Here is a 94,975-nt window from a genome sequence, read left to right on the forward strand (position 1 = left end):
CGATGAAATTTACGGTGTATGGGCAGCACTTGCAGGTCTTCTTATTGGACTAGAGTTACTACCAGGGGATATCTTCTTATATGTATTATTCTGCGTCATTACAATATTACGAGTTTTTTCTTATATGAAGAAATGGCGTTTGCCTTTGAGAAGGTTGAATCGGGATTTAAATAACAATTAATTTCTTATAAAGAATAGCAGCGGTACGGCACTAACATAACCTTTTTTATACCAGCTAGCATTAAATGAGATGTGACCTAAAGATCCTTCCTATCAAACTAAGGATACTAGTTCACATCTCTTAATAAACACCAACGGTCTTATTCAGAAGGTAGTAGTGCACTCAAATAAAGTATCTGAACAACGCTTCCTCATTTTACAAGCTAAATGAGGTTAAGGACATTTTAAACACTTCATGACAAAATGAGATATTCAGATAAACTACTCCTAACATATCGTTACAATTGTTCGGCTAATAGCTTCTGAAAAGATGTTGATTTTTTTAATTTCATCATATAAATAATTGCTACTAATGCAAAAAACAATAATGAAAAGCCTGTAACTGTCAAGATATTTACTAATGATGTTTGCATTGGTAAAAAGAAATTAGCCGACTTCGATAATTCTCCAAAAAGCAATTTACTTAAAAGAATAAAATACGGAATTGAAATTACAATGCCTATTAATAAAGGATTGACATAACCAATTATTGAAACTTTATTAATTTCTGAATTTGTATACCCCATGGATTTAAGTAACAGGATATTTTTTTCTCCCGTCTTGATTGCTATATAGATTGAAATACTTAAAAGTATACCACCAAGTATTATACCTAGAAACAGCATGGCACCAGATATAATTTTATAGTTTTCAAAATTTAATTTAATCGCTTCATATTGTTCTTTCTGTACGATTGTTTGACTAATTTCCCCTTTGTCCTTTACAGGCTTATCTTTACTATAAAAACCACTATAAAAATTTACCTTTTCTAAAAAAATATCTTCGTAATATGTTTTAGACGTGTACAACTCGTTCCCTTGTAAATCTAAGTTAATTCCCGTAATAGTTACATTACTATTTTTTTGGTTATCATAAATCTTTAACTTATCGCCCACTTTAAGATTATGTTTATTAGCAAACCATTTGTTGATAATTACACCATTTGACAGTTGATTAGTAATATTTTTATTTGTTTCATAATCATAAAAATGTATATATTGATCCTTTTTATTACTATCAAGTGCAATCAAACTGATATCCTCACTATTATTGTTTTTTGAGTCAATCTTCATGTTTCTAACAACATACCCTTGTGCATCTTTTACATTGGTAATATCAACTTTATTATTTAATATCGAGTTATACTCATACTTATACTGCTTTTCAAACGAACTAGCCATTTGATTTGGAAAGCTTGACATTCCCATACTCATTAAAAGTTGTACACCTAAAGCAAAACCTGAAAAAATGACTAAACAAAAAACAAATAAGTTTCTAAAAATAAATTTGTTACGCAAATTACTTAAAAATTTCTTTCTCGCAAATAGTATTAATAATACTCTCTTTATTCGATTATTTTTAGCTTGACTAGTTTCCCTTATCAGGTTTATTGAGCTTTTTCTAAGGAAAAGGAAAATAATCAAAAAGGAGAATGCTAAAACTCCTATAGTAAATAAACTAACTACAGAAACACTGAAAACCATATCAATACTTTTATTAGGATAAGGTGCTAATAAATCATTATTCATTACCCCAAATATTTTATTGTTCATAAGTGATGATAATAAAATTCCCAAAGAAACAGGTAATACTAATAATAATGCGGTTGGAGAGAAACTAAAAATTAATTCATAATTTTTATACCCCATTCCCTTTAATACACCATAAATTTTAAGGTTATCTTGAATCATTTTTATTAGAACCATCGCCAACATGATACCGACAATAGATAATAACAAAGTTACTGTAACACCTATAATCATTTTATTCATAGATATTTTTAAATCTAGTATATTAATTTCTGTATTATCATTCTTTTCCAATAAATATTCTACTTCTGTACTAGAAATTTCTTGTGGTTTTTCACTTGTCCATACCCCAGAATAATAGATTTTTTCATTCGCATTTAATGCATTGTATTGTTTGTCATTTAAAGACATTATGACGGATGTTGCCGGTTTATATATTTTTAAGCCTGTATCACTCATATTTGGATTAATTAAACCTGGAAAGCTTGCAATACCAGATACAATATACTCTTTGTCATTAATTTTAAAAGAGTTTCCAATATTTATATCTTGTTTTTTAGCTGTATTGATGTCGATAACTATTTCATTATCTTCAACAGCCATTTCTCCTTTTACAAAAAAGAATTTGTTTATTATTTCGTTATGTTTAACAACTCTATAATTATTGCCCTTATCTTCAAAAAATTTCGACTGCTGTATTTCACTTGTAAACCCGTATTTTTTTTGTAGTTCACTAATTTTATTACCATAAATATCACGATAAGAAATCTGATGATCGAGTAGGATTTGGTTGAAATTTTTCTCTTCCATTTCTTCAATGCTAATTTGGTGCTGCGAAGCAAAAATATTTATATCATTTTCACTAAGTTTAGGTAGGAATTGAAAATCTTCTTGTTTCGATGTTTGGTTATTTTCATTTACTGTTTCTAAATTATTATTAGTAATCAATAATGAAAAAGTCATAAAGCTTGTAATTAGAATCATGATATTTATAGAAAGAAATAAAAATTTATTGCTTTTGAATAAATATTTTAAACAATGTTTGATTAACATTCTATTGTCACCACACTATCTTTTCAAGACTAAGTGGATTTTCCACAATTTTAACAGAATCTATTTCGCCATCAACCATATAAACTACTTTATTGGATAAACGGGCTAATTCCGTATTGTGCGTAATCAAAATGACAGTAATATTGTTTTCTTTATTCATCGTTAATAGTAAATTCATTATTATTTTTGCTGTAGCACTATCAAGCGCACCTGTTGGTTCATCGCAAAAAATAACTTTAGGATTTTTAATAATTGCACGTGCTATTGCAACACGTTGCTTCTGTCCTCCAGAAAGTTGACTTGGATATTTATTCTTATGCTCCGCCAAGCCTACTTTTTCTAAAATATCATTGATAGAACTTTTAGAATCACTTAAGTATTGTCCTACCTGTACATTTTCATAGACCGTTAACGTAGGGAGTAAATGATATTCCTGAAAAATGAACGAAACATTCTCTCGACGAAACTTCACCATTTGCTTTTCATTAAAAGTAGCTAAATCCTTATCAAAAAAATTCACTTTCCCTTGAAAATCTGTATCGAGTCCACCTAAAATATTTAAAAATGTAGACTTTCCTGAACCAGAAGGTCCTAGAATCGTTATAAACTCACCCGTCTCAATCTGTAAATCAATTCCTTTTAACACTTGATTAATAATTTCACCATTTTTGTACGATTTACTTAAATCTTGTATTATGTACATAGTAACCGCCTTTCAAATCAAACAAAAATTTTGTATAAAGAGAAATTTACTCTTTAATTGTTGGTATCCCCTGTATTACAACAATCGCTCCTGCTGATAGTTGAGAATGCGTAATCGTAAGGAAAAATTCTACACTGTGATAAGCAGGAAAAATTAACTCTATAGGTTTTAAATACTTTACTTCTGGCTTTCCTAAAGGATTTGATAATATTTCTATTTCCTGAAACCCTACATTTTTTGCAAAACCTGTTCCTACAGCTTTTACAAAAGCCTCTTTAGCAGCCATTCTACCGGCAACCCATTCAATTTTTCGTTTCGTGTTCTTTATTTTTTCGAATTGTTCTCTTTCAAGATCAGTAAAAAATAGCTTCTCCAATCCCGAATTATTACGTTCTAACAATTGTGTTATTCTCGTTAAATCAATTAAATCCAATCCAAGTCCAATTATCATTTTCCACTTCCAATACTTTTCCTATCAGTATTTTAATCTTTTTAATCCTAAACTAAGGAATACTACTGCAAACCCTACTAAAATAGCCATTTGCGAAGCTACTCCAAATAGATTGGAATTACCAACCATCAATTCTTGAAAACCACTTAGCGCCCAAGATTGAGGCGTAATGTATGAGATCTTTTTCAAAACATCACCAACAACATCAATTGGCCAATAAACCCCACCTAACATTGAAGTCGAAATGATTATCAAACTACCAATAGCTTGTTGCTGCTTCACAGTTTTCACAAATCCACCTATCATTAAACCTAAACCAATAAACGTTACAATCAGCACAGAAGCAAATATAATAACTCCCCAAATGTTTCCCCATGTAACACCAAAAACAAAAGTGCTTATAGTCATTATTATGCCAAATTGAAACCAACCAATCATAAAAAATGCTAATAAATAGCCCATTAAAATTGTGATTTTAGAGGTCGGTGTGGTCATCAACCTACCCCAAGTTCCTTCAGTACGTTCTCCAAGTAAAACCGCTGAGGAAGACATAAGTGTGAACATTAGAAACATAATTGCAAACCCTAATGAGTTACGATTGACTGCTTTTTGTTTTTCAACAATTAGCCCATCACCAATAATTTGTCTTTTAGTAATCGTTTGATTGTTTGAACTTACATTTTTAATGACGCTAGATACGTTACTTACAACATCATTTTGTTTGTCATTGTACATGATGTCATAGACAGCTTTTAATTGTTGATAAGATGAAGCAATTATTTTTTTTACGCTTTGCAATTCCATCGATTCCTGTTTCGAATTTAATATCATCTGCTCACTTTCATTACTTTGTATAATTCCTTCTTGAAAACCTTTAGGAATTATTAGCACACCAATTGCTTCATTTTTATCTTTTATCTTTTTCGCTTCTGATTCATTTTTTTCAATCCAGGAAACAGAATAATCATTTTTCAACAAGGTTTTGTAATCTTCTGATATCTGTGTTTTGTCTAAATCAACAACTACCATTTGTAAGGATGTTGTCTCCTTATTTCCAAAAGTCCCATTTAAAAATCCAAAAATTAAGGAAAAAACAAGGGGCATTACAAACATGAGAAATATAGAACCCCGCTTCCCTAAAATTAGTTTAAATTGTTGTTTTGCTATACTCCATATTTTACCCAAGGTTCCCCTCCTCCCCTTTAGAAAGTCTAATAAAACCTATACTAAATGTCAGAAGACCTATACAAAATAAAACCAATAATTCGACAGTTATACTACTATAACCACTACCTCCCATTAAATTCAAAAGCCCATTTTGTGCCCAATAATTAGGAGTAATATAAGCGGCGTATTGTAACATTTCTGGAAAAGTGTGAATAGGTATCATACTTCCACCTAGTAATACCATAATCTGTACACCTACTCCACGAATAATGTTAGCCATTGTTTCTGTCTGAATAAAGATTGATAAGAAGATAACCATCCCACCAATGGCAAAAACATAAGCAAGCATTAATAATAATAAAACTCCCAAATGATTTCCCCACGATATATTAAAAATAAGTGAAGTTCCTAATATTAAAATGAAAAATTGAAGCAAACAAGTAACCGTTATACTTAACCACTTTCCAATGATAAATGAAGGTAGGCTAGTATTTGTCATTCTTATTCTGCTATAAGTTCCTAATTTTTTTTCTTCAATTATTGAACTCAGTCCAGACATACCTGTCAGTAAAATAAACATGACACTTATTCCCGCAGCATAATATTGAAAAGAAGAAACGATTTTTCCATCCTTCGCACTGCTGTTTTCTATAAATAATGTTTCCGAAATATCCTGAGTTTCCATGTGGTCTTCTTTTTGATACACAACTGCCTTCGTATTTTCAGTAGCTTTATACGCTTGTCCTAACAGTCTCGAACTTTGAATTATTTGATTGAATACTTGTTCAGTTATTTTACCTTGAAGTTCTGCTTTTATATTATGCTGAATCACTATACTGTCAGGCTTTTGCAAATCACCAGAAACTGTAACCATTACCGGTATTTTTCCACTTTGTACTTCTGTTTTAGCTTCTTCTTGATTCATTTTCTTTAAATGAATATATTGATCTGCATTCTTTTCTACTTGTGTTAATAAATTTTCGCTTTCATTATTAGATTGATTAAGGACAACCGCAACAGTGAATTTTTCAATCATTTGCTTATCTTCAAAAACCCCAGCTAAGGCATAACCTAGTATTAACACCAAGAGTAATGGCGTGATAACTAAAATTAAGACAGCTTTCCAATCAAAAAAGGTTAATTTTATATCTTTTATAGCAAGCCATAATATCTTCATTAAGTCCCCTCCAATTAATCCCTAAGTGATTTTCCTGTTATTTGGAGGAAACTAGTTTCAAGACTTGGCGAAAGAATATCTATTGTTGCTATACTTTCCCCTGAATCTTTGATAACTTCTAGTATATTTAATAATGTTTGATGAACATTAGCTGTGCTAACTATTAGTTTATGATCCTCGACTTCTTGAATGTTTGGAATCTTATTCGTAATTGTATTTATTGCGCTGTCATCATTGCCTTGCAGTGAAAATACAATTTTTGACTCGTCGCCAATTTGGAGAATAACATCTTCAATGGTTCCTTGAGCGATCAACTTGCCATGATCAATTATGCCGATACGATCACATAAATACTCTACTTCCTCCATATAATGGGACGTGTAAATCACTGACATTCCATTACTATTCAATTGTTTTATCGTTTCTAATATATGATTTCTAGATTGTGGATCAATACCAACTGTAGGTTCATCCATAATAAGTAACGCTGGTTCATGCAAAAGAGCAGCGGCAATATTTATCCTTCTTTTCATACCGCCTGAAAAAGTACTTATTTTCTCATTTGCTCTATCATCTAAACCTACTAATTTTAAACACTCAGCTACTCTTTTTTTTAATTTTTCTCCATTTAAGTTGTACATACGCCCCCAAAATAACAAATTATCTTTTGCACTTAATGCAGTGTAGAGCGCAATATCTTGTGGAACTACTCCCAATAATTTTTTAAATTTAAAATTTTCTTTAGAAATGTTTTGGCTGTCCATAGTAATTGAACCATTTGTAGGTTTTATTAATCCACAAATCATATTAATCAATGTAGTCTTTCCCGCACCATTAGGTCCGATTAAGCCATAAACTTCTCCCTTTTTAATATTTAGAGAAAGGTCACTAACTACATTTTTATTGGTAAATGATTTAGTAAGATTCTTTATTTCCAGAATGTCAGGCACACTATTTCACTCCTTCAAATTCATTCACTATTTTTTCTGATACTGTTTCTGCCTCTAAAAACCCTCCATAGACGCCAAAATTAGGACCCCATTGACCAGTAATAAATAACCTATTTACACCAATACTGGCTTTAAGTGCATTTGTGCGTAGACTTTGAATAGGGGTACGCTCCCAGCCAAATACAGATCCCTCATCATTCAAAGTATATTTTTTGAAAGTATTTGGAGTTGCTAACTCTATATCTGTAATATATGAATTCATTCCAGGAGTAATGAATTCTGCAATTTCTAGCAACCTATTTATTTCCGTTCGATCATCCCTATAAAAACCTTCTCTAGTTAGAATTGTCATCAACATCATATGCCCATTATCAGGAGCCAAAGTAGAATCTACCTTCGTGGGAAAACATGTAAGTGTAATAGGTAGTGCTTTTCCTTGATGAAGGTTCGAGCGATAGCATAAATCGTTATCCCAATTTTCAGCATCCCAACTTGGGAAATAACTAATATCACTAACCTCCGGATGATAGTTTGAAGATAATGTGACATATAATCTTAATGCCGAAGGACCAATGTCTAGTTGTTTTAAGCGTTGTCCAAATCGACTATTTACATCATTTGGATTTAGCATATTATATGTTTGTTTAATTGAAATTGCAGAAACTACAGTTTTAGTTTTTATTGTTTCAAATTCAGCATTTATCTTCTTTACTTTCACGCCTACCACTTGCGAACCTTCAGTCAATATTTGTTCTACTTTTGTATTGTTTAATAGGCGTCCACCGCGCTTTTCTATTTCTTCCATAAGTAGTTTTGACAATTTATAAGTGCCACCTTTAACATAATAGGCTCCTTCATTATAAGAGGCTAATAAACTTGCTAATGTAAAAGCAGAACCGTTTGCTGATATTCCACCATAACCTGGACCTAAAGCGGACAAAATCCCCAACACTTTTTTATTTGGAATTATCGAGAGGACATATTCCGCAAAGGTTTTACCACTCCACATTCGAAAGAAAGAAGCAATTCTATGCTGATCATTTTGCACCAATGCGGTACTAAACGATTTTAAATCATCCATTATTTTTTTGATGTTTATAGTGTATTTAGGAAAATTATCAATTAATACTTCTTGCAATTTATTTAAAGAAAAAGGTATATTTATTTTTTCTGCTCCATATATCCCCTGTATAGGATCACTGTAAATAACTTCTATTTTTTCTCGAACCTTTAATTTGCACAGTAATCGATCAATAACATCACCCGATTTAAATCCCCCGATATGATGCGCCCCAATGTCAAAATGGTAACCATTACGTTCAAAACCACCTGCATAGCCACCTACATTAGCACTCTGTTCTATAATCCATACACATAATCCTTCGCTAGCTAACTGTGCACCCGTAGCTAAACCAGCAATCCCTGCTCCAATAATAACAATATCTGGTTCTTTCATATTCATGAGCTCAGCACTTTCATTGTTTTAATTTTATTTAAAAGATCTAGAACATATTTCAATTCCTTTATAAAATCGTTGCAGTTTTTTTTAGTAAATGTTAGTGCTGGAGCAAGCACTACAGCATTCGTCCCTGCAGCGTGTACTAAAATCCCTCTTTTAGCTAATAAATTAGTCACTATCATCGAAATTGGCCATTGATTTATTATTGGTGCTGCACTCAATTGATCGGATAAGCGAATTCCTAGCATAAGACCTCTTCCTTGAATATCAATTACGCCTTCTGGATTTTCTAATTCATAAAATTTAGAAAGTAAAAATTCTCCAATTTCAGCAGCGTTCTGTACTAGATTTTCTTCTTCAATAACTTGAATATTTGCAATTGCAGTAGCACATGCCACCGGATGACCACTTGTAGTAAATCCATGTACAAACTCTTTACCAGAGTCAACTTCCCCTAAAAAACATTCAAATATTTCTGATTTAACTAGCACTGCCCCCAATGGAAAATACCCACTTGTAATGCCCTTAGCAAGTAACATAATGTCTGGCCATATATCTGAATGCTCAGCGGCAAACATTTTTCCTGTTCTTCCAAAACCAGTTGCAATTTCATCACTAATCCAAAGAATTTCATATTGATCACAAAGCTTACGAACTCCTTGCCAATATAAATCTGGAATTACGCCAATTCCTTCGGACGCTTGTATTGGTTCAGAAATAAAAGCAGCTATACTATCTGCTCCTTCATTTAATATCACTGTTTCTAAATCATCAATACAAGATAATATCCATTCTTCCTCGGACATATGTACAGGTTTTTGAAACAAATCAGGAGATTTTGTTTGAATGCAGCCTGGTATTAAGTCACCAAATGGTTTTTTATCATACTCTATCCCGCAAACACTAATCGCTCCAAAGGTACTGCCATGATATGCATTTTGTAAGCTAATAAATTTACTCTTTGTTGATTTTCCTTTGTTATAAAAGTATTGTCTCGTCATTTTCATCGCGGTATCTGTCGATTCCGAACCACTATTTGTATAAAAAACATGGGGATATCTGTTACCGGTTAATTCTGATAGTTTTTTAGCTAATTCTATAGCTGGACCATTTGTCGTTAAAAATAAGGAGGAATGGTCCAACTGTTTAAGTTGCTTATTTATGGCGTCTATTACTTTAGGATGTCCATGACCAATATTTACATTCCATAAAGAGGAATTTGCGTCTAAATAAGTCTTACCATCTTGATCTGTCACGAAATTTCCTTCTGATTTTTCAATAAGGGTATACATTTGTTTCAAATATACATCCATTTGGTTCCAACAATGCCATACTCGTGAAGCATCAATATGTGAATATTTCATTTACATCCCCCTTTATCTGGCGGTATATCCACCATCCGCTACAAAGACTGAACCCGACATCGTATCGGCTGCAGAGGAAACTAGGAAAAGTGCTGATTTTGCTATATCATCAGGTTCTAGTTCTCCATTGGGTAATCCTCTCATAAGGTCAACCCACTCTCTGGAACTTCCAACTTGTTTTATGATGTCTTTAAACATATCGGACTTCATCATTCCTGGACATAAACAATTAGCTCGGATATTCTTTTTACCGTAATCTAATGCAATGGATTTAGTCAGTTGAATTACTGCACCTTTAGAAGCGATATACGCAGATAATCGAGGTGCACCCACAAGTCCAAAATGAGAAGAAACTGTTACAATCCTTCCATATTTTTGAGTTTCCATAGTTGGCAGGACAGCCTTACAACTAAGATATACACCCAGTACATTTACATCAAAAACATGCTGCCAATCCGATTTTTCTGTTTCAGTGACAGTACCTGCACGTACGATTCCAGAACAACAAACCATATTTTCAATACTTCCAAATTGTGTAATCCCTAATGCAATAGCCTCTTGCAGGTCTTTTTCATTTGTTACATCGCCAACAAAAGCAATAACATTTGTACCTATTTCTTCTGCCAATTTAATAATATTTTCATTCTTATCGAATAACACTAAATTTGAGCCTTGCTTAGCAAATAACTTGGCACAGGCAGACCCTAGTCCACCTGATGCTCCAGTAATAAAAGTTGTATTTCCCTTTAACAACATTTAATCCCGCCTTAAATTTAACTAATATTTCTTCTTCTTACTAACACAATAATCCCCCATCGACTACAATAGTTTGCCCCACAATATAACTAGCATCATCTGATGCAAGGAAAGCAACGACATTCGCTACTTCCTCAGGTCTTCCAAATCGTTTTACTGGTATAGTCTCCGTATATTTTATTCTTAAATTTCCTGGTACTTTATTCAGCATATCTGTTTCGATATAACCTGGCGCAACCGCATTTACTCGAATGTTCTTGGATGATATTTCTTTTGCTAATGAATGGGTTAAGCCAATAATTCCTGCTTTTGCTGCAGAGTAATTTGTTTGACCAGCTACACCGATAATCCCACCTACCGACGTAATATTAATGACAGATCCATTTTTTTGTCTAATCATAGATGGAATAACTTGCTTAGTTATATAAAATAATCCATTTAAATTTGTGTCAATTACTTCATTCCAAGATTCTTCACTCATCATCATTAGGTAACTGTCTTTTGTAACACCAGCATTGTTAATTAAAATATCAATTTTACCGAAATCAGCCAAAACATAATTTACAAAAGACTTAATTTGCGATAAATCTTTTAAATCTAACTGATAGGCTTTTATATCATTTCCGTATTTCGCAATGTCAACAATCACTTGCTCCGCTGCTTTTTTGTCAAAGTTATAAGTAAAAGCAATATCAGCACCTTCTTGAGCTAATTTTTCTACAATTGCTCTTCCAATACCCCTCGATCCACCTGTAATGATTGCGACCTTTCCTTTTAATTTCATGTCCTACCTCATTTCAAAAGTTATTGTGATATTTTAGTTAAAATAATACTTGATAAATTACCACCAACATCAAAACTGTTAATTAAAATATTTTTAATCGGCATTTTTTTAGTGTCAGTTACAACATTTAAATCAATATCACTATCTGGTTTAGTACAACCTACCGTCTTAGGAATGATTTGATAATACAAACTAAGTGCACCTATGATAAATCCAATAGAAGCAGATGCCCCTATTGTTTCTCCAATTAATCCTTTTCCAGAGGTTACAGGAATGTCCTTTGCATATGTACCAAATACATTATGAAAAGCTAAAGCTTCTGCTAAATCACCATAACGTGAGCCACTTGCTGAAAGAATGGCTACATCAATATTTTCAGGCTCTAATCCTGCATTTAATAACGCAGATTTCATAGAATTTTCAAAGGGCTTACTATCTATTGGCGACAATGCTCTTTCTGGACTTACTTCAGAAAAGGCACCTCCATATCCTAATACTTCACATAAAATTGGAGCATGACGTTGTTGCGCATGTTCAAGTGCCTCTATTACAGCCACTCCCGCACCTTCTCTTAGAGCAATACCATCACGCTCCATATCGAATGGTTTACTAATAACATCTTCATTGTTGTCTGCTGTTGTTGTATAGTTAAGTTCTTTATATGAGTTTGCTACGTCACCATGATATTCTTCTACGCCACCAGCTACAATTGCATTAGCTTTCCCCGTACAAATTAAGTCATAGGCATAACCGATGCTGTTGCTGCCCATTAACATAGTACTTACTCCTTTAAGCCCAGTACTAATGCATGTTTGACCAATGCAAGCATTTGCCACAGTTCTTGTAAAAATAGTAGGGCTAGTATAATTTGAGCCACTAGTTATTAACTTTCTAGCAAATGCTTCATTACTTTGCAAAGAGCCGTATACTGTACTAAAAATAGTCCCAATTTTTTCAACATTTAATTTAGTTAAATCCATTTTGCTATTTTCTATTGCCATTAAAGTGGCTAGTAAAGTTAAATGAGAAAATCGATCCATTTTTTTTACTGTTCTTAAATCTGACAAGGAAGATAAATCGAGTGTTATATTTGTATCCTTAATACATTTACCTTGCACTAGATTCTCCCAAAATTGTTCCATTCCCACACCAGCACGTGATAAAATGCCAGCTCCAGTAACTACTACACGTTCCATACATAACCTCCAAATAAGTTATCTAAATAAGGTTAAAAAAATGTGTTGTTTCAATAGACAATATTTTCTTTTCTTTATATTCATAGAAGATTTTACTTTTTTTAAAATTTCCAAAAGAGCTTAAAATTTGTGCTTTTATTTTTACATCTTCTCTCGGTAATAAGTCCAAAGAATCAATTTCAACCTTATCAATCATTGCAAGATATGCCTTACCTTTAAAACCGTTAAGTCTCCATAAAATCTCAGCAGCTTGACCCATTGCTTCCAACACAATACTGATTAACGAAACTTTATTGTCGGTCGTCCAAATTTCATCATAACTTGGAACAGCAATAAGTACGTTTAAATCCAACTTTAGAATGGATTCTATCATCAACATCGGTTCTCTTTGTATTAAGAACGATTTTAAACTCTCTCTATTTAAATACATAAGAAATTACCGATTTTGCAACTAACCTATCATCAACTTTTGCCTCACAATTGACTTGTGCATGTTGATTGAACTTTGCTGTTACAGTTGCCTCGATTATTAATTTATCTCCTGGATAAACAGGAAGAACAAATTTAATTTTATCCATCCCAGATATATAACCTCTTAGCTGACCGTCTATTGAATTAGGAGACCAGAAAGCAAATCCTCCGATTTGAGCCATAGTCTCTAAAATTAAAACTCCAGGAAAAATGGGTTCATCAGGAAAATGCCCCAAAACCCATGGTTCATTTAATGAAACATTTTTATACCCAATAACCCTTTGATTTTGTTCAATTTCTATAATTTTATCTACCATTACAAATGGATAGCGATGTGGCAGTGCTTTTGCGATTTCCTGAACATTTAACATGTCATTACCTCCTCTACTGAAATGATAGCTTCTAAATTTTCTAGTGCTTTATATTCTAAATCGACCATTTTTTCTAAAAACATTTCAATTTCGGGATCATCAGCAAAAATTCCGGCATTTGGATCTATAGCACCAAGTTCAAAAAGTTTAGCTAATTGCCGCCAACATCTGAATAACTCCATATAATGTTTATAACTATTAAGGTACTCCTGATTTCCGGTTAAAGTAGCGCACTCTTTAAGATAACGAGCATACATTCTTCTAAAGTTGCCTCCACCCGTTCCTACCTTTTCAAACAGCATTGATGCCATATAAGCATGTGTTTGTCTTTCATTTTCAGGCAACATTTTTTTCCACATTCTGATTTCTCGTGCAAAAAGTTTGATGCCTGGAAGTCCCATCTTAAAGGCAAATGGTCTTTTCATTCTGAAAATATTTGTTCTAATTGCTTCATTAATAACTAGATTTATATCCCGTTTTCTATTTGGCAATACGATAGCTTTTAATCCGTTGTCTGGTTTAATTGGTGAGGTTTTAGAATTACGAGCATTTTCTAAATCCTTCAAACTAACTTCTATAACATCATTCCACAAATAGTCTAATAGGAAAGCTACACTTTTTTCTTCATCATAGCCAACTAAAATAGCATTATGTAAACCAAAATGAAATGATTGCTCTATTTGTAATTTATCTCTCATATAAGGTAAATACATCATATCTAAATCTAAAATGACAGGGACGCCTAAATCAATCCACTGTTTAGCCCATTGCCAGCCTACTACTGGATCGTCTGTTCGCTTTGTCTCAATATACCCACCTAGAATACCTACTGCATTTTCTTCGAGGCTATCATTCCGTCCAGTAAAAAAGTAATAATCGACTGATTGATATTTTTGATATGTAAATCCTAGGCCACTGCCCAAACCAAAGCATAGATCTTCACTAAAAACATAGCCGTATCCTAAAAATATGGTGCGCATTGCTGTTGAGGCACAATGTGAACCCATATGATGCATATCAATCCATTGAGATAAAACTTTCATTTCCCATCCTCCAAGTTTCAGCAAGACTTAATAAACACTCAGCAATTCGCCTTTCTTCGGCGGCGATGTTATTAATAGAAACTTTCAAATCAGCTGAATTTAAGATTGATTCTGGGAAATCTGCCCCTTTAGCTAACTGCTTATTCAGCTCTCTCCACATATTGCTTAACTTGTAGTAATCTTTAGATATTTCTTCTAAACTATCTTCACCAAGTAAGTGTGCTGCCTCACGAAGAAATCCCGCAAATAACCGCCTATAAAATCCTCCACCACTTGCCTTTTCTGATATATAGAACATCATCCCCATTGTTATACTTACTTGGTCTCGTGGCATAAGCTCTAACCAATTGGGCATTTGTTCCGCTAAACGTTCAATTGCATTGATTCCATTATATTTTCTACTTGTGTATAAAAATGAATGCATATTTGCGTATATTGCATTTTTGGTTGCTTCCTTGATATTCGGAAATTTTGTTGGTAAATAATACACACCGTAACGATTTTGAGGATGATTTGTCACTGTCATAGGTGGATTACATGCATATTTCAAAACATCAAGTGGAACTGTTTGAATACGCGATAAATTATTTTCCACAATAAATGCTTGATTTTCTAATTCATCTATACCAATAAGCATCGTGACATGAGTACCCGCTGGTGTTTGTAATTGAGAAAACATTCGATCCCAAGTAGAAACAAAATCATTTGATGCAGTAAACGATGTTTCACTTGAACCTGGTAAAGCAGGTTTATCTAAATATTTTAAATACAAGGATAAAACTACATCTAAGAAAACTGGTTTTCCCTCTTGTAATAGCTCTTTTATATGCTCCCAAACTAGCGCACTATCTGTTGGTATACAAGATGCATAATGCATTCGAAGTGATGAAGCTAATTCTTCAAATTGGTTATGTGTAACACCAGATATCATTGCAAAATCAACTGTTTCCTTAGTCTCTTCAGGTAAGAGATATGCAAAAGACAAGCCATTACTTAATCCAAACAACATAGTTTCCGTAAACTTATACCCTTCATACTCCATCAAATCTCGAATGTTACCAGCCCTACATGTGACACTTAATCGATGAGGAAAATCGACTATTTTCATAATGTGTCTCCTCCTATTTGACAAATATTAATCATTTTCTTTTCCCAATTTTATGTGAGCTTCTAACTTTTTGGCTAAATCATATTCACGAATAACCAGTATATTCAACAACTCTAGTAGTTCAGGATTACGAGTTGTTTTTTCTGGTTGTAATGCTCCGTTCATACATAAATTTGTTACATGTCTCCACATGGTTGCGATTTCCCGATATTCTGTTGAACATTCAAGTAATACCGTATCTCCAAGAATTTTTGCTGCCTCAAAAAGAAAACGGCTATATAATTTCCGGTAAAACCCTCCGCCCCCAGTAGTTTCAGACAAGTAATGCATCATGAATAACGAATTTTGTAACTTGTCATTTGACATTAATTCAGGCCAATTTGGAAAATCGTCTTTCAAATTCTTAATTGCTTTCCAACCACTGCTAGGATAACTAGAATACAAAAATGAATGAACCATGCGATAAATAGCTGTATTAATAGCAAAATTTAAAGAAGGCATTTTTTGAGGTGGATAAAAAATCATCACTTCATTATTTGGAGATTTAATGCATTCTATTTTAGGATTACGAGATTCAGTTAATACTGTTAGCGGAATTGTTTGAACGATAGATATATTATTTTCTAAAATATATGCTTCGTTTTTGTCTTCATCATAACCGATTAGTTGAGTAATATGATTTCCTACAGGAGTCCGTAATCTAGAAAATATTTGTTGTGATTGTTCAATAAATCTTTGTTGATTTTCGTTTTTTGGTGTTGATATTGATGAAGGTACTTGAGATGTTTTTAAATAAGGCAGGTATATAGGTAAACTCGCACTTAATAAAACAGGTTGTTTATCTTTTATAGCTTGTCGTGCTATTTCCCAAGCATCACTATCATTTCTTGGGAAGTGATTAGAATAATGTAATCTTAATAAAGAGCTAATTTCATGGTAATCGAAATGAATCGAACCATTTATTAAAACAAATTCCGTATTCATCGATGTTGGGCTTGGTCGAACATAAGCGAATGATAAGGCACTGGCTAACCCGAATATCATTGCTTCACTAAATAGAAAACCATGATATTCGAGAACGTCTCTTAAAGACCCAGATCGGCATGAAATACTTAAGCGGTGAGGATATTGGCTTAATATCATTTTTATATACACCTCATCTAACTTCAGTGGAGTTGATAAAAAATTCTGCTATTTTCTTTTCTGTAATATATATTTCATTAAGTTTCTCAATTGCTTGTTTTGATATAGTAGAATAATCATCTTTACTACTGCTAATAATTTCCGTCCATATCTTCCAATTACATGCTAGTGTTTTAGCATCTTGTAAAATATGTTCAATCGAAAAAAAGGAATGAACTTCTTGCAATGCATCAGCTAGAAAGGTTCTGCCCCAAGTAACTCCAAACTCTATACTCGTATTACTCATTAAATGTTGAAAGTAATGTTCCTGCGTAGCTTCATTTGATGCTGTACCTATAAAATACAAGTCATTTATACATTTCTTAAAAGCTTGTTCTCCTCTTAGTAAAGTCATTCCTAATAAATTCGATTCATTTACCTTACGAAATGAAGATAATTGTAGAGATTGTTTTAATCCTAATTCTAAAGGTGGAAACACTGGTTTTGAGAATGAAGGACTATTTATCATTAACCAACGAATGCCCCCCTCTGCTTCACAAATTGAAGCGAGAGAAGAATATGCAATACGCAAATATTCCCTTTTCATAGGATGTAAAACAATGAGTTCGGATTCATCTTCAGATAGACCTGCTACAAGCATTAATACCTTTGGATATATTTCTAAATTGGCACTATTCAACATGCAACCTGGAATTTCTATCATTGGAGGGGCGACTCTCAATAACAGGTTTCTTTTTATATCTTGTTGTAAACGTCTGATATCAATAGTTCTGAAATCTTCTAAGTACAAACCCAATGGCAAACATAAATCTCTTAAAAAGTGAGGATTAACTGCGGATGCATAACTTTCATTTTTTCCTTCATCAATCTGACTGCGATAAAAAAAGTCTATTCCTCCACCGAGTAATAAAAGTAATGAAGGACTAACACGAAGTCCGTCCGCAGCTAATTTTGTTCTGACGGCACTGATTAATACATTATTTGACTCCTCGTGAAAAGTTAAGAGTTTTGGAAAATAGATTTTTCCCTTTGTTTGAATCATCGTTTCAACTTCCCTTTTTACTGTAATCAAATTGATATTCTTGCTTATCTAATGCTAATCTTAACTTTGAAATAAACCATTCTGGATAGATTAAACATAATTTCCCGTCTTGCTCTACAAAAACATGGGAAGTCTTCGCGTCTGCATGAATTTGATTAGTTGTATCATTATAAATTTTATAGAAGAAATTTAATTTAGCAGCTTTCTCTATACTAAATTTCACTTCTATTCTTAAATTATCCTCATAAAATATGGGGATTTTATAATTACATTCACTTTTTATCACAGGAAATTGATAGCCTAATTCATCAAAATTTTTCATACTTAAATCCAGTACGCTTTTTGCAAAATTAATTCTTGCTTCTTCTAAAATTTTATAATAGTTACTATGATGTACAATGCCATAAGCGTCAGTATCGCTAAATCGCGGAGTTGTTTTAAATACAAATATTTGTGTCACATCTCTCTCCCCATCCCATATACTTACTTATTCACGGCATTTTTTTCAAATTTTAAAGTAATTTGATTTGCTACAATATAAGCGACAGAAAACCAAGCAAATCCCCATTCATGAGTACTATAATATGAAGGTGCTACCTCCATCTGCATTGGATTTTTAAAGACTTGCTTAACTGAAAATGCCCATCTCGTTCCTGATCCACCATTCAAATTAGACCACTGTTCATGCATCTCTGGCGTAAATATTTGTTGATTAATAATTTTGCCTTTAAGATTGGGAATTTTATCTTCTAATTTTCGTAAAACTCGATGTACTATTTCATTGTATTTTTCTTTATTTTCAAGTGCTGGTAATGGTATATCTATACGCAATTCATTTTCTACTTTCCCTACTCTTGCATTTGGATTCCAAAGAGTAAAAGCAATATCATTTGGTATTATCCCATTTTCTATTTTCTTATAATAAGCTTGCACATCATAATCAGGGTATTCATACCAAATTTCGGTACTTGGTATACCTTGGATATTTTCTTCTACTTCAAGCAATATACTAAGAAAAGATAAATTAGAAACTGGAATTAACCGTTTTTCATAATTTTGTAAGTCTCCTCTTGTATCTAGTATGCATTTGGCAAAGCACTCTGTATGATAATGTGATTGCACTTTAAAACGGGTATCCTCATTTATAATAGTGATCGGTAAATGAGTATTGTGGAGATATACATTTTCATCATTCAATATCATTTCCATTTGATGCTTAACTTCTTGAATGCCGCCATTAATTACACAACCATCATAAACCTGTCCGTATAAGTAACCTGCCATAACAGTTAAAGCAACATCACTACATGGAAGAGCAATGCAAAAAATACTAATAAGTTTTTGATTGCCCTTAAACAATTTTTCAAGGAAATTCACATAGGAAAGGTTACTGTATTTTATTGTATAGGGGAATTTTTTTGGATTTGAAATTATATTCCCTTTCAATAAGGCAGCCCATTCCTTTCCAAGCCCCTCTATTACCTCAAAATAGACATTTATCGCTTCACTATCTTCAGGAAATAATTTTACTAGAGAGTTATTTTGTTCATCGAGAGAGCGGGTTCTCTTCCATTCAAAATCAGGAAAAAAAGAATTATCTATATGATAGATAGGCTTCGTTGGGATTGATATTCCTACTTCCCTTACGATTAAACCAAGAATCCCTTGATCGGCATCCTGGTGATAAAGTGGAAAACAAGGTTGTTTATCATATTCGCGAGATTGCCCTATTCGTTGAACCTTAAGCCCTCTTTTCATTAGTAACAATGAGGCAGTAATGGCAATCAAATTATCACCTAATACAACAACATCAAAATATTTATCCTCCATATATTTTCCTTTTAAAACCTTTCTGAAATTATTTGAGGAATAGGATCATGACCAGCGTAGACGCATACAGGTTTATTCCGATTTTCAATCATTTTATGCAGTCGATTTATAGATGTAATCTCTAATTCTTTTTTAAAAGGATATTTTGAATGACCACGGTGGATAAATTGATGTACTGAATAGGAGGCATCACACAGCAATAAAATATCATAATCATTTGAATTTTTAATCCATATAGATTGGTGACCAGCAGAATGTCCAGGTGTTTCGATAAGATGGATTTCTCCATTACCTAATAAATCTAAATCACCCTTAATTTTTTTGAAATTTTTCGCATAATCAATATCCTTTTGATTATATTCAAAGTGAAATTGAGCATTATGAGCTGATTCAAATTCATTAAGCTGTACCATTTCTGATGCTTTTCCCTCAAAAAGGATAGCTCCTCCACAATGGTCAAAGTGCAAATGGGAATATATCACCTTATCTATATTAGAAACTTCTAAATTATGCTGTTTAATTTGGTGATCAATAAGGTTTTCTCTTGTTACCTCTATCTCTACTACCGAGGACAGCATTCCTAAATATCCTTTTGTATTTGTAATAATATCAGGATGAAACCCAGCATCTACTACAATATTTACTTCAGATGTTTGAATTAAAAAAGCTTGTACGGGCATCCAATTGGAATCCCCTTTAAAACGAATTCTTCCGCAATCCAGAATATTCACAGTAATTGGTCGTTTCAAAATATACCTCCGATTATAATTGAATTAACCTATTAAACTTTTGACATTTGTTCAAAAAAATATTGATTTTGAAAATCATAGAAATCTGTACGCTTGTCTTCCATTAGCATTAAATCCGCGCCCCTTAATGCTTCCATCATGACCTTGATAAATCCCCCTCCCATAGAACTCCAGTTACTACTTAGATACAACCCTTGTAACAAGCCTTTTGATTCTGGTCTCATCCTATCCTGTAAATAAGAAGGATTAAATGCAAAACCTAAGTAAGCGCCTCCAGTGTTAAGTGAATATCTCTCAAAAGTATGTGGGGATGCAATAGTTGTTACAATGATATGATCTTTCAAACCTGGTAAAATATGTTCCACGGAATCAATTAGTTGTTCTGCTAGACGCTTTTTTGTCTTACGATATTCTGTACCTCTTCTCCCGTTTTCAATGCCCCAATTATTTTCAAATTGGTAGGAAATAGGTATTCCTAAAGAAACTTGAGAATATCCATTTGGCGATGACGTAGGATCAAGATTTGCAGAAGTACCTATCCAACAGTAAGTGTCACTTGGAAGTTTACCACCGGGAGTTAATAGATCTTTTTTCATCTCAAATAATCGATCATATTTTTGGTAATAACTCATATTTTGCCCATTCCAACCTAAATTCTGTATTGGACAATCTAAACCTAACCAAACTGAAAAGCAGGAAGAACTAGATTGCCAAACTTTTTGTAATTTATTGATGAACCGGGGTGAAAGATGTTCTTGACCGATTAACTTTTCATATGTAGTATAGATATCTGCATTAGAGACTACAAATCTACTAAAGATTTGTTTCCCATTTACTTCTACTCCAACTACTCGTCCTTCCTCAACTAAAATACGCTCTACTCGTGAATTTAATAGTAAATTCCCTCCGGCTCTTTCTACAACTTTTAGCATTATATTTAATATACTTTCAGCTCCCCCAACTGGTAGAACTGAATTCCCAATAAGCAAATTTAAAAATACTACTAATACGATTGCACTTTGTCCTGGTGTACCATCGCAAAGAGCATATAAAATACCGCGCAAATGTTCATCTTGAAAGTACTTATTTAACAATTGCTCTATCGTTATAACTTGATATTGCATCAGTAATTTCATAGCTGCCGAATTAAATGCTGTAATGTTATTTCTGTTTTTCTCAAGATAGATTAATTCTTTAAACGCTAATTGAATATCGAAAAAAAAAGTATCTAATTGAGTAGATTCATAAGGAAAATGTTTTTTCAAATCTTCCTTCATTGTTTTCGATCCTGCATTAATTTTAATATTTCCGACCTGAACGTATTCCTCGAACTCTGTCCACTCAAGTTGATTACTCTCACCCATTAAACTTAGAAATTGTTCTGTTAAATAACGAGGAAAGGGACCACCAATTTTATGAATGGATGAGTTAAAACGAAATCCCTTTCTTTCAAACGATTGGCAGTAACCGCCAATTCTTCCTCCCGCCTCACAAACCAAAACCTTATATCCTTTGTTTGCCATAGCGCTTGCTGAGGAAAGACCACCTATACCTGAACCAATAACAATAACATCGTAATCAGTATTAACCAAGCTGCACCTCATTTCTAACATCCCATTAATCTATTGTTTTTAAAACAACACATGCTGTATTTCCTCCAAAGGCAAAAGAATTAGACATGGCAACTTTTATTGGCTCTTTTCTGCCCTTAGTTTTAATTAATCGAAACTCCCTAAAGCCTTCTTCTGGTTTCTCTAATGTTGCAGTAGGCGGAATGAACTCTCCTTCTAATGCTAAAATACATGCCGCTAATTCAATACTTCCTGCAGCACCGAGACAATGTCCAGTCATTGATTTAGTTGAAGATATAGCAATTTTATAAGCATGCTCATGGAATACTTGACGAATAGCATTTAGCTCCATCTTATCGTTTACGATTGTTGAAGTACCATGTGCATTGATATAATCTACATCTTCTGGCTTCAGACCCGCATCACGTAATGCCATTTCCATGGCTCGTATAGCACCACCACCATTTGGATCAGGTGAAGTAACATGATAAGCATCATTACTTAGCCCATAGCCCATTATTTCTGCATAAATATGAGCTCCTCGTTGTAAAGCATGCTCATAGTTTTCTAAAATAATTATTGATGCACCTTCTCCAATAACTAAACCATCACGATCTTCATCAAATGGTTTGCTTGCAGTGGGACTTAGAGACCTTAAAGAATGGAAGCCTGCAATGGAAAATTCAGTTAGTGGATCAGAACCTCCAATTATCATTACATCTGCACGACCTAGTCTAATCTGATCAAATCCAATACCTGCCGCAGCCGTTCCTGCTGCACAAGCGGATGTAGTGGAACTTATATTTCCTTTAACTCCAGCATATTTAGCAATGTAATTAGAAAATAAATTTAAATCTGCTAACCATTCTGGCTGGGTTCTTCTTTCATCTATTTCTTCTTTCAAATATTCCATCATTCTAGAATTACCACCTAAAGAAGTAGCAAAACTCATCCCAGCACGCGGACCTAAGCTACTTAAATATGTAGAATCCATTCCACTATCAATTAATGCTTCGTTTAATGCAAGACATGCCAATGATATCGTCCGGTCATAGTTGTGCTCTTTAGCCATTTCTGGAAAAGAAATTTTCACTTCACCCGCTAATTGAGTACGGAAATCAGACATGTCTATTCGTTCAACACTGCCAATTCCAGTTTGCCCACTTAACAAAGCTTGGCAAAATGTTTCTTTATCATATCCGTTTGGGGCAACAATACCAAGTCCTGTAACTACAACTCGATTAGAGCTCTTAGCCATTCCGTTTTATTCCCCTTTTTTCTCGCGAATAAAATCTGCAATACTAGAAACATTACGGAAAATAGCCATATCTTCATCAGTTACTTGTATGTCGAATACTTCATTTAACCCTACAACTAGTTCTAATGCATCAACAGAATCAAGTCCTAAACCTGTGCCTTCTGCATCAAAGGAAAGAAAAATTGGCGCATCATTATCAATGCTTTCAACTTCAACGTCTAATAATCCTAATCGATCAACAATCATTTGCTTAACTTCATTCTCAATATTTTTAGTTAAATTATTCATAATTTAATCTCCTATTATTTTAGTTTTTTAGTTTTCTTTATCTTCCTGCTACAATTCCACAGTAAAAGTCTAAATTTCCCCAAATATCTCTTTGTGGCCAAATTTCAGTTTCAGAATATCCTGAATTAATTAATGCACTTTCAAATAATTCTGGCGTCATAATACCGAATTCAGGTCGGAATTTTTCATTTAGAACAACATCATGGTATTCTTCAAAGAAACTACCATGTAATTCAATATGGAAAGGAATATTTAGCGTATCTCTAAAATATCCAGCTGATAAAAACCATCCCTCATCTTTCAAAATACTACGTATCTCTTGGAACTGCATTGACCAATCTTTAATATAATGCAAACAATTAACGCCTAAAATATAATCAACTGACGCCTTCTCTATTCCTTGTTTTGCTGGGGAACTATTAAGATCAAACAATTTATATTCAAAGATGTCTTGGAAACCGTATTTATTCTTTATTTCACTTTCGCAATTTTCAAGAAATTCTTCCGAGAAATCGCTTATGATAAATTTTTCGACTAAATTCAATTGACCTTTGGAAAGCAATAATTCATATAATGCCCGTGTTCCATTTGCGGAACCAGCTCCCACTTCCATTATTATTATTGGATCAGTTCGGTTTTTTATTTTATTGTATATAAACTGCGCAGCAAGCTCAGAAGGAATATACATACCCGGATGGCTAAAATAAGATTGCCAGAGTGGTACCGAATGGTGAGCATATAACTTTTCATTTGTAGTTTGACCCGACAATATCTCATTTGCATATTTAAGAGGTAATTGTAATAGCTGTGTTGCTCCTGGCATCGTCCTTCCTACTACACTTTTTTCAAGCTGTAGTAAATCAGGATACGGTATAGTCTTGGTAGTAGCGTATCTAACCTTTTGATCTTCACCTACTACCTTCTTCAAAATATCCTTTGTACATAGCCAAGTACACATTAATTCTAGCGGCCTTTTTGAGGATGCCTCACTATAACCCTTTTTTTGAATGATTTCTTCTACTGTCAACGCCTCAAAATCTTTAAAAATTGCCTCTTCATAGAATATTTTGCAAATCACACTTATTGCATATTGATTTAAAAAATTCAAGCCTACTTTTATATGTAGGTCTTTTTCTTTATTTTTAACCCATTCCTGAATAGTTGCATTTCCCAATTTCTTTTCCTCCTCTCCTGATAATTTCTGTAAGTATAAATATAAAAAAAGTATAATACTATACCAAAAAATACCATAACTTACATAAAATAATATATTATTTATTTTTTTCTTTGTCAATATTACAAAATAAATTATTTATTTAATAATATTTATAAATAAATTATTCGCTGTAATTATCGCTAAAACTTCATTTATGTAAGGAATTCACTTTTTGATGTTCAAAAATTCATTAACTATTTTTGTTTGAATAGTTTTAATCATTATTCTTTATTAGCAGTTATAAATTTACCAAAATTTCCTTTTAAAAAAATCCGTAAATCACGCAATTTTTCTGTTTTTTTAAATAATTACATAAAATTGTCACTTTTTTTATAAAATATTTTTTATCCATAATATAGAATATTAAGTATATTAATGGTAATATAAGGTATATTTAATCGTGAAGGAGTGTTTTTAGATGATTACGCTTACACCTAAAGAGCAAGAAGTACTACAACGGATAGCTGAGGATAAAACAAATAATGATATTAGCGAAGAACTAGGCATTAGCAAAAGAACAGTTGAGCATCATATCTCGTCTATTATTAGAAAACTAAATGTTGATTCCCGTGTCGGTGCTGTTGTAATAGCCATTAAAATTGGCTTACTGCACATTTAACGGATATCTAGAAAATTAACTAACCTTTAAGGATAAAGATACGGCTTTCTTTTATTTATTTCTCGAAAAAATACATAATTTCACCTCTAGAAATAAATACAAGTAAGTTAAGAAATAAATTGTACCTCAATAATTGGTTTCAAAATAATTTACAAGAACATTACTTCTAAAGAGCTTTTCTTTTCATTAAATCATTTCCTAATCCTTTTCAATCATTAAAGAATTTTCATATTGTTTAAATCCCTTCATCAAAATTTTAATAATTTAATTCACACAATTTGTTATAAATAAAAATACTCCCTATAGTAGACAGATTTTTATGAAATTCTGTCTACTATAGGGAGTATAAAGGTTTATTAAATTGTTATGTTTTTATTCCGTACTCTTTATTTCTTTACAAAAAAGGTTCAAAAATTAAATGACATCTATCATTTTGTGCATAAATGTTTATTTAAATTCTAATTCCCCATCATAGGCAAGCATGCCGCCTTCAAGATTTGTTACATCAAAGCCTTGTGCCTCTAAATAAGCACATGCATTTGCCGAGCGTCCGCCAGCTTTACATACGATAATATAAGGCTTAGATCTATCTATCTCATCTAAACGCTCTGGAATTGTTCCAAGCGCTATATGCTTAGCACCAGGAATGACACCTTGTGCTACCTCATCATCTTCTCGCACATCAATAATGTATAGGTCCTCGTTAGCATCTAGTTGTTCTAATAATTGCATTGTATCCATTGATTTCATTTTTATAGTCCTCCAATATATCAATTTCCTATTACATTATAGCGTGAACGAAAAAAAACAGCTAGTGATGTAGCACTAGCTGCTTAAAATGACTCTATTCTTCTGTCTCTAAAAATTCGACTTGCTTTGCTGGAACAAAAGTAGAAATTGCGTGTTTGTAAATGAGATGCTGTTTGCTTTCAGCATCAACTAATAATACTGTAAAGTTGTCATAGGATTTCACTGTTCCTTTTAACTGGAACCCGTTTAACAGAAACACAGTTACAAAAACACTGTTTTTACGTAGATGGTTCAAAAACGTATCTTGCAAATTGATTGATTTCATAGATTGCGCCTCCCCTACTCTCTTTCTACCTCTTCATTCCTATAGTAGCATGTTATACCAATTTATCAATTAGTAATTTTTAGAATTTATTAAAGTTTTTAGTCTTTTTCAATAAAATGAATGTCCATCTTATTACGGAAATAAGTAAGTTGTCTTTTCGCGTAACGACGAGAATTTTGTTTTAAACTTTCAATTGCTTCTTCTAATGTGCATCGACCATCTAAGTAATCATACAATTCCTTATAGCCAATCGCTTGTATTGACTGTACATCTCGAATATTTTGCTGCCATAAGCCTTTTACTTCTTGTAACAGCCCTTTATCCATCATCAAATCTACTCGGCGATTTATGCGATCATAAAGCTCATCGCGTGACATATTTTCACCAAGCCCTAAAATCAAATGGCGATAAAGTGGGATTTCTCCACGATTATGTTCCTCTGAAGCCTTTGAAACACCACTTAATTCAATCATTTCTAATGCTCGAATAACACGTCTTGTATTATTCGGATGAATTGTTTCTGCCGTTTTCGGATCCAATGCTAATAGTTTTGCATGCATAGCTTCTGGACCTAACTTTTCTAGCTCCTCATAATAAACCTTACGTGCTACTTCATCTACCTGCTCCTCTGTAAATTGGAAATCATAGAGCACTGCTTGTACATATAATCCAGAGCCTCCAACAATAATTGGCAACTTCCCACGTGCCTGTATTTCACTAATTTTGGCACGCACCAGTTTTTGATAATCCGCTACTGAAAAGGATTCTGTTGGTTCTTTGAAGCTTAATAAATGGTGTGGTACACCTTGCATCTCTTCTTCAGTAATTTTCGCTGTCCCAATATTTAAATCTTTATAAATTTGCATCGAATCGCCATTAATAATTTCACCATTAAACTTTTTTGCTAGCTCAATGCTCAGTGCTGTTTTACCAGAGGCCGTTGGTCCAACGATTGCTACGACCTCTGCTTGCTGTATTTTATTTTGTATCATACTTTTCTAACCACCGTAATAAAACTTGATGAACCGCCTGATGATTGCCTTCATTTAAAATTTCGTGTCGCTTATCTTCAAATAAATAGACTGTAACATCCTGTATACCTGCCGTTGCAAAACGCTCTGCCACGGTATACACTCCTTGGCCACCGTCACCAACAGGGTCCTTGCTACCACTTATCAAAAGGATCGGTAAGTTTTTATTTATTTTTTCAATCTCTGTTTTTCGATTCAGCACCATAAGGCCAGCCGTTAAATCAACAAAAAATTGATTCGTTGGTATAAAGCCACAATATGGATCATCGATATATTTTTGCACCTCATGCTCTACAGAACATAACCAATCATACGCTGTTTTAGCATTTGGAAATTGCTTATTAAAACTCCCAAAACTCAATTTATTTAATAAAGGACTCTCCAACTCTTTGCCGCGCTGCATTGCCAATACTTGTGCAACATAATGTCCAATCTTATGCAATGTTGAGACGTTTCCTGTTCCACAAAGTATAACGTTATCCACGCCATTGCCGTAAAGCTGAATATACCTTCTAGCAATAAAAGAACCCATACTATGACCGAACACAATTAAAGGCACATCTGCAAATTGGGCATGCATAGTTATTATCACTTCATGGGCATCTTCTACAACACGGTCAAAACCATTTTTCTCAGCGAAAAAACCTAATGTGCCATTATAAGATGCTGTTTCTCCATGTCCACGATGATCATGCATCGTAACTGCATAGCCTGCTGCACATAGTATTCGAGCAAATTTTAGATAACGGCCACTATGCTCTGCCATGCCATGTAAAATATGAAAATGACCTTTGCATGGAATAGCCGGAGTCAATGTTCGCGTAAACACAAAATATCCATCCGACATTTTCATATAACGCTCTTCCATTTACTACACCTCCACATCCGCAAAACTTGTGGCATCTATTATAGCTTGTTCTAATTGAGCAACATAAGTATTTCTTTGGGATTCTGAGTAGTGAAAACGCTGTTGCATGACTTGAATTACTTGCTCCTTATATCGTTTCACTGCATCAATATCAAAGTATAATAATCCCGTACGACGAATAAAGAAATCACAAGGTGTATAAACCATTTCCGCTTCTATACCATAGAGCAGCATCGCATGTAACACGAGAGGCATTGTACTGCCATGCTCATGCAAATACTTCACCTGATCAAATAAAGCGTCAACATTTGTACCATACTTTTGCACAAGATGCTTTGCTTCATCATAATTCAGGCCATACTGAACACCCTCTCTAGCTTTATATGCAGTATAATCAGGGAAATTAATAGCATTAATGCCCTTTGCACCAGAAAGCGACAGCTCGCGTGTCGTACATGGACTTGCATGCTTAAATTTATGTGTTTTGACAATTTTATCAACAATTGTTTCGGCCATTTGGCGGTAGCCTGTTAGCTTGCCACCAGCAATGGTCATCAAACCACTTGATGCTGTCCAAATCTCATCTTTACGCGAGATTTCAGAAGGGTCTTTCCCTTTTTCGAAAATAAGTGGACGTACACCTGCCCAAGAAGATTCAACTGTTTCTCTTGTAATTTCGGCTGTTGGAAAAACATTTTTAGCAGCCTCAATTAAATAATCTACATCTTGTTGTGTTGCGGTAGGGTGTATAGGATTTCCTTCATATACTGTATCCGTTGTCCCTAAATATGTTTTACCATCACGTGGAATTGCAAAAGCCATACGACCATCTGGAATATCAAAATAGACTGCCTGTTGCAATGGGAAATGCTTTTGATTGAGTACAATATGGACACCTTTTGTCAGACGTAATTGTTTTTTGTCCGTACTTTTATCCTTTTGTCGTACTTCATCTACCCAAGGGCCAGTAGCATTGACGATTTGCGCCGCATGAACTTCCACTACTTTTCCTGTTACATGATCTTTTACTTTTGCCCCAATTAGCTTTTTCTTGTTATATAAAAATCCTGTCATTTCAGCATAGTTTACACAAAGTGCGCCATATTCAACCGCTTTTTTTAACACTTCAATTGTTAAACGTGCATCATCGGTACGATACTCCACATAATAGCCGCCGCCAACGAGCTCATCACGCTTTAGTAATGGCTCAAGCGCTGCTGTTTCTTGGGCACTCAACATTGTGCGACGTTCTTGCTTTTTCACACCTGCTAATCGGTCATAAACCTTCAATGCTATTGAAGTCGTAAACGGACCAAGTGAACCATGCTTATATAGAGGCAACAGCATCTTTTCAGGTGTGGTTACATGGACAGCATTATCATAAACGATTTCGCGTTCACGCCCAACTTCAGCCACTACACCCATATCAAATTGTTTTAAATATCGAAGGCCTCCGTGAATAAGCTTTGTTGAACGGCTTGATGTACCAGCCGCAAAATCCTGCATCTCAATTAAGGCGACAGATAATCCTCTTGATGCGGCATCTAGTGCAATTCCAGCACCTGTAATGCCACCTCCAATTACTAATACGTCAAAGCTATATTGCTCTAAATAATCCATAATTTTAGGTCGATGCTCAAATGAAAACATACTTTCTCCCCCATTAGCTATGATTTGAATAAACGTGTAGCCTCCACAGCTCTTTGCCAGCCCGCATATAATTTTGCGCTTTGCTCTGTGGTCATTTTGGATTGATAGGTTTGCCCATTTGCCCATAATGCAGCTAACGCCTCTTTATTTTCCCAAAATCCAGTTGCTAGCCCTGCTAAATAGGCTGCCCCGAGTGCAGTCGATTCATTAAGCTTTGCTAACTCCACCTCTAACTGTAAAATATCACTTTGGAATTGCATTAAGAAGCCATTACTTACAGCTCCACCATCTACCCGCAATACTTCAATTGGTGTGCCAGCTGCTTCCTCCATTGCATCCAGTACATCTTTCGTCTGATAAGCCAATGATTCAAGCGTTGCACGGATAAAATGTTCTTTTGAAGTACCTCGTGTCAAACCAAAAATAGCGCCACGGGCATCGGTATCCCAGTATGGTGTGCCTAATCCTACAAATGCAGGTACAACGTATACACCATCTGTATCAGCTACCTTTGTTGCATATTTTTCAGATTCCTTAGCAGTGCGAATCATTCGAAGACCATCACGTAACCACTGAATTGCTGAACCTGCTACAAAAACACTGCCTTCTAATGCATATGTCACAGTGCCATCAATGCCCCAAGCAATCGTTGTAAGCAAGCCATTTTCAGAATGTATAGCCTGTTCACCCGTATTTAACAACATAAAACAACCGGTACCGTACGTATTTTTAGCCATGCCCTTCGCAAAGCATGTTTGCCCAAAGAGCGCTGCCTGCTGGTCGCCAGCAATACCTGCAATTGGCGTTTCTTGTCCAAAAAATACGCTCGGTGCTGTTTTCGTATAGATTTCTGACGAATTTCTTACTTCTGGTAACATCGTCATTGGGATATTTAGTAGCTCGCAAAGCTCTTCGTCCCACTGTAGTTCATGGATATTATAAAGTAATGTCCGCGCCGCATTCGAATAATCCGTAATATGTGCCTTCCCTTTTGATAATCGCCAAACAATCCAAGAATCAATCGTGCCGAATAGTAAATCACCATTTTCTGCCTTGTCACGTGCACCTTCAACATTGTCTAAAATCCATTTAATTTTTGTTGCAGAGAAATAGGAATCCAAACGTAACCCTGTCTTTTGCTGAAACATTTTTTCATGGCCTTGTTCCTTCAACTCTTTAACAATGTCCTGGGTTTGCCTTGATTGCCAAACGATAGCATTGTAGACAGGCTGACCAGTATGTTTATCCCAAACTACCGTTGTTTCCCGCTGATTTGTAATGCCAATTGCATGTACCTCACTTGCTTCATGACCACTTTCAGTTAACACAGCTGCGATAACTGAGAGCACTGATCCCCAAATCTCATTGGCGTTATGCTCTACCCAGCCTGCCTTCGGAAAATACTGCTGAAATTCCTTTTGTGCAACATGGACAATTTCACCTTTATGATTGAATAAAATCGCTCTTGAACTTGTCGTACCTTGATCAATTGCTAAAATAAATTCACCCATTTTTTCTCCCCCTTAGGTTTTCTCACCACGCACGAGATTGCTGTAGGTTTTTCTTTTAGTTACTGCGACCTCGATGCTCAGTTATCACTACATTACCCGTTTGAACATTTTTTCCACTTCATAGGTTGTAAAATGAATTAGCACTGGGCGACCATGTGGACAGGTAAATGGATTGTCTGCTTCGCGTAAATCGTCTAGCAATGCAACCATTTGCTCTTTCGTTAAATAATGATTAGCCTTAATAGACTTTTTACAGCTCATCATAATGGCTGCTGCCTCACGCATTTTTTTAACATCTGCCTTTTTTGTCGTCAATACTTGCTCAATTAAATCCTCAATAATGTCCTGCTCCTCGCCATTTGGAAACCAACTAGGATGCTCACGAATAACAAATGATGACTGTCCAAAATCCTCTAAAAATACGCCAACCGCCTCTAGCTGCTGTCTATTTTCACGCAGTATAAGCGCCTCATCTGCTGCGTAATGGAAGGTCAAGGGAAGTAATAATGTCTGTCGTTCGTTCGGATTAACTTGCCCAACTTTTTCACGGAAAAACTCGTACTTAATACGCTCCTGTGCCGCATGTTGGTCGATTAAATAAAAGCCATCCTCCATTTGTGCAACGATATATGTCCCGTGAATTTGACCTACTACTTCAAGAGTAGGGAATGGTTCTTTTTTAGGTTCTTCTATTTGAGATTCTTCTATTTGAAGTTCCTCATTTAGAAACTCCATGTGCTCTATTGGTGACTCTACTTCAACCTGATTTGTTTCTAATTGTTGAATTGGTTGCCAGCTCTCTTCTTTAACTGTGGCTGTTGGTGCTGGCTCCTCAACTGGCAATATGCTGGACTCGTGAACAGTTTGCGCATCATAAAGCTTTTCAACGATAGCGTTCATTTTTTCAACATCCAGCTTCGGGGTAGGCTTCCAAATATTTAGCTGTTCTGTTGCAGGTTTCGGAATTTTTTCTTTCTTTTCCATTAGTGGTACACGCATAACTTCTCGAATTTTGCCACGAATTGTTTCTTCAATCAATTTCAGTAGCTCTGGTTCTTTACTTAAACGTATTTGGTGTTTGGCTGGATGAACATTTACGTCTGTTAAATAAGGGTCACCTTCGATATAAAGCGCTACAATTGGAAAACGCTCAATCGGTAAATACGTATGGTATGCATCAATAATAGCCTTTTGCACCAAATAATGTTTCACCCAACGACCATTAACAAACAGCGACATATAATTTTTAGAAGCACGCGTCACCTCTGGTAAAGATACAAAGCCAGACACCTTATAGTCATGAGACTCCCCTTGAAACGGCACCATTTTTTTCGCATTATGCATGCCATAAATCGCGGCAAGTACTTGCTGTACATCGCCTCGTCCATTTGTCTGTAGCAACTGCTGACCGTTATGTAGCAATCGAAAAGCAATTTGTGGATTACCAAGCGCTAGACGGTTCATAAGATCAATCGTATGCCCAAGCTCGGTTTGTATCGTTTTCATATATTTTAAACGCGCAGGCGTATTGAAAAATAGCTGTGCCACTGTAATATCTGTTCCTTTACGCAATGGCCCAGGCTTTTGCATTGTCACATGGCCACCCTCTAGTTCCACATACGTCCCTGATTCACCAGTCGAAGTAATCATCGTCATTTTGGATACCGATGCGATTGATGCTAATGCCTCACCACGAAATCCTAAAGTACGAATACGAAATAAATCATGCTCCTGATGAATCTTACTTGTTGCATGGCGTGAGAAAGAAATCAGTGCGTCTTCCTCATCCATCCCACTACCATTATCAATAACTTGAATTGAAGTGAGGCCCGCTTCTAGTAAAAAGACATCAATGGACGTACTACCAGCATCAATTGCATTTTCAACTAGTTCTTTGACTACAGATGCTGGTCGTTCTACTACTTCCCCCGCGGCAATTCTATTGGATAGCCACGCGTCCATAATTTGAATTTTCCCCATGGCGCTTCACTCCTTTATTTTTTAGCGTTAACTAATTGCTGTTGTAATTCATATAAAATATTAATGGCCTGCATTGGTGATGTGCCTAAAATATTCACCTTCTCCAAGCTTTTCAAGACATCTGCCTCAGCTGAAGGCAACTCCGCTTCTTCTGTAAAGAGCGACATTTGTACAGGTTGTTCTACCACTTCTTGGGACACAGGAAGTTCTTTACCTGCCTCAAAGTTTTCGAGCAATATACGAGCTCTCTCTAAAATTTCCTCTGGTAATTGTGCTAGCTGCGCTACATGAATACCATATGATTTATCTGCCGCCCCCTTTTTTACCTTGTGTAAAAAGACAACTGTTCCATTCTTTTCAGTGGCAGATACATGAACATTTTGTAAGCGAGGTAACTCTTTTTCTAAAGCTGTCAATTCATGATAATGTGTAGAAAACAGTGTATTTGCGCCTATTTTGTCATGAATATATTCCATCATAGATTGCGCAAGACTCATACCATCATATGTGGAAGTTCCACGACCAATTTCATCAAATAGCATTAAGCTATTTTGAGTTGCATGCATAATCGCATGCTGTGATTCTAGCATTTCCACCATAAATGTTGATTGTCCTGCAGCTAAATCATCCGCTGCACCAATCCGTGTAAAAATTTGATCTGTAATTGGTAATCTTGCCTTTTCCGCAGGCACATAGCATCCCATTTGTGCCATCACAACAATAAGTGCAACTTGGCGCATATACGTACTTTTACCAGACATATTGGGCCCTGTAATGAGCATCATGTTGTGATTTTCTTCTAGCACACAATCATTCGGTACATACATTTGCTTATTGAGCATTTTCTCAACAACTGGGTGTCGTCCTTCAATAATTTCAAGCGCACGTCCCGCATGAAATTCTGGCTTCGTAAAACGATATTTTTCAGAAACGCTTGCAAAGCTAAGTAATACATCTAATTCACTAATGCTAGCTGCTAACGCTTGTACACGTGGAATGAATGACTTTAATTGTTCACGTATTTCAACGAATAGGTTGTACTCCAATGCCAAGCTTTCTTCCTCAGCATTCAAAATAAGTGACTCTTTTTCTTTCAGTTCCTGCGTAATATAACGTTCCGCATTTGCGAGTGTTTGCTTACGTTCATAGCGTGTTAAATCTGCCAAATGGATATTAGATTTTGTAATTTCGATATAATAGCCAAAAATACGATTATAGCCTATTTTCAAGTTTTTAATGCCCGTTTTCGTACGTTCCGCTTGTTCTAACTGGGCTATCCAGTCCTTGCCATTGCGAGACGCATAACGCAGTTCATCTAATCGTTCATTATAGCCATCTCGGATAACATCACCTTCTTTAATAGTGATTGGTGGGTTATCTGTAATAGCAAGTGCCAATAAAGCCTCAACGTCAGCACATGTATCGAGTGCTGCACCTAACTTGTGCAATGTTTCTTTATTTGCCTCAATAAGCTGTTGTTGGATAACTGGAACTTGTCGTAGTGAGTCGCGAAGCTGCGCTAAATCGCGCCCGCCTACATTGCCAAACGCCACACGACCAGCTAAACGTTCTAAATCATATACTTGTTTTAGAGAGATTTGTAATTCCGATCTTACAAAATATTCTTCTAATAAATCACTAACCATCGCAAGTCTATCCTCAATAGCTGAGCGTGATGCTAACGGTTGATGGAGCCACTGCTTCAGCTTACGTCCACCCATCGCTGTAACAGTGTCATCTAATAGCCATAACAATGTACCCTTTTGGTCGCCGCCACGAATGGACTGAATCAGTTCTAAGTTACGCTTTGAGCTAGAATCGATACGTAAATAGTTTTTCATTTCATTAAAGGTAAACGCTTGAATATGAGAAAGTGAACGCATTTGTGTCTTATCAATATAATGAAGCAAACGAAGGCAAGCTAACTGTATAGTTGCTGGAACCGCTTCTAAATAGTTCACTGCTTTGTCCATCGTCATTTCATCTTCTTCAACGGATAGGACAATGCCAACATTCATTGCATGTTCAGCTAACAAAAGCTGTAAGCTCTCTGTTACGATTAATTCTCGAATACCATATGCCTGCATCTGCATCAGAAGTGCCTTGCCATCCCCTTCAATTGTTGACGCTATTGCTTCACCTGTAGATAGATCCAAGTAGGCATAGCCAAATGTCGTGGCATCCAATTGTTCTGCTGCGCCTATAAAATGATTGGTTTTACCATCTAGCGCCTTACCTTCCATAATAGTACCTGGAGTAATAAGTTGGACTACTTCACGTTTGACTACACCTTTTGCTTGCTTAGGATCCTCCGTTTGCTCACAAATTGCAACTTTATAGCCTTTTTGCACAAGTGTTTCAATATAATTTTTTGCCGAGTGATGTGGCACTCCACACATTGGAATGCGCTCCTTAGCGCCTGCATCTCGGCTCGTTAAAGTAATTTCTAAAATTTGTGATGCATTAATTGCATCTTCAAAAAACATTTCGTAAAAGTCACCTAATCTAAAAAATAAAAAGGCATCCTTATAATCTTCTTTTACTTGCAAATATTGTTGCATCATTGGTGTATAAGTTGTCATTTAAAAATTCCCTCGCTCTTGCCATTTAAATCAAATACGCATTGGCATATTTGCGTTTAGATAAATTTTGAATTGTGCTATCGGTATGCACACTTGTTGCTACGTTAGCAATTGCTACTTAGAGCAATAAATCTAACATTGAGTGCCTCATCCCCTGATCGTTATATTTATTATAACAAAAGATACATGCGAAACGCTTATTTCACCTTTGTAAAGATGCTAGCATTTCGCATGTATCAAAAAATATTATCTTGTATATTATCTTGGACGTTCGTCAGGAAACGATGAGGACTCTAAAACGAATCTTCCTTCACTACTTGAGCTAGAAGAACTGGAACTAGAGCTTGACGATGAAGATGATGAAGATGAACTTTCATCATTTAAATCCCATTCCTCTTCGAAATCTAGCGGATGTACACTAATACAAATTGTCATTTCACCCATTACCTCAACGACAGTCTCACGTTCTACTACAATTTCAAATTTTGTTCCACATGGAGAAATTACCGCTTCCATGCAATTTGGTTCTTGTATTACACGCACACGCACATCATCGCCAACTGTTACTTCGCCATCTCTAAAATTAAGTTTTACCTTATCTTTATAGTGAACCGTTTCTGAAAATACTGCTGTTTTCGAATGATTACTATAAGCATACCATACATTGACATCAAACTTTCCTGACACTTCTACAAATTTACCGACTTTTTTTGCTGAACAAGTATGGTTGATTACCCAGCAACCGAGAATACTCGTCGGTTTATTTGTTGGACATAACGTTACACGTTCTTCCGTTCTCTTCTTCCCTTTGGCAACTACTGCTTTCGTCACGATTTGTCGTAAACGTTTCAGCGCAATTCCTCCTTCGACTCTTTTCACTCCATCATATGCAGGTAGCGCCCATTGGGTGAACATATTTCATAGAATCGAATTGACTTACTTTATACATTTTTGCATTCAACAGCTTAAATAGAGGTTTTCATTATGTGTAAACCCCTTGCTAAATTTCGCCATAAAAATAGCCCGAATGCAGTCATTCGGGCTGTTTCTTCTATTATTTATTTATGAACAGCTACCTGGTTGAGAATTTTGTACATAAGAGCCAGTTTCACCGCGTAGCACATCGCCACCTGTTGAACGCACTATTTCATTTGTAACGTTATTGGCAATTGTGTTCGACACTAATTGTAATAAGTCATTTACATCACCTTGGGATTCTTTAAATTGCTGCACGACAGGAATCGCATTAATTTCTTCTTCGATTTTTTCAATTTTATCTTCGATCATTTTTAATGCTTTTTCTTTACCTAAGTGCTGGAAGTTTACTGCTTGTTTTTGCAAGCTTTTTAAACTAGCAATACGTTCACGAACAAGTTGATTTTCATTAATTTGTGCTTCAGCTTTTTTAAAAAAATCAACTTCTGGTGTATTCGCAATCATATGCGCAATTTCATGGGATTTTTTAATTAAATCTTCTTTTGTATACAATACTTGTGTCATTTACGCTTCCACCTTTTCATTTTTTACTACTTCCACAAATTCGCCAGTTAATGAATAAGAAGTAGCCTCCGTTATTTTCACGTTCACTAACTGTCCAATCAACGCTGTTGGTGCTTTAAAATTCACTAGGCGATTTTTACGCGTATAGCCGGCAAGTACGTCATCACGACGTTTACTTGTTCCTTCCACTAACACTTCTACAATTTCGCCTTTCAAGCCGTCAAGCGCTTTTCTAGAATATTCTTGTACGACTGCATTTAAACGATGTAGACGTTCTTTTTTCACATCTTCTGGTACATTGTCAACCATCTTCGCAGCTGGCGTACCTTCTCGAGGTGAGTAAATATACGTAAAGGCCATTTCAAAGCCTACTTCACGGTATAATGATATCGTCTCTTCGAATTGCTCTTCTGTTTCGTTTGGATAACCGACAATAATATCAGTTGTTAACGTCACACCTGGAATTGCAGCTTTAATCTTATCTACTAGGCTAAGGAAATGCTCACGACTATATTTACGAGCCATAATTTTTAACACATCATTTGAACCTGATTGTACTGGTAAATGAATATGTTCAACTAAGTTCCCACCCTTTGCTAGCACTTCAATTAAATAATCATCGAAATCACGAGGGTGACTTGTTGTAAAGCGAATACGTGGAATATCAATTTTTCGCAATTCATCCATTAAATCACCTAGGCGGTAATCAAGGTCCTCAAAGTCTTTCCCGTAAGCGTTGACATTTTGACCAAGGAGCATAATTTCTTTATAGCCCGCAGCTGCTAGCTCACGAACTTCAGCAATGATTTCCTCTGGACGTCGACTACGTTCTTTCCCACGCGTATATGGCACGATACAATACGTACAAAACTTGTCACAGCCGTACATTATATTGACCCAGGCTTTAATGGAACCTAAACGTTTTTTCGGCAAGTTTTCAATAACATCGCCCTCTTTAGACCAAACCTCTACAACCATTTCCTTCGACATGTATGCTTCTTTTAAAATATTTGGCAAACGGTGTATATTGTGTGTGCCAAATACCATATCGACGTGCGGATACGCTTTTAAAATTTTATTAACTACAGATTCTTCTTGCGACATACAGCCACATACACCAATTAGCATTTCTGGATTTTTGCGTTTATATTTTAGCAGGAAACCAAGCTCTCCAAATACTTTGTTCTCTGCATTTTCACGGATTGCACATGTATTGAGTAGCACCACATCTGCTTCCTCGATAATCTCTGTTGAAGTATAACCGAGCTGCATAAATATCCCAGCCATCACTTCTGTATCGTGCTCATTCATTTGGCAGCCATATGTACGGATATAGAAAGTCCGTCCCTCGCCCATGCCAGCAAATTGTTCTGCTATTTGAAAGTCTTTATGGTATTTCACTTCTTCTTTGCCGCGTTTTTTTGCATCTTTTAATGAAGGTGCAGTAAAGACCTTCTCAAAATATTTACTATAATCCTTTTCAGGCTTGTCTTCTTTTTTTGGTTGATTGACTTGTTGACTGGTTAATCGTTGTTCCTCATTCATTGCAGGTCAGGTAACTCCTTTCAAACGAAATCCGTGCATTCGAATTCCCATTTTACTATTATACTGAATGATTACTACTTCCTACAAGGTTTGTGTACTAAATGTCGTGGTTTCGACTTAAATACACTTCTTAATAAAAACATTTTGTCGTTCTTGCATTATAAAAATGCCCATTGGCTATTGCTGTAACAGCAAAAATCACCGATGACATGTATCAACGGTGACCTTCGTTATAACGCTATATATTTTTTTGTGCGTTGATCGAACCCTACTAGTTGTTGAACGCCTAAGCTCTTTAGCAAATCAGTATTGGCAAATGTATATTTTCCTAAATCATCAGGGAAGTGGGCGTCTGAAGAAACGGTAAACTCTACACCTCGTTGCACTAATACCTGCAAAAACAATGGACCGGGGCACATTTCTTTAACGGGATAGCGATAATATAATCCTGCATTAATTTCTGTAGCTGTTTGTGTTGTGACAAGCGCCTGTGCAATTTGTTCATACCATAAAAAATTAAACGCCTCATCCTCAACATGATAATGAAAGACTTTAAAATTATCTAAGTGAGCCACAAAATCAAACATGTTAGACTGTATCATTTGCACGACCGTTGAAAAAAACTGCGTATAGTTCATTTGCAATGTTGTTTGATCCATATTAGCAAATAAATGCTCTGTTTGTGGATTATCAAAGCCCCAGCCATCTACAAAATGAACAGAGCCAATTACGTAATCCCAAGGGTGTCCTTGTAGTAGTGACGCCAATTGCTTTTCGCCACCTACAAAGTAATCCGCTTCAATGCCTAGCTTTAACTCGACACCATGCTGACGCCATTTTTTCTTTGCCTTTGCAATCGCTAATATGAAGTCGTCCATATTTTCAGTCATCACACTATCTAGCCAGTACCGTTGCAGTCGACCGGTTTCTTGTGATTCGTCTAATTGCATATATTGTTCAAAATAGTTACGTGCCTCATGAAACCGATACAAATGATCGACAATACCAACCTCTCGTAAACCAAGTTGTTTTGCCTGATGTAAATATAGGTCAAGCCATTCTTCACTATAGCAGCCATTATGCAATCGACTAGCCAATGCTGACACTTGCCATTCGACCAACGCTTTGGAGCCTTTAGTAGTACTTCTAGGCTCATGAAAGTGCGATATCGCGCGAGATGTTCGCTCCAGCCAACGGAAAGAATATGGCCCCTCCTCTAAATGTACATGGTAATCAATTGTCATTAACTTTTCCCTCCACTACATACTGTCCACTGTTCTTCGTATAGTTGCCAGTCTTCTGGGCAAGCAATATCACACATTATTTCCGTACATTGTGCTATATGACAGATTTGATAAAATGAATAGCTATTAATTTTTGATGCATCTGCTAATAATATTGTCTTTTTACTTTGCTGTAACATCTTTTGGGAAATCAACGATTCATCTAAATCATAGTCGTACACAATGCCGTCCTTCATGCCACCGCAAGATAAAAATGCTTTATCGAAATTCATATTGCCTAACCATTCTAATGTCATTGCACCAGCAACCGAAGCTTGTCTAGGGTTTGTTGTTCCACCTAGTAAAATAACTTTCCCTGCCATTCGTCTTTCTTCAATGGCAAGATTAAATTGTGCAGCAGCGGCAATAGAATGAGTAACAACAGTAATATCATCAACTGCCATTAAGTAATCTGCAATGTGCACTGTCGTTGTCCCTGTATCAACTGCAATCGTATCCCCATCACATATTCGCATCGCAGCCTGCCGAGCAATGATACACTTTGCCTCTTTTTGCATTTGCAATTTCCGTAAAAATGCAGGTTCCGTTCGAACATTTGTATACTTAATTGCTCCACCATGCACTCTCGTCAATAGATGTTGCTGCTCTAGCTCATCCAAATCCCGACGAACAGTTTCAGGTGCTACGAACAATGCTTCCGCGATATTTGCCACAATGATTTTTCCATCGAGCTCTAATTGCTTTAATATAAATTCAAACCGTTCAATTTTAGCATACGTCATGATAGTGCAATCACATCTTCCTTCGCCACGTAACACTTATAGTTTTTACCTAATTCAAGCGTTTGACCACGCTGATGTAACTGTTCCATTGTAAATATACAGTCGCCTTCTAAAGTTGTACGAATGATATTACCACTCATTAACGACTGTGTCGCTACACCTAAAAGACAAAAGTCTCCATCCTTCTTCTCGACATGAACAGCTTCTGGTCGAATGGCAAACTTCCCACTATGACCAGGCAATTTCGTTCCAATCATCGTCTCTAACACTTGTCGTGGAAAAACATTATAGTGACCAATGAAATTTGCAATAAATTCACTTTTCGGATTCGTATAAATTTCTGTTGGTGTGCCGCTTTGCGCAATTTCCCCATTGCTCATAACAAATATTTTGTCTGATACAGCCATCGCTTCATCCTGATCATGGGTTACTAAAATCATTGTCATCCCAAGCTGTCGTTGGATCGCGCGTAAATCGCTCTGTAATTTTTTGCGTATTTGCGCATCAAGCGCACTTAGTGGCTCATCTAAAAGCAACACTTTAGGTCGTACAATGAGTGCACGTGCAAGCGCTACTCGTTGCTGTTGACCACCAGACAATTCCTTTGGATAGGCATTCGCCTTTTCCGTCAAATGCACGATCGCTAGAATTTCCTGCACACGATGCTCCACTTCTGCATTATTTATTTTTTGCATTCGCAAGCCAAACGCAATATTTTCTTTGACGGTCATGTTCGGAAATAGTGCGTAGGATTGAAATACCATCCCGACCTGGCGCTCTTTCGGCTGGATGCCGCCCATATTTTTTCCTTCAATTTGTATTTTTCCTGCTGTTGCATCCGTTAGGCCCGCAACGATTCTTAAAATGGTACTTTTCCCACAGCCACTTGGCCCTAAAAGTGTAATAAATTGACCTTTTTCAATTGTCATTTCGATATTTGATAAGACAGTTGTTTGTTCATATTTTTTATGAAGTCCTTCAATTACAATATAGCTCATACATTTGTCGCACCTTTCGAACGATTCGTTAATATCGCAATAGCGAACGTTAATAAGCCCATCAGAACGATATAAATAAAGACGACCGCACTTGCAATATGCCCACTCGTACTTAGCTTTTTCATTAAATAAATTTGTACAGTTTCAAAGCGCGAGCCGACTACTAAATTAATTAGTACAAATTCTCCAAAGAGCACCGAAAACGATAATAACGCACCGGCAAACAAGCCCGGATAAACGGTTGGCAACAGTATTTTCGTAAATGCCTGCGTTTTAGTTGCACCTAATAATTGTGCAGCGTCTAACAGTTGCTTTGCATCTACATTACGCAAGCTATTGCGAGTCCCTTGATATATATATGGCAAAATACCAATCACATAGGCGCCCAATACAACTAAAATAATCGGTACACCTACTGTTGAATACACGCGGATCAATCCAACGGCTAAAATTATGCCCGGAAATGAATACACCATAACGACTGCCACTTGAATCCATTTTTCATACTTTGGAAAATATAAAACAATGACAAATATCGCAGGCACAATGACGAATAATGCAATGGCGACCGCACCTCCAGAAAGGAGGGCAGAGCGACCAAATGCCTGGATAAATGCTGCATCCTGGAACAGTGTAGCAAGCCACTTGAATGTCAGTCCCTCCGGAAATATCGTTTTATGCCACTTGGATGAAAAGGCATAAAGCATTGTCGCTACTATCGGCAATAGCAAATACAACATTAAAAGGAGGAAAACGCTATTAGCAAAAGTTCTTTTTTTCATTACAATTTCCCCCTTGTTTTCTTTATGCTCCATTCACTTATTAGCATCGCGGTCACCATCGTTACTGCCAGCAATACTGCTATGGCACTTGCCAACTCGGGTTGAGCAAATATATCTCCCTTGATCAGTGCTCCAATTCGGATAGCAACTAAATTATAATTACTACTAGTTAAGGCGTATGCAGATGCATAGGCACCCATTGCATTGGCAAATAACACGCTAAAGGTTCCAACAATACCTGGTAACATAACTGGAATACCAATTTTTATCCAAAACTGAAAAGTCGATGCACCTAAAAGCGCAGCGGCTTCCTTCCATTGCTGCTGTATGCCATCATAAATCGGATACAGCAGCATTAACGCTAACGGCAGTTGAAAATAAATATAAATGAGCAATAAACCACTCCAGCTATAAAGGGAAAAGGACGATAATGCACCTATTTCCCATTTTTCAAATAGCAACGTAAATAGTCCACTATTACCAAGCAAGACAATAAACGCAAAAGCTAAAGGAATACCTGAAAAATTTGAAGTTAAATTTGTTATTATTAAAATTCTCTCCCGTACAGGCTGCGAAAAGTGCATAATTGCATGAACTGCAAACAACGTAACGATTAGCGCAACTACTGCAGAAATGACAGATAAACTCACACTATTTTTAAATCCTTGTAAAATATAATTATTAGTTAATACGGATTTATATTGCGCTAACGTAAATCCTTCGCTATTACTAAAGCTCGTTACGAGCATGTACAGTAATGGCACTAGGAAAAATAACATTACAAGTAACAGGAAAGGTGTAAGCCAGGCAAAAGATTGCCTCTTAGATATCAAAACTACCACTTCTTTCTAACTTAAAAATGTATAAACGTTAAATCTGACATGCACGCGTCTTTATTTTTTAATTCGTTTGTTGTAATGTTTGTACACCTTCTAATAATAGAGGAACCATCTCCTCTGAAGGCTCTATATTCATTAAATGACGACAGAGAGGTGCTACTTGTAGCTGAGACACCACGCCATCTTTTATACCTGCTTTAACAGCTTGGGAAATGACAAACATTGGTACATGCCGATCCTCAGTCGTTGACCCGCCATGATTGCCATCACTTGTCATCCCATGATCTGCCGTCACAATCACTTCGTACCCTTGTGCCATACATTTTGGAATAAACAGCGACAATAGTGCATCCACAGCCAATACGCGATTACGGTATTGCGCTGAGTTTGCTGTAAACTTATGCCCATCATCATCAACATTCATCGGGTGAATATATAAGAAATCCGGTTGTTTTTGATCCATTAACCACACTGCATCCGCGAATAAATGACTGTCAGGGTAATGATCTTCAAAATAGAACAAGCCATTTTCAATCGGAAGCTTTGTAGCTAATTGTAAGCGGTCCTCCATATGCTGAAATGGCGCGCGATTATAAAGCTCACTAACCCAATAATAAGCTGCTGCTGCTGTAGAAAGACCATTGGACTTCGCTAAATGAAATAAACTACTTTGTGTCGATAAGCGCACCGTCATATTACTTGTTACACCATGAACGATCGGTGGTGTCCCCGTTAAAATAGTTTCATATAAAGGTCTCGATAAAGACGGTACTTCAGAACGAACCTCAAAACGCGAAGCTATATTACGTTCTACTAAATGTTGCATAAATCCCATATGTGTACATGCCGTATCAAATCGAAGTGCATCGATGACAATAAGAGCGACTTTTTTATTTGGCATGAATTAATACCTGCTCTTGATACATTTGTGGAATTTGCTTTGTCGTTTCTTCCCACTGCTTTTGATCATTAACTGGTTGTGCGTTTTTATACATTTCTGCTGGTAGTAATAAATCCTTTACTTCCTGAGAAAGCTTCACATTTTCACGAATTGGTCGTGCGTAACCTTTTGCTAAGTTTTCTTGTCCAGCATCCGATAAAATATATTCTCGAGTTAACATGGCCGCATAAGGGTTTTTTGCATACTTATTTATTACCGTGGCATAGCCTGATGTTACAGAGCCTTCTGACGGAATTACTACATCAAAGCGCTGTTCATCAATTTGATGACGATAGCCTAATGCATTAAAGTCCCATAAGATTGCCACATCAATTTCCCCTTTTTCTAAATTAGCGACAGATGGATCTCCCTGTAAACGCCCTTGTTGCGCTAATTCCGCAAAGAAATCAATGCCCGGTTGAATATTCGATTCATCGCCACCGAAAGCCATTGCCGCGGCTAATATTGCAAATTGTGCTTGGTTTGCTGTTAAAGCATCCCCTATGCTGACATGATAATCTCCATTTTTAAGATCCTCCCAAGAGGTTGGTGCATTTTTCACATTGTTTGTATCTGTTAAAAATGAAATTGTGCCTGTATAGCCAACAATCCAATGGCCTTCATCATCTTTGGCCCAGTCCGGAATATCATCCCAATAAGAGGTTTTATATGGTAATGTTAGGCCTTTATCCTTGGCAATTGGTCCAAAGGCAATCCCTACATCGCCAATATCGGCAGTAGCATCATCTTTTTCTGCTTCAAATTTTGCTAGTTCCTCTGCACTCGACATATCTGTATCCTGATGCTTGATGGCATATTCAGTATCAAGCTCTTGCCAAGTCTCTACCCAGTTTGCCCATGAATCTGGCATACCGACTGAATTAACCGTTCCTTCTTGTTTCGCTTTCTCAGTAATTTCATCAAGTGATGCATCACTATTGACCACATTTGAATTAGAAGAACTGTCCGAGCAAGCTGCCAACATTGAAATTGCTAATGCACCGATTAAGCCTTTCTTCCATAACTTTTGAATTGCCATTTGTTGGACCCTCCATTTGTTTATGTTTATTTTTATTTGCTTACAACAGTAATCTTATAAAACAAACATTAAGCAAGTATGGATGGCTTAAAAATATTTCGTAAACATTATTGAGAGATTATAAATATATGTGAAGTTTTTTAAGTATTAGAGGAATTGTAAAGATGATTGTATTCTTTGAGTTGAAAAGAGGAATCCAGTTGTGTATGCACACGTTTGTTTAGTTTATCAGACGTGCACATACCCCAGATAAATCAAGTAAGTCCTAGAAAATCTGCATATGTATGCGGTTCATTTTCCTTTAAAATCGTTAAAAATGTAAAAGCAAGCTGAACAACCGACCACCATTTCATGTTATAGGCTATTTCAAAACGGCTTGGCTCTAATGAAAAAACGTCCTGAAAGATGTGAAGTGGCTCAATTTGTTCATCTTTTAAAATTGATAAGAAACCTAAAAAAAGTGTATGATCTTTCACTTCAATCACTTTACCATCAACAAGAGCATCTATGTTTTCTGGCTGATGGAATTTACATTGAGTCGCAACATACCGTTCTAAATCTAGAGCACGTTGCCGTTCTTCACGTTCCTTTTTTTTCGCAATAAAATCAATGATATTATTCACGAACATCGCCTCTTTTTTTCTTTTATTGTATCATTCTTTCATATAATTTTACCCGCGCACGCCCCCTATTAATCATTGATGAATTTTCATTAAATAAAAATGTAAGTTGATTTCCGCTGCGTGTGACGCTTTCTGCTCTAATCAACTAGAAGTATTGTTTGTGTACCTGGCACTTAGCATGGTTACCTAACATAATGACGGTCTCCTCAATCGTAAAAATCCACTCCGCTTTCCGCGGGCACGACGTAAGCCTCAACCGTCGCTCTCGCGCCGCCTGTTCCGTCTTACATTGCGTGCGTTCCCGCAGGAGTCTGCGTGGATTTTACTTAGTTAGTATTAGAATGCAAAGCTAGAAATTGTTTGTGTGCATCTTATTTACATACTAAAAGCCACAATATTAAAATTGTGGCTTTTAGCAATGTTATTTACATAAATTCTTGCACAAGTGCATTGAATTGATTTTCGCTCATTTGAATATCGATATCTGTTAAAGGTAGCTCAGCGTAACCAGGAACTTTTTCTTGATAAGAAGTAGTTTCTTTATCCTGATAAATAATTCCTGTAACTAAGCCTTCATTCTCCATTACAGTGCGCATTGCCATGCCACGGTCAGCATTATCATACCCTTCAATATCAGCAAGCTTTGTTAAGTTTTCTTTAAACCAATCATACGTATTTACTTTGTTGTACGTAACACATGGTGAAAATACATTGATAAATGAGAAGCCTTTATGGTTAATGCCCGCTTCAATTAAAGCTGTTAATTCTTTAATATCAGTTGAGAAGCCTTGTGCCACAAATGTAGCACCGCTTGTTAATGCTATTTCCAATGGTTTTAACGATGGCTCAATAGCACCACCTGGCGTAGATTTTGTAATAAATCCAGCAGCCGAACGTGGAGATGTTTGGCCTTTTGTTAAACCGTAAATTTGGTTATCCATTACAACATATGTGATATCGATGTTACGACGGATGGCATGAATCGTATGCCCCATACCAATCGCAAAGCCATCTCCGTCACCACCAGAAGCGATAACATTTAAATCACGGTTAGCCATTTTTAATCCTTGTGCAATCGGTAATGCACGACCATGAATGCCATGGAAACCGTATGAATTAATATAACCTGAAATACGACCTGAACAGCCGATCCCAGAAATAACTGCTAGTTCATTTGGTTCTATGCCTACGTTTGCTGCTGCACGTTGAATCGCAGCCTGTACAGAGAAGTCGCCACAACCTGGGCACCAGTTTGGTTTCACTGTATTACGAAAATCCTTAAATGTTGCCATTAGCGAGTCAACTCCTTCACTCTATTTTCTAATTCACCTGGTAAGAATGGTGTACCGTTATATTTTGTAATCATCTCAATCTTACCGTGACCACCAATATTCATTTTCATGATGTTCGCTAATTGACCAGTGTAGTTGTTTTCTACAACGATTACTTTTTTTGCTTTCTCCACAAGAGGTGCCATATCAGCTGATGGGAATGGGTGAATTAAGCGAATATGCGCATGGTTCACCTTCATGCCTTGAGCATTTAATCGCTCTTGTACTTCTTCAATCGCTCCACGTGTTGAGTTAAAGCCTACTAATAAAACGTCTGCTTCTTCATGTGGTGCATTTTTATAAACAGGTGTATCAAAATTCAATGCTTCTAGCTTACGGAAGCGTTTGTCCATTTGTGTACGACGGTTGCCAGTTGCTTCAGATGGCTTCCCTGTTTCATCATGCTCAACACCTGTCACATGATGGATGCCGTTTAAATGACCTGGTAATACGCGTGGTGATATACCGTCTTCTGTATCTTCATAACGTTTGAAGTAAGCTTTATCTGCTGAAGCTTCAATATCGTCTGTAACAATTTTTCCACGACGAATTTCAATTTTTTTATAATCAAATGGTTCAACAGTTTGTTTACCAAGAGATAACTGTAAGTCAGTCATTAAAATAACCGGTAACTGTAGTTCCTCTGCAATATTAAACGCTTGGATTGTGTCAAAGAACGCTTCTTCCATAGTTGAAGGTGCGATTACCACTTTCGGAATTTCACCATGCGTACCATAAAGCATCGCCATTAAATCTGATTGTTCTTGTTTCGTTGGTAAACCAGTAGATGGACCGCCACGTTGTGTGTCTACAACAACTAATGGTTGCTCTGTCATACCTGAAAGCCCGATTGCTTCCATCATTAGAGAAAGACCAGGACCTGCTGACGCTGTAAATGAACGTACACCACCAAAGTTTGCACCGATTGCCATCGTTGCTGCAGCAATCTCGTCTTCTGTTTGAATAACCGCACCACCAAATTTAGGTAATTTTTTAATGAGGTATTCCATAATTTCTGACGCAGGTGTAATCGGGTATGCTGCCATAAAGCGTGTCCCAGCAGCTAATGCACCAAGTGCTACTGCATCATTCCCAATCATAAACATACGGCGTTTACCATCAGCTGGAGCTAATGCCCACTCACCAATACGATCGCCTAATAGTTCATTCATCATTTCATGACCACGTGCGATTGCTTCCATGTTTTTCTGAACAACTTCTTCACCTTTTTTGCCGAAGATGTCATCAACAACATTTTGGAACACAGCATCTTCTAAGTTTAGCAGAGATGCAGTCGCTCCGATTGCTACCATGTTTTTCATTAACGTTGTACCAAGCTCTGCCGCCACCTCTGTAAAAGGTACAGCAAATAATGGTGCTTTTGAATCGTCTGGTTTTACAGGATCAAATTTTGCATCGGCTAAAATAATGCCTTTTTCTGTTAGTTCTTTATAATTGACGTCGATTGTTTCTTGATCGAACGCCACTAAAATATCTAAATCATCCGCAATGGAACGTACTTCTGTTGGACGAACTGTAATTTTATTATTAGTGTGGCCACCTTTTATACGAGAAGAGAAGTGACGATAACCGTAAAGGAAATAACCTAAACGATTCATTGCCATCGAGAAAATCTCACCTGTACTCTCAATCCCTTCACCTTGCTGCCCACCGACTTTCCACGAAAGCTGATGTAACATGTCAACAACTCCTTAAATCCAATGTATACTATTATTTTTTTCCTTCATAAGTTTAACACGAAGAAACGGTCTGCACTATTGTTATTCAATGAATTGGGCGAAATTCAGACCTTTGACTGAAAATGTTGTTCAAAAAGTTGTAATTTTCAAATCAATTAAGTATAAAAAATTAACTTGCTGGTTTCAAGTGCATGAATGGACATTTATTTTTTGGATTTAGGCAATGCTAATTGCATAATAAAGGCTTCTTATAACGTAAAAATCCACTTCGCTTTCCGCGGGCACGTCGTAAGCCGCAACCGTCGCTGTCGCGTCGTCTGTTGCGTCTTACATTGCGTGCGTTCCCGCAGGAGTCTGCGTGGATTTTTACTTAGTTAACCCTACTGGCAGTGACATGAAATTTCAGAATTGTTTCGGTGCCTGACACTCCACTTAAACACCTAGCATAATAACGGTTTCTTATAACGAAAAATCCACTTCGCTTTCCGCGGGCACGTCGTAAGCCGAAACCGTCGCTGTCGCGTCGTCTGTTGCGTCTTACATTGCGTGCGTTCCCGCAAGAGTCTGCGTGGATTTTTACTTAGTTAACACTACTGGCAGTGACATGAAAATTCAAAATTGTTTCAGTGCCTGACACTCATCTGAAAAATTCAAAATTGTTTCGGTGCCTGGCACTCCACTTAAACACCTAGCATAATAACGGTTTCTTATAACGAAAAATCCACTTCGCTTTCCGCGGGCACGTCGTAAGCCGCAACCGTTGCTGTCGCGTCGTCTGTTGTGTCTTACATTGCGTGCGTTTCCGCAGGAGTCTGCGTGGATTTTTACTTAGTTAACCCTACTGGCAGTGACGTGAAATTTCAGAATTGTTTCGGTGCCTGACACTCATCTGAAAAATTCAAAATTGTTTCGGTGCCTGGCACTAAAATAGGCACAAAGAAGCCCTATCACATTGACTTTTAGAGAAAAGAGCACTAGATGTGAATGGCTAATTCCGTTCACATCTGTTAGACGCTCGTCCGTGAAAAAAGTTTTGTGATAGGGCTTGTACATTTATAATTCTTTATAGTGGAATGAATTTCTCCACTGTTTAACTAATAATCGGTGGGGTCAACCCCCACCGATTAAAGTTCTACTTTAATTATCGAACACGTTTTTCTACTAGCAGCTTTAAGGCTGTACGTTCTTCACCAGCAATTAAAATATCGGCAAACGCCGGTGCGCAAATTAAATCTGTGCCACTTGGCGCTACAAATCCGCGTGCGATGGCCACTGCTTTCACGGCTTGGTTAAGTGCACCTGCCCCAACTGCCTGCATTTCTGCTTGCCCTTTTTCTCTGATTACCGCGACTAATGCACCTGCAACTGAATTTGGATTAGAGCGTGATGATACTTTTAATGAATCCACAATTATTCCTCCCCGTTTCGCGAATAGTGTTTACGCTCAATAACTCATGTCCCCCTTTTTGGACCTCAAGTTATTGTCCGTAGGTCATTTTATGCTCAGTAAAATGAAAATAGACTATTTTCATTTCTGATATATTGTAAACTGATTAATTTCATGATGTTTTTATCGGTATATATTGATTTTTAATACTAATAAACCTCCTATTTAGAACGGTTTATCCACCAAAGCAGCAGGTAAAAAAAAAAAACTACTGTGCATGAATTATGCACAGTAGTTTCAGCTTGTCGACAAAAAAGATTAACAATATAAAGTTGATTGGAGCGGAGGACGGGCGACTCCTGCTCAGAACGCACAGTACGTAAGACGCAACAGACCGCGCGTTAGCGAGGGTTGCGGCTTACGGTGTGCCCGCGGAAAGCGCCCGTTCGTAGCAGAAATCAACGGCAGTAGACCTCTAAATTAATTTAATGATTAAAGCAAACGACTATCATATATAATCACAAGTGCAATAATTGTACTGTATTTTAACTTTTTCCTTCGAAAGAGCGTGTTGACACTAGTTGATTGGAGCGGAGGATGGGCGACTCCTGCTCAGAACGCTCAGTACGTAAGACGCAACAGACCGCGCATTAGCGAGGGTTGCGGCTTACGATGTGGCCGCGGAAAGCGCCCGCCCGTAGCGGAAATCAACAGCAGTAGTCATCACTTCTATATTAATTTTAAATAAAAAAAGGACTGTACATGAATTATGCACAGTCCTTTTCATTAAGCTTGAAACGGATAGTCCTCATTAATATATATTCTTTCACAATTAACAGCTTTCCCTGTCTTGTCATCAATTTCAACATAAAAGCCACTTAACACATCGCGACCCTTTTTTGGTACTTCAAAACGTGACGGCATATTAGTTTGGAATTTGTATATAACACTTTCCTTTGTCATTCCTAAAATTTCATCATACGGTCCTGTCATGCCAACGTCCGTAATATAAGCAGTACCATTAGGATAAATACGCGCATCAGCTGTTTGCACATGCGTATGTGTTCCTACAACGGCCGATGCCTTGCCATCCAAGTGCCAACCAAGCGCAATTTTTTCACTTGTCGCTTCGGCATGGAAATCCACGAATATTAGTGGCGACGTTTTGCGCGCTTCTTCGATTAATTCCTCTGCCATTGCAAACGGATCTTCATGCGGTGGCAAAAATACACGACCGTGTAAATTGATCACAGATAACGTAACACCATTTTTCGAAATTTGCACCATACCCTTACCTGGTGCCTCAGTCGAAAAGTTCGCTGGTCGAATTAAATAATCAGCATCATCAATAAAATCAAAAATATCTTTATTATCCCAAGTGTGGTTACCCATTGTAATAACATCTACACCCATTTGCAATAAATCATTATAAATATTACGTGTAATCCCACGACCCGCTGCAGCATTTTCACCATTGGCAATAACTACATCTAGACTATATTTCTTTTTTAATCGTGGTAAATATTTTTCAACCGCATCTCGGCCAATTGAACCGACGATATCTCCAATAAATAGTACTTTCATTTTACAAAACCACTCTTTCTATCAATAACACTCATTAGAGTTTACCATTTTTTCTTCGTCAATCGCAAAAATAAAAGGAAAAATTCGCTTCAGGTTGATGATGGTTGCTTGCATCTAAATTTTATATTTATTCGTTTTCAGCAAAAGAACAATCACATCATTAGCGATGATTGACTAACTGCTTTGTCTTGCTCGCTCTAATTTTGTTACTAGTTGCTTTTTCTTTGGCATGCACTTGACCTACTAAATAAGGTCCGAACTTCCATTTGTTCAGTAAATATGTAACGCAAATGGAGCATACCGTGCTGATTAAAAACGTGCTGACGATAACAATAGAAGCGCTTAACACATCTATATATTTCGTAAAAAAACTTTTTAGCATGATATTAAAAAGTGGGTGTAGCAAATAAATGCCAAAAGAGTAACGACTAATGAAAATAATTAATTTAGGCATGTTTCTTATTTTGCTGGCGATAAAAAACAATAGGAAAGCTACACTCAAGGTGTAAAAAATAACATCAATTCTCTTTGAATGAACTTCAGTAATCAAGCCAGACCATTGACTAGCGAGTAAAACACCTAGCATGAGTAAACAAATACTTGGTAATACATAACGAAAGCGATGAAGCAACGCAATAAACTGCTCATAATTTTTACCACAATAATAGGCCACTACGAAATAGGCGATCCATGCAGGAAATGGCATCTTATTTAATACAGTCCATTCCACTTCTATATAAGGAAGAAAATATAAATACTTAAATGGGTCAAAAAAATTGAAAAAGGCTAGGTAAACAAAATTAAGGAGACATGCTGTGATGATGACTTTGTAGGCTGGATATTTTGAAACGATAAATTTTACAAATAACGGATGCAAAAAGTAAAACTGAAAAATGATGATAATAAAGTAGCCGTGAAAATCACCTTCGAAAAAATTTAATAAAACCTTTTTTTCAAAATCAATACTATTTATGTTAATGGAATGAAGGACTGCATCTACAATCCCTATAAAAATAAAAGGTAGAAAAATATAAGAAAAACGTTTTTTATAAAATCTTTTTGGCAATTCATCTGAATAGGAATAAGCAATCACAAATTCCGAAATAAAAATGAAGATAGGCGTCCCGAACATTAATGCTAATTGAAGAGATGTCAGTACAAAAAACACAGTATTTTCTTCTATATCGTATATGTCCAACACTAAAGTGACACTATGCATTAAAACAATTCCCAAACAGGCTACAAACCGTAGTAAAAATATTTCCTTAACAACTGGCTTCATTTTCCCACCTGCCATTTCTAAGCACTTAAACTTATTTTTAATTTGTAATCTATATCTAACTTACTTAAAAACGTAGGGAAAGCTTTTTAGTCGTTGGAAATGACACGCTTTAAGTGCAGCAAAATGTCTCTCATCGTTGTAGGCTGGAACATAAAATTCCCAACAAAAACAACAGTCATTGTCCATACAGAAATGCATACAGCTGCAACAAACCAAGTAAGGACACTTACAATATGTAATTCGATAAAAAATAGAAATGGTGATGCAGCGATGAATGCCAAAATACTATTTAGTAAAATTTTTTTAACGGTAACGTAAACTGAAGTTTTTAGTATCACTTTAGACGTATAAAGTATTAAATCACATGTACGATATGCATAAGAACAAAGTGCTCCAATCAAAATGCCTTCAACACCTAGAAATTGTACTAACACAAAGGAGACACTAAAGTTTATGACCGCTTCAATAATGGCACGAATTTTTGTCTCTTTAAAATGCCCAGCCGAATTGACTAATGTATTCGCAGGAATTCGAATAGCATTGGCAATGCCTACAACTACAAAGAGTGCCGCTAACCACGGTCTTATATAGTTTGCATCCTCAATACCCGCTGTATAAATAGTTATAAAAGGCAAAATTAAAATGGCTGTACATGTATAACCAAAAGCAACGACTGCGAAAAAAACGTATTCGAAATGATGAAAATGTTTTTGAAGTGTATCTAGATCTTCTTTTACAAGTATGTCTCCAAAGGCTGCTAACATCGCACCAGAGAAAGCTGAAATAAACAATGTAACAGCATTAAATACCATATTGTACACCGTAAATACACTAACTTCTGTAAGACCAAGAAAAATAGTAATTAAAATAAACGGCGTATTAAATACAACTAATGAGGCAATTTGATGGATTAAAGCATCCCACTTTTTTTTAATTGCTGATGTATTTGGCTTTACGTTACTATTGAAATACGGATATTTTTTTTGGACATATACTTTTAAAAAAAGAATATCTAGTAATAACAGCATGCTAGAACTACCAACAACAACAACGATTGAAAAACCAAGCGTTAATAAAACTAACGATAAAATGGTACTAGCGATCAATAAACATGTTTGTATTCGAAAAATAATGTAGCTTTTTTGATCTGCAGTTAGTAGCACTAAATATTTTCCTATTAAAAAATACTCCCATACGCCACTAATTCCCAAAATAAGCACCATATAGAAAGCTGTAAGTGGACTCACTTCTTTAGCTACTATTAGCGGATAGAAGATCGCTAATAGGGCTACTAATACAACAAATATAGTACCTGAACGTCTGTAAAAATAATGTGTTGCTGAAAGAATGCCATTTATTTGTTCTTTATCATTCATGGCCAACGGTTTATACAGTGCTGCAATGGATGCACTGCCTACTCCCGCTTCTACAATTTTTAAATAACTTAAAAATTGCTTAATTGACGTAACTAGTCCATTTGTAGCGGAGCCATAAGTCGTCATAAATAATTGAGGCAAAATAAAATTAATGACCGCCGAAACAATTTGCAACATAACATTGGAAAATAAATTTAATATAATTTTCTTTGTTCTCATGAGCCACTTCTACTTCGTTTCATCTCAATCAATGCATATAATAATAGAATGTGTTGTTTCTTCAATAACCAAATGTACATTTTCGTTTTATACGGTAAGTCATTTGTACAAATAGCCTGTAACACCTCGTTGACATCTTTCTGTTTCATCATTTTTTTGATAAAGGCCCTTTTCTCACGCAGGCTCTTATCATTTTGTTGATTAAATTCATTATTAACCCCTGCAATAATTAAATAGATAAAATAATACTGAAGTTGATTTGTAAAATTAGGTGCTGTTTTTTCATTACTACGTGTAAAATATTTTAAATGCCCATATAAAATGAGGATTTTCTCAAAAAATGTTTGATCATAACTAGCTGTCATAGAAGAGGAAGTTTGGCGATAATGATATAAATATTGTTTGTCTAATATATAAATACTGTCCGCATCAAGTAAGCTAGGATATGTACAGGCTACATCTTCCCCCATGCAGATTGTATCATCAACATTCAATTGAAATTTTTTGATAAGCGTTTTTTTGAAGATTTTGTTGGACACTGAAGGAAATAGTCCGAACTTATAATATTCACCTGCATATAGCATAATCGGATAGACTTCTTTTTCCATCCTTTCTTTCTTGTACAATCCAGGTGCAACCATTTGTATTCGTCTTACTTCTTGGTTTGGATAATTTTCTACGATATCGCAAATGACAATGTCTACATCGTATACATTTGCTGCACCACATAATGATTGATACATGTCTGCTTCAATCCAATCATCACTATCTACATAGCCAATATACTTGCCATGAGCGGCAAGTATACCTACTTTTCGCGCACTGACAAGCCCACCATTTTCTTTGTGAATAACAACAATTCTTGGATCGTGCTCGGCATAGTCATCACATATTTTGGAACTATTATCCGTCGATCCATCATTCACCAATATTAGCTCAAAATCCTCAAATTTTTGATTCAATATGCTATCTATACATTCTTTTAAATAGTGCTCAACATTATAGATTGGCACAATAATGCTTAAAAATGGCATTGCCTCACCTCCCACCCATACTTATCTCCTGATTTTTCTGAAGCGCTAACGCAAACATTATTAACATAATATGAAAAGGGAAATAATCCATTATGAAAGAATCAAGTACAGCATTAGCAATTAACATAATATAGAGAGGTATAGCGTTGACCGCTAATATTTGAAAGTTCGTTTTTCCGCTGTTACCAATATTTTGACGGAGAACTTTATTTAAGCTAACAATATATAGTAGTGCAAGAACGATGCCTATTAACCCAAGATAATAAGGAGTTGATAAGTACATCGTATGCGCCATTTTTGCATTGGAGAAACTCGTGCCAAAACCAGCCCCAATAACGAATATTTTTGTGCTTTGTAAAATTTCCGCTGCAAACATATTCCAGCTACTTAATCGCCCAGTTGTAATAGCATCTGTTGATGTTCCTGCTCCAAAAAATCGAATCCAATAAATTTCGAATAACTTCTCGTAAAAAAAAAATAGTAGAACACCACAAATCGCTAGCATAAACGAAGCGAACTGGAATGCTGTTTTTATATTATTTTTAACGAACATGATGAACGTCAATAAAATGAATGCTATAAAAGTGATGATAAACATTTTGGAATAAGTAAATATCCCGAATATCGCTAATACAATGATGAGCAGAATCGGCTTAATTTTCATTTTTTTATCGTAGTAAAAAAGAACTAATAAACAAGCAATCGCTATAAGAATTTGCAAACTAAAATAATTCGGATCTAAATCTAAACCCGTAAACCTTGTATTAATGGCACTTGTCGTCTTAACTGTATTGACAATTGTCATTGACTCAATAAAGCTGTCAATCGCTTGAACAGAAAAACTTAACCAGCGAACGATTGCAGCAGTTAGTAAGCCTATTGCATACACATACGTATATCTTCTAAAATAAGTATTTGAATCGATGAACAGAACAGCAAAAAAGATCACACTATAATTTAATACAAAGCCAAACACTTCGATAAGATTACCACTATTTACCAGAGTTGCCGCGATAGCAAAACATACAAATAGAACATAGGTGATGACAAGCTGTGTTGAAATCCCTTTGTTTTGCATAAACAGCGTCATGACACTTAAAACAATATAAACAAAACTAAGTACAACAAAAAGTGAATAGCTCGTTAAATCGAACTTAATAACATACACCCATGAAATAAAAAACAGTAAATAATCAATTCTATGTTGTTGTTTATCCAACAACATTGCTGTAATTATTAAACTAATAAAGATAAAAAGAAATAGATTACTACTTGTATACATTTTTAACACGACAAATATACTGGAAATTATACAGATCCAAATACTGAAATTTTTATTTTTTAATTTCATTTTCGATCAAACTCCAATACTAGTTGCTCTTGTGCTTTTCGATTTGTATAGCGATTTTCTTCAATATATTTTTTCATCTTCTGAAGACAATCGCCATTGTTGATTATATTGGCAATGACGGCATACATATCTTCTACATGTCCATTCGTTATCAAACCGTTTCTACCATCGCGTATTTGCTCACCTGCTGCCGCAAAATTTGTGGTAATAACCGGCGTTGCTAATATTAATGCCTCCCCTACTACCATCGGATATCCTTCATACGCGGAAGTTACTATTAAAACATCGCTCTGTTTAATAAACGGATACGGATTATGACATTCACCGACAAATTCAACTACATCTTCTACACCTAATTCAAGCGCTAATCGTTTATTAAAAAGTAAATCAGGCCCATCGCCTATAATTCGCCAATGAAAATGATTGTTAGAAGATTCCTTTAAAAGCTTACATATGTGTAGAATGAAATCGAACCTTTTAGTAGCATTATCCATTCGCCCAACAGATAATAAATCCAATGTTCCTTTTTCAAATGGTGGATATTGCGTTGCTAGTTCTTTTATTTCTGTTATTGGGAAAAAATTATAGACAACTTGTATTTTATGTTGATATTGGGGGAGAAAATTAACCAAGTTTTGCTTGCATGCTTCAGAAACACATATTAATCTATCGAAATTCTGATAGGTTTTAACACATACGTCGTAATTAAAGTTCGCCCTTAATGGATCTGTATGTATCCACGCAAACTTTTTATCCGCTCTTACAAATTTATCTACAAACAAATTCGTGCCTTGGTTAAAGTAACTATTTGGTGCATCATTAAAATAAGAAATTGCAATATGATATTGTTTTTGATGGCGATGCATTTTAAAAAGTAATGTATAAAAATTGTTTGAACCAATCACTCTTACAATCAACATACATAGTATTCGTAAGATAATATGCCACAAGTTCTTTCTCTGTTTCACTACATAAAACGGGGTAGCAATTAGCTGTAATAGTAAACCTCCAATATTGACCTGCACATTAGAGGGGATGTCCTTTATGAGTTCGCCTTTACCGAATGTAAAGACATCTATTTCATATTGCTTATCGACACAAACTTCTTTCAATGTATTAATTAAAGCTTTTTGAATACCGCCCATCTGAAAATTTTGCGCAACAAATAATATTTTCATCTCTTCCGAAGACCCCCTAGAAACCCAATATTACTGTAATATTTTCAAATAGCTTCTACTGCTATAAATTGCTGTATAATGTAATAATGCGTTTCTCCATCTCATTCCAGCTATACTGTTCCTCATATAATAACTTCATTTTTCGTGAAATTTCTGGCCATTCTTCTTTACGCTCTATTAGCTTTTCAATACCCTTTTGTAGACTTTCTTGATTAAAATCAATTAGCTCACCTAGGTCATTTTCTGCCACTACTTCAGACATGCCTGTGTTTTTTACCATAATTAATGGCTTGCCAAGCATCAGTGCCTCATAAAATTTATTTGGGGCTGCGTAATAATGGTTGGAAACTTCAGGATCATAAATGGCAGTCATAATATCACAACCTTTTTCTAATGCTAATGTTTTTTCATATGGGATTTTTCCGTAAAAAAATATGTTGTCATATTGCAGTGCCATTTGTGCCAATTCGTCTGCATACTCGCCAAATCCACCAATATGCAATTCGTAGCGTGGATTATTTTTTACGATAGCAACTAGTTCCTTAATGAGCCTTTCATTTGCCAGTATGCCGACATAGACAATTTTGACTTTATCGTGATTCAAATTTAATTCATATGTTATATCCACATGCAGTGGCGTATTATAAATGACCTCAATTTTTTTCGGTGATGCTTTAGCTATTTGCCCTCTTCGCTTTTCTGTACAAATAATGACAGCATCGACACTATTTAATAGTGCTATATCTATTTTTTCAACTATTTTCCCAATTATTGCAGGTCCATGAAAGGGGGCAGTAACGGAATCAAACATATCATAAATGACTTTTTTGCGGAGTATTTTCGCACATACTGTACCTACAAATGCTGTATCAAAATCACAAGCATGAATAATATCATACGTATTTTTATTTTGAAGTAGCCATTGGAATAGCTTTAGCTGAAAGCGCAATAGTGGAAAGAAATTTTTTTTAAATCCTCCACCAAATGTAGCAGGGATGCCAAACCTTGTAATTTTAATTGTATGAGCTCGCTTCAAAAATTCCACTTTTGCATTATATTTACTATCTCTATCCCATGCTAAAATTTGAACATGCCAGTCATTTTTTCTAAGGCTGTCCACTTCTTTTTCAACTCTCGGATCTGGAGAAATTGGATTACTTCTCATAAAAACGACTCTCATCCCAAACTGTCCCCTTATAAGTTTAATACCTACTATCGTGCCAGCATCTTTACGTTCCACTTGCTCTCTTCAGCTTTTATAAGCAGCTCCATTCAAAATAACTTCCACCGTCTTTTTGTGAAGTTATTTTCTGGCTCGTATACGATAAAAGGCTGATTATTGATGATCCGTTTATTATTTTCTAAAAAGTCATCTACCGCATTCAATTCTTTCTGCTTTTCCAAAAATCTCAGACCTTTTTCAAATAAAAATGGGCGTGTTTTTAAATGATGCACATCCGAACCATATGTATGGACAAGGTTCGATCGAACTAATTTCAAGGAAAGCTGTTGAATAGACTTGCCAAACAAACCAGCTAAACTCCCTGCAGTTATTTGTGCAAGTGCACCCTCACGTATGAGGTTTTCTAAGCGACTTGGATTTTCTGCTATCGCTTTATTTCGTTCCGGATGAGCAATGATTGGCGTTATACCTGCTGTCAACAAGTCGTAAATGATAGTTCGTGTATATGTGGGAATGAAACCCGATGGAAGCTCAAGTAACAAATAATTTGAATGTGCTAATGTGAGAAGCTGATTTTTCTTATAAAGCTCCAAAATATTCCCTGCCAATCTCACCTCATGTCCTGGATAAAGTGTTAATGGCATGTTACGTCTGTCAATTTCCTGTTGTAATTGTGCAATTTGTTCATGTACTACACGAACATGAACATTATGTTTAGGGTGTAGCGCATGTGAAGTAGAAATAATTGCTGTAATACCTTCCATAATAGCCTGTTCAAATAATCTGAATGTCTCTTCTTCTGTTTCGGGACCGTCATCGACATTTACTAAAATATGACTGTGCATATCTATCACTACGTTTCACTTCCCTATCTATGCCCAATCACTATCGGTAATATTGATCATAATATTCGCCGAGAGGTAATTTGTAATTGTTTAAAACTACACCTAAAATATTCGCCTTTGATGCTTCAAGACTTAATTTCGCTTTAAGTACACTTGCATTTTCCACTACACCACTATTCACAATGAGTAGTGTTCCTTGGCATTTATTAGATAAAACTTGTGCATCGGTTACCGATAACAGTGGTGGTGCATCAAAAATAATGATGTCAAAGTCTCCTATTAGTTGCGTCATGACACTATTCATTGTTTTAGAAGAAAGTAACTCAGCCGGATTAGGTGGAATTGGTCCGCTCGTCATAACAAAAAGATTAGGAATATCTGTACTATTTAAAACTTCTGACATTTCATATTGTCTTGTCAGTAAATTTGACAGACCCCTTATATTTTGTAATCGAAACGTGTAATGCATTGTGGGCTTACGTAAATCAGCATCTACAATTAATATTTTTTTCCCTTCTTGTGCAAATACAACGCCTAAATTGGCTACATTTGTTGATTTCCCTTCACCTGGCGTCGCTGAAGTTACTAAAATTGTTTTTATTTCTTGATCTGGCATTGCGAAGGTAATGTTTGTTCGTATTGTACGAAATTGCTCAGAAACGATGGAATTACTATTGCCGACTGTCACAAGCTTCCTGCCCATTTTACCTAGTTTTTTTTTATTTGCTCTTTTTTGAAGAAACACAGTTACTCCCTCCTTATGTAACGGGATTCAATCATATGTTTTTATAGCTAGCACTAGTTATTTTACTTATAATACCAATAATTGGTAACCCAATTGTTTCTTCAATATCTTGCTCTGTCTTAACTGTTGTATCCAAGCACTCTACCAATAATGCAATGCCAGCACTTATTATGAATCCAATCATTGCAGCCGCCACAATATATAAATTTTTGTTTGGTGCTACAGGCTCAGGCTTGTCATCTAATTTTGCTACTGACAAAATATTAATATTGTCGATTGTCATTAACACTTGAATTTCCTCTTGAAATACTCCTGCTACAGTATTAGCAATATCGACTGCCATTTCAGGCTTTTTATCGCGCACAGCAATATTGACAACTTGAGAATTACTGGCGTTGGATACAGTAATTTGTTCCTTTAATTTTTCAGGTGTACTATTTAAATTAAGTTGGCTAATCACTTTAGATAAAATAGCAGGACTTTGAATAATAACATTATACGTATTAATTAAGCGTAGATTTGTTTCGACTTGCTGTACCCCTAACAGAGCTTGATCGGTATTTTTTTGATTTACTAATAGCTGGGTCTGCGCCTCATAGGTTGGCTTTATGATAAAGTAACTTAGAAACGCAGTGACTAATGCTAAGAAAAGCGCAAAACTGATAATATAGAGCAATTGCTTACGCACTATTTTCAATACATCTTGTAATGTGATAGTTTCTTGCAACGACCTTCACCCCTTGACATAACATATGCTAGCTAATTTATATCTACTAGTTACATTAAAAAGTTTTATTCAAAAAGTTTTATGGCCTATTATATTATTGATATCTCCCTTTTATTCATGGTCGATAAAGAGACATAGATGTTACATAAGCTTATATTTTCTATTATTCATATGAGGCTTTTCAAAAACAAAAAGCGAATCCAATTTTCAGGAAACGCTTCTTAATAAAACCGATATATTCATTTCACATCATGACGATTTGCATAAGGCCCCAATCATCTAATCTAAGTGTTTTTCATTCTTTAAATACAATCTTGTATTACTAACTGAATAAAAAGAGGCTCCTCTCGATTAAAATCAAGAGGAGCCTCCTATTTTATTATTTTGCATACTCCACTGCACGTGTTTCGCGAATAACAGTTACTTTAATATGACCTGGATAATCTAGTTCTTCTTCAATACGCTTACGAATATCACGTGCAAGACGATGAGATGCTAAATCGTCAATCTTTTCTGGTTGAACAATAATTCGGATTTCACGACCTGCTTGGATAGCATATGATTTTTCCACACCATCATAGCTTTCAGAAATCTCTTCTAATTTTTCTAGTCTGCGAATATAGTTTTCCAGTGTCTCACTACGAGCACCTGGACGCGCTGCAGATAATGCGTCTGCTGCAGCTACTAATACTGCAATAACAGATGTCGCTTCTGTATCACCATGGTGAGAAGCAATACTATTAATAACAACAGGATGTTCTTTATATTTCGTAGCTAATTCCACGCCGATTTCAACATGGCTTCCTTCAACTTCATGGTCGATTGCTTTACCTATATCATGTAATAGGCCTGCACGACGAGCTAACGCTACATCTTCACCAAGTTCAGCAGCTAGTAAACCTGCCAAATGTGCAACCTCCACTGAATGTTTTAGGACGTTTTGCCCGTAGCTTGTACGGTATTTCATGCGGCCCAAAATCTTCATTAAGTCTGGATGTAGATTGTGAATGCCGATTTCAAATGTCGTTTGTTCCCCTGTTTCACGAATTTGTTCATCCACCTCTCGACGAGATTTCTCAACCATTTCTTCGATGCGAGCAGGGTGAATACGACCATCCTGTACCAGCTTTTCAAGTGCAAGTCGAGCCGTTTCACGACGAATTGGATCAAACCCAGATAAAATTACTGCTTCTGGTGTATCATCAATAATTAAATCGATTCCTGTTAATGTTTCGAGTGTACGGATATTACGACCCTCTCGACCAATAATACGACCTTTCATTTCATCATTTGGCAAGTTCACAACAGAGACTGTTGTTTCTGCAACGTGGTCTGCAGCAAATCGTTGCAGTGCCAATGATAAAATTTCACGTGCCTTTTTATCAGATTCCTCTTTCACACGCATTTCAGATTCCTTCGTCATTACAGCAATATCAGTCGCTAGCTCTTTCTCTACTTCACTTAAGATAATAGTCTTAGCTTCATCTCTTGTTAATGCAGAAATGCGCTCTAGTTCTGTTTTTTGCGCTGCAACAAGCTCGTCCACTTTGCTTTCCATCTGTTCAATATGCTGTTGTCTTTCAGCTAGAGCTTGTTCCTTACGCTCTAAGCTGGCTTCTCTCTTATTCAGAGCATCATCCTTGCGATCAAGATTCTCTTCTCTTTGCAATAAACGGTTCTCTTGTTTTTGAAGTTCTAAACGACGGTCACGAATGTCATTTTCTGCTTCAGTGCGAAATTTGTGAGTTTCATCTTTGGCTTCAAGTAGTGCTTCTTTCTTTAATGCCTCCGCCTCTCGTTTTCCTTCTTCAACGATTGTTTCAGCGACATGTTTAGCACCAGTGATTTTTGAGTCATTCACTTTTTTCATGTAGATATAGCTAACAGCGGCACCAACGATGAGTCCAAGCAAAGCGGAGATGATAGTAATTCCATCCATATGAACACCTCCTCTTGCTATTTGGGTAATACAGTTTCAGTCGGCGCATACAAAAAATGTACTGCCTATTTTAAAGTCATAATTCAGAAATTATACATATTTAATTGTATAGCTAGCCTCAGGCTCTGTCAAGGATAGACGGGCATCTGTTCGCCTATCAGTAACAAAAAAAGTAAGTCATATCCATTAGATGGATATATTAACTATTACTTTTGAGCTAGATAAAATGCCTTCTTCGATGAATATTTTTTTATCAGGACAAAGGTTACAATACAATTATTACCACAATTACCGTCATCTTAATACAATTATTTTAACTTTCTTTGACAAATGAACATATCGTCTCTTTGTCAGCTGTCCAATCAAAATTTTTATACCTATTTCACTCATAAGTATATCTATAATTTACGTTAGCTATCTATCAATTCCAGTATCACTACGTTCTATTAAACTAACAATAAAAACAAAAAAATCGTTCTTACTTCTTATGAGTAAGAACGATTTAGAATGAAGCGAATTGCTATATTGATTGATTTCCTCTGTAGGTGCACGCTTTCTGCACAGCACTTCTGTAAGCCCCAACCCTCGCTAGCGTGGATTGTTCGTCTTACGTACTATGCGTTATAGCAGAAGTCGCCCACGTGTGCTCTAACCAACTTATTAACATACAAATAGAATGAACTTCTTGATGCATTTTGTCGCATCCAGAGTCATTCTCATTCCTTTAGAAGTGAGAACAATGTTTTTTATTTTTCATCTTCAAGAAGAAGCATTAGCTCTTCATCCATTTCCTCGTCATCATGTGCAGCAATTGTATACTGTGTTGCAGCAATTCCGTAAGAAGAACGAATTTTATTTGCAATTTCTTCTAAAACAGCAGGATTTTCTTTTAAATATTGTTTTGCGTTTTCACGTCCTTGGCCTAGACGCTCATCGCCATAAGCATACCAAGATCCACTTTTTTGAACGATGTCTAATTCTACACCTAAATCGACTGTTTCGCCCTCTTTTGAGATCCCTTCACCGTACATAATATCAACCTCAGCTGTACGGAATGGTGGTGCCACTTTGTTTTTCACAATTTTAATTTTCGTACGGTTACCCATAATATCATTACCTTGTTTGATTGCTTCTGCACGACGAACTTCTAAACGTACTGAGCTGTAGAACTTAAGCGCACGACCACCAGGTGTCGTTTCTGGATTACCGAACATAACACCAATTTTTTCACGAATTTGGTTAATGAAAATAGCGATAGTTTTTGATTTATTGATAGCGCCTGAAAGCTTACGTAATGCTTGAGACATTAAACGAGCTTGTAAACCAACATGAGAGTCACCCATATCGCCTTCAATTTCAGCTTTCGGTACTAGTGCTGCAACAGAGTCAATAACGATAATATCAATAGCACCACTACGCACTAATGCTTCTGCAATTTCAAGCGCTTGCTCACCAGTATCTGGTTGTGATAATAAAAGTTCATCTATATTTACGCCTAATTTTTGAGCATAAATCGGATCTAACGCATGCTCAGCGTCAATAAATGCTGCTTGTCCACCATTTGCTTGTACTTCTGCAATGGCATGTAGTGCAACTGTTGTTTTACCTGATGATTCTGGACCATATACTTCAATAATACGTCCACGTGGGTATCCACCTATACCTAAAGCTGCATCAAGTGCTAGTGAACCACTAGAAGATGTAGCAATTTCTAAATCTGTTTTTTCGCCTAGCTTCATAATTGAGCCTTTACCGAAATTCTTTTCAATTTGTTTTAACGCCTGTTCTAAGGCTGCTTTACGATCACTCATTATTTTTCCTCCTTCAAAACTGTTCACTGTTATTGTCTATCTCTACTATACTTGTTTTTTTGAGAACACGCAAGAAAAAAGCGAACATTTATTCGATTTTAAGCAAAAATAAAAATTTGGATAAGTTTTTCCTACCCAAATTCCCATTTTCAACTATAAGCAATTCCGCTCCAGTCGTAATTGCGCCCATTTTTTTCGAGCCTATGCATTGCTTCAGCTAGGGTTCTACCCTACTGAACCTATTAGCAAGTTAAAATCGTTTCATATATCCTCGTTCTTCTAATTGTTGCATTAAATAATGAAATGTAAATTTAACCGCACGTAAACGATTTGTATTGCGCATACCTGATAAATGCAGTAAATATGTTATTGGCTCTTCGTCACCTATAGCAATTCCAATCCATACCGTTCCAACTGGCTGATGGTCATGTGCAGTAGGACCAGCCGCTCCCGTTAACCCAATACCAATATTCGTACCAAATTTCTCACGCACTGCACTAGCCATTGCTGCAGCACATTCACTGCTGACGATACCAAAAGTATCTAATAATTGTTGGTCGATACCTAGCTGCTTTACCTTGGCATCTTCTGTATAGGTCACTACGCCTCCTATAAGAATATTGCCTACGCCTGGAATCTCCGCTAGCTCTGATTGAAATAAACCTGCTGTTAAGCTTTCTGCTGCAGAAATCGTTAAATTATTATCTTGCAACATTTCTACTGTTTTCGAGGCAAGTGAATCATCATTTATGCCATATTGGAAGTCTCCTACAATAGCACGAATCTCCGCCACTTTATCAGCAATAAGCTGTTGGGCTTTATGCTCTGATTGCGCCTTAGCTGTTACACGTAAAGTTACTTCTCCATCAGCAGCTAGTGGGGCAACTGTCGGATTTGTTTGTGTATCTAAAATATCTTGTACACGCACTTCTAACTCTGCTTCTCCAATGCCATAAAAGCGCATTACATGAGACACTATGACTCCGCCATCATTTAGCATTGTACCAAGCTTTGGCTTCGCTTCAAATTGGAACATCGGCTCCAGTTCTTTTGGTGGTCCAGGAAGTAAAATGTAGGTACGCTTATCCTTTGTCAAAATCATCCCTGGTGCCATACCATGATGATTTGCTAACACCTCGCTACCTGCTAATACAAGCGCCTGCTTACGGTTATTTTCTGTCATTGAGATGCCTCGTTTAGCAAAAAATTGCTCAATGTATGACAATGCAACTTGATCGATTACAAGATCTAGTCCAAGATGACGAGCAATTGTTTCCTTCGTTAAATCATCTTTTGTAGGGCCTAAACCACCTGAAAAAATGATAAGATCAGCGCGCGATTCCGCTATGCTTATTGCTTCCTCTAACCGTTTTGAATTATCGCCAACAACGGTATGATAAAACACATTAATTCCTAACTCAGAAAGCTGATTAGAAATAAACTTTGCATTTGTATTTGAAATCTGTCCAAGTAATAACTCTGAGCCAACTGCAAGGATTTCAGCATTCATGATTCACAAGACCTTTCTTATTTAGACTCAAGTAATACACGTCGATTTAGATAGAAATAATCCCATCCAGACCAAAGTGTAAAGAACAATGCAATATATAGCATTATTGTATCAAATGGGATACCGAAAATCACAAAAATTGTATTGTGTAAAAGAGCAGCTGCAATAGCAACAATTTGTGCCCATGTTTTAATCTTACCAAGCTGATTTGCCGCTACGACTTCTCCGCCACCTGCAAGAATTAAACGTAAACCGGTTACCGCAAATTCACGGCTAATAATAACAATAATCACCCAAGCCGGTGCCATACCAAGCTCTACCATTAAAATAAACGCTGCAGAGACAAGTAATTTATCCGCTAAAGGATCTAAAAATTTACCAAACGTCGTTACAAGATTATACTTTCTCGCATAGTAACCATCTACCCAATCCGTCGTCGATGCAATGATAAAAATAAGAGCTCCTACAAAATGATGGACTGGCATTTCTGCACTAAATAAGTTCATTGTACCCCAGCCGAAATCAAACATCATAACAATTACAAAGAACGGAATAAGTACGATACGTGAAATGGTAATTTTATTTGGAATGTTCATTTTTCTAACACCTTTCATGATGAAAGAAAGTAGTCATCTTTAGGATGACTACTGTTCTTTATTGAAATTGACGACAATATTTTGCGTTACGATTTGCTGTGCGTACGTTAAAAGTTCGTCATTAATATAAATCTTAGCTTGAGTTGAATTGCCTAAACGAATACGAGCATAGTTTTGCGCTGTTGCATCAAACTCAACAACTTCACCTGCGTTATAAACACGCGTATCTGCTAGTAATTCTTGTTGTTGTTGATCACGAATACCAATAAATGTAGGGCCTGAAACTTCAATACGTATTTTAAATGTATCAGTACCAGTTAACGTATAAGATGTAGTAGCCCCATCTGCTTCGATTGTACCTGCTGAAATCGCTTGCTTAACATCTTCAGTTTTACTTTCATCTGGTGTTTCATCTTTTGTTTCATCTGTCGACTCTTTATCTTTATCAGCTTGTGCCTTTTTATCTTCTTCCGCTTTGTCTTTTTCATTATCAATTGGTTTTGGTTTTTTATCGTACTCCACCACTGGTGTCGAATCATCATATTCAGTTGTTCCAGTTTTGCTTTTTGATTGTAAAAGGACCCAAATTGCAACAATAATAACGATAATAAATAAAGCGACAATGACTTTTGGCATAGCCTCCATCATTTTATTTGAAGGGCTTTTTGAAACTTTTCTTCTAGTTGAAGTTTGAGTCATCGATTGGCTAACTTGGTCGTTCTTTGTGCCTGGCAATTCGTTTTTATACGTCTCTAAAATTTCCTCTGGATTTAACCCAACAGCCTCAGCATATTGTTTAATAAATGCTCGTACATAAAACGAACCTGGCATAATTGAATAATTGCCTTCTTCAATACCTACTAAATAACGTTTTTGAATTTTCGTTATTTCTTGTAAATCGTCTAAGCTGTAGCCTTTAGACAGTCTCGCCTCTTTCAGTCGAGTACCTAATTCTGCCACTAATAACACCTACTTTAATATCAAATTAAAAATTAAATCCTCCAAATGAATCGGATTCGGACATCATATGATTTTTTTCCATTATTTCATAAGTAATTTCTTCATCAGGGTGATGACGTAGTTCAATGATATAATCAAAATCCTCAATCTTATATTCAGAATGCTGAACAAACATATCAGGATGTTCTACTACTTTAATAGATGGCATATTCATCATTTCACGTACTAGTTGCAAATGTCGCTCATCCTCGGATCGCCTTGTAACAATACCGTCCAATATAAAAATATTATTGTCACTGAATTCATCGCCGGCGAGCTTATTACGAATAGTTTGCTTAATCATTGTAGACGATAAGAAAATCCATTTTTTATTGGCACAAACACTTGCCGCCACAATCGATTCTGTTTTACCAACTCGAGGCATCCCACGTATTCCAATGAGCTTATGACCTTCTTTTTTAAAGAGCTCTGCCATAAAGTCCACTAAAATACCTAGTTCGTCTCGAACAAAGCGGAAAGTATTTTTTTCGTCTGCATCTCGTGGAATATAATGACCATGCCTGATAGCTAAACGATCACGGAGTTTAGGTTGTCGAAATTTAGTAACGTGGATATGTTCCATTGTCGAAACAATTGTGCGAAAACGCTCAATTGCTTCATCATTGTCTGTATGCACTAACATACCACGTCGACCTTCATCGACACCATTAATTGATATAATATTGACTCGAAGCATCCCTAAAAGTGAAGCAATATCTCCTAATAATCCAGGGCGATTCACCTGAATTTCATATTCAAAGTACCAATCGCTCAAACACACTCGTTCCCTTCCTATTAGTTAACGTAAAAAATCTTTTATAAGTTCCATCATAGCTGATTTTTTATGTAATGGAAAGTTAGAATACATGGAATTATAGCGTTATTTTTAATTTCTTACTAATTTTTTTTGGTAGTATTGGAAATAGACTTACATACGTTCCCCTTTCCGCACTATTATCGCTTTTTAATAGAAAAAAGAGGAGATTAGCTCTCCTCTTTTTTATTGCACATGTTTATTTTGCACAAGTTTTACGACACAATTCGCCAATGCATGTTTTTCATCATCAGAGGCAACGCCCCATAAATCCGACAGCACTCGCTCTTGTTCATTTTTAGGATCGACATTAGTCGCTAAATACTCACCAATTTGGACAGCAGCCTGTTGAATCATTTTCTTTGGCATACCGCTTGATTCAGCTTGCATTACGTTTTGTCCTAAAAAAGATGTCCATTTTTGCCAGTTTTCTAAAATGGTCATATGTTTCCTCCTCCTTTACACATGTAGTATGTGCAAAAAGAAATATTATATGTACCAGCCACCATTTAATCGAATTATTTGTCCTGTCACATAGTCTGCTTTGCCGGATAGGTAGAAACGAACCATTTCCGCTACATCCGTTGTTTGACCGACCGCTCCTAAAGGAATATCGTCTAAAATATATTGCAATTCCTCTTCACTTAAATGGCTATTCATCGAAGTATTAATAAAGCCTGGCGCAATAGCATTCACACGAATGCGAGACAATGCAGCCTCTTTAGCGTAGGACTTCACAAAAGCATGCTGTGCGCCTTTCACCGTTGCATAAAGTGCCTCACCTGCAGAACCTGCTTCGCCCCAAATAGAGCCGATAAAAAGCACATAGCTCACATCATGGGTACGGAGTTTTGAGGATAATAAAGCCGTTAAATGCATTGGATTTTGCACGTGAACACGCCATAATGCATCCATATCTTCTACAGTAGTGTCTTCCAGCAAGGAATAATGCGCTTGACCATTAGCAAAAACAATTGCCTGTACACTAAATATTTGGGAAGCTAACGCTTGCGCCGCTGATATTTTTGTAAAATCACCTTGTACAAGCATAAATTCCTGAGCAGGATAATGGCTTACAAGCGTTTCACATAATGTTTGAGCCATTTGCTCATTGTTTGAATAATGCACATAGAGAGACCAGCCGTCCTCTGCCAAACTGTGGCAAATAGCACGACCGATCTCACCCGATGCACCTAATATAAGGGCAAACTTTTTCACTAGGCGCCCTTCTCTGTTGGTAAAACTTTAAACACAGTTTGCTGAGACTCTCCTTGAATAGAAGCAAACGCTTTCGTTAAATCTTCAATTGTTAATTCTTCTAAGACAGGCACTACATCAAATAAATTCATCTCATTAAACGAATAACGCGTAAATTGGTTTGCGATAAATTCAATGGAATTTAATGCACGTAAGAAAAAGCCTATTTTTTTACGCTTAATGCGCTCTAAATCTTCACTTGCAAATTGCGCGCTTTTTTCGTATTTTTCCAATTCAGCTTTAATCGCTTTTTCCAATGCATCTGGTTCTGTTGAATCCGAACCAATTAACGCAAAGCCAAAACCATTTTCTAAAGTAAAGTCAAATGCGTACGATTCATCAATCAAACCTTCATCATACACACGTTCATAAAAATTAGAAGTTCGACCAAAAATAAGCTCTAAAGCAATTTGTACCGATAGCTCATGTTTTAACATTTCACGACCAGACAAATTCGTTTCTTTCGCTTTTAAACCTATATATACCTTTGGCTTTTGAACATCCATGTGCAATGTACGGTCTTTAATGGCAACATCTGTTGGTTCTTCATCAAAAAAGCGTTGTATTGGTGTTGGTTCTGGGAACTCTTTTTTACCTTGGTTTTCGCGAATAAACGCCATCATTTCTTCTGGATCAACAGCACCTATAGCAAATAACAACATATTAGACGGATGATAAAACGTATTGTAACACGTGTATAAATGGTCAGCCGTAATGCCGTCAATTGATTCGATTGTTCCCGCAATATCAATTTTCACAGGGTGATTATGATACATATTTTCAATCGTACCAAAGTATAGACGCCAATCTGGTTGGTCATCATACATTGTAATTTCCTGGCCAATAATGCCCTTTTCCTTGTTAACAGTAGCTTCTGTAAAGTAAGGTTCTTGGACAAAATTTAATAATGTTTCGGTGCTTTTATAGATATTATCTGTTGATGAAAATAAATATGCAGTTCGAGTGAAGGAAGTAAATGCATTGGCTGAAGCACCATATTCACTAAATTTCTGGAATACATCTCCGTCTTCTTTTTCAAACATTTTATGCTCTAAAAAGTGTGCGATTCCATCTGGCACTGTAATACTTTCCGATTCACCAAGCGGTACAAATGTACGATCTACTGAGCCGTACTTCGTTGTGAACGTGACAAAAGTTTTTGAAAAGCCTTTTTTCGGCAAGATATATACATCTAAGCCGTTTTCTAATTTTTCATAGTAAAGTGTTTCATCTAATTGTTTGAATTCAATTGTTTTCATTGTGCAGCTTGCTCCTTTCCTGATAAGAAATAGACCGCTTCTAACTGCACTTGCTTCGCCATTTCGATTACATCTTCTTTCGTTACAGCTCGCCATTTATTTGCCCATGCTTCAACAGAGAACTCCTCAGGCAAATCTTTATATTGGTCAAAAATTTCGATTTGACCACGCGCTGAATCAAGGGATTCTTTTAACTGATTTGTTAACATCGCCTTTGTTTGTTCTAATTCTAAATCAGTAATTTCCCCTGCTTGCATAACAGCAAGTTGCTCTTTAATGAGATTGAGAGCCTTTTCTTCATTTTTCGCCTCAATACCTGACACAACGAATAATAAGCCATAGTGTGATGCATATGAGCTAGAAGCATAGTAAGCCAGGCTTTCTTTTTCTCGAACATTCATAAATAACTTGGCATGCGGATAACCACCGAAAATACCGTTAAAAATCTGCATTTTTGCAAAATCAGCATCACCAAATCGAACAGGAGTACTAAAACCTATATGCAGCTTACCTTGCTTCATTTCTTGCTGTTCACGGACATAATCATTTTGTGGGTGTTTTTGTGGCGATACAGTTGGAATTTCCTCAGGAATACGGTCCTTAAATGGTAGAGCCTCTTTTAATTTTGCGACAAGCTCATCTTCATTAATATCACCTGCAACATAAATATCAACTTTGTCCGTCGTTAGCATTGATTCGTACGCTGCCAACAGAGATGACGGTGTGATATTTTTAATGTCTTCTACTGTACCATTCGCCGAAATAGAGGCAGGCTCATTTGGACGTAATATTTCTTGCAGTCGCATTTGTGCAAAACGAGATTTGTCGTCAAATATGGATTCAATACGTTGGATTACCATTTTCTTTTCGCGTTCTACAATTGATTCTTTAAATACACCATTTTCTAAATTCGGCTCAAAAATTGCCGCATGCATTACACCTAGCACTTCATTTAAGACACTTGTATTAGCCAAATATTGATCGTTTACGGTTTCCATATTCATCAATACCGTATGTTCGTTTCCACGCTTCGATGTATCAAAATACAATACTGTCCCGTATAGGTCATCTAAAAAACTACGAAATGCGGCAGTTGTTGTATATTTTGCATTGCTGTGTTGCAATACATTTGTTAACACCGTACGTTCAGACGCACATTTGGCCGTTAATGCTCTTCTCCATTTAATCGAGAAATTCACTGTTTTAAATTGGGTCGTTTGTCGGATATGCAAATTGACACCTTTTGCAAAAGGTATTGTTTTAAACATATGAAACCCTCCTATCTTTCTTAATATAACAATGTACTACAAATACTATACATGTCTATTGTCTATAATTGCAAAAAGAATCCAAAGTATGTATACGGAAAGTGAAAATAAGCTTGTAAATTGTTATTTGTATAAGGCAAAAGACTGGGCTTGATTGCCCAGTCTTTTGTTTACTCGCTTCATTTCTTTCGACTCTGTCTAGTAGTTCAACGAATAAACAACTGTCTTAGACTTATCGTTTGCCTTTAATATATGGTTGACCACTTGCTTTTGGTGCATTTGCTTTCCCAATAAATCCTGCTAACGCAAAAATCGTTAACACGTAAGGTAATATTTGTAAATACACTGCTGGGATTTCTTGCACATATGGAATTTGGTTCCCTGCAATACTTAATGTTTGCGCTAAACCAAAGAACAATGCTGCTCCAAGTGCACCGATTGGATGCCATTTCCCAAAGATCATCGCTGCAAGTGACATGAAACCTTGTCCAGCAATCGTAGCGTGTGAAAAGTCATGTGTAATTGTTTGTGCATAAACCGCACCACCAAGACCACCTAGTGCTCCTGAAATAACAACGGCAATATAACGCATTTTATTAACTTTCACACCCATTGTATCTGCAGCCATTGGATGTTCCCCTACTGCACGTAAGCGTAATCCAAATGGTGTTTTATAAATAATAAACCAAGCACCTATTGCCACAGCAAAGGCTAAAATCGATGTACTATATACATCATGGAATAATAAACGTCCAAAGAACGGAATATCCTGTAAGTATGGAATAGCAAAACGACGTATTGGTTGGTCAATCATATCTGTTTGACCTTTATCATAAATCAATTTCACTAAGAATACAGTGACCGCTAAACCAAGTAAGTTGATAGCTACCCCTGATACCGTTTGATCGGCACGGAATGTGATAGATGCTACCGCGTGTAGTAAGGAGAAAATCCCCCCTACTATAACAGCTGCAAGCATTGCCACCCATACTGTTGCGGAACCCAATGTTGATGCAAACTCTAAATTGACAAAAATACCAACAAATGCGCCGACAATCATTAAACCTTCTAGCCCGATGTTAACAACACCTGAACGCTCAGAGAATACACCACCGATTGCAGTGAAAATTAATGGTGTCGCATATAGGATTGCAGAAGGGATGATGAAATATAACATTTCTAAAAAGGTCATGTTATTGTCCCTCCTTTTTCTTACTTAACTTTTGTAAACCTACTCGAATAACGTAACCTGATGCTACAAAGAAGATAATTAAGGCAATAATGATAGACACGATTTCCTCAGGAATCCCTGCAGCATTTGGCATGTTAAGCGCACCGTATTTTAACGAGCCGAATAACGAAGCCCCGAATACAACGCCAAGTGGTGTATTGGCACCAAGTAAAGCAACGGCAATACCGTCAAAACCAATACCTGTAAATCCTGCTTTAATCGATGCGTTTTGGAATGTACCAAGCGCCTCCATCGCACCACCAAGCCCTGCAAACATACCTGAAATTGTCATTGCTAAAATGACATTTTTATTGACACTCATACCAGCATATTCTGCTGCATTATGATTAAAGCCAACTGCTTTTAACTCATAACCACGTGTTGTTTTTTCTAAAATAAACCACATTACAACTACCATAAGAAGTGCAATTAGGATCCCATAGTGAAGACTTGAATTGTCTGTAAGCTCTCTTAAAAACGGAGAACGTAATGAAGCCGATTCAAGAACACGTTCTGTTTTAAAGCTGCCATCTGACAATTTTTTAATAACAGCGTTCGCAATATAAAGTGCTGTATAGTTTAACATAATTGTCGCAATTACTTCATGGACTTTAAATTTCGCTTTTAAGAAACCTGCAATAAAGGCCCAAAATGCACCAGCTACTGCTGCTGCTAGCAATGCTAATGGTAAGTGAATGATTTTTGGTAGTTCAAAAGCATAACCTACCCATGCTGCTGCTAGCCAACCTAAAATTAACTGACCTTCAACACCGATGTTGAATAAACCTGTACGGAAGGCAAATGCTACCGCTAGACCCGCCAAGATATAAGGTGTGATTTGACGAATTGTGTTCCCTATTGAATATGAATCTCCAAAAATACCTGTCCAAAGAGCACTATAACCTTGTATTGGATCATAGCCACTGACTACCATTACGATAGCACCTACAATTAAACCGATAATAATAGAGATGATAGGAACGAGTATATTAATGACACGATTTGACATTAGTCGTTCCCCTCCTTCGCTATATTTGTGCTATTTTTTTTACTTTGTCCCGCCATTAATAGACCAAGCTCTTGCTCTGTTGTTTCTTTTGGATTTAACTCATCCACTATCTGACCATCATAAATAACAGCGATACGGTCTGAAACATTCATTACTTCATCTAATTCAAAAGAAATTAATAATACGGCTTTTCCTTTATCACGTTGCTCTATAAGTCGAGAGTGAATAAATTCAATTGCCCCTACGTCAAGTCCACGTGTCGGTAGTGCCGCAATTAATAAGTCCGGATTTCGGTCAATTTCACGACCAATAATCGCCTTTTGCTGGTTACCACCTGATAAAGCGCGTGCAGGCGTCATTTCGCCATTACCTGTACGTACATCGTATTCTTTAATAATTTGCTTCGCTTTTTCTGATACTTTTTTATAATCCATTACAATGCCTTTTGCAATTGGCGATTGGTAATATGTTTGGAGTGCAATATTATGACCGATAGGGAAGTCTAGTACTAAACCATGTTTGTGACGATCTTGCGGGATATGTCCAACGCCCTCTTCAGTAATTTTACGAGGTTTCATGTTCGTAACATCTTTGCCGTTAAACTTCACTGTTCCGCTTTTTACTTTACGCAAGCCTGTAATTGCCTCGATTAACTCAGATTGTCCATTGCCATCGATCCCAGCGATACCAACAATTTCACCCTTACGTACATTGAGGTTAAGACCTTTTACTTTATTGATATTACGATAGTCAGTTACGACTAAATTCTCAATTGAAAGTACTTCATCCGTTGGGTTTCCATCAATTTTTTCTGTTTTAAACTCTACTTGACGACCAACCATTAATTCAGCTAAATGGTTAGGGTTTGTCTCAGTCGTTACAACCGTGCCAATTCCTTCACCTTTACGAATAATTGTTACTCGGTCGGAAACATCCATAATCTCTTTAAGCTTATGGGTAATTAATATAATCGATTTACCTTCAGCGATTAATCGACGCATAATTTGAATCAGTTCAGTGATTTCTTGAGGCGTTAAAGAAGCAGTCGGTTCATCGAAAATTAGTATTTCTGCACCGCGATAAAGTGTTTTTAAAATTTCGACACGTTGCTGCATACCAACTGTAATGTCTTCGATTTTTTCATTAGGATCTACATCTAGACCATATTTCTCAGAAAGCGCTTGCACCTTTTTCGCTGCGTCTTTAATATTGACTACGCCCATCTTAGTAGGTTCAGAACCTAATATAATGTTTTCTGTCACTGTAAAGTTTTCCACCAACATAAAATGTTGATGCACCATGCCAATCCCCAAATCATTGGCAACGTTCGGGTTTGTAATTTTAACAGCTTTCCCACGAACACGAATTTCTCCACCTTCTGGCTGATACAGACCAAAAAGGACGTTCATCAAAGTCGATTTACCGGCACCATTTTCTCCTAGTAGTGCATGGATTTCGCCTTTTTTTAGTTGGAGGGTGATGTTATTATTTGCTACGAAATCACCAAATTCTTTGCGGATTCCAAGCATTTCAATCACGTATTCCAATATTGTCACTCCCTTATTAGGCAATTTTCTCTAAAACAATTGTACTCTAGTGTATTTCTACCTGCCTCTATTGCAATACAGCCTAAGGTTTAACTTTATTCAAAAGCGTTGCAATTTCTTTAAATAAAAAAACACCTGTATTGAACCTCACCTAAAGGTAAGGCATTTTCTAACAGAAAAATAAATTAATACAGGAAAGGTCATCGTTAGAAACCTTTCTTCTATTAACTTGGTACCATCATTATCTTAAGTTTACGATAATATAATAATCTTATTTCAATATGAAAAATAATATAAAAATAAAATATATCCAAACAGAGTATTACGAATAGTCAAAATATAACGATAGATTGAAAAATCATCATAAGGGCAATTGTAAAGCCCTTATGATGATAAAGAGATGAATTATTTTTCCACTTTTTCTGGAACTACGATTTCACCGCTAGAAATTTTTTCTTTATATTCGTCAATAACAGCTTGTACGTCTGCTGGAATTGCACCACGAGAGTCAGCAAGTTTAACGCCGTCTTCAGCTAGACCGTAGACAACTGTTGTACCACCTGGGAATTCACCATTTTTCGCTTTGTTTGAAATATCTACTACTGCTTCGTTAACACCTTTTAACATAGAAGTTAAAGTAATGTTTGTTTTATCATCTACTTTACCTTCATCGTATTGGTCAGCATCTACACCGATTACCCATACGTTCGCATTAGGATCTTTTGCTTTACGTTCTTTCGCTTCAGAGAATACACCATTACCAGTTGCACCAGCAGCGTGGAAAATAATATCTACGCCTGAAGAGTACATGCTGTTTGCAGCGATTTTACCAAGATCCGCTTTGTCAAATGCACCAGTATAGTTGCGTTGAATTTCGATATCAGGGTTAACAGCTTTAGCACCTTCAACGAATCCAGCTTCAAAACGATTGATAACTGGAATATCTACGCCACCTACAAATCCGATTTTACCTGATTTAGACATTTTAGCAGCAGCTACACCCGCTAAAAATGCGCCTTCTTGCTCTTTGAAAAGGACATTTACAACGTTATCAGCTTTTACTTCAGCATCGATTAATGCAAAGTTGTTATCTGAATTGTCAGCTGCAACTGCTTCAACAGCATCAGCCATCATGAAACCAATACCGAATACTAAGTTAAAGTCACGACGGATTAAGTTGTTTAAGTTTGTTTCATAGTCAGCGTCAGATGCTGATTGTAAGTAGTCGAAACCGCCATCACCTTTTGATAGGCTGTGTTCTTTACCGTAAGCTTGAACACCTTCCCATGCAGATTGGTTAAATGATTTGTCGTCAACGCCACCTACGTCAGTAACCATTGCTACTGAGAAAGTTTCCTCAGTGCTTTTGTCTCCTGATGCAGCATTGTCTTTTGCAGGTTTTTCTTCGTCCTTCGCACCACATGCACCTAGAATTGCACTTGCAGCTAAAACTGAAGATAATACTAAACCAAATTTACGTTTTTTCATTTTGTTAACCCCCCGAGGTATTGTAATTAGCAGGAAAATAAATTAGAAATGTTCTACACCCGTTTACGTACTACATGGAAGCTGAATTTATCAGCTCGGAAATAATTTTTTGAATACAGCACTACTTGATCATTATCATCATAATGGAGCTGTTTCAATACTAAAAGAGCAGTTTCACGACCACAATTTAGTATCGGTGATGCTTGTTCATGATAGCCTACTGGATCAATATAAGTTACAGCATAAGCAACATGAATTTTACCCGATTGCTCAAGTGCAGAGAAAAGTGAAACTTCTTTTTTGTCAACAAAGTCAGTAGGCAGGAAGCTTGCTGGTAATTTGTCTATACAATAAACTACTGGCTCACTATCTGCTGTTCTGACGCGTTCAATCGTGAGTATTTTATCTTCGCCATCACATTGGAAGCGTTTTAAATCTTCATCAGAAGGGATATTCTCCGTTGCCTTTAAAAAACGAGACCCTGGTTCCATACCTGCTGTTTCGATCATAGAAGAAATACTGGATAAATGCTCGATGCCTGAAGTAAACAACGGCTTAGGATTTACAAAAGTGCCAACCCCATGTCGACGCACAATCACATTTTCCTCTTCCAACAGTCGAAGCGCTTCCCTAAGTGTTGCTCGACTTACCCCTAGTGATTTCGATAATTCAAACTCTGAAGGAAGTTTTTCATTTTCTTTAAAAACGCCCGTCTCAATGTCAGACTTTAAACGATCAATTACTTGAAGATAGAGATGACGATGATCTGCTTTTATAGTCACATAAATCACCACCAAAATCAGAGATCAGACATCTGATGTACAACATTCCTACTAATCGTTCATAAATATAACATTTTTGCAGAATGAAATAAACTATTTTAAGCAAAATCAATTATAGAAATCATTTTTTCCTTCTTTTTGTCGCAAACATTTGGACATAAATACTGAAAAAAATGATTGTTTTTCCTTTTTAAGGAATCAATTATCATACTGATGAATAAGCACTTGTCGTGGCTTACTGCCCTCTGGAGGCCCGACAATACCGCGTTGTTCCATCTGATCGACTATGCGAGCAGCACGAGAATAGCCAATACGGAAACGACGTTGTAACATGGACACCGAAGCTGTCTGCATATTAACAACTAATTGGACTGCCTCATCAAATAATTCATCCGTTTCTTCTAAAACTGTCTCTTCTTCACTCGGAATCATCTCTTCTTGGTACTGTGCTTTTTGTTGTTCTATAACAAAATTCACAACCGCTTCAACTTCCTGATCAGATAAAAAAGCACCTTGCACTCGTTTAGGTTTAGAAGCACCAGCAGGTAAAAATAACATATCGCCACGGCCAAGCAAACGCTCTGCCCCGCCCATATCTAAAATCGTTCTCGAATCAATAGCTGATGACACTGCAAATGCTATTCGTGAAGGGATATTCGCCTTAATAACACCCGTTAAAACGTCTACACTTGGTCTTTGAGTCGCTAATATTAAATGAATACCCGCCGCACGAGCCATCTGCGCCAAACGCGTAATGGAATCCTCGACGTCATTGGAGGCTACCATCATTAAATCTGCTAACTCATCGACAATCACTACAATATACGGCAACTTCGGATGCTTTTCCTCTGTTTGGTCATTTACTTTTTGTACATGACCATTATAGCCTTCAATATTTCGAGTACCCGTATGTGAAAATAAATCATAGCGTCGTTCCATTTCCGATACTACCTTTTTAAGTGCTTGTGACGCCTTTCGAGCATCGGTTACAACCGGTGCTAACAAATGAGGAATTCCATTATAGACATTCAATTCCACCATTTTAGGGTCAATCATCATAAGCTTGACTTCATGTGGCTTTGTTCGCATTAGTATGGATACCACAATGCCATTTATACACACACTTTTCCCGCTGCCCGTTGAACCCGCTACAAGTAAGTGCGGCATTTTATTAAGCTCTGCTAGCACGGCTTGTCCAGTAATATCACGACCTAGCGCTACTTGTAACAACGAATCTGGCTTCGCTCCATCTTTTGATTCCAGCACTTCTCGCAATGTCACGATTGCTACCTCACTATTAGGAACTTCTATCCCAATTGCCGATTTGCCAGGAATCGGTGCCTCCATACGGATATCTTTCGCTGCAAGTGCTAAAGCTAGGTCATCCTGAAGGTTAACAATTTTACTTACTTTTACGCCGATATCTGGCAATATTTCATATTTCGTAACAGCAGGCCCTAAATGGACTTGCGTCACTTTAGCCTTTACCCCGAAACTTTGCAAAGTTTGCTCTAACTTTTTCGCATTTGCCTGAATTACGGAATATTCACCGCTTTGGTCATGCTGTGGAGGCATTTGCAAAAGATTGAATAAGGGAAGCTGATAATCTGCATTTTCTAAAGCATCTGCACTTCCAATGTGGACATCATCAATAAGCTCTCCTTCTTCAATTTCCATATTCTCAGCGATTGGGAGTGACTCTTCTCGTTCATGTGATACATTTTGTGTAAAGGCTGAGATAATTGGCTCATGAGAAACTTCCTCTTCCTCATGTACTTCATGGGCATGATCAACAGCTGCAACTTCGTCTGCCGTACTTTCTGCTCTTGAACGACGACTTTTTGCTTTCTTTGGGGCATTTTTTTTCTTTTCTCGCTGTTTTTTTTGCCATTTCCCAAAAAGTACAGGCATTTTTTCAGCTAAATACGGAACGAGTGCTTTGCCCGTCACTAAAATTAAACCGATAAAGAAAATAACCCAAGCAACCACTTTCGCTCCTGTCGCTTCAAATAATACGTGGAGGCCACTAAATAATAAGGCGCCTACCATCCCGCCGCCAAGTGCATCACTGCGATGAATCACACCCTCCGAATTAATTAATATTCGCCACGACTCTCTCAGAACCGATTCAGATAATAATCCACCTGATTTTGATAATTGCTCAAATAAAATCCCATGACTAAAAATAGTCAAGCTCATCACAATTAAAAACATCCCTAAAATAAGTCGGTCTTTCATGCTTACTTTTTTCTGCCCAATCATTAATAGCAATGCAACAAATATCAGCATAAATGGCACTGCAAAATGTAAATTCCCTAAAAGAAACATGGCAATTGATTGTAAAATACGTCCAATCATGCCATATTCAAAAATCATAATGACCGCAATTGCGATTAAGATGAGCCCTAAAATTTCGTACATAAGTGGATGCATTTCTTTTTTGTCAGATGTTGGTTTTGCTTTTGTTGTTTTTCTTCTTTTACTACTTGCCATCTTTTTCACCTTCTTTTGCAATCCATTCTATATATGTAGCGAATAATATCATGTAGAACCCGATTATTTCAAAAAAAGGATTTTCTACCGTTTTTATCGGCTAGAAAATCCTTTCTTCTTCGCTACTTTTCTTACCTTGCTCTAAAATACAACACTCGCTAAAGAGCAAGTCCATTTTTCAACGGTTGCTTGCTTAAGCAATGTCGCATTTTCTTATAAGACATTCAGCAAACCTTTTAAAAATTCAATCGGCAACGCTACGAAATGTCACGTTAGTAGCAACTTGCATAAAGATAGTCGTTTTAAATTTTAATATTCCATAATGATTGGGATAATCATTGGGCGGCGCTTCGTTTTTTGGAATAAATAAGTATTCAATGTATCTCGAATCTCTTGTTTAATGTTTGTCCATTCAAATGTATCTTTTCCAACGTATTTTTCAATGACGTTTTTCGCAATTTCAGATGCTTCCACCATCAGTTGCTCTGATTCACGTACATAGACAAAACCACGCGATAAGATTTCGGGACCTGATGCGATTTTCTTTTGTGCTCGGTTTAATGTGACAACAACAATGAATATACCATCCTGAGATAGTAATTTACGATCACGTAAAACAATGTTTCCAACATCACCTACACCAATACCGTCAATTAATACATTGCCGGCTTGTACTCGACCGCTCATACGCATTTTACCGTTTTTATATTCTACTATATCACCTTTATCGGCGATGAAAATTTGTGATTTTTGCATACCCAACTGTTGAGCTAGTTTAGAGTGAGCAATAAGCATACGATATTCACCTTGAACAGGAATAAAGTATTTCGGCTGCATTAAATTCAGCATTAGCTTTAAATCTTCTTGGCTGCCGTGGCCTGAAACATGGACATTTTTGCTCGATGTCAAAATTTCAGCTCCTGCTTTTGCAATGGAGTTCATCGTGTTAGCCATTTGTACTTCCATACCTGGAGACGGAGTAAACGTAATGAGTACTGTATCATTTTGTTTAATTTTAATATCTCGGTGATGTTTACGAACGATTTTTTCCAGCGCGTCTAACGGTTCTCCTCTATTACCTGTTGCAATAATAATAATTTCTTCTTCTTGATATTTTTGTATCTCTGAGATAGGAATAATAGTATCTTCTTCAACCGTTAAATAACCTAACTGTACACCTAAATCAACAGCCTTTTCTAGAGGTTTCCCTACAATCGCCACTTTACGGAATGATTTTTGAGCTTGCGTTAATACTTGCTGAATACGAATGAAGTTAGATGCGTATACAGCTACTAAAATACGACCTGGTGCTGAATGGAAAGTTTTTGATAGTTGCTCCTCAATCACAATTTCAGATGTCGTATAGCCTGGTCGCTCTGCTTCACAAGACTCAGAAAGTAATATAAATACGCCTTCTTCACCTAATTGCGCCATTTTTGCTAAATCTGGCTTGAACTTACCTGTCGCAGATTGATCGAATTTAAACTCCCCTGTATGAACAATCGCTCCTTCAGAAGTATGGAACACAACCCCTAATGAATCGGGAATACTATGTGTTGTATGGAAGAATGTCACATACGTAGAGTTGAAATTCATACGGCTTCGATTTGTTACTTCAAAGAATTTCACCTGATGTGGTGCAGGTAATTCCTTTAAATGTTCCTTTGCGAGCGCAATAGTTAATTTTGATCCGTACACTGGTGCCTTCACTTTTTGTAAAATATAAGCGATTGAACCAATAGCATCCTCGTGACCATGTGTTAAGAAAATCCCCTTAACACGCTCTTTGTTTTCTTCTAAATACGTAATATCAGGAATTACGATGTCAATTCCCAGCATCTCGTCTTCTGGGAACATTAAACCGCTATCTACTACAAATAGCTCTTCGTCAATTTCTACTACGCACATTGCTTTTCCAATTTCGCCCACGCCACCTAGTGGAATGATGCGAATTAGTTCATTTTTCTTTTTTGTCAATTTGTTTCCTCCTAAAAAATATCCCGAACAGCAACCACTTATTTTCATTATACGGTTTGCAAAGCTTTTGCACAAATTAAAAATATAGGTAATGCGATTATTTTAACCCCTATGGCGTAAAAATCCACTCCGCTTTCCGCGGGCACAGTGTAAGCCGCAACCCTCGCGTGCGCGCGGTTTGTTGCGTCTTACGTTCTGTGCTGGTCCCGCAGGAGTCTTCGTGGATTTTTACTTAGCTTATCATTAAATTGTTTGAGTGCCTGACACCTCAGCAAATCGCAGAGAAATTGTTTGAGTGCCTGGCACCGCAATGTTAAAAAAACTATAGACAAACTCTTATTGCTGAGTTTGTCTATAGTATCATCTATTACTATCTAAAGCTTTTCGCTTTTTCTTGGTATGTTTCCCATACTAAATCAAAGTTTGCTTTTTCTTCATCCGTCATTTCTACCATTGGTAGACGAACATTTAATGTATCAAAGCCTAATTTAGTCATTGCGTATTTTACTGGTGAAGGATTCGGTTGGGCAAACAATGCACGTACTAATGGTAATAATGCTCTGTGAATTTTCGCAGCTTGCTTGTGATTTCCTTCTTCAAACATTCGGATCATTAACTGCATATCATTTCCAACGACATGCGATGCAACTGAAATTACTCCCGCGCCCCCTATTGCAAGCAACGGTAATGTTAATCCGTCATCTCCACTATATACAAAGAAATTATCATCAGCTTCAACGTTTTCAATAATATCGCCCATTTGATCTAAATTCCCGCTCGCCTCTTTAATCCAAGAGATATTAGGAATTTTACTTAAATCAACAGACGTCTCATATGCCACGTTCACACCTGTACGTCCCGGTACATTATAAAGCATTACAGGCAGCCTAGTTTCTTTTGCAATAGTTTCAAAGTGCGCGTAAATACCTCGTTGGTTTGGTTTATTATAATAAGGTGCTACTAACATAATACCATCTGCACCATTTTCTTCAGCCTTATGCGTCATGGCGATAGAATAAGCCGTTTCGTTATCCCCTGTTCCCGCAATAACTGGTACACGGCCTGCGACTTTCTCTACTGTAAATCTTACTACTTCAATTTTTTCTTCTGTGGTCATAGTTGGGTTTTCAGAGGTTGTGCCACATGCAACAATGCAATCAGTACCATTATCTATTAAGTAATCAATAATACGTTCTAATTCCGGATAATTAATCGTACCATCTTCCTTAAACGGCGTTATCATTGCCGTTCCAATTCGACCTAAATTCATCCTTACACCCCTCTTATAGTAAGTTATCCTCAAGCATTGCTTCAGCAATTTGGATAGAGTTCAATGCAGCGCCTTTTAATAAATTATCTGATACGATCCAGAGATGGAATCCCTTTTTATTGTCTAAGTCTTGACGGATACGTCCTACAAAAGTAGCATCTTCCCCCTCTGCGTAAATTGGCATTGGGTAAGTTTGTGTTGCGATATCATCTTGTAATACAATTCCAGGTGCATGACGTAATACTTCAAAAATCCCCTCAACTGTCGTATCTTTTTCTACTTCTATATAAACAGATTCAGAATGTCCTGAAACGACAGGTACACGTACGCAAGTAGCAGCTACGTTTAGCTCTGGTGCATGCATAATTTTCTTCGTTTCATTAATCATTTTCATTTCTTCGTATGTAAAGCCATTGTCTGTAAATTTATCGATTTGTGGAATGACATTACGAGCAATTGGGAAATGGCGTTTGTCGCCACCACTTGGTAAAATATTCGCTTCTACATCTTTACCTGCATCCCAGTTTGCGCTTTGTGCTTTTAATTCTTCAATTGCTGAAATACCTGCACCAGAAACTGCTTGGTATGTTGATACTAATACCTTCGTTAAGCCAAATGTTGCACGGATTGGTTCAAGTGCTGCAACCATCTGAATTGTAGAGCAGTTTGGATTTGCGATAATCCCCTTATGTTTAGCAAGATCGCCGCGATTCACTTCAGGTACAACTAACGGTACCTCTGGATCCATACGGAAATGGCTCGTATTGTCAATAACTACCGCCCCGCGTTTTGCCGCTTCAGGCGCAAGCACTGCCGATACAGAACCACCCGCAGAGAATAAAGCGACATTGACGCCTTCAAAAGCTTCTGGTGTCGCTTCTTCAATTGTATATGTCTTACCATTAAATTCGATTGGTTTTCCTGCAGAACGTGCAGAAGCTAAAAATTTAATATGTCCGATTGGAAATTTTCGTTTAATTAGCTGCTCCATTATTTTTGAACCTACTGCTCCTGTTGCCCCTACAACTGCAACTGTTAACTGCTTAGTCATCTGTCATCTCTCCTTGAATACAAGTTCCATAATGTGTGCTATTGTATCATAAAAATACTGAAAATTGTGTGCAATTAATGATTTATTTGAAATATTGTATCAACAGTGGTTGTAATTGCGTTTTCTGCGTAATTGCTGCATCAACCGTCTCGACCATTTGATTGAAATCTGCAATTAATGAATTCGGTTTTCCGTGGGGTGAATCTTGACCGAATGGAATAAAGTAGATGTTTTTTGAATTGAGCAGTTTCATAATATTCATGCCGTTTAGGCCAAGTGCATCATTTGTGGATATGCCTAGCACGACAGGCGAACCGTTGCGCAATGTTGCCTTTGCCGCCATCAGCACAGGGCTATCTGTCGCTGCATTGGCAAATTTACTAATACTATTACCGGTCATTGGAGCTATAACCATTGCATCCAATGGATTGGAAGGTCCAAATGGTTCTGCTTCTTTTATAGAAGAAATAACTTTTTGTCCTGTCAATTCCTCTATTTTTGCAATCCATTCTTCTCCTGTACCGAAACGTGTAGCAGCGTGTAATACAGAGTGGGTAATGATCGGGATAACAGTAGCCCCTGCATTGATAAAGTTTTGAATTTTGGGTACAACATCCTCATACGTGCAATGTGAAGCCGTAATGCCTAAACCAATTCGTTTACCCGTCAGCAATTTTCTTCCTCCTCTATTGCCTTGCACAAAATTTCTGCCGCATCATGTGCAAAGTATTTCCCAGGTAATGATGGCAATAGTACATATGTCTGTAACTGGTCAGCATCAATATCTAAACAGCCTGGCTCTGAAGCTAAATCATATAGCACAGCAGGCACATGGTCCTGAAACGATTCTGTAATCCATTTGGCAGGAATCGTATTGATGAAAATCCCATCATGTATCGACCATTTTCGATCATCTAAATCAGACGCTTTATAGCCATACGCTTTCGCTTCACTCACTTGTACCACTGAACGCGCAACAATATGCACGTTAGCACCCATCTTTACGAGTAAAGATGCGAGCATTTTGGCGATGCGTCCAAAGCCTGCGATTGTAAAGTTTTGTCCGTAAATACATTTCTGCTCGAGTCCGTAGAACGTGGCGATAAATCCCTCCGCTGTTAACCTCGCATTTTGCCAAATAAATGACTCTTGCTGTAAATAGCAATTTGTTTCATTTTTTTCAAGCAACTGCTTCCAATGCATTGTCAATCGCCCAGTATAAAACTTAACTTGTGATATGCCATATAATTGTTCTACTTCTATCTTCAATGGAAGTATAGGTAGAATAATTTTATTGGGCTGGAACTCTAAAACAAGTTTATTTAACTCCTCATTCCAAACTGAAGTTCTTTTATAGAATACTGTACGTGAAGGGCTTCGCAGCATCGTTGCTAATTCTTTTAACCTTGAGTCCTCGCCGATCACCAGCCATTTTTCGTTTTCCAAAAGCTCACCTCACTGTAAAAATTCGGACTGTACCGTCGTTGTTTTGTTAAATAAAATACGATCTTCCCCAATTAATATAATTTCATGCCATGGAATCATTTCACTAACTTTCACTTTCTTCTTTTGGAATGGTAATTTTTCTTTAATAATCTCAAAGCCATGTATCTTACCTGTCTGCACATCTAATAGGCATTCTGTGTGTGCCAGTATGCCAAAATGTACACCACCTTCAACCTGAATTAACTCTTTATCCACCATTTCAGATAATAGCATGCCTCATCTCCCTCCTTGAGCCGTTAACCCAATATATGCCGAGTTTTTGCAAATCGTGCCCCATATTGAAAGTACTTCAATGTTGCAACTTTAGGCTGAACTGTGTATAGTGTGTATATACAGTTTGTATATACAGTTCATTAATAATGAGAGGTGAAAATTTGTGCATATCCATTTAAGCAATGCGAGTGATAAACCAATTTACGAGCAAATTACTGTACAGCTAAAAGAGGCGATTTTAGCAAATAAATTACATGCTGGCGATGCACTCCCCTCTATTCGTGCACTCGCAAAGGATCTCAAAATTAGCGTAATGACAACAAAACGAGCTTATGCAGATTTAGAGCGAGATGGCTTTATTGAAACCGTAGCTGGCAAGGGTAGCTTTGTCACTGAACGCAACCAAGACTTTCTCCGTGAGGAATTATTGCGTCAAGTAGAGGAGCATCTGCAAAAAGCCGTAAGAACAGCGAAAACTGCAGGTATTACAAAAGAGGAAATAGCAGACTTACTTTCGTTAATTGTTGAGGAGGACAACTAAATGAATACCATAGAAATTCATGATTTACACAAAATCTTTGAAGGCTTTTCATTAAAAGATATTAGTTTTTCAGTACCACAAGGAACTGTTATGGGCTTTGTTGGTGAGAACGGTGCAGGGAAATCAACTACTATTAAATGCATGCTCAATTTATTGAAAAAAGAATATGGCGAAATTTTGCTATTCGGCAAAGATATTGTCGAACATGAGCTTGCGATAAAAAACGACATCGGTGTCGTTTTCGACGAGCTGCACGTACCTGAAACGCTTAATGCGACGCAGCTCGACAAATTTATGAAAAAGGTATTTAAAACATGGGATTCTACCTATTATTTTGAGCGATTGGCACAATTTAAAGTACCTAAGCGAAAAAAGGTAAAAGAATTATCTCGAGGAATGAGGATGAAGCTATCAATTGCATTAGCGTTGTCACATCATCCAAAATTATTGATTTTAGATGAACCGACAAGTGGACTAGATCCAATTATACGTGATGAAATTCTCGACTTGTTTTTAGATTTTATGCAGGACGAGACACATAGCATTTTATTTTCATCACATATAACGAGTGATCTAGAAAAGATAGCCGACTATATTACATTTATTCATAATGGTGAAATTTTATTTAGTGAAAGCAAGGATGTCTTACTGTATGACTACGGTATTTTCAAAGGAAACAAAGAGGAAGTAAGCGATTTACCAGAGCAAGCCATTATTCGCAAACGTAATGGCGCTTTCGGGCTTGAGGTACTTGTTCTAAAAAATGAAATAAGTGAAGCATTTACCGTTGAAAGGCCTACTATTGAGGATATCATGCTATTTTACGTGAAAGGTAGTGTTCCATTATGACTGCTCTTCTAGTGAAAGATTTAATGACCATTCAACGGCAATTAAAGACACAAGTCCTTTATCTTTTACCCATTCTTTTTATATCCATTGTGTTTGAACAAGGATATTTTATTTTTCCTTTTATTTTATTTATCCTAATTATTCAAGCAGTCACTGCTATTACTTATGATGAACTATGTGATTTTGATAAATATGCCAATACTTTACCCATTTCAAAGAGCGAAATTGTCCTTAGTAAATACATGCTCAGCCTTTTTCTAATGTTTATCGCATTGATTATTGCGTTACCTATTATTTTTATAATTAATCACTTCACCAACAATTGGGAAACAGCTAACTATTTCCTTTCATTTAACCTTATTACTGCAGCAGCATTATGTATGCTTGCTTTATTATTACCAATCTATATAAAATTCGGCTCTATAAAAGGGAGATTCGTTCTTATTGTCCTATGCTTTATTCCAGGCTTGATTATCGGTTTGTTAGATGCGTACTTTGCGAATATTTTGCTAGTTGCTTCTAAACTACAACATTTGAGCTATCTCGCACCTTTTATCGGACTTTTTATTTTATGGTTATCTTCTCTTATTTCAACAGCAATCTATAAACGTAAGGAATTTTAGGAGGGAGGTTACATGCACTATGAAAGCTTTATTATGGCATAGATTGTCCATGCAAAAATGGTATATATTTTTGTTGCTTATAATTAGTTTGTCCATTACTTTCATAAACTTACATTTTTTCAATGACTCTTCTATCGTCATATTTGCGTTAATTTTTTCTACGACAATAGTCGAAAGCATGTATACGCAAGATCATAAAGTGAAGTGGGAACTGTTTGTGAATAGTCTTCCTTTAACCAAAAAGACACAGTTACAAGCGGATTATCTTTACTGTTACGGCTTAATTGCACTACTTTTTATCACATCTGCTCCTATTTATTTTTCACCGTTTTACGAACATAGCAATAGCTTCGAGCATATCGCTATTTATTTCGCAAATATTAGCTGTGCTATTTTGCTTGTTTGTACGCAATTTTATACACACCATATAGAGGAGACGAAAGGGATGCGTTCCTTTAGAATGATCGTTTTTGTATTACTTATTTTTTCTATTAATTTTCCAATTCATTATTATTTATCAATGGTAGCTGTCAATATGTCAGTTATTTTAATACCAACAGTAATTAGCGTAATCATCAGTATTGTCGTTTTTCGAAAATGCCATGTGCTGTATAGAGCTAAAGAGATCTATTAATGCTAACAACAATCCTACTGATCAATAAATAGGACAAGCCCCACCATGAAATAAACCATGATGGGGCTTGCTTTGTAAATACAAGGTGAAGACTAATTTTCTGTTGCGGGTTGCTCGCTTTCCGCCGGGCGTTGCTTAAGCGTCCAGTCGGAGCGAAAATCAAACGCTCACGTTTATGCTATTTTTTATCAATTACTACATGTTTTAAAGTGTCAGTAGTTACATCAATATCAAACGCTTTACCGAAACCGACAACGTAACGACCTTCTAAAGGTGTTAGCTCAAATAGTGAAAAATCAAGTGTGCGCAATAATTGCATCATTTTCGCATTATGCACTTCATCGAATAATGCAAACACTTCCTCATAGCCTTCATTACCTAATAAAGTTGGTGTACATTGCCAACGTGCACGCTCTGTCGCAAACGGGTTAGCTGTTACTGCCTCGTCTGCTACACATATTAAATCTACAAATTGAGACTGCTCCATTAGTTTAAAATGCTCAGCAATCCGACTAATATAAACATAAAATTTCCCGTTTAGTCGCACAAATGGTGTAGTACTGCTGAACGGCTTACCTTCTGCATCTACAAGACTAAGAACACAACTTTTTTTACCTTGTATAAACGCTTCATAATCCTGTTTAATTTGGTCCATGTTCATTTCTTTTTGCATCCTAATTCCTCCTATGCCTTCACAGTACTTTTTAATTGAATTCGTGGAGCGGAATCCCATGATACATATTGAATTTCCGCTTCCATCCGATAAATTTGCTGAATCATTTCTTCTGTCATCACATCTTCTGGCGTACCAATTTGTGCTCGGTATCCATCCTTTACAACGACAATTTGGTCGCTATAACTAGATGCTTGATTTAGATCATGAAGTACCATAACAACGGTCATCCCCATTTCACGATTAAGCTCTCGTACTAATTCCAGTACTTCATGTTGATGGGCAATATCTAAATAAGTCGTAGGCTCATCCAATAATAAAATTTGTGGTCGTTGTGTCAATGCCATCGCAATCCATGCGCGTTGCGATTCTCCACCAGATAACGCCGCAATTGGTTGATCTCGATAATGCATTAACTGCGTTCTCTCTAATGCCCAATCAATGATTTCTTCATCTTCAGCATTTAAACGTTCAAACCATTTTTTATGTGGATAGCGACCATAAGCGACTAAATTTCGAACTGAAATATCTGCTGGTGCTTGATTTCGCTGACTAAGAATACACATTTTCTGTGCAATTTCTTTAGACGAAAGTCGACGTATATTTTCGCCATCGAAGGTAATTGTCCCACCACTGTAAGGCTGCATACGTGCAATGGCCTTTAGTATAGTAGACTTTCCAGAGCCATTCGGCCCGATAATGGATAGTACCTCTCCTTTGTTGACATCAAATGAAAAATTATGGACAACTTCTTTTTGCTCATAACGGACAGATAGCTGTTCAATTTTTAACAATTAAAACGCCTTCTTTCGCATTAAATATAAGAAATAAGGTCCACCAATAACAGCCATAATAATCCCTGCTGGAATATCTAGTGGCGCAAATAATGTCCGACCACCTGTATCTGCAATAAGTAATACTATAGCGCCCATTGCCATACTCATCGGTAACATGTACTTATAGTCTGAGCCTACAAGCATGCGCGCCATATGGGGAACGATTAAGCCGACAAAACCAATCATACCAATTGCCGCTACTGAGATAGCCGCTAAAAATACAGCTAAAATTGATAACATAATACGGATACGTGTTACATTTTCGCCGAGGTTCACTGCAACTTGATCTCCTAGGCGAATAATATTCGCCTTTCGGATAGCAAAGATTGATATAATCCAACCGATAATTGCGTAAGGATAAATCATATGTAGCGAAGCATTTCCCTTCGCTGCAAGGCTACCATTTAACCATTGCACAGCAGACGGAAGACGATCACTATACATGATGGATAGGAAACCAATTATTCCGCCACCTAATGCATTGACAGCAACACCTGACAAAATAATGGTAATTGGTGAAATACCTGAACGGCGCCAAGCTAATGCGTAAACAATTGTTGCCGCAAGTAAGCCTCCCACAAATGCTGCTATCGGAATGTAGCTTGTGAATTCCGGATTCGCTAACATAATAATTAACACAAAAGCGGCAGCACCACTTGTTACACCTGTCAATCCTGGGTCAGCTAATGGATTTCCCATCACTGCCTGCAATAGCGCACCTGAAATTGCAATATTTGCGCCAATAATCAATGCTAGTAACACACGTGGCAGTCGAATATCCCAAATTATCGTTGTATACACACCTTCATTTGTCCGGCCATTTAATATCGTTGATAGTATTTCTGGAATTGTAATATGGACACTTCCAAGTCCAATGGCAACAATCGCTGCTATTAATGTCAGCACAAAGGTAACGATTACGATTATGCGACTTCTCGTTGTACTAATCATAGTTAAACCTCATTCTTACTTGTAGAAATAATCTGCAATTGTTGTAAGTGCTGTTTCTACATTGGCAATAGAAGTCACACCAAATGTACTATAATCAAGCATATAGATTTTGTCATTTTTATAAGCTGACAATTGCGTCCATGCACTGTTTTTCTCAATTTCTTGCTTAAATTTATCTTCATTCGCTCCATGATCACCTGATGCTAATACGAAAATCATATCCGGATCAGCTACTACAATATCTTCTAAGTTCATTGGTGAATATGTTGATTCTGCTTTTAACACTGATTGTGCAATATTATCTGCACCTAAACGTTCAACTAAACTACCTAAATATGATTTTTCGCTCATAACCATGAATGAATCAGATGTACCAATTACTAGCATTACAGATGGAAGTTCCTTGCCTTTCCCCTGTGTTTCTAGTTCATTTTCCTTCGCTACAATACTTTGTAGCACTTCATTCATTTTATCTTCTTTTCCAAAGTATGTACCAAGCACTTTGAAACTTAATTTTAAATCGTCATATGACTCTGTCGGTAAATATGCTGTTGGAATATTCATTCCTGTTAGTGCTTGATCCAACGAACTTTGAAGAGCTGATGCCCCAATAATTAAACCTGTTTGTAAACTTGAAATTACTTCTAAATCCGGTGCCATCGGTGAGCCAATTTTCGTAATTGCCTCAAAATCTTTAGGAAGTGGATTTGTCGATGTTGGAACTCCCACTGGTGTAATACCTAATAGGTTAAGCATCTCTGTTAACGGGACAGATGTAGTGACGATCTTGTCAGGCACCTCTGCTGGGAAACTTGCTAAAGCTTTTTGAAATGCTTCTTCATCTACGCCGTCTTCAAATGCTTCTGATGCATCTTCTTTTACATCTGTTGCTACTTCTTGTTCTGGTTTATCTGTTTCTTTTTCTACACCTTTTTCTTCTTGCTTCGCACATCCTGCTAATGCACATACTATTACTAAAATACTAACCCAAACCCACTTTTTCATATTTTCTATCTCCCTACTAGTTGATAATGATATTCAATGTCATTCATAATATCAGACTTCATTGATAATAGCAATGTCTAATTGATAATATCTTCTCCAATTGAAAAATATGCATAGCTTATATTGCATCCTCCAGTAGTAGCATGTGAACCAATAACTAAATGAAAAAGCGAGGCATTTAACGATTGAATTGTTGAATACCTCGCTAGAGACTGGAAACAAGGAATTAAATTAAGGTGATTCGCTCCGAGTGACGACACTTTCCGCGCAGGAGTCTAGCTAGCATAAAAATTGTTTGGGTGCCTGGCACTTAGCATAATATCGGCTCCTAAATCGGTAAAATCCACTCCGCTTTCCGCGGGCACCGTGTAAGCCGCAACCCTCGCTGTCGCGCG

The 94,975-nt window shown here is 36.5% G+C and carries 87 protein-coding genes and 1 pseudogene (1 of these 88 cut by a window edge); 6 read left to right on the forward strand and 82 right to left on the reverse strand.

The genetic code is table 11. The annotated features are described in order from the left end of the window. Positions 1-181: the end of a trimeric intracellular cation channel family protein gene (locus ACQKNX_RS13025; protein ID WP_427429253.1), read on the forward strand. The gene continues 437 nt to the left of window position 1, outside the view; the window shows 181 of its 618 coding nt (coding positions 438-618); its start codon lies off the left edge, out of view; its stop codon occupies positions 179-181. A 277-nt stretch (positions 182-458) separates the two neighbouring features. On the opposite strand, the gene ACQKNX_RS13030 is transcribed toward ACQKNX_RS13025, so the two are convergent. Genes ACQKNX_RS13030 through ACQKNX_RS13145 form a run of 24 tightly spaced genes read right to left on the reverse strand, consistent with a single transcriptional unit; the run spans position 459 to position 24,856 of the window. After that, positions 459-2,801 carry an FtsX-like permease family protein gene (locus tag ACQKNX_RS13030; RefSeq protein WP_427429254.1) on the reverse strand — a complete coding sequence of 781 codons (2,343 nt, stop codon included), beginning with the start codon at positions 2,799-2,801 and terminating at the stop codon, positions 459-461. 7 nt (positions 2,802-2,808) lie between these two features. Continuing rightward, positions 2,809-3,504, reverse strand: coding sequence for an ABC transporter ATP-binding protein (locus ACQKNX_RS13035; RefSeq protein ID WP_427429255.1), 696 nt, complete (start codon positions 3,502-3,504; stop codon positions 2,809-2,811). 46 nt (positions 3,505-3,550) lie between these two features. Continuing rightward, positions 3,551-3,955 (reverse strand): holo-ACP synthase, encoded by a 405-nt coding sequence (gene acpS, locus ACQKNX_RS13040; RefSeq protein WP_427429256.1) that lies wholly within the window; start codon positions 3,953-3,955, stop codon positions 3,551-3,553. A gap of 24 nt (positions 3,956-3,979) precedes the next feature. Then, positions 3,980-5,140, reverse strand: coding sequence for an ABC transporter permease (locus ACQKNX_RS13045; RefSeq protein ID WP_427429257.1), 1,161 nt, complete (start codon positions 5,138-5,140; stop codon positions 3,980-3,982). Next, entirely contained in the window at positions 5,133-6,299 is a 1,167-nt protein-coding gene (locus tag ACQKNX_RS13050; protein WP_427429258.1) for an ABC transporter permease, read from the reverse strand. Before ACQKNX_RS13050 ends, ACQKNX_RS13045 begins: the two co-directional genes overlap by 8 nt. Positions 6,300-6,313: 14 nt before the next feature. After that, the gene (locus tag ACQKNX_RS13055) at positions 6,314-7,240 is read right to left on the reverse strand and encodes an ABC transporter ATP-binding protein (RefSeq protein WP_427429664.1); all 927 of its coding nucleotides are present in this window, start codon (positions 7,238-7,240) and stop codon (positions 6,314-6,316) included. A gap of 10 nt (positions 7,241-7,250) precedes the next feature. Further along, the gene (locus ACQKNX_RS13060) at positions 7,251-8,705 is read right to left on the reverse strand and encodes a phytoene desaturase family protein (RefSeq protein ID WP_427429259.1); all 1,455 of its coding nucleotides are present in this window, start codon (positions 8,703-8,705) and stop codon (positions 7,251-7,253) included. Positions 8,706-8,707: 2 nt separating this feature from the next. Then, positions 8,708-10,072, reverse strand: coding sequence for an aspartate aminotransferase family protein (locus tag ACQKNX_RS13065; RefSeq protein ID WP_427429260.1), 1,365 nt, complete (start codon positions 10,070-10,072; stop codon positions 8,708-8,710). 12 nt (positions 10,073-10,084) lie between these two features. Beyond that, positions 10,085-10,828 carry an SDR family NAD(P)-dependent oxidoreductase gene (locus ACQKNX_RS13070; RefSeq protein ID WP_427429261.1) on the reverse strand — a complete coding sequence of 248 codons (744 nt, stop codon included), beginning with the start codon at positions 10,826-10,828 and terminating at the stop codon, positions 10,085-10,087. A gap of 40 nt (positions 10,829-10,868) precedes the next feature. Beyond that, positions 10,869-11,612 (reverse strand): 3-oxoacyl-[acyl-carrier-protein] reductase, encoded by a 744-nt coding sequence (gene fabG / locus ACQKNX_RS13075; RefSeq protein ID WP_427429262.1) that lies wholly within the window; start codon positions 11,610-11,612, stop codon positions 10,869-10,871. Between the two features lie 20 nt (positions 11,613-11,632). Beyond that, positions 11,633-12,808: a beta-ketoacyl-[acyl-carrier-protein] synthase family protein gene (locus ACQKNX_RS13080; RefSeq protein ID WP_427429263.1), complete on the reverse strand. Its 1,176-nt coding sequence runs from the start codon at positions 12,806-12,808 to the stop codon at positions 11,633-11,635. A 22-nt stretch (positions 12,809-12,830) separates the two neighbouring features. Then, complete coding sequence (locus ACQKNX_RS13085; protein WP_427429264.1) at positions 12,831-13,181, reverse strand: hypothetical protein; 351 nt, start codon at positions 13,179-13,181, stop codon at positions 12,831-12,833. Positions 13,182-13,224: 43 nt separating this feature from the next. Beyond that, the gene (gene fabZ / locus ACQKNX_RS13090; RefSeq protein ID WP_427429265.1) at positions 13,225-13,650 is read right to left on the reverse strand and encodes a 3-hydroxyacyl-ACP dehydratase FabZ; all 426 of its coding nucleotides are present in this window, start codon (positions 13,648-13,650) and stop codon (positions 13,225-13,227) included. Then, entirely contained in the window at positions 13,644-14,693 is a 1,050-nt protein-coding gene (locus tag ACQKNX_RS13095) for a BtrH N-terminal domain-containing protein (protein ID WP_427429266.1), read from the reverse strand. Before ACQKNX_RS13095 ends, fabZ begins: the two co-directional genes overlap by 7 nt. Continuing rightward, positions 14,668-15,801: a DUF4872 domain-containing protein gene (locus ACQKNX_RS13100; RefSeq protein ID WP_427429267.1), complete on the reverse strand. Its 1,134-nt coding sequence runs from the start codon at positions 15,799-15,801 to the stop codon at positions 14,668-14,670. The genes ACQKNX_RS13095 and ACQKNX_RS13100 overlap by 26 nt, the downstream gene beginning before the upstream one ends. Positions 15,802-15,828: 27 nt before the next feature. Next, the gene (locus tag ACQKNX_RS13105) at positions 15,829-16,944 is read right to left on the reverse strand and encodes a DUF4872 domain-containing protein (protein WP_427429268.1); all 1,116 of its coding nucleotides are present in this window, start codon (positions 16,942-16,944) and stop codon (positions 15,829-15,831) included. A gap of 13 nt (positions 16,945-16,957) precedes the next feature. Further along, entirely contained in the window at positions 16,958-17,986 is a 1,029-nt protein-coding gene (locus ACQKNX_RS13110) for a hypothetical protein (protein ID WP_427429269.1), read from the reverse strand. A gap of 4 nt (positions 17,987-17,990) precedes the next feature. After that, positions 17,991-18,446 (reverse strand): acyl-CoA thioesterase, encoded by a 456-nt coding sequence (locus ACQKNX_RS13115; protein ID WP_427429270.1) that lies wholly within the window; start codon positions 18,444-18,446, stop codon positions 17,991-17,993. A 23-nt stretch (positions 18,447-18,469) separates the two neighbouring features. Then, the gene (locus ACQKNX_RS13120; RefSeq protein ID WP_427429271.1) at positions 18,470-19,816 is read right to left on the reverse strand and encodes a hypothetical protein; all 1,347 of its coding nucleotides are present in this window, start codon (positions 19,814-19,816) and stop codon (positions 18,470-18,472) included. 11 nt (positions 19,817-19,827) lie between these two features. Beyond that, the gene (locus tag ACQKNX_RS13125) at positions 19,828-20,565 is read right to left on the reverse strand and encodes an MBL fold metallo-hydrolase (protein WP_427429272.1); all 738 of its coding nucleotides are present in this window, start codon (positions 20,563-20,565) and stop codon (positions 19,828-19,830) included. A gap of 32 nt (positions 20,566-20,597) precedes the next feature. Then, positions 20,598-22,157, reverse strand: coding sequence for a phytoene desaturase family protein (locus ACQKNX_RS13130; RefSeq protein WP_427429273.1), 1,560 nt, complete (start codon positions 22,155-22,157; stop codon positions 20,598-20,600). A 25-nt stretch (positions 22,158-22,182) separates the two neighbouring features. Then, entirely contained in the window at positions 22,183-23,394 is a 1,212-nt protein-coding gene (locus ACQKNX_RS13135) for a beta-ketoacyl-[acyl-carrier-protein] synthase family protein (RefSeq protein ID WP_427429274.1), read from the reverse strand. Positions 23,395-23,400: 6 nt separating this feature from the next. Next, on the reverse strand, positions 23,401-23,682 hold the full coding sequence (locus ACQKNX_RS13140; protein WP_054610416.1) for an acyl carrier protein: 282 nt from the start codon (positions 23,680-23,682) through the stop codon (positions 23,401-23,403). Between the two features lie 37 nt (positions 23,683-23,719). Beyond that, positions 23,720-24,856, reverse strand: a complete 1,137-nt coding sequence (locus tag ACQKNX_RS13145) for a class I SAM-dependent methyltransferase (protein WP_427429275.1) — start codon at positions 24,854-24,856, stop codon at positions 23,720-23,722. Positions 24,857-25,325: 469 nt separating this feature from the next. Between ACQKNX_RS13145 and ACQKNX_RS13150 the strand changes: the two are divergent. Further along, a pseudogene (locus ACQKNX_RS13150) lies at positions 25,326-25,517 on the forward strand (response regulator transcription factor); the annotation flags it as partial. A 447-nt stretch (positions 25,518-25,964) separates the two neighbouring features. Here ACQKNX_RS13150 and ACQKNX_RS13155 read toward each other — a convergent pair. The 54 genes from ACQKNX_RS13155 to ACQKNX_RS13420 all read right to left on the reverse strand — a co-directional run bounded on the left by ACQKNX_RS13155 (position 25,965) and on the right by ACQKNX_RS13420 (position 88,468). Continuing rightward, positions 25,965-26,267 carry a rhodanese-like domain-containing protein gene (locus ACQKNX_RS13155; RefSeq protein WP_427429276.1) on the reverse strand — a complete coding sequence of 101 codons (303 nt, stop codon included), beginning with the start codon at positions 26,265-26,267 and terminating at the stop codon, positions 25,965-25,967. 94 nt (positions 26,268-26,361) lie between these two features. Further along, the gene (hfq, locus tag ACQKNX_RS13160) at positions 26,362-26,592 is read right to left on the reverse strand and encodes an RNA chaperone Hfq (protein WP_228134406.1); all 231 of its coding nucleotides are present in this window, start codon (positions 26,590-26,592) and stop codon (positions 26,362-26,364) included. Between the two features lie 98 nt (positions 26,593-26,690). Continuing rightward, positions 26,691-27,584, reverse strand: coding sequence for a tRNA (adenosine(37)-N6)-dimethylallyltransferase MiaA (miaA, locus tag ACQKNX_RS13165; protein WP_427429277.1), 894 nt, complete (start codon positions 27,582-27,584; stop codon positions 26,691-26,693). Continuing rightward, complete coding sequence (locus ACQKNX_RS13170) at positions 27,571-28,491, reverse strand: alpha/beta fold hydrolase (RefSeq protein WP_427429278.1); 921 nt, start codon at positions 28,489-28,491, stop codon at positions 27,571-27,573. The genes miaA and ACQKNX_RS13170 overlap by 14 nt, the downstream gene beginning before the upstream one ends. 3 nt (positions 28,492-28,494) lie before the next feature. After that, a complete protein-coding gene (locus ACQKNX_RS13175; RefSeq protein WP_427429279.1) occupies positions 28,495-30,141 on the reverse strand; it encodes a glycerol-3-phosphate dehydrogenase/oxidase in 1,647 nt (548 codons plus the stop codon). A 17-nt stretch (positions 30,142-30,158) separates the two neighbouring features. Beyond that, positions 30,159-31,652 carry a glycerol kinase GlpK gene (glpK, locus tag ACQKNX_RS13180; protein ID WP_427429280.1) on the reverse strand — a complete coding sequence of 498 codons (1,494 nt, stop codon included), beginning with the start codon at positions 31,650-31,652 and terminating at the stop codon, positions 30,159-30,161. An 87-nt stretch (positions 31,653-31,739) separates the two neighbouring features. Beyond that, the gene (gene mutL / locus ACQKNX_RS13185) at positions 31,740-33,632 is read right to left on the reverse strand and encodes a DNA mismatch repair endonuclease MutL (protein ID WP_427429281.1); all 1,893 of its coding nucleotides are present in this window, start codon (positions 33,630-33,632) and stop codon (positions 31,740-31,742) included. Positions 33,633-33,646: 14 nt separating this feature from the next. Next, positions 33,647-36,214, reverse strand: a complete 2,568-nt coding sequence (gene mutS / locus ACQKNX_RS13190; RefSeq protein WP_427429282.1) for a DNA mismatch repair protein MutS — start codon at positions 36,212-36,214, stop codon at positions 33,647-33,649. 258 nt (positions 36,215-36,472) lie between these two features. Next, the gene (gene cotE / locus ACQKNX_RS13195) at positions 36,473-37,129 is read right to left on the reverse strand and encodes an outer spore coat protein CotE (protein WP_427429283.1); all 657 of its coding nucleotides are present in this window, start codon (positions 37,127-37,129) and stop codon (positions 36,473-36,475) included. Between the two features lie 147 nt (positions 37,130-37,276). Continuing rightward, a complete protein-coding gene (locus ACQKNX_RS13200) occupies positions 37,277-37,714 on the reverse strand; it encodes a RicAFT regulatory complex protein RicA family protein (protein ID WP_340825728.1) in 438 nt (145 codons plus the stop codon). Then, positions 37,715-39,259 (reverse strand): tRNA (N6-isopentenyl adenosine(37)-C2)-methylthiotransferase MiaB, encoded by a 1,545-nt coding sequence (gene miaB, locus ACQKNX_RS13205; RefSeq protein WP_427429284.1) that lies wholly within the window; start codon positions 39,257-39,259, stop codon positions 37,715-37,717. A 230-nt stretch (positions 39,260-39,489) separates the two neighbouring features. Beyond that, positions 39,490-40,503, reverse strand: coding sequence for a histidinol phosphate phosphatase domain-containing protein (locus ACQKNX_RS13210; protein WP_427429285.1), 1,014 nt, complete (start codon positions 40,501-40,503; stop codon positions 39,490-39,492). After that, a complete protein-coding gene (locus ACQKNX_RS13215) occupies positions 40,503-41,285 on the reverse strand; it encodes a DeoR/GlpR family DNA-binding transcription regulator (protein WP_427429286.1) in 783 nt (260 codons plus the stop codon). Before ACQKNX_RS13215 ends, ACQKNX_RS13210 begins: the two co-directional genes overlap by 1 nt. Then, positions 41,282-42,283 carry an ABC transporter ATP-binding protein gene (locus ACQKNX_RS13220; RefSeq protein ID WP_427429287.1) on the reverse strand — a complete coding sequence of 334 codons (1,002 nt, stop codon included), beginning with the start codon at positions 42,281-42,283 and terminating at the stop codon, positions 41,282-41,284. Before ACQKNX_RS13220 ends, ACQKNX_RS13215 begins: the two co-directional genes overlap by 4 nt. Continuing rightward, a complete protein-coding gene (locus ACQKNX_RS13225) occupies positions 42,280-43,065 on the reverse strand; it encodes an ABC transporter permease (RefSeq protein WP_427429288.1) in 786 nt (261 codons plus the stop codon). Before ACQKNX_RS13225 ends, ACQKNX_RS13220 begins: the two co-directional genes overlap by 4 nt. Next, a complete protein-coding gene (locus ACQKNX_RS13230) occupies positions 43,065-43,895 on the reverse strand; it encodes an ABC transporter permease (RefSeq protein WP_427429665.1) in 831 nt (276 codons plus the stop codon). Before ACQKNX_RS13230 ends, ACQKNX_RS13225 begins: the two co-directional genes overlap by 1 nt. A 70-nt stretch (positions 43,896-43,965) precedes the next feature. After that, the gene (locus tag ACQKNX_RS13235) at positions 43,966-44,805 is read right to left on the reverse strand and encodes an alkaline phosphatase family protein (protein WP_427429289.1); all 840 of its coding nucleotides are present in this window, start codon (positions 44,803-44,805) and stop codon (positions 43,966-43,968) included. Then, positions 44,795-45,883: an ABC transporter substrate-binding protein gene (locus ACQKNX_RS13240; protein ID WP_427429290.1), complete on the reverse strand. Its 1,089-nt coding sequence runs from the start codon at positions 45,881-45,883 to the stop codon at positions 44,795-44,797. Before ACQKNX_RS13240 ends, ACQKNX_RS13235 begins: the two co-directional genes overlap by 11 nt. A 254-nt stretch (positions 45,884-46,137) precedes the next feature. Beyond that, positions 46,138-46,512 carry a 2-oxoglutarate ferredoxin oxidoreductase subunit beta gene (locus tag ACQKNX_RS13245; protein ID WP_340825738.1) on the reverse strand — a complete coding sequence of 125 codons (375 nt, stop codon included), beginning with the start codon at positions 46,510-46,512 and terminating at the stop codon, positions 46,138-46,140. A 419-nt stretch (positions 46,513-46,931) separates the two neighbouring features. Continuing rightward, positions 46,932-47,798, reverse strand: a complete 867-nt coding sequence (locus tag ACQKNX_RS13250; RefSeq protein WP_427429291.1) for a 2-oxoacid:ferredoxin oxidoreductase subunit beta — start codon at positions 47,796-47,798, stop codon at positions 46,932-46,934. Beyond that, positions 47,798-49,537 carry a 2-oxoacid:acceptor oxidoreductase subunit alpha gene (locus ACQKNX_RS13255; RefSeq protein ID WP_340825741.1) on the reverse strand — a complete coding sequence of 580 codons (1,740 nt, stop codon included), beginning with the start codon at positions 49,535-49,537 and terminating at the stop codon, positions 47,798-47,800. The genes ACQKNX_RS13250 and ACQKNX_RS13255 overlap by 1 nt, the downstream gene beginning before the upstream one ends. 1,141 nt (positions 49,538-50,678) lie before the next feature. After that, positions 50,679-50,945: a stage V sporulation protein S gene (locus ACQKNX_RS13260; protein ID WP_010858535.1), complete on the reverse strand. Its 267-nt coding sequence runs from the start codon at positions 50,943-50,945 to the stop codon at positions 50,679-50,681. Positions 50,946-51,710: 765 nt separating this feature from the next. Then, positions 51,711-52,508 (reverse strand): TIGR00282 family metallophosphoesterase, encoded by a 798-nt coding sequence (locus ACQKNX_RS13265; protein WP_427429292.1) that lies wholly within the window; start codon positions 52,506-52,508, stop codon positions 51,711-51,713. A gap of 160 nt (positions 52,509-52,668) precedes the next feature. After that, positions 52,669-53,805, reverse strand: a complete 1,137-nt coding sequence (locus tag ACQKNX_RS13270) for an acyltransferase family protein (protein ID WP_427429293.1) — start codon at positions 53,803-53,805, stop codon at positions 52,669-52,671. Positions 53,806-53,876: 71 nt separating this feature from the next. After that, positions 53,877-55,385 (reverse strand): lipopolysaccharide biosynthesis protein, encoded by a 1,509-nt coding sequence (locus ACQKNX_RS13275; RefSeq protein ID WP_427429294.1) that lies wholly within the window; start codon positions 55,383-55,385, stop codon positions 53,877-53,879. Then, positions 55,382-56,419 carry a glycosyltransferase family 2 protein gene (locus ACQKNX_RS13280; protein WP_427429295.1) on the reverse strand — a complete coding sequence of 346 codons (1,038 nt, stop codon included), beginning with the start codon at positions 56,417-56,419 and terminating at the stop codon, positions 55,382-55,384. Before ACQKNX_RS13280 ends, ACQKNX_RS13275 begins: the two co-directional genes overlap by 4 nt. Positions 56,420-56,423: 4 nt before the next feature. Next, a complete protein-coding gene (locus ACQKNX_RS13285) occupies positions 56,424-57,770 on the reverse strand; it encodes a hypothetical protein (RefSeq protein WP_427429296.1) in 1,347 nt (448 codons plus the stop codon). Continuing rightward, positions 57,767-58,948 (reverse strand): glycosyltransferase, encoded by a 1,182-nt coding sequence (locus tag ACQKNX_RS13290; RefSeq protein ID WP_427429297.1) that lies wholly within the window; start codon positions 58,946-58,948, stop codon positions 57,767-57,769. The genes ACQKNX_RS13285 and ACQKNX_RS13290 overlap by 4 nt, the downstream gene beginning before the upstream one ends. Before the next feature lie 61 nt (positions 58,949-59,009). Next, the gene (locus ACQKNX_RS13295) at positions 59,010-60,128 is read right to left on the reverse strand and encodes a glycosyltransferase family 4 protein (RefSeq protein WP_427429298.1); all 1,119 of its coding nucleotides are present in this window, start codon (positions 60,126-60,128) and stop codon (positions 59,010-59,012) included. A gap of 92 nt (positions 60,129-60,220) precedes the next feature. Further along, a complete protein-coding gene (locus tag ACQKNX_RS13300; protein ID WP_427429666.1) occupies positions 60,221-60,976 on the reverse strand; it encodes a tyrosine-protein phosphatase in 756 nt (251 codons plus the stop codon). Between the two features lie 40 nt (positions 60,977-61,016). After that, on the reverse strand, positions 61,017-61,679 hold the full coding sequence (locus tag ACQKNX_RS13305) for a CpsD/CapB family tyrosine-protein kinase (RefSeq protein ID WP_427429667.1): 663 nt from the start codon (positions 61,677-61,679) through the stop codon (positions 61,017-61,019). A gap of 73 nt (positions 61,680-61,752) precedes the next feature. Next, positions 61,753-62,448: a YveK family protein gene (locus ACQKNX_RS13310; RefSeq protein ID WP_427429299.1), complete on the reverse strand. Its 696-nt coding sequence runs from the start codon at positions 62,446-62,448 to the stop codon at positions 61,753-61,755. Between the two features lie 379 nt (positions 62,449-62,827). After that, the gene (rny, locus tag ACQKNX_RS13315; protein WP_340825755.1) at positions 62,828-64,387 is read right to left on the reverse strand and encodes a ribonuclease Y; all 1,560 of its coding nucleotides are present in this window, start codon (positions 64,385-64,387) and stop codon (positions 62,828-62,830) included. 746 nt (positions 64,388-65,133) lie between these two features. Next, positions 65,134-66,198 carry a recombinase RecA gene (gene recA / locus ACQKNX_RS13320; RefSeq protein ID WP_427429300.1) on the reverse strand — a complete coding sequence of 355 codons (1,065 nt, stop codon included), beginning with the start codon at positions 66,196-66,198 and terminating at the stop codon, positions 65,134-65,136. Positions 66,199-66,448: 250 nt separating this feature from the next. Next, a complete protein-coding gene (locus ACQKNX_RS13325; protein ID WP_427429301.1) occupies positions 66,449-67,708 on the reverse strand; it encodes a competence/damage-inducible protein A in 1,260 nt (419 codons plus the stop codon). Between the two features lie 17 nt (positions 67,709-67,725). Then, a complete protein-coding gene (gene pgsA / locus ACQKNX_RS13330) occupies positions 67,726-68,304 on the reverse strand; it encodes a CDP-diacylglycerol--glycerol-3-phosphate 3-phosphatidyltransferase (protein WP_427429302.1) in 579 nt (192 codons plus the stop codon). Between the two features lie 48 nt (positions 68,305-68,352). After that, positions 68,353-69,273, reverse strand: a complete 921-nt coding sequence (locus ACQKNX_RS13335; protein ID WP_427429303.1) for a helix-turn-helix domain-containing protein — start codon at positions 69,271-69,273, stop codon at positions 68,353-68,355. 16 nt (positions 69,274-69,289) lie between these two features. Continuing rightward, entirely contained in the window at positions 69,290-70,078 is a 789-nt protein-coding gene (locus ACQKNX_RS13340) for a DUF3388 domain-containing protein (protein ID WP_427429304.1), read from the reverse strand. Positions 70,079-70,303: 225 nt separating this feature from the next. Then, a complete protein-coding gene (locus tag ACQKNX_RS13345) occupies positions 70,304-70,561 on the reverse strand; it encodes a DUF3243 domain-containing protein (RefSeq protein WP_173477695.1) in 258 nt (85 codons plus the stop codon). A gap of 45 nt (positions 70,562-70,606) precedes the next feature. Then, positions 70,607-71,335, reverse strand: coding sequence for an elongation factor P 5-aminopentanone reductase (gene ymfI / locus ACQKNX_RS13350; RefSeq protein WP_427429305.1), 729 nt, complete (start codon positions 71,333-71,335; stop codon positions 70,607-70,609). Next, positions 71,335-72,633 carry an EF-P 5-aminopentanol modification-associated protein YfmH gene (yfmH, locus tag ACQKNX_RS13355; protein WP_427429306.1) on the reverse strand — a complete coding sequence of 433 codons (1,299 nt, stop codon included), beginning with the start codon at positions 72,631-72,633 and terminating at the stop codon, positions 71,335-71,337. The genes ymfI and yfmH overlap by 1 nt, the downstream gene beginning before the upstream one ends. Further along, a complete protein-coding gene (gene yfmF, locus ACQKNX_RS13360) occupies positions 72,630-73,901 on the reverse strand; it encodes an EF-P 5-aminopentanol modification-associated protein YfmF (protein WP_427429307.1) in 1,272 nt (423 codons plus the stop codon). The genes yfmH and yfmF overlap by 4 nt, the downstream gene beginning before the upstream one ends. 232 nt (positions 73,902-74,133) lie before the next feature. Then, the gene (locus ACQKNX_RS13365; RefSeq protein WP_427429308.1) at positions 74,134-75,093 is read right to left on the reverse strand and encodes an ABC transporter permease; all 960 of its coding nucleotides are present in this window, start codon (positions 75,091-75,093) and stop codon (positions 74,134-74,136) included. A 1-nt stretch (position 75,094) separates the two neighbouring features. Continuing rightward, positions 75,095-76,141: an ABC transporter permease gene (locus ACQKNX_RS13370; protein WP_340825769.1), complete on the reverse strand. Its 1,047-nt coding sequence runs from the start codon at positions 76,139-76,141 to the stop codon at positions 75,095-75,097. Further along, a complete protein-coding gene (locus ACQKNX_RS13375) occupies positions 76,141-77,688 on the reverse strand; it encodes an ABC transporter ATP-binding protein (protein WP_427429309.1) in 1,548 nt (515 codons plus the stop codon). Before ACQKNX_RS13375 ends, ACQKNX_RS13370 begins: the two co-directional genes overlap by 1 nt. 405 nt (positions 77,689-78,093) lie before the next feature. After that, positions 78,094-79,176, reverse strand: coding sequence for a BMP family lipoprotein (locus tag ACQKNX_RS13380; RefSeq protein WP_427429310.1), 1,083 nt, complete (start codon positions 79,174-79,176; stop codon positions 78,094-78,096). Between the two features lie 53 nt (positions 79,177-79,229). After that, positions 79,230-79,958 carry a GntR family transcriptional regulator gene (locus ACQKNX_RS13385; RefSeq protein ID WP_427429311.1) on the reverse strand — a complete coding sequence of 243 codons (729 nt, stop codon included), beginning with the start codon at positions 79,956-79,958 and terminating at the stop codon, positions 79,230-79,232. A 198-nt stretch (positions 79,959-80,156) separates the two neighbouring features. Then, on the reverse strand, positions 80,157-82,451 hold the full coding sequence (locus ACQKNX_RS13390) for a DNA translocase FtsK (RefSeq protein WP_427429312.1): 2,295 nt from the start codon (positions 82,449-82,451) through the stop codon (positions 80,157-80,159). A gap of 309 nt (positions 82,452-82,760) precedes the next feature. Continuing rightward, entirely contained in the window at positions 82,761-84,428 is a 1,668-nt protein-coding gene (locus ACQKNX_RS13395) for a ribonuclease J (protein WP_173477704.1), read from the reverse strand. Positions 84,429-84,798: 370 nt separating this feature from the next. Next, entirely contained in the window at positions 84,799-85,698 is a 900-nt protein-coding gene (dapA, locus tag ACQKNX_RS13400; protein ID WP_427429313.1) for a 4-hydroxy-tetrahydrodipicolinate synthase, read from the reverse strand. Between the two features lie 13 nt (positions 85,699-85,711). Next, positions 85,712-86,749: an aspartate-semialdehyde dehydrogenase gene (locus tag ACQKNX_RS13405; RefSeq protein ID WP_427429314.1), complete on the reverse strand. Its 1,038-nt coding sequence runs from the start codon at positions 86,747-86,749 to the stop codon at positions 85,712-85,714. An 82-nt stretch (positions 86,750-86,831) separates the two neighbouring features. Continuing rightward, on the reverse strand, positions 86,832-87,422 hold the full coding sequence (locus ACQKNX_RS13410; protein ID WP_340825777.1) for a dipicolinate synthase subunit B: 591 nt from the start codon (positions 87,420-87,422) through the stop codon (positions 86,832-86,834). Further along, positions 87,416-88,195, reverse strand: coding sequence for a dipicolinate synthase (locus ACQKNX_RS13415; protein WP_401009434.1), 780 nt, complete (start codon positions 88,193-88,195; stop codon positions 87,416-87,418). Before ACQKNX_RS13415 ends, ACQKNX_RS13410 begins: the two co-directional genes overlap by 7 nt. A gap of 9 nt (positions 88,196-88,204) precedes the next feature. Further along, positions 88,205-88,468, reverse strand: a complete 264-nt coding sequence (locus ACQKNX_RS13420; RefSeq protein ID WP_173477709.1) for a YlmC/YmxH family sporulation protein — start codon at positions 88,466-88,468, stop codon at positions 88,205-88,207. Positions 88,469-88,631: 163 nt separating this feature from the next. Here ACQKNX_RS13420 and ACQKNX_RS13425 point away from each other — a divergent pair, with 163 nt between their 5' ends. The 4 genes from ACQKNX_RS13425 to ACQKNX_RS13440 are packed head-to-tail and all read left to right on the forward strand — an operon-like array spanning position 88,632 to position 91,115. Continuing rightward, complete coding sequence (locus ACQKNX_RS13425; RefSeq protein ID WP_427429315.1) at positions 88,632-89,009, forward strand: GntR family transcriptional regulator; 378 nt, start codon at positions 88,632-88,634, stop codon at positions 89,007-89,009. Next, positions 89,010-89,858: an ABC transporter ATP-binding protein gene (locus ACQKNX_RS13430; protein ID WP_427429316.1), complete on the forward strand. Its 849-nt coding sequence runs from the start codon at positions 89,010-89,012 to the stop codon at positions 89,856-89,858. It abuts the gene before it with no gap. Beyond that, positions 89,855-90,481 carry an ABC-2 transporter permease gene (locus ACQKNX_RS13435; RefSeq protein WP_427429317.1) on the forward strand — a complete coding sequence of 209 codons (627 nt, stop codon included), beginning with the start codon at positions 89,855-89,857 and terminating at the stop codon, positions 90,479-90,481. Before ACQKNX_RS13430 ends, ACQKNX_RS13435 begins: the two co-directional genes overlap by 4 nt. A 19-nt stretch (positions 90,482-90,500) precedes the next feature. Next, entirely contained in the window at positions 90,501-91,115 is a 615-nt protein-coding gene (locus tag ACQKNX_RS13440) for an ABC-2 transporter permease (RefSeq protein ID WP_427429318.1), read from the forward strand. A 178-nt stretch (positions 91,116-91,293) separates the two neighbouring features. On the opposite strand, the gene ACQKNX_RS13445 is transcribed toward ACQKNX_RS13440, so the two are convergent. The 4 genes from ACQKNX_RS13445 to ACQKNX_RS13460 are packed head-to-tail and all read right to left on the reverse strand — an operon-like array spanning position 91,294 to position 94,580. Continuing rightward, a complete protein-coding gene (locus tag ACQKNX_RS13445) occupies positions 91,294-91,788 on the reverse strand; it encodes a HugZ family protein (protein ID WP_427429319.1) in 495 nt (164 codons plus the stop codon). An 11-nt stretch (positions 91,789-91,799) separates the two neighbouring features. After that, positions 91,800-92,582: an ABC transporter ATP-binding protein gene (locus ACQKNX_RS13450; protein WP_401020336.1), complete on the reverse strand. Its 783-nt coding sequence runs from the start codon at positions 92,580-92,582 to the stop codon at positions 91,800-91,802. After that, on the reverse strand, positions 92,583-93,575 hold the full coding sequence (locus tag ACQKNX_RS13455; RefSeq protein WP_427429320.1) for a FecCD family ABC transporter permease: 993 nt from the start codon (positions 93,573-93,575) through the stop codon (positions 92,583-92,585). Between the two features lie 15 nt (positions 93,576-93,590). Further along, positions 93,591-94,580: an ABC transporter substrate-binding protein gene (locus ACQKNX_RS13460; protein WP_427429321.1), complete on the reverse strand. Its 990-nt coding sequence runs from the start codon at positions 94,578-94,580 to the stop codon at positions 93,591-93,593. Positions 94,581-94,975 lie beyond the last annotated feature (395 nt).

This window comes from Lysinibacillus sp. NPDC093712, assembly GCF_050280025.1.
Classification (GTDB): Bacteria; Bacillota; Bacilli; order Bacillales_A; family Planococcaceae; genus Lysinibacillus.

Excerpts from the sequence above, each read along its gene's own strand:
- ACQKNX_RS13030 (WP_427429254.1), bottom strand. The coding sequence starts at position 2,801 with ATGTTAATCAAACATTGTTTAAAATATTTATTCAAAAGCAATAAATTT.
- ACQKNX_RS13035 (WP_427429255.1), bottom strand. The coding sequence starts at position 3,504 with ATGTACATAATACAAGATTTAAGTAAATCGTACAAAAATGGTGAAATT.
- acpS (WP_427429256.1), bottom strand. The coding sequence starts at position 3,955 with ATGATAATTGGACTTGGATTGGATTTAATTGATTTAACGAGAATAACA.
- ACQKNX_RS13050 (WP_427429258.1), bottom strand. The coding sequence starts at position 6,299 with ATGAAGATATTATGGCTTGCTATAAAAGATATAAAATTAACCTTTTTT.
- ACQKNX_RS13060 (WP_427429259.1), bottom strand. The coding sequence starts at position 8,705 with ATGAAAGAACCAGATATTGTTATTATTGGAGCAGGGATTGCTGGTTTA.
- ACQKNX_RS13065 (WP_427429260.1), bottom strand. The coding sequence starts at position 10,072 with ATGAAATATTCACATATTGATGCTTCACGAGTATGGCATTGTTGGAAC.
- ACQKNX_RS13070 (WP_427429261.1), bottom strand. The coding sequence starts at position 10,828 with ATGTTGTTAAAGGGAAATACAACTTTTATTACTGGAGCATCAGGTGGA.
- fabG (WP_427429262.1), bottom strand. The coding sequence starts at position 11,612 with ATGAAATTAAAAGGAAAGGTCGCAATCATTACAGGTGGATCGAGGGGT.
- ACQKNX_RS13080 (WP_427429263.1), bottom strand. The coding sequence starts at position 12,808 with ATGGAACGTGTAGTAGTTACTGGAGCTGGCATTTTATCACGTGCTGGT.
- ACQKNX_RS13085 (WP_427429264.1), bottom strand. The coding sequence starts at position 13,181 with ATGATAGAATCCATTCTAAAGTTGGATTTAAACGTACTTATTGCTGTT.
- fabZ (WP_427429265.1), bottom strand. The coding sequence starts at position 13,650 with ATGTTAAATGTTCAGGAAATCGCAAAAGCACTGCCACATCGCTATCCA.
- ACQKNX_RS13095 (WP_427429266.1), bottom strand. The coding sequence starts at position 14,693 with ATGAAAGTTTTATCTCAATGGATTGATATGCATCATATGGGTTCACAT.
- ACQKNX_RS13100 (WP_427429267.1), bottom strand. The coding sequence starts at position 15,801 with ATGAAAATAGTCGATTTTCCTCATCGATTAAGTGTCACATGTAGGGCT.
- ACQKNX_RS13105 (WP_427429268.1), bottom strand. The coding sequence starts at position 16,944 with ATGATATTAAGCCAATATCCTCACCGCTTAAGTATTTCATGCCGATCT.
- ACQKNX_RS13110 (WP_427429269.1), bottom strand. The coding sequence starts at position 17,986 with ATGATTCAAACAAAGGGAAAAATCTATTTTCCAAAACTCTTAACTTTT.
- ACQKNX_RS13120 (WP_427429271.1), bottom strand. The coding sequence starts at position 19,816 with ATGGAGGATAAATATTTTGATGTTGTTGTATTAGGTGATAATTTGATT.
- ACQKNX_RS13135 (WP_427429274.1), bottom strand. The coding sequence starts at position 23,394 with ATGGCTAAGAGCTCTAATCGAGTTGTAGTTACAGGACTTGGTATTGTT.
- ACQKNX_RS13140 (WP_054610416.1), bottom strand. The coding sequence starts at position 23,682 with ATGAATAATTTAACTAAAAATATTGAGAATGAAGTTAAGCAAATGATT.
- ACQKNX_RS13155 (WP_427429276.1), bottom strand. The coding sequence starts at position 26,267 with ATGAAATCAATGGATACAATGCAATTATTAGAACAACTAGATGCTAAC.
- hfq (WP_228134406.1), bottom strand. The coding sequence starts at position 26,592 with ATGAAATCAATCAATTTGCAAGATACGTTTTTGAACCATCTACGTAAA.
- miaA (WP_427429277.1), bottom strand. The coding sequence starts at position 27,584 with ATGATACAAAATAAAATACAGCAAGCAGAGGTCGTAGCAATCGTTGGA.
- ACQKNX_RS13170 (WP_427429278.1), bottom strand. The coding sequence starts at position 28,491 with ATGGAAGAGCGTTATATGAAAATGTCGGATGGATATTTTGTGTTTACG.
- ACQKNX_RS13175 (WP_427429279.1), bottom strand. The coding sequence starts at position 30,141 with ATGTTTTCATTTGAGCATCGACCTAAAATTATGGATTATTTAGAGCAA.
- glpK (WP_427429280.1), bottom strand. The coding sequence starts at position 31,652 with ATGGGTGAATTTATTTTAGCAATTGATCAAGGTACGACAAGTTCAAGA.
- mutL (WP_427429281.1), bottom strand. The coding sequence starts at position 33,632 with ATGGGGAAAATTCAAATTATGGACGCGTGGCTATCCAATAGAATTGCC.
- mutS (WP_427429282.1), bottom strand. The coding sequence starts at position 36,214 with ATGACAACTTATACACCAATGATGCAACAATATTTGCAAGTAAAAGAA.
- cotE (WP_427429283.1), bottom strand. The coding sequence starts at position 37,129 with ATGTTCACCCAATGGGCGCTACCTGCATATGATGGAGTGAAAAGAGTC.
- ACQKNX_RS13200 (WP_340825728.1), bottom strand. The coding sequence starts at position 37,714 with ATGACACAAGTATTGTATACAAAAGAAGATTTAATTAAAAAATCCCAT.
- miaB (WP_427429284.1), bottom strand. The coding sequence starts at position 39,259 with ATGAATGAGGAACAACGATTAACCAGTCAACAAGTCAATCAACCAAAA.
- ACQKNX_RS13210 (WP_427429285.1), bottom strand. The coding sequence starts at position 40,503 with ATGACAATTGATTACCATGTACATTTAGAGGAGGGGCCATATTCTTTC.
- ACQKNX_RS13215 (WP_427429286.1), bottom strand. The coding sequence starts at position 41,285 with ATGACGTATGCTAAAATTGAACGGTTTGAATTTATATTAAAGCAATTA.
- ACQKNX_RS13220 (WP_427429287.1), bottom strand. The coding sequence starts at position 42,283 with ATGAGCTATATTGTAATTGAAGGACTTCATAAAAAATATGAACAAACA.
- ACQKNX_RS13225 (WP_427429288.1), bottom strand. The coding sequence starts at position 43,065 with ATGAAAAAAAGAACTTTTGCTAATAGCGTTTTCCTCCTTTTAATGTTG.
- ACQKNX_RS13235 (WP_427429289.1), bottom strand. The coding sequence starts at position 44,805 with ATGCCAAATAAAAAAGTCGCTCTTATTGTCATCGATGCACTTCGATTT.
- ACQKNX_RS13240 (WP_427429290.1), bottom strand. The coding sequence starts at position 45,883 with ATGGCAATTCAAAAGTTATGGAAGAAAGGCTTAATCGGTGCATTAGCA.
- ACQKNX_RS13245 (WP_340825738.1), bottom strand. The coding sequence starts at position 46,512 with ATGTTCGTGAATAATATCATTGATTTTATTGCGAAAAAAAAGGAACGT.
- ACQKNX_RS13250 (WP_427429291.1), bottom strand. The coding sequence starts at position 47,798 with ATGGCAACATTTAAGGATTTTCGTAATACAGTGAAACCAAACTGGTGC.
- ACQKNX_RS13255 (WP_340825741.1), bottom strand. The coding sequence starts at position 49,537 with ATGTTACATCAGCTTTCGTGGAAAGTCGGTGGGCAGCAAGGTGAAGGG.
- ACQKNX_RS13265 (WP_427429292.1), bottom strand. The coding sequence starts at position 52,508 with ATGAAAGTACTATTTATTGGAGATATCGTCGGTTCAATTGGCCGAGAT.
- ACQKNX_RS13270 (WP_427429293.1), bottom strand. The coding sequence starts at position 53,805 with ATGGCAGGTGGGAAAATGAAGCCAGTTGTTAAGGAAATATTTTTACTA.
- ACQKNX_RS13275 (WP_427429294.1), bottom strand. The coding sequence starts at position 55,385 with ATGAGAACAAAGAAAATTATATTAAATTTATTTTCCAATGTTATGTTG.
- ACQKNX_RS13280 (WP_427429295.1), bottom strand. The coding sequence starts at position 56,419 with ATGCCATTTTTAAGCATTATTGTGCCAATCTATAATGTTGAGCACTAT.
- ACQKNX_RS13285 (WP_427429296.1), bottom strand. The coding sequence starts at position 57,770 with ATGAAATTAAAAAATAAAAATTTCAGTATTTGGATCTGTATAATTTCC.
- ACQKNX_RS13290 (WP_427429297.1), bottom strand. The coding sequence starts at position 58,948 with ATGAAAATATTATTTGTTGCGCAAAATTTTCAGATGGGCGGTATTCAA.
- ACQKNX_RS13295 (WP_427429298.1), bottom strand. The coding sequence starts at position 60,128 with ATGAGAGTCGTTTTTATGAGAAGTAATCCAATTTCTCCAGATCCGAGA.
- ACQKNX_RS13300 (WP_427429666.1), bottom strand. The coding sequence starts at position 60,976 with ATGCACAGTCATATTTTAGTAAATGTCGATGACGGTCCCGAAACAGAA.
- ACQKNX_RS13305 (WP_427429667.1), bottom strand. The coding sequence starts at position 61,679 with ATGGGCAGGAAGCTTGTGACAGTCGGCAATAGTAATTCCATCGTTTCT.
- rny (WP_340825755.1), bottom strand. The coding sequence starts at position 64,387 with ATGGATGGAATTACTATCATCTCCGCTTTGCTTGGACTCATCGTTGGT.
- recA (WP_427429300.1), bottom strand. The coding sequence starts at position 66,198 with ATGAGTGATCGTAAAGCAGCCTTAGAACAGGCGTTAAAACAAATTGAA.
- ACQKNX_RS13325 (WP_427429301.1), bottom strand. The coding sequence starts at position 67,708 with ATGAATGCTGAAATCCTTGCAGTTGGCTCAGAGTTATTACTTGGACAG.
- pgsA (WP_427429302.1), bottom strand. The coding sequence starts at position 68,304 with ATGAACATTCCAAATAAAATTACCATTTCACGTATCGTACTTATTCCG.
- ACQKNX_RS13345 (WP_173477695.1), bottom strand. The coding sequence starts at position 70,561 with ATGACCATTTTAGAAAACTGGCAAAAATGGACATCTTTTTTAGGACAA.
- yfmH (WP_427429306.1), bottom strand. The coding sequence starts at position 72,633 with ATGAAAACAATTGAATTCAAACAATTAGATGAAACACTTTACTATGAA.
- yfmF (WP_427429307.1), bottom strand. The coding sequence starts at position 73,901 with ATGTTTAAAACAATACCTTTTGCAAAAGGTGTCAATTTGCATATCCGA.
- ACQKNX_RS13365 (WP_427429308.1), bottom strand. The coding sequence starts at position 75,093 with ATGACCTTTTTAGAAATGTTATATTTCATCATCCCTTCTGCAATCCTA.
- ACQKNX_RS13370 (WP_340825769.1), bottom strand. The coding sequence starts at position 76,141 with ATGTCAAATCGTGTCATTAATATACTCGTTCCTATCATCTCTATTATT.
- ACQKNX_RS13380 (WP_427429310.1), bottom strand. The coding sequence starts at position 79,176 with ATGAAAAAACGTAAATTTGGTTTAGTATTATCTTCAGTTTTAGCTGCA.
- ACQKNX_RS13390 (WP_427429312.1), bottom strand. The coding sequence starts at position 82,451 with ATGGCAAGTAGTAAAAGAAGAAAAACAACAAAAGCAAAACCAACATCT.
- dapA (WP_427429313.1), bottom strand. The coding sequence starts at position 85,698 with ATGAATTTAGGTCGAATTGGAACGGCAATGATAACGCCGTTTAAGGAA.
- ACQKNX_RS13405 (WP_427429314.1), bottom strand. The coding sequence starts at position 86,749 with ATGACTAAGCAGTTAACAGTTGCAGTTGTAGGGGCAACAGGAGCAGTA.
- ACQKNX_RS13420 (WP_173477709.1), bottom strand. The coding sequence starts at position 88,468 with ATGCTATTATCTGAAATGGTGGATAAAGAGTTAATTCAGGTTGAAGGT.
- ACQKNX_RS13430 (WP_427429316.1), top strand. The coding sequence starts at position 89,010 with ATGAATACCATAGAAATTCATGATTTACACAAAATCTTTGAAGGCTTT.
- ACQKNX_RS13435 (WP_427429317.1), top strand. The coding sequence starts at position 89,855 with ATGACTGCTCTTCTAGTGAAAGATTTAATGACCATTCAACGGCAATTA.
- ACQKNX_RS13440 (WP_427429318.1), top strand. The coding sequence starts at position 90,501 with ATGAAAGCTTTATTATGGCATAGATTGTCCATGCAAAAATGGTATATA.
- ACQKNX_RS13445 (WP_427429319.1), bottom strand. The coding sequence starts at position 91,788 with ATGCAAAAAGAAATGAACATGGACCAAATTAAACAGGATTATGAAGCG.
- ACQKNX_RS13455 (WP_427429320.1), bottom strand. The coding sequence starts at position 93,575 with ATGATTAGTACAACGAGAAGTCGCATAATCGTAATCGTTACCTTTGTG.
- ACQKNX_RS13460 (WP_427429321.1), bottom strand. The coding sequence starts at position 94,580 with ATGAAAAAGTGGGTTTGGGTTAGTATTTTAGTAATAGTATGTGCATTA.